Origin of the sequence: Oligosphaera ethanolica, from assembly GCF_030814695.1 — a bacterium.
Taxonomy (GTDB): Bacteria; Verrucomicrobiota; Lentisphaeria; order Oligosphaerales; family Oligosphaeraceae; genus Oligosphaera; species Oligosphaera ethanolica.
In genome coordinates, this window is the sequence record NZ_JAUSVL010000001.1 from 2,767,331 (window position 1) to 2,882,673 (window position 115,343).

Annotated in this window: 80 protein-coding genes and 1 rRNA gene (2 of these 81 running past the window's edge); 46 read left to right on the forward strand and 35 right to left on the reverse strand. The window is 59.2% G+C overall.

Features of this window, described 5'->3' with window-relative positions; translation table 11 throughout:
• The 14 genes from J3R75_RS09555 to J3R75_RS09620 form a co-directional block, all read left to right on the forward strand.
• Window positions 1–338 carry the final stretch of a 4Fe-4S dicluster domain-containing protein gene (locus J3R75_RS09555; protein WP_307261303.1) on the forward strand. The gene continues 472 nt to the left of window position 1, outside the view, so 338 of the gene's 810 nt are visible here — the last part of the coding sequence; its start codon lies beyond the left edge, outside the window; its stop codon occupies window positions 336–338.
• Window positions 339–524: 186 nt separating this feature from the next.
• On the forward strand, window positions 525–1,808 hold the full coding sequence (locus J3R75_RS09560) for an ISL3 family transposase (RefSeq protein ID WP_307259144.1): 1,284 nt from the start codon (window positions 525–527) through the stop codon (window positions 1,806–1,808).
• Complete coding sequence (locus J3R75_RS09565; RefSeq protein WP_307261304.1) at window positions 1,753–2,343, forward strand: Coenzyme F420 hydrogenase/dehydrogenase, beta subunit C-terminal domain; 591 nt, start codon at window positions 1,753–1,755, stop codon at window positions 2,341–2,343. Before J3R75_RS09560 ends, J3R75_RS09565 begins: the two co-directional genes overlap by 56 nt.
• Before the next feature lie 27 nt (window positions 2,344–2,370).
• Complete coding sequence (locus J3R75_RS09570) at window positions 2,371–3,477, forward strand: polysaccharide pyruvyl transferase family protein (RefSeq protein WP_307261305.1); 1,107 nt, start codon at window positions 2,371–2,373, stop codon at window positions 3,475–3,477.
• A 67-nt stretch (window positions 3,478–3,544) separates the two neighbouring features.
• Entirely contained in the window at window positions 3,545–4,945 is a 1,401-nt protein-coding gene (locus J3R75_RS09575) for a lipopolysaccharide biosynthesis protein (protein WP_307261306.1), read from the forward strand.
• Window positions 4,946–5,068: 123 nt separating this feature from the next.
• Window positions 5,069–6,712 carry an O-antigen polysaccharide polymerase Wzy gene (gene wzy, locus J3R75_RS09580; RefSeq protein WP_307261307.1) on the forward strand — a complete coding sequence of 548 codons (1,644 nt, stop codon included), beginning with the start codon at window positions 5,069–5,071 and terminating at the stop codon, window positions 6,710–6,712.
• Window positions 6,713–6,819: 107 nt separating this feature from the next.
• Entirely contained in the window at window positions 6,820–7,992 is a 1,173-nt protein-coding gene (locus tag J3R75_RS09585) for a glycosyltransferase family 4 protein (RefSeq protein ID WP_307261308.1), read from the forward strand.
• Window positions 7,993–8,060: 68 nt separating this feature from the next.
• A complete protein-coding gene (locus J3R75_RS09590) occupies window positions 8,061–9,191 on the forward strand; it encodes a glycosyltransferase family 4 protein (RefSeq protein WP_307261309.1) in 1,131 nt (376 codons plus the stop codon).
• A gap of 8 nt (window positions 9,192–9,199) precedes the next feature.
• Window positions 9,200–9,808 (forward strand): GNAT family N-acetyltransferase, encoded by a 609-nt coding sequence (locus J3R75_RS09595; RefSeq protein WP_307261310.1) that lies wholly within the window; start codon window positions 9,200–9,202, stop codon window positions 9,806–9,808.
• Entirely contained in the window at window positions 9,805–11,031 is a 1,227-nt protein-coding gene (locus J3R75_RS09600) for a DegT/DnrJ/EryC1/StrS family aminotransferase (RefSeq protein ID WP_307261311.1), read from the forward strand. The genes J3R75_RS09595 and J3R75_RS09600 overlap by 4 nt, the downstream gene beginning before the upstream one ends.
• A 1-nt stretch (window position 11,032) precedes the next feature.
• Window positions 11,033–11,704, forward strand: a complete 672-nt coding sequence (locus tag J3R75_RS09605) for a sugar transferase (RefSeq protein ID WP_307261312.1) — start codon at window positions 11,033–11,035, stop codon at window positions 11,702–11,704.
• A 586-nt stretch (window positions 11,705–12,290) separates the two neighbouring features.
• The gene (locus J3R75_RS09610) at window positions 12,291–13,499 is read left to right on the forward strand and encodes a polysaccharide biosynthesis protein (protein ID WP_307261313.1); all 1,209 of its coding nucleotides are present in this window, start codon (window positions 12,291–12,293) and stop codon (window positions 13,497–13,499) included.
• Between the two features lie 88 nt (window positions 13,500–13,587).
• On the forward strand, window positions 13,588–14,640 hold the full coding sequence (gene gmd, locus J3R75_RS09615; RefSeq protein WP_307261314.1) for a GDP-mannose 4,6-dehydratase: 1,053 nt from the start codon (window positions 13,588–13,590) through the stop codon (window positions 14,638–14,640).
• A gap of 2 nt (window positions 14,641–14,642) precedes the next feature.
• Window positions 14,643–15,575 carry a GDP-L-fucose synthase family protein gene (locus J3R75_RS09620; protein WP_307261315.1) on the forward strand — a complete coding sequence of 311 codons (933 nt, stop codon included), beginning with the start codon at window positions 14,643–14,645 and terminating at the stop codon, window positions 15,573–15,575.
• Window positions 15,576–15,898: 323 nt separating this feature from the next.
• Here J3R75_RS09620 and J3R75_RS09625 read toward each other — a convergent pair whose 3' ends face one another.
• Entirely contained in the window at window positions 15,899–17,440 is a 1,542-nt protein-coding gene (locus J3R75_RS09625; RefSeq protein ID WP_307261316.1) for a glycosyl hydrolase family 28 protein, read from the reverse strand.
• Window positions 17,441–17,665: 225 nt separating this feature from the next.
• Between J3R75_RS09625 and J3R75_RS09630 the strand changes: the two genes are divergently transcribed.
• From J3R75_RS09630 to J3R75_RS09665, 8 genes are all read left to right on the forward strand, one after another.
• On the forward strand, window positions 17,666–18,742 hold the full coding sequence (locus J3R75_RS09630; RefSeq protein ID WP_307261317.1) for a hypothetical protein: 1,077 nt from the start codon (window positions 17,666–17,668) through the stop codon (window positions 18,740–18,742).
• A 1,008-nt stretch (window positions 18,743–19,750) separates the two neighbouring features.
• The gene (locus J3R75_RS09635) at window positions 19,751–21,805 is read left to right on the forward strand and encodes a beta-galactosidase (RefSeq protein ID WP_307261318.1); all 2,055 of its coding nucleotides are present in this window, start codon (window positions 19,751–19,753) and stop codon (window positions 21,803–21,805) included.
• A gap of 619 nt (window positions 21,806–22,424) precedes the next feature.
• The gene (locus J3R75_RS09640) at window positions 22,425–23,132 is read left to right on the forward strand and encodes a prepilin-type N-terminal cleavage/methylation domain-containing protein (RefSeq protein ID WP_307261319.1); all 708 of its coding nucleotides are present in this window, start codon (window positions 22,425–22,427) and stop codon (window positions 23,130–23,132) included.
• Between the two features lie 284 nt (window positions 23,133–23,416).
• Window positions 23,417–23,884, forward strand: coding sequence for a cupin domain-containing protein (locus J3R75_RS09645; protein ID WP_307261320.1), 468 nt, complete (start codon window positions 23,417–23,419; stop codon window positions 23,882–23,884).
• Between the two features lie 854 nt (window positions 23,885–24,738).
• The gene (gene speA, locus J3R75_RS09650; protein ID WP_307261321.1) at window positions 24,739–26,664 is read left to right on the forward strand and encodes a biosynthetic arginine decarboxylase; all 1,926 of its coding nucleotides are present in this window, start codon (window positions 24,739–24,741) and stop codon (window positions 26,662–26,664) included.
• Window positions 26,665–26,731: 67 nt separating this feature from the next.
• The gene (locus tag J3R75_RS09655; protein WP_307261322.1) at window positions 26,732–27,922 is read left to right on the forward strand and encodes a saccharopine dehydrogenase family protein; all 1,191 of its coding nucleotides are present in this window, start codon (window positions 26,732–26,734) and stop codon (window positions 27,920–27,922) included.
• A gap of 410 nt (window positions 27,923–28,332) precedes the next feature.
• A complete protein-coding gene (gene nspC / locus J3R75_RS09660) occupies window positions 28,333–29,499 on the forward strand; it encodes a carboxynorspermidine decarboxylase (protein ID WP_307261323.1) in 1,167 nt (388 codons plus the stop codon).
• A gap of 47 nt (window positions 29,500–29,546) precedes the next feature.
• The gene (locus J3R75_RS09665; RefSeq protein ID WP_307261324.1) at window positions 29,547–30,422 is read left to right on the forward strand and encodes a carbon-nitrogen hydrolase; all 876 of its coding nucleotides are present in this window, start codon (window positions 29,547–29,549) and stop codon (window positions 30,420–30,422) included.
• Between the two features lie 457 nt (window positions 30,423–30,879).
• On the opposite strand, the gene J3R75_RS09670 is transcribed toward J3R75_RS09665, so the two are convergent.
• Window positions 30,880–31,956, reverse strand: coding sequence for an agmatine deiminase family protein (locus J3R75_RS09670; RefSeq protein ID WP_307261325.1), 1,077 nt, complete (start codon window positions 31,954–31,956; stop codon window positions 30,880–30,882).
• A gap of 775 nt (window positions 31,957–32,731) precedes the next feature.
• Between J3R75_RS09670 and trpE the strand changes: the two genes are divergently transcribed.
• The 9 genes from trpE (at window position 32,732) to J3R75_RS09715 (ending at window position 42,715) form a co-directional block, all read left to right on the forward strand.
• A complete protein-coding gene (gene trpE, locus J3R75_RS09675) occupies window positions 32,732–34,225 on the forward strand; it encodes an anthranilate synthase component I (RefSeq protein WP_307261326.1) in 1,494 nt (497 codons plus the stop codon).
• A 430-nt stretch (window positions 34,226–34,655) separates the two neighbouring features.
• Complete coding sequence (locus tag J3R75_RS09680) at window positions 34,656–35,249, forward strand: anthranilate synthase component II (protein WP_307261327.1); 594 nt, start codon at window positions 34,656–34,658, stop codon at window positions 35,247–35,249.
• A 2-nt stretch (window positions 35,250–35,251) separates the two neighbouring features.
• Complete coding sequence (gene trpD, locus J3R75_RS09685) at window positions 35,252–36,283, forward strand: anthranilate phosphoribosyltransferase (protein ID WP_307261328.1); 1,032 nt, start codon at window positions 35,252–35,254, stop codon at window positions 36,281–36,283.
• Window positions 36,284–36,482: 199 nt separating this feature from the next.
• Window positions 36,483–37,265, forward strand: coding sequence for an indole-3-glycerol phosphate synthase TrpC (trpC, locus tag J3R75_RS09690; protein ID WP_307261329.1), 783 nt, complete (start codon window positions 36,483–36,485; stop codon window positions 37,263–37,265).
• Window positions 37,250–37,870 carry a phosphoribosylanthranilate isomerase gene (locus J3R75_RS09695; RefSeq protein WP_307261330.1) on the forward strand — a complete coding sequence of 207 codons (621 nt, stop codon included), beginning with the start codon at window positions 37,250–37,252 and terminating at the stop codon, window positions 37,868–37,870. The genes trpC and J3R75_RS09695 overlap by 16 nt, the downstream gene beginning before the upstream one ends.
• A gap of 3 nt (window positions 37,871–37,873) precedes the next feature.
• Entirely contained in the window at window positions 37,874–39,058 is a 1,185-nt protein-coding gene (gene trpB / locus J3R75_RS09700) for a tryptophan synthase subunit beta (protein WP_307261331.1), read from the forward strand.
• 60 nt (window positions 39,059–39,118) lie between these two features.
• Window positions 39,119–39,925, forward strand: coding sequence for a tryptophan synthase subunit alpha (trpA, locus tag J3R75_RS09705; protein ID WP_307261332.1), 807 nt, complete (start codon window positions 39,119–39,121; stop codon window positions 39,923–39,925).
• Window positions 39,918–40,937: a 3-deoxy-7-phosphoheptulonate synthase gene (locus tag J3R75_RS09710; protein WP_307261333.1), complete on the forward strand. Its 1,020-nt coding sequence runs from the start codon at window positions 39,918–39,920 to the stop codon at window positions 40,935–40,937. The genes trpA and J3R75_RS09710 overlap by 8 nt, the downstream gene beginning before the upstream one ends.
• 494 nt (window positions 40,938–41,431) lie before the next feature.
• Window positions 41,432–42,715: an ISL3 family transposase gene (locus J3R75_RS09715; RefSeq protein WP_307259144.1), complete on the forward strand. Its 1,284-nt coding sequence runs from the start codon at window positions 41,432–41,434 to the stop codon at window positions 42,713–42,715.
• A gap of 705 nt (window positions 42,716–43,420) precedes the next feature.
• On the opposite strand, the gene J3R75_RS09720 is transcribed toward J3R75_RS09715, so the two are convergent.
• The 5 genes from J3R75_RS09720 to J3R75_RS09740 form a co-directional block, all read right to left on the reverse strand.
• Complete coding sequence (locus J3R75_RS09720; protein WP_307261334.1) at window positions 43,421–44,209, reverse strand: EFR1 family ferrodoxin; 789 nt, start codon at window positions 44,207–44,209, stop codon at window positions 43,421–43,423.
• Window positions 44,210–45,132: 923 nt separating this feature from the next.
• A complete protein-coding gene (gene ltrA / locus J3R75_RS09725; protein WP_307260302.1) occupies window positions 45,133–46,347 on the reverse strand; it encodes a group II intron reverse transcriptase/maturase in 1,215 nt (404 codons plus the stop codon).
• Between the two features lie 1,374 nt (window positions 46,348–47,721).
• A complete protein-coding gene (locus tag J3R75_RS09730) occupies window positions 47,722–50,214 on the reverse strand; it encodes an FAD-dependent oxidoreductase (protein ID WP_307261335.1) in 2,493 nt (830 codons plus the stop codon).
• Window positions 50,215–50,238: 24 nt separating this feature from the next.
• Complete coding sequence (locus tag J3R75_RS09735; RefSeq protein ID WP_307261336.1) at window positions 50,239–54,213, reverse strand: LamG-like jellyroll fold domain-containing protein; 3,975 nt, start codon at window positions 54,211–54,213, stop codon at window positions 50,239–50,241.
• Between the two features lie 57 nt (window positions 54,214–54,270).
• Complete coding sequence (locus J3R75_RS09740; RefSeq protein ID WP_307261337.1) at window positions 54,271–54,540, reverse strand: hypothetical protein; 270 nt, start codon at window positions 54,538–54,540, stop codon at window positions 54,271–54,273.
• A gap of 772 nt (window positions 54,541–55,312) precedes the next feature.
• Here J3R75_RS09740 and J3R75_RS09745 point away from each other — a divergent pair.
• Window positions 55,313–56,713, forward strand: coding sequence for a putative porin (locus J3R75_RS09745; RefSeq protein ID WP_307261338.1), 1,401 nt, complete (start codon window positions 55,313–55,315; stop codon window positions 56,711–56,713).
• A gap of 139 nt (window positions 56,714–56,852) precedes the next feature.
• Here the strand turns inward: J3R75_RS09745 and J3R75_RS09750 are convergent, their stop codons facing one another.
• From J3R75_RS09750 to J3R75_RS09820, 15 genes are all read right to left on the reverse strand, one after another.
• A complete protein-coding gene (locus tag J3R75_RS09750) occupies window positions 56,853–57,245 on the reverse strand; it encodes a hypothetical protein (RefSeq protein ID WP_307261339.1) in 393 nt (130 codons plus the stop codon).
• A 326-nt stretch (window positions 57,246–57,571) separates the two neighbouring features.
• Window positions 57,572–58,480: a glycyl-radical enzyme activating protein gene (locus J3R75_RS09755; RefSeq protein ID WP_307261340.1), complete on the reverse strand. Its 909-nt coding sequence runs from the start codon at window positions 58,478–58,480 to the stop codon at window positions 57,572–57,574.
• Window positions 58,481–59,073: 593 nt separating this feature from the next.
• Complete coding sequence (locus J3R75_RS09760) at window positions 59,074–59,475, reverse strand: secondary thiamine-phosphate synthase enzyme YjbQ (protein ID WP_307261341.1); 402 nt, start codon at window positions 59,473–59,475, stop codon at window positions 59,074–59,076.
• Between the two features lie 159 nt (window positions 59,476–59,634).
• Window positions 59,635–61,092 carry a metallophosphoesterase gene (locus J3R75_RS09765; RefSeq protein WP_307261342.1) on the reverse strand — a complete coding sequence of 486 codons (1,458 nt, stop codon included), beginning with the start codon at window positions 61,090–61,092 and terminating at the stop codon, window positions 59,635–59,637.
• A 13-nt stretch (window positions 61,093–61,105) separates the two neighbouring features.
• A complete protein-coding gene (locus J3R75_RS09770; protein ID WP_307261343.1) occupies window positions 61,106–62,863 on the reverse strand; it encodes an extracellular solute-binding protein in 1,758 nt (585 codons plus the stop codon).
• A 68-nt stretch (window positions 62,864–62,931) separates the two neighbouring features.
• Window positions 62,932–64,110, reverse strand: coding sequence for a signal peptide peptidase SppA (gene sppA / locus J3R75_RS09775; protein WP_307261344.1), 1,179 nt, complete (start codon window positions 64,108–64,110; stop codon window positions 62,932–62,934).
• 5 nt (window positions 64,111–64,115) lie between these two features.
• Window positions 64,116–65,057: a hypothetical protein gene (locus tag J3R75_RS09780; protein ID WP_307261345.1), complete on the reverse strand. Its 942-nt coding sequence runs from the start codon at window positions 65,055–65,057 to the stop codon at window positions 64,116–64,118.
• Window positions 65,058–65,067: 10 nt separating this feature from the next.
• Window positions 65,068–66,099, reverse strand: coding sequence for a glycosyltransferase family 9 protein (locus J3R75_RS09785; RefSeq protein WP_307261346.1), 1,032 nt, complete (start codon window positions 66,097–66,099; stop codon window positions 65,068–65,070).
• A 29-nt stretch (window positions 66,100–66,128) separates the two neighbouring features.
• Window positions 66,129–66,875: a metallophosphoesterase family protein gene (locus tag J3R75_RS09790; protein WP_307261347.1), complete on the reverse strand. Its 747-nt coding sequence runs from the start codon at window positions 66,873–66,875 to the stop codon at window positions 66,129–66,131.
• 972 nt (window positions 66,876–67,847) lie between these two features.
• Window positions 67,848–69,227 (reverse strand): PFL family protein, encoded by a 1,380-nt coding sequence (locus J3R75_RS09795; RefSeq protein WP_307261348.1) that lies wholly within the window; start codon window positions 69,225–69,227, stop codon window positions 67,848–67,850.
• Window positions 69,224–70,039 carry an HAD-IIA family hydrolase gene (locus J3R75_RS09800; RefSeq protein WP_307261349.1) on the reverse strand — a complete coding sequence of 272 codons (816 nt, stop codon included), beginning with the start codon at window positions 70,037–70,039 and terminating at the stop codon, window positions 69,224–69,226. The genes J3R75_RS09795 and J3R75_RS09800 overlap by 4 nt, the downstream gene beginning before the upstream one ends.
• A 77-nt stretch (window positions 70,040–70,116) precedes the next feature.
• The gene (locus tag J3R75_RS09805; protein ID WP_307261350.1) at window positions 70,117–72,597 is read right to left on the reverse strand and encodes a glycogen/starch/alpha-glucan phosphorylase; all 2,481 of its coding nucleotides are present in this window, start codon (window positions 72,595–72,597) and stop codon (window positions 70,117–70,119) included.
• Between the two features lie 501 nt (window positions 72,598–73,098).
• Window positions 73,099–73,719, reverse strand: coding sequence for a crossover junction endodeoxyribonuclease RuvC (gene ruvC, locus J3R75_RS09810; protein ID WP_307261351.1), 621 nt, complete (start codon window positions 73,717–73,719; stop codon window positions 73,099–73,101).
• A 55-nt stretch (window positions 73,720–73,774) separates the two neighbouring features.
• A complete protein-coding gene (locus J3R75_RS09815; RefSeq protein WP_307261352.1) occupies window positions 73,775–75,145 on the reverse strand; it encodes an MFS transporter in 1,371 nt (456 codons plus the stop codon).
• A 118-nt stretch (window positions 75,146–75,263) separates the two neighbouring features.
• The gene (locus tag J3R75_RS09820) at window positions 75,264–76,304 is read right to left on the reverse strand and encodes a DUF481 domain-containing protein (protein WP_307261353.1); all 1,041 of its coding nucleotides are present in this window, start codon (window positions 76,302–76,304) and stop codon (window positions 75,264–75,266) included.
• Between the two features lie 233 nt (window positions 76,305–76,537).
• Between J3R75_RS09820 and J3R75_RS09825 the strand changes: the two genes are divergently transcribed.
• Entirely contained in the window at window positions 76,538–77,416 is an 879-nt protein-coding gene (locus J3R75_RS09825; RefSeq protein WP_307261354.1) for a sugar phosphate isomerase/epimerase family protein, read from the forward strand.
• A gap of 848 nt (window positions 77,417–78,264) precedes the next feature.
• On the opposite strand, the gene J3R75_RS09830 is transcribed toward J3R75_RS09825, so the two are convergent.
• Window positions 78,265–78,942: a YggS family pyridoxal phosphate-dependent enzyme gene (locus tag J3R75_RS09830; RefSeq protein ID WP_307261355.1), complete on the reverse strand. Its 678-nt coding sequence runs from the start codon at window positions 78,940–78,942 to the stop codon at window positions 78,265–78,267.
• Window positions 78,943–79,173: 231 nt separating this feature from the next.
• On the opposite strand from J3R75_RS09830, the gene J3R75_RS09835 reads away from it, so the two are divergent.
• Window positions 79,174–79,647 (forward strand): DciA family protein, encoded by a 474-nt coding sequence (locus J3R75_RS09835; RefSeq protein WP_307261356.1) that lies wholly within the window; start codon window positions 79,174–79,176, stop codon window positions 79,645–79,647.
• Between the two features lie 60 nt (window positions 79,648–79,707).
• Window positions 79,708–82,020 carry a carboxy terminal-processing peptidase gene (locus tag J3R75_RS09840; RefSeq protein WP_307261357.1) on the forward strand — a complete coding sequence of 771 codons (2,313 nt, stop codon included), beginning with the start codon at window positions 79,708–79,710 and terminating at the stop codon, window positions 82,018–82,020.
• Between the two features lie 16 nt (window positions 82,021–82,036).
• Here J3R75_RS09840 and J3R75_RS09845 read toward each other — a convergent pair whose 3' ends face one another.
• From J3R75_RS09845 to J3R75_RS09860, 4 genes are all read right to left on the reverse strand, one after another.
• On the reverse strand, window positions 82,037–83,206 hold the full coding sequence (locus J3R75_RS09845; RefSeq protein WP_307261358.1) for an FtsW/RodA/SpoVE family cell cycle protein: 1,170 nt from the start codon (window positions 83,204–83,206) through the stop codon (window positions 82,037–82,039).
• Window positions 83,163–83,813 carry a penicillin-binding protein 2 gene (locus J3R75_RS09850; RefSeq protein ID WP_307261359.1) on the reverse strand — a complete coding sequence of 217 codons (651 nt, stop codon included), beginning with the start codon at window positions 83,811–83,813 and terminating at the stop codon, window positions 83,163–83,165. The genes J3R75_RS09845 and J3R75_RS09850 overlap by 44 nt, the downstream gene beginning before the upstream one ends.
• A 182-nt stretch (window positions 83,814–83,995) precedes the next feature.
• Window positions 83,996–84,214: a hypothetical protein gene (locus J3R75_RS09855; RefSeq protein ID WP_307261360.1), complete on the reverse strand. Its 219-nt coding sequence runs from the start codon at window positions 84,212–84,214 to the stop codon at window positions 83,996–83,998.
• A gap of 39 nt (window positions 84,215–84,253) precedes the next feature.
• Complete coding sequence (locus J3R75_RS09860; protein ID WP_307261361.1) at window positions 84,254–84,736, reverse strand: division/cell wall cluster transcriptional repressor MraZ; 483 nt, start codon at window positions 84,734–84,736, stop codon at window positions 84,254–84,256.
• Between the two features lie 658 nt (window positions 84,737–85,394).
• On the opposite strand from J3R75_RS09860, the gene J3R75_RS09865 reads away from it, so the two are divergent.
• Window positions 85,395–86,957 (forward strand): NAD(P)-dependent oxidoreductase, encoded by a 1,563-nt coding sequence (locus tag J3R75_RS09865; protein ID WP_307261362.1) that lies wholly within the window; start codon window positions 85,395–85,397, stop codon window positions 86,955–86,957.
• Between the two features lie 118 nt (window positions 86,958–87,075).
• On the forward strand, window positions 87,076–87,558 hold the full coding sequence (locus tag J3R75_RS09870; protein WP_307261363.1) for a DUF456 domain-containing protein: 483 nt from the start codon (window positions 87,076–87,078) through the stop codon (window positions 87,556–87,558).
• 892 nt (window positions 87,559–88,450) lie between these two features.
• Here the strand turns inward: J3R75_RS09870 and groL are convergent.
• The 3 genes from groL to dnaK all read right to left on the reverse strand — a co-directional run bounded on the left by groL (window position 88,451) and on the right by dnaK (window position 92,537).
• Window positions 88,451–90,109: a chaperonin GroEL gene (groL, locus tag J3R75_RS09875; RefSeq protein ID WP_307261364.1), complete on the reverse strand. Its 1,659-nt coding sequence runs from the start codon at window positions 90,107–90,109 to the stop codon at window positions 88,451–88,453.
• Between the two features lie 66 nt (window positions 90,110–90,175).
• Window positions 90,176–90,466, reverse strand: a complete 291-nt coding sequence (locus J3R75_RS09880) for a co-chaperone GroES (RefSeq protein ID WP_307261365.1) — start codon at window positions 90,464–90,466, stop codon at window positions 90,176–90,178.
• 127 nt (window positions 90,467–90,593) lie between these two features.
• Entirely contained in the window at window positions 90,594–92,537 is a 1,944-nt protein-coding gene (dnaK, locus tag J3R75_RS09885) for a molecular chaperone DnaK (protein ID WP_307261366.1), read from the reverse strand.
• A gap of 80 nt (window positions 92,538–92,617) precedes the next feature.
• Here dnaK and J3R75_RS09890 point away from each other — a divergent pair, with 80 nt between their 5' ends.
• Window positions 92,618–92,812 (forward strand): hypothetical protein, encoded by a 195-nt coding sequence (locus tag J3R75_RS09890; RefSeq protein WP_307261367.1) that lies wholly within the window; start codon window positions 92,618–92,620, stop codon window positions 92,810–92,812.
• Window positions 92,813–92,890: 78 nt separating this feature from the next.
• Window positions 92,891–93,730, forward strand: a complete 840-nt coding sequence (locus J3R75_RS09895; RefSeq protein ID WP_307261368.1) for a carbohydrate-binding family 9-like protein — start codon at window positions 92,891–92,893, stop codon at window positions 93,728–93,730.
• Between the two features lie 126 nt (window positions 93,731–93,856).
• Here J3R75_RS09895 and purD read toward each other — a convergent pair whose 3' ends face one another.
• Entirely contained in the window at window positions 93,857–95,113 is a 1,257-nt protein-coding gene (gene purD, locus J3R75_RS09900) for a phosphoribosylamine--glycine ligase (RefSeq protein ID WP_307261369.1), read from the reverse strand.
• Between the two features lie 1,628 nt (window positions 95,114–96,741).
• On the opposite strand from purD, the gene J3R75_RS09905 reads away from it, so the two are divergent.
• Both J3R75_RS09905 and J3R75_RS09910 read left to right on the forward strand, forming a co-directional pair.
• Window positions 96,742–97,173, forward strand: coding sequence for a B-box zinc finger protein (locus tag J3R75_RS09905; RefSeq protein ID WP_307261370.1), 432 nt, complete (start codon window positions 96,742–96,744; stop codon window positions 97,171–97,173).
• Window position 97,174: 1 nt separating this feature from the next.
• Entirely contained in the window at window positions 97,175–99,106 is a 1,932-nt protein-coding gene (locus J3R75_RS09910) for a sugar phosphate nucleotidyltransferase (protein ID WP_307261371.1), read from the forward strand.
• Between the two features lie 146 nt (window positions 99,107–99,252).
• Here the strand turns inward: J3R75_RS09910 and J3R75_RS09915 are convergent, their stop codons facing one another.
• From J3R75_RS09915 to dprA, 3 genes are all read right to left on the reverse strand, one after another.
• The gene (locus J3R75_RS09915) at window positions 99,253–100,122 is read right to left on the reverse strand and encodes a glycosyltransferase family 2 protein (RefSeq protein ID WP_307261372.1); all 870 of its coding nucleotides are present in this window, start codon (window positions 100,120–100,122) and stop codon (window positions 99,253–99,255) included.
• 115 nt (window positions 100,123–100,237) lie between these two features.
• Complete coding sequence (topA, locus tag J3R75_RS09920; RefSeq protein WP_307261373.1) at window positions 100,238–102,961, reverse strand: type I DNA topoisomerase; 2,724 nt, start codon at window positions 102,959–102,961, stop codon at window positions 100,238–100,240.
• 93 nt (window positions 102,962–103,054) lie between these two features.
• Window positions 103,055–104,182 carry a DNA-processing protein DprA gene (gene dprA, locus J3R75_RS09925; RefSeq protein WP_307261374.1) on the reverse strand — a complete coding sequence of 376 codons (1,128 nt, stop codon included), beginning with the start codon at window positions 104,180–104,182 and terminating at the stop codon, window positions 103,055–103,057.
• 520 nt (window positions 104,183–104,702) lie between these two features.
• On the opposite strand from dprA, the gene J3R75_RS09930 reads away from it, so the two are divergent.
• Window positions 104,703–106,358 carry an IS1634 family transposase gene (locus tag J3R75_RS09930; RefSeq protein ID WP_307259061.1) on the forward strand — a complete coding sequence of 552 codons (1,656 nt, stop codon included), beginning with the start codon at window positions 104,703–104,705 and terminating at the stop codon, window positions 106,356–106,358.
• A 556-nt stretch (window positions 106,359–106,914) separates the two neighbouring features.
• Here J3R75_RS09930 and J3R75_RS09935 read toward each other — a convergent pair.
• Entirely contained in the window at window positions 106,915–108,861 is a 1,947-nt protein-coding gene (locus tag J3R75_RS09935; protein WP_307261375.1) for a sugar phosphate nucleotidyltransferase, read from the reverse strand.
• A gap of 137 nt (window positions 108,862–108,998) precedes the next feature.
• On the opposite strand from J3R75_RS09935, the gene J3R75_RS09940 reads away from it, so the two are divergent.
• The 4 genes from J3R75_RS09940 to J3R75_RS09955 form a co-directional block, all read left to right on the forward strand.
• Window positions 108,999–109,649 (forward strand): lysophospholipid acyltransferase family protein, encoded by a 651-nt coding sequence (locus J3R75_RS09940; RefSeq protein WP_307261376.1) that lies wholly within the window; start codon window positions 108,999–109,001, stop codon window positions 109,647–109,649.
• Window positions 109,650–109,746: 97 nt separating this feature from the next.
• The gene (locus J3R75_RS09945; protein ID WP_307261377.1) at window positions 109,747–111,762 is read left to right on the forward strand and encodes an ATP-dependent helicase; all 2,016 of its coding nucleotides are present in this window, start codon (window positions 109,747–109,749) and stop codon (window positions 111,760–111,762) included.
• 36 nt (window positions 111,763–111,798) lie between these two features.
• Window positions 111,799–113,058 carry a dihydroorotase gene (locus J3R75_RS09950; RefSeq protein WP_307261378.1) on the forward strand — a complete coding sequence of 420 codons (1,260 nt, stop codon included), beginning with the start codon at window positions 111,799–111,801 and terminating at the stop codon, window positions 113,056–113,058.
• Window positions 113,059–113,878: 820 nt separating this feature from the next.
• Window positions 113,879–115,343 (forward strand): 16S ribosomal RNA (locus tag J3R75_RS09955); it runs 47 nt beyond the window's last position.

A 115,343-nucleotide genomic window follows, 5' to 3' on the forward strand; every position in this document is an offset into this window, starting at 1 on the left:
TATTATTTTCGGGGACACCTTGTCAAGTCGCAGCGTTATTGTCCTATCTAAATTGTAAAAAAGTGACAGGAGACCTCATTACTGTAGACTTTATTTGTGGTGGTTTTCCAACCGAAAAACCACTAAAATTATTTTTGCAAACGTGTAAAGAAAGCGTTCAATCAATATGTTCATTTCGTAATAAAAATCATGGCTGGAAACCACAAGGCTATAAATACGAATTTATTGGCTCTTCAGGAAACTTAGTGGGTAGATTTTTCGACGTTTTGTGCTCAGAACCAAGACAACGCCTTGTCACATGGGGGGAAAAAAGCCAGCTAATCGTACGCATAAAATAGTGTAACTTGTTGATATTCAACGATCAATTAATGTTCAAATTATGATGCCCGCCCAGCTTTCCATGTCAATTTGTATGGAAGGCAGTCGGAGCAATCTTCCGCTTCGGTGTTTCTTGTTATTGCAAGAATGCCTTCACTTTTGTTGCACCCGATCATTTTTGTGTTTCATTACCTCATGGCCACGCAATGCCCAGTCAATCACCTGACCTCGTCATTCACATTGAGCCATGGGAGTCCGCCATGAACTTGGAGTCGTTTTATCAACGCGTGATTAATCCGCCATCGCCCTGGACTGTCTCCAAGGTCGAAATTTCCGACGACAGTACCCGTGTTGACGTCTGGCTGATCCATCAGGAGCATTATCGCTTTTCGTGTCATGCCTGTCACACCCCATCACCTACTTACGACCATGCTCCGGAAAGAACCTGGCAACATCTGGACACCTGCGAGTGCAAGACCTACCTTCATGCCCGTATTCCCCGAGTTCAATGCCCCAAGCATGGGATCGTCAACAGCGACTTTCCTCTGGCTGATTCACAGATCTCAATTACATACAAGATGGAAAGCAAGTGCATCAAGACCATCCAGGCCTCCAATTTGACCGATGCGTCCGAACTAACGAGGGTGTCTTGGGACATGTTGGAAAGTATCCGCGATCGGGCCGTCAAGCGAGGGCTTGAGCGACGTGGCGATACGACGCCGGTCATCATGGGACTTGACGAGAAGCAGGTGTTTTCCAGACATCGCTATTTCACCATTATCACTGACATTGGCAATGGGAGCGTGTTTGACGTGGTGGACAAGCGGCGCATTGATGACATCAGCCCCTGGTTTGAAAAACGCAAGGAAAGTTTGAAAAACGTCCAGATCGCGGCCATGGACATGAGTGCGGGGTATGAGCGTATTGCGTCAAACTTCATGCCCAATGCCGAACTGTGTTTTGATCATTTCCATGTGATGCAGGTCGTCCAAAAGGCAGTGGACAGCACACGAAAGCAAGAACAGGCCACGATGAGCGATGAGGACAAGAAAAGCATGTTCGGAGCGCGCCATGATTTTCTGTATGGCAGGGAGAATCTTCCTGACAAAAACAAGGCCAGGTTCGAAAAAGTTAGACAGATTGCCAAGAAAACGGCGCGGGCATGGGCAATCAAGGAAAACCTTCGCGACATGTGGACAACTTGCCCCGACAAAGAAGAGACGCCGAAGTATTTCAAACACTGGTACTGGTGGGCGACGCATTCACAAATTCCGGACATGGCAAAAGCCGCCCATACGCTGAAAAACCACTTCTATGGCATAGTGGCTGCAATCGAACATGGGGTCAGCAATGCCCTGACCGAGGGGCTGAACAGCAAAATTGAGGCTGTCAAGAGAAGTGCATGTGGTTTCAAAAACAAAGAATCTTTACGCAATGCAATTCTGTTTCATTGCGGGAAACTTAACCTGCTGCCAGAGGCCGCCAACTAGCACTTGCACTCAAATTTGCAACCCACGGAATTGCCTGAAGCACCAATTTATTTTCAAAAATTCTTCTGAAAATATAATTAATGCAGGCGACAATAACATTGTATCATTTGGTTTTACAAAAAAATGTTACAAAAGGCCAAATTGTTTACAATGCCAATTTGCATATAAGGATCGATCATCGGATATAACCTTAGGTGATTTTTGGGGAGAGAAAGATTATTGCCAAGAGCATTATTTTGGTGTTTCTGCAGTATTAGTCCATACAGAAAATGGATTTTTATTATTAAAACAATCTCCAATTCAATTAAATACATGCAAATATGACAATATACTTAGCTTTAATAAAAATATTGAACAACATAAAACAGGTATCAATAAAAATATTGCACATATAGAATGGACGATTGATAATTTTTTTTATAAAAAGTTACATTTAGTTGACCACAAAGAATCTATCATTTTCTCTTTATATAAAATAATTACAAAAGTTCTATTCTATACAAATAAAGCCATTATCAATAAACAAAAAAAATAGTTTTAATTAACTTTTCGAATCAATAACATGGCAAAAGTTGGCATAGTAACATTTCATCGCTCGATAAATTATGGCGCAGTCTTACAAGCATTCGCTCTGCAAAATTTTTTAATTAAGAATGGCCATGATTGTGAATTAATTGACTATTTGCGGCCTAAAAAGGGCTATTCATCCTTTTCACAATTTCAAAAAATCTATCACGGACTATGGGAAAAAATATCCCCGCTGATTATTGGGACTGCGCGGCAAAATCGCACAAAAGCTTTTCGTGAAAAATATATGCAGATGTCTTCTGAATATTATCCATCAGCAGAAAAACTTTTGCAAGTAAAGGACGCATATTCTGTTTGCATTGCAGGCAGTGACCAAGTGTGGAATCCCATTAATACTGATAACGACTCTAATTATTTTCTTTCCTTTGCTGGTACTAAAACCAAAAAGATATCTTATGCAGCCAGCTTTGGTTTGCATATGATACCCAAAAAGTACCATGATGAGTATCGCTCCAGGCTGCTGGGGCTTGATGTAATTGGCGTTCGTGAAACCGAAGCGGTCAAGATTGTGAAAGAGCTAAGTGGTCGTGACGCAGCAATTACAGTCGACCCCACTTTTTTGCTTGAATGCGATGTTTGGGAACAGCTTGCATTAAATCCTCAAAGAAAGAAACCCTATATTTTATGTTACTATATTGTAAACAAACCCATAAATGAGCAAATGTCACGTCTTGCGCAACGAATACAACGCGAGACTGGTTGGGAAATAGTTAAGATTGGTCAACGGGAGTACCACAAATTCAACCCATTTGAAACTAACATATATAATGCCGGTCCAACAGAATTTTTAGGCCTGATGCAAAATGCCTCCATGGTCATATCAAATTCATTTCATGGCTGTGCATTTTCAATTATTTATCAGCGTCCATTTGTGTGTGTGACCAGTCGAAGGCATCATTTGAAGTCTCGTTTAGAGCAATTGATGATGACGACAGGCCTTAAGCATCAGTTACTTTACATTGAAGACGAAGACATTAATACGGCAACGGTACCAACAATAAATTATCATGATGTAAATAATGAAGTTTGTGTGCAGAAACAAGCGTCGATAGACTTTCTTTTACGCGAAGTGAGCGTATAAAAAAGGTATGATTTCTTGTGGTGTTCATATAGGATTCAGTACGTCAATTTTACGTTAAGATAGTGTTGTGAAAACGATAGTGAGAAAAAAAATACAGAAACTGTGGAGATTATCACAAGCACTATGGACGACGTCTCATACTGGCACAGCTGAGGAGATTCGCAGCAAAAAACGGTATCAGCGCGGACTTTGGACGACTGCCGCAGTGATGTCCTTTCGGGTTGCGACGTTGCTAACAGGCATATTAACTGTTCCGTTAACGCTTAAGTACCTCGGGGCAGATTTGTTTGGTGTCTGGATGGTGTTGACCAGCATTGTTGAGTTTGCGACCTTTTACGATTTTGGTCTTGGAGTAGGCTTGCGCAATATGCTGATTGAATGCGATTCGCGCAGAGACCATTTTCATGCACGCATGATCATCGTCAATGCCATGACTGCAATTTGTGCTTTAGCGGCGCTTTTGGTGTTGGCAACCCTTTTTTTGGCACCGATGCTGCCCTGGGACGTTTTGATCAAATGCAATTCACCGGAGGCCAGAGAGCAAATTTTGCCTGGTGTGCGGGCGGTGATGATAGCGTTCGCGATAAGCTTACCAGCAACGCAGCTGCTAAATGTGACGGTTGCCTACCAACGGGGGTATTTGGGGTACGGCTGTTATCTCGTTGGCCGGCTTATCGGTTTTGGCTTCATTGTTATATGTGTAGTCTATAAGCTGCCTTTTTGGTTACTTGCTGGTGGCTACATTGCCATTCCAAATTTTGCTTTGTTAATTGGCTGGCTCGTTTTTATAGTCAAAGTTCCAGTGTTGCGGCCATGGGGCGTCATGCCATCTCTGGGAGTGATCCGGCAGCTTTTCACTATTGGAATTTGGGTAGTTGTTCACCAACTGAGTTTCACCTTAACCAATGCAAGTATCGTTATCCTAATTGGCAACACGATTGGCGCAAGCGCTACCGTTCCTTACTCAGTGACGCAAAAGTTATTAAGTGTCCTGTCAATTTTTCCGCAGGCATTTCGCACTGGTATTTACGCGGCCATGGGAGAAGCGTGGCATTCTGGAGACAAGCAGTGGATGAAAAAAAATATCCACAAGACCTTCTGGCTACTGATGGTGACGACCTGGCTGCCGATTATCCCGATTGTTCTGGCGGGACGTTTTATCATCACGCATTGGACCAGGAGTCCTGAAGCGTTGCCTTCACTCGTGCTACTCGTTGCTTGCGGTTTTAGCATTGGGGCATCGGTAGCCAGTAGCATCTATGGCGGTTTCGTGCTGGCTATCAATCATGTTCGCTTCGCGGCGTTGGTCAAGCTGGCTGCGGGATTGGTGGTCGTGTCCTTTGGTTTCTGCCTCGGCAAGAGCACACAATCTGTGGCAGCCATTGTTTTCGCACAGTTTGTTTTTGGCTTGGCCATTCCAGCAACGATATATCGACATTACATTATGTGTCGCGTTAAATACTTATGACATAGACATATTATTATCGCGTACTACATGTTTTTGTAGTAAAGTCATAAATTCAACAGAACGCTTTTACTACATTGACTAACAAATATTATATGCAGTATTTCAAATTGGTAAGATCATAACATGATATTAATTACCTATTTTACGCTTGTAATTATAGCTATAATGTCGCTTATTGCTTGTTATTCAGCACCTTCATACGTATCTCGATTTTATCTATGGATGTCAATTATTTGCGGTTTTATTTGTTTATTGTGTTATATACCTAGTTTTTATCAGCATGTAAAAAAGAGATGTTATGCGTTACCATCTTTAATTTTTATCATCTCTTATTTGGTGGTGGGATATCAAGCTTATTTGTTAGATAATCTTGGTTATGATCAGTTTAATAACGCAGCCTTTTTTTGGCGTTCGGGAACGACAGCAAGTTACTCTGCTTCGCTGGTGACACTTGGATTTGTTTTTTTTGTGCTCGGATATGTAGTGTGTGCGCATGGCTTTTTGTCTTCTCCAAAACAACAACTTGAAGTCATTGTTAAAAAAAATGAAGAATCAAAGTTCCGATATGGTTATCCTATTCTTATAGCAATGAACACAGTTGCTTTTTGCCTATATCTTTTTTCTGTAAGAGCTGCCTTTTGGTCTGGTACTTTTGGCCGAAGTCAGCAGAGTGGCTTGGCTAATTTTTCATATCTTATTTTTTTTACTTCTAGTCTATGTTGTTGTGTAATTAATCAATATCCTCTTTATTGCGGGTCTAAAAACAGTTATTCACTTTTTCATTATTTTCGAAAAACAGGGACTTATTTATTTATCACCACTCATTTCATTGCGTTAATGAGTCTTAGGATGGGTGATCGCGGTCCATTTATTTACCTGTTGTTAATGTTTTGGGGTATTTACATTACCCAGATGAAGTTGCGTTATTGCATTATCAGCCTGATTTTAGCCGCATCTCTCCTTGCGATCATAGGCGAGGCTCGTCTTTATTACGATTTACCCTTGAGTCAGAAGGTTATGGCTGCTCTTACTGAACGGCAGCAGTCAGGAGCTCAAGAAGCTCCTTTGGCGTTAACGCGGCAATTGTCCAGGAGTTTTTCCTGTTTGCACATATTGACTGAAGAGGTACCGAAAAACTACCCTTTTTATTACGGTTGGAATTTCTTTTTTAATGGTATTGCCAGTATTGTGCCAGGACTTCGGACTTTATTGAACAACTACGTTTACAGCCGCGCGCCTGCCAATTCGAGTGACTGGTTGATCACTCACGCCGTTCTTGGCGACAATCCTCCTTTTGGCATGGGGAGCCACGTCATAGCTGATGCCTATCTTGATTTTGGGGTGGTTTCAGTGATTGTTATTATGTTCATACTTGGGTATCTCATGGCGAAGGCTGACATCGTATTCTCTGCACGCAGTAGCGGCATGTACGCATTAGCTGCGTCGGCGATCCTGCTCGTGTATGCTGTCTACATCCCTCGTGCTTGTGTCGTCACCTTTCCTCGATATGCGGTTTTTTGTGTTTTGTTTTTATTCATCGCGTCGCGCAAGCGCTTTGGTTTTGGACGTGGTGTAGCAACCAACGCGCAAGCGCCACTAGTTTTACCGACGATTGAGGAAACGCAGCCCGACGCTAGAGATGGTGCTGGTGAAGGGGGCGACAAAGCCGAGGGAACTGGAGATGCGGAACACTCTGCGGGCGAAGGTGGGGGGCATCATGAAGAGGTGTCCGGCACTGACGCCGTGACTGGCAAGACCACAGCCTGAGACGGGTTTGTGAGGATGAGGCATTTACCGATGTGCTTTTGTCGTCCATCTGCTAGCACCCGCAAAATACAGTTGGCCATGAGACCAACTTTTGTTTACGTAAAATTATGAATGCACTTATAGTCACTTGCGCACATGTCTTTCAGGACGCCCAGGGCGATTATTACACGCCTTCGATTCACAGTTACGTTTTTTTTCAACGTTACTTGGCTGTCTTTGAAAAGGTGACCGTAGTTGCCAGGAGGCATCCCGGTACAATTGACCATACAGACAAGCTTTTGAAAGTAAGTGGCCCTGGCTTAACTGTGCATGAAATCACTTGGTATCACGGACTGAAGGATTTGATAAAGAAGAGCTTTTTGGTGTTGCGAGATTTTCGGCTCGCTGCCAAGGGTGCGGACTGCGTGATCTTCCGCGTGCCGCAGATGGAGTCATATCTTTCCTTTTTGGTGACGAAGATAGGACGCAAGCCATATGCCGTAGAGGTGGTCGGTGATCCAATGGACTGGACTATGCTCTCGGGGCTTTGGAAGCGGCTCAACGTCAAGATGCTGCTTTGGATGACTCGTCAGGCCGACGCAGTCGCCTATGTCAGCCAAGTGCTGGAAAAACGGTATCCGGCAGTTTCTGCAGGTCACGTCGCATACTACTCCAGTGTCGATCTGCCCGATGAGGTTGTATGTGAGCCACGCCATTACGACGGTCAGCTGTCTCAGCGTCCCTTCACTCTGATTCACATCACCAATGGCATAGAAAATGACAGTAAAGGGCACCGGACATTTATCCGTGCCATTAAAATATGCAATGATCTCGGAGCAAATGTTCGCGGGATAATTGTTGGTGATGGGTCTTATCTCAGTAGATATCAAAAGCTAGCAGTGGATTTGGATATAATGCACCAAATTGATTTCACTGGTAGAATTCATTCTCGCGAAAAGATTTTTGCGTTATTGTCGACTGCGGATATGATGGTGCTGCCTTCAGAGACTGAGGGATTGCCGCGGGTGGTCATTGAGGCTCAGGCGACTGGCTTGCCATGCCTGTCCACGCCAGTCGGTGGCGTGCCGGAGATATTGCCGCCAAGCTGCCTTTTTTCCCCTGAGGACGCAGATGGCTTTGCTCGTCGCATATGCGCATGTATTGCCAATCCCTCAGAGCTGAGTGAGTTGAGCCGTCAAAGTGTTGCTACTGCCAAGAAGTTTACGAAGAGCCAATTAACTCCTGTACGCACAGCCATGTACCGGCATTTGTGTGACAGGGCTAGCAGCGTATTGAGATAATGAGTAAGCGTGTTCTGCTAATATCGGCGGTATTTCCGCCTGAGCCGGTTGTGTCTGCGACTCTAGCGATGGATTTATATCGTGAGTTGACGTCACAAGGACATCAAGTTCAGGTGTTGTGCCCCCGTCCCAGCCGTCCGATGGGATTTGCGTTTTCTGATGGCGTTGCGGCAAATGTCAACGTGTGCCATTTGCCCTCGTATTTTGCGCCGGGGCCCAACCCCTTGAAACGGCTTTGGGAGAGCATCAGTTTTGGCTGGCATTGCTATCGGTTCATCAAGGCGGCTCAAGCAAAATACGATCTCGTTTATCTGAATTCCTGGCCCCTTTTTTCCCAGGCGTTCATCGTCAAGGCCTGTGTTCAGGGCGGCATGCCCAGTGCAGTGCATGTTCAGGACATGTACCCGGAATCCTTGATAAACAAGCTACCGTCCTGGCTTGGTCGCCTGGTATCGGTGCTGCTTATGCCGATTGATCGTTACGTTCTTTCGCGCGCGAACCGCGTTATCGTTATTTCCGCGAAGATGAAGGACTATTTGCGGGCGACACGTCATCTGCCTGAAGAAAAAATGGTCACGGTGATCAACTGGCAGGATGAAAGCCCCTTCATTTCGTACCGGCCGGCTGGCGAGGCCCTGCCTGGTGAAGAAAAGCTGACTTTTATGTATTGCGGGAATGTCGGCCCGGTAGCTGGGATAGACGTTCTGATTGATGGTTTTGCTCAGGCTGGGATGGTCCAGGCGCGCTTGGTCATTGCCGGTAGCGGCAGCTACCGGGATGCGTATGTCGCGCACGCGAGAAAGTATCCGGGCTGTGATATCCAATTTTGGGATGTTCCAGCTGGTAAAGTCCCCGAAATGCAGAGCCGTGCCGACGTGATGCTGTTGCCCTTGCGCAAAGGCGCCGCTGCCAGTTCGATACCATCCAAGTTGCCGGCATATATGTTTTCAGCGAAGGCGGTACTAGCCGCGCTTGACGGCGACAGCGATACTGCGGGGGCTATTCGTGCGGCCGATTGTGGTGTTATCTGCCCACCCGAATCGCCCGAGGCCATTGCCGAGGCGATGTGCCGTATCGCACAAAGCCCCCGTGAGCAGTTGGATCGCTGGGGACATAATGGCCGGCAATACGCATTGGCGCATTTTACCCGCTCCAAAAATCTCCGCGTGTTGATGGACACTCTGATTAACCTCGCTTAGGTGAAAACATGCCCGTAAGACCGGCGTTGGCCAAAGATATTGAAACGATTGTTGACGTGCATCTCCAGGCTTTCCCGCATTTTTTTCTCAGCAGTCTCGGGCCGGAATTTTTAGCTTGTTACTATCATTCAGTCATGACCGCTCCTGATGGTTTGCTGCTAACCTCATTCGATGGCGACTCTGGAAAGGTGACGGCGTTTTGCGCGGCGACGACGTTATCTCGAGGTTTTCACCGGCGTTTGGTGAAGGCCCGGTTCGTGACCTACGTGTTAATTAGCCTCAGATTATTGTTTACGCGGCCGCGGGCCTTGTTGCGGCTGGCGTACAACATGTCGAAGACAGGCGATACCGACGGCGATCGGCAGGACTACGCCGAATTGTTGTCCATCGCTTCGCATCCTCATGCTCAGAAGAGAGGTGCTGGGACTGCGCTGCTTACGGAACTAAAAAGCGAATTGGCGCGGCGTGGTTGTGGTGTTCTTTCGTTGACAACCGATGCGGAGGGAAACGAGGCAACACTGGCATTTTATCGTAAAAATGGTTTTGACATTACCAACACGTTTGTTGCGTATCCCAAGCGGCGGATGTTCCGTATGGCAACGAGGTTGACAACATGACAAGCATACCCTTTTCCCTTCCGGTCATTGACCAGCCGGTTATCGACGAAATGATGGACACACTCACTCGTACTGGCTGGTTGACCAGCGGCCCCAAGGTACGGGCTTTGGAAGAGGAGATTGCCAAATTCATTGGCAACCCACGGGTTTTGTGTGTGAATTCCTGGACTTCGGGCGCCATGCTGATGATGCGCTGGTTCAATGTCGGTCCTGGCGATGAAGTGATTGTGCCGGCCTACACCTACACAGCAACGGCGCTGTGCGCGATGAATATGGGCGCCACGCCCGTGATGGTCGATGTCAAGGACGATTTCACCATTGATCCGGCGAAGATCAAGGCGGCGGTGACTGAACGCACCAAGATGATTTTGCCGGTTGACATCGGGGGGTATCCCTGTGATTATGACGCAATTGCCGATGTTCTTGCTGATCCCGAGCTGCGCGGAAAATTTCGTGCTAATGGCAAGCGCCAGGAGACCTTGGGCCGGATATTAGTGCTGGCAGATGCGGCGCATTCGTTAGGCGCGACCTACAGGGGCAGGGCCTGTGGCACGATTGCGGACGTCACGGTTTTTTCGCTGCACTCGGTGAAGAATATCACGACCGGTGAGGGCGGAGCCATTGCTTTGAGTCTGCCGGATGGCTTTGACCACGATGCCGAGTACAAATACCTCCGTGTGATGTCCCTTAACGGGCAGACCAAGAGTGCCTTTGAGAAGAATCAGCCTGGAGCTTGGCGTTACGATATCATTGACCAGGGCTTGAAGGTCAATATGCCGGACCTTTGCGCGACAGTGGGCTTGGCGCAGATGCGGCGATACAAAGACTCGTTGTTGCCGGAGCGCAAGGCAATCTTCAAGTACTATGTGGATTTCTTTTCACGCTTTGACTGGGCAGTACTGCCGCCGGCCGGGAGCGCCGATGGCACCGAGAGCTCATATCACCTGTTTCTGTTACGCGTACGGGGTTTTGACGAGGCGCGGCGCGATCGCATGATTCAGCTTATCAGCGAGACCGGCGTGGGTGTGAATGTCCATTACATCCCCATGGCTATGCTCACGCTGTTTCGTAATCGCGGCTATCGCATTAAAGACTATCCGCATTGTTTTGACCTCTACCAGAATGAAATCAGCCTGCCCATCTATAACAAATTAAGCGAGGAGAAACTTGCTGTCATCTGCCAGAGTGTCGCCGATGCGTATCAAGAAACTGTGAAAGGCTGATATGTACCCACTATGCAAAAAAGCATTTGACTTGCTGCTGGCTGTCGTTGTCTGTTTCTGCATCTTGTGGATCCTATTGCCATGCATCTTAATCCTGTGGTGTACGGGGGAGCATGAAATTTGGTATTTTCAGAAACGGGTGGGCTACAAGAATAAACGCTTCAACATCTTCAAGTTTGCGACCATGCTGAAGAATTCGCCCAACATGGGCACCGGCAGCCTGACCACCCGTGGTGATCCACGGGTACTGCCTTTCGGTCGTTTCTTGCGCAAGACCAAGATCAATGAGCTGCCGCAGATCTTCAATGTCATGAATGGCAGCATGAGCATGGTCGGGCCGCGGCCGCAGATGGAGGACGATTTCTATCGTTATCCGCAGCATGTGCAGGAGAAGATTTACGACTCGGTACCGGGCATCACGGGCATTGGCTCGGTGATCTTCCGCGATGAAGAGGAGTATCTGTCGGCGCCGGGCGTGGATCCTATCGCCTTCTATACGGAAAAAATCGCGCCCTATAAGGGCGAGGTGGAGCTGTGGTATTTGGCGAACAAGTCGCTGTGGGTGGATATCAAGCTGATTGTTCTCACCGCGTGGGTGATCATTGTCCCTCGGAGCCAGGCGCCCTTCCGCTGGTTCAAGAATCTGCCGCCCAAGCCCGAGTGGATGGACTGACAAGACTTTGCCCTGTTGTCCACGCCGCGCTTGCGCGGCATCAAGAGGCATGAAACCTACCGCATGCGGCACCCCTCTTGTAGACACTGGTATGTCACGCGCTTTCAGCGCTTTGGCTGGTGGTTGATCTCTACCCAGGGCGGCGCACGCCTTCGGCGTTGCTTGCCCTGGGCTGGTATGTTTCGCGCTTTCAGCGCTTCTGCCCCTTCGCGGCGGTGAAATACCGCGACGGATATTAGGCGTACCAGGGCGGCATCCTGGGCTGGTATGTCACGTCCTTTCAGCGCTTTGGCTGGGAGGTGATCTCTACCCAGGGCGGCGCACGCCTTCGGCGTTGCTTGCCCTGGGCTGGACTGCTTCGCGCTTTCAGCGCTTCTGCCCCTTCGCGGCGGTGAAATACCGCGATGGATATTAGGCGTACCAGGGCGGCATCCTGGGCTGGTATGTTTCGCGCCTTTGGCGCTTCTGCCCCTTCGGGGCGATGAAATACCGCGACGGATACATGGTTATGCGCCTACGGCGCAGTAGCCTTTCGACCGCCATGGCAAAGGGCGACCAATTGGAATAACAACGGGAGCGACGTAGCATGCTGAATGTGAGCAAATTTATCTCTGAGCACATTACCGGTCGGGCGCAGAGCATGTTTCTGGCGGATATTGATGCGCATCGCGACGAGTTGCGCGCGGCCATTGCGGGCAAGCGGGTGTTGGTGATTGGCGGCGCCGGGACGATCGGGTCGTCATATATTCGCGCGCTGCTGCCTTTCCAGCCGGCGCAGCTGGTGGTGGTGGACCTGAGCGAGAATGGGCTCACCGAGCTGACCAGGGATTTGCGTTCGACCTGCGGGATGTTTGTGCCGGAGGACTACCGGACCTACCCGATTAGCTTCGCTGACCCGGTCTTCGCCAAGGTCTTCAAGAACAACGGCGGTTTTGATATCGTCGCCAATTTCTCGGCGCACAAGCACGTTCGCAGCGAGAAGGACGCGTATTCGGTGCAGGCACTGTTGGAGAACAACGTCCTGCGGGCGCGAGGCCTGCTGGAGATGCTGGTGGAACGGCCGCCGGAGCACTTTTTCTGCGTGTCGACGGACAAAGCGGCCAACCCGGTGAACATCATGGGCGCGAGCAAGCGCGTGATGGAAGATATGATCATGGCCTACTCGGACCGCTTCAAGGTCACGACCGCGCGTTTTGCGAATGTGGCCTTTTCCAATGGCAGTCTTCTGGCGGGCTTTCTTGAGCGACTGATGAAAAAGCAGCCATTGAGCGCGCCGAATGACGTCAAACGCTATTTTGTGTCGCCTGAGGAAAGCGGGCAGATATGTATGTTGGCCTGCATGCTCGGGCGCAGCCGCGAGATATTTTTCCCCAAGCTTGGCGAAGAGCAGATGAAGACCTTCTCCACGATTGCGGATGCGTTCCTGCAGTCGCTGGGCTACGAGGTCAAGACCTGCACGTCGGAAGAAGAGGCCCGGCAGTTCGCTGCGGCCATGCCCGATGACAGCAAGGTTTATCCGGTCTATTACTTCGCGTCGGATACTACCGGCGAAAAGAGCTTTGAGGAATTCTACACCGGCGACGAGCAGGTGAATATGCGGCGCTTTGCGGCGCTCGGTGTCATTGAGAGCGTCAAGGCCCGGCCTGTGAGCGAGCTGCAGGCGTTTTTCGCCAGCATGCGCGGGCTGCTAGACCGCGACGATGTTACCAAGGCCGAAATAGTCCAGGCCATCCAGCAGTTCATCCCGAACTTCGAACACGTCGAAAAAGGCAAGAACCTCGACCAGAAGATGTGAGGGGGAGGGCGGGTGCGAGAAGGGGAGAAAAGTGAACATTTCATTTCGGGACAAACCCGCGAATGAACATCAAAAGAACAGGATGGCGATGAAGCGAGCATTAATTAGTGGGATTACGGGTCAGGACGGGTCGTATTTGGCGGAGTTGCTGATGGCGAAGGGCTATGAGGTGCATGGCATCATTCGTCGGGCGAGCACCTTCAATACGGGTCGGATTGACCATCTTTACAAAGATCCGCATCTGGAGGGTGTGCAGCTGTTTTTGCACTACGGCGATCTGACGGACTCGAGCAATCTGAACCGGACGTTGGAGAAAATCCACCCGGACGAGATCTACAATCTCGGCGCGCAGAGTCATGTGCAGGTGTCGTTTGAGGTACCGGAGTACACGGCGGAGTCGGACGCGCTGGGGGTTCTGCGGATACTGGACGCGATTCGTTCGACGGGGGTGCCGGCGCGTTTTTATCAGGCATCGACATCGGAGCTCTTTGGCAAGGTGCAGGAAGTGCCGCAGAGCGAGACCACGCCCTTTTATCCGCGCAGTCCTTATGCGGTGGCGAAGCAGTACGGCTTTTGGATCACCAAGAACTATCGCGAGGCATATGGCCTGCATGCGTCCAATGGCATATTGTTCAATCACGAGTCGCCGCGGCGCGGCGAGACCTTCGTGACGCGGAAGATCACCATGGCGGCCGCGCGGATACATCGCGGGCTGCAGGAGTGCTTCTACATGGGCAATATCGACGCGCGCCGTGACTGGGGCTACGCGAAGGATTACGTCAAGATCATGTGGCTGATGCTGCAGCAGGAGAAGCCCGATGACTACGTGATTGCGACGGGCGAGATGCACACGGTCCGGGAGTTTATTGAGAAGACTTTTGCGCATCTCGGGCGGGGCATAGAGTGGCGGGGCAAGGGCGTGGAGGAAGTCGGCGTGGATACCACGACGGGCAAGGTGGTGATGCGTGTCGACCCGCGCTATTTTCGGCCGGCGGAAGTCGAGCAGCTGCTGGGTAATCCGGCGAAAGCCAAGCGCGACTTGGGATGGGAGCCGGCGGTCAAATTTGACGAGTTGGTGAAGATCATGATCGAGGGCGACCTGCGCTTGTTGGACGACCCGAATTACGAAATAGGGTTCTAATCATGGACAAGAACGCCAAGATATTTGTGGCTGGCCATCGCGGGATGGTCGGCAGCGCGGTGTGTCGGCGGTTGGCGGCGGCGGGCTATGGGAATGTCGTGGTGCGGAGCCACGCCGAGCTGGAATTGCGCGACCAGCAGGCCGTGCGGGCCTTTTTTGCGGCTGAGCGGCCGGACTATGTCGTGCTGGCGAGCGCGCGAGTCGGCGGCATTATGGCCAACCAAAGCTACAAGGCGGAATTTTTGCTGGAGAATCTCGAGATACAGAACAACGTGATTATGGAGAGCTATAAGCACGACGTCAAGAAGCTGTGTTTTTTGGGATCGAGCTGCATTTATCCGCGGGAAGCGCCGCAGCCGATCAAGGAGGAGTACCTGCTGACTGGGCCGCTGGAGCCGACCAACGAGGGCTACGCGCTGGCGAAAATCGCCGGCTATAAGCTCTGTCTGTATTTGAGCGAGCAGTACGGCTTCAAGACGGTGAGTCTCATGCCATGCAATCTCTACGGCACCAATGACAACTACGACCCGCAGCACTCGCATGTCTTCCCGGCGCTGATTCGGCGCTTCGTAGAGGCGGCACGGGACGGCCGGCCCGACGTGGTACTGTGGGGAACAGGACGGCCCCTGCGGGAATTCCTCCATGTCGATGATGTGGCCATGGCCGTGTTGTTCTTTATGGAGAAGCATGAGGATCCGAACGTGGTCAATGTCGGTTACGGCAGCGATGTGACCATACGCGAGCTGGCGGAGAAGATCGCCCGCGCGGCGGGTTTCCAGGGACGCGTAGCCTGGGATAGTAGCAAGCCCGACGGGATGTACCGGAAGCTGATGGACTCGTCGAAGGCGCGGCAGTTGGGGTGGGCGCCGACGGTGTCGCTGGACAACGGGATCAGGCAGACTATAGAGGAATTCCGCGCGCTGCATAGTGGGTGACATGGGCGCAGGGCACAGGGGCGCAGCCCGGGGAAATTTTAGACGAAACATGGCAGCCACCGCCGACGCAAAGCAAGCGTTGGCGGTGGCTGCTTTTTTTATCCGCAGATTGCGCAGATAAGCGCAGATTGTTGGGCGTCGCGGTGGAGTGTGGCGCCCTCCGGGCGATGTTCTATGTTGTTGGTATACACCGGTTTGCGGCCCAATCTGGGCGCCTCGCCCGGGGTTATGCATGGTGCGGCCTTTCGGGCCGAATTTGGCTTTAGCCTCGCGCATTTTTTCAGCCTTTCGGGCCGAATTTGGCTTTAGCCTCGCGCATTTATTCAGCCTTTCGGGCCGAAAACTGCCGTCTCGGCGGCAATCATCCTGGCGAGGCGGATATTGTGGGTGAATTCGTTTAGGCGGCAGATGTCGGGGGTGAGGGCGGTGATAGGCTGGTTATTGTGGCGGAGGCCGTCGAGGAGCATATCTTCGCAGCGGTGGTCGGCGTCGAAGCCGAGGAATGCCAGGTGGAATGGCTGGCGGCCGGTCAGGGCGATATTCTGGTAGGTGAAGCGGCGGTTTTTGCCGCGGCGGGTGCCGCCGGCGGAGTATTCGTGATGGAAGCAGACGTGGGCCATGATGACGGGGGGGACGTAGTCGTGGTTGCGCGGTTGGTCGTGGTAGCGTTCGGCGTCGGCGCGTTGGATCAGCGGCTGGTCGATGACGTCATCGAAATGGATAGTGATATTGCGGTAAGTGACGTCGTGGACATCGGCGTAGTCCACATTCATGCAGTCGAGGACGGGGCCGGTGACGTGGATGATCTGGCAGTCGGAGAAGAGGATGTCGCAGATTTCATCGGCGCGGGTTTCGGCGCCGATTTCGAGGCATTTGCCCCAGTCATTCCAGATGGTGCAGTCGTGGACGCGGATATTGCGCGCGTTCTGGGCGTGGCGGGCGTTGAGGTCGTTGTGTTCGTGGGGGTAGAAATCGTAGCCCTTGATGCAGATGCTGTCGTCGTAAGTGCGGAGGAAACAGTGGTCGATGTCGACATTTTCGCAGTTGTGCATGTCGATACCATCGGAGTTGTAGCGCCAACAGCCGATGATTTTGACGTTGCGGATGGTGAGGTTGCGGCAGGCCGATGGTCGGATGTTGTAGACTAGTGAGTCGCGGATGGTGATGCCGTCGATGAGGATATTTTCGCAGGAGTCCAGCTGGATGCAGTGGCGGCGGAAGGCGTTGCCGACATCGACCGAGCCGTCGCCGAGGGGGATTGCCCGCAGGATTTGCTCGCAGTTGCGGCTGTTGTCGAGGATGCCGCGGCCGATGATGCGGATGTTCTTGGCGGTTACGGCCTGGACGCAGGCGTAGAGGACCGCGCCGGCGTCGATGAAGAGCGTCTGGTTGTCTTTGAGGGTGATCAGGCCGGCGTCGTGTTCGCCGGGGCCGAAGTAGAGGACGTCGGGGCCGTCGGGGCGCAGGTCGTCGTGCGCGGGAGGATCGGCGAAAATGTGCAGGGCGCCCTGGCGGCCGAATGGCTCGAGGGTGAAGTAGGCAGGTTTTTCCAGGCGGAAGCGGATGAAGCCATCGGCGGAAAAGGTCGGGGTGATGCCGAGGGTGGCAGGGCGCACGGCGAGGCGGTCGGGGTGAGCGCATGGGCGCTTGGGGCGGACGGCGATATCGACGGCTGCGTCGGTGGCAAAGGACGCGAAGTTGATGAGCTCGGATTGGTCGCGCTGGCGTTGCCGGCCCGGCCAGCGGCGATTGAAGGGACAGGCTGAGACGCGGGCCGTGTTGAGGTCGATACGCTGGCCGTTGATCAGGACGTCGTAGTCGTCGCACGGCTCGGGCAGCGGCTGCACGGGGTAGATGCTGAGCATGGAGTGTCCTTTGGTGGGGGGAGGGCGGAGATGTGCTCGGGGAAGAAGGCAGGGAAGCAATATAGACCGTTTACTGATATCATGTATCTGGTGAATGTGGTGTGCGGGGCCACACTTGCCGGGGGCTGCTGATGTTTTGGCATTGGTGGTCTGAGGTCGTATACTAATCGGGCTGTTTGCTGTATGGTGGTGGTGGTTTTTTCCCCTCGTAAGGAGGTGCTGGTTATGAAGACGGCGTATTGGGTGGTGGTGCTGGGTGGGTGGGTGTCGGCGACGGCGGTATTTGGCCAGGCGTTGGTTGGTGGGGTGAATGAGCTGGCGGCGTGGCCGAAGAATGGGCCGCTGCTGGTGGAGATGGCCGACCTGAAACTGAATTTGCTGGAGGAGGACCGCGCGGGCTTCAATGCGCTGCAGCGGAATTTTGGCGTTGAGCAGCTGGCGGGGCGGATTGTGCACATGAGCGCCGAGGTGCGCGGCGAGGATATTCTGCAGGGCACGCGGCCGTACTACGGGGCAAAAATCCAGGTGGACGCAACGACCGGCAAGGGCCCGCTCAACTATGGCTTGCCCATACCGCTGGGGACATTCGACTGGCGCAGGGTGGAGCGGACGGATTATTATCCGGCCGATTTGCAGCGGGCCGCGCTTAGCGTGGGATTTCAGGAATCGGCGGGGACCCTGTGGCTGCGGAATTTTCGGGTGGATGTGTTGGGATGGCCGATCAGTATCGCGGCGGCGGCGAATATGGGCTATGTGGATGACGTGGCGGGCGACGGGCAGGGCGGGTGGGCGGATCAGGGGCCGGAAAATGACGCGCGGGTATTGGTGCCATTGCTCAAGGCGCTGACCTACGAGGGCCTGCCCTTTATGCCGGAAGTGGGCGAGAAGGCCGTGCTGGTAATGCGGTCGCCAAAATTTCCGGCCGGGCTGCCGGCGGCGATGGTGGCAGTGAAGGCGCCAGGGCCGGCGCGATTTCTGTATGTGCTGCATGCGCTGAGCCGGGGGACGCCAGAAGGCACGGCCGGCGTAGGGATGATCACGGTGGTGGGCGACGAGGGGCGGAGTCAGCAGTTTGTGGTGCGCGAAAATGTGGACGTCGGGAACTGGCAGGAGCCACAACCCGTGGGCAATGGCAGGGTGGTGCTTAAAGCACAGCGGGCAGACGGCGGCGAAAACGGGCTCTATGCGTCGAAATTTGCGCTGAATGCCGATCTGGGAAATATCTGCGAGCTGCGCTTTATCGCGCAGTCGGAGCGCGCAGTGTGGATCGTCGTGGCGGTGACGGCATCGGATATGCCATAAGGGAGGGTTTTGTGGGGGAGGGGAAGGGTCGAGACCCTTCCCCTCCCCCACGCCCCCTCTCTATCCCATCTCAGGCGGCGTGTCTCGCGCCGCCGCTGCGCGGCGCCGCCGAGCCACGTCGCCGGGTGGGGAGGTTTTTGCGGGGGAATGGTTTTGCGAGGGAGGGAAAGGGTCGTTGACCCTTTCCCTCCCTCGCGCTCCCTCCCTATCCCATCTCAGGCGTCGTGTCTTGCCGCTGACGCGGCAAGTCGCGCCGCCGGGTGCGTAGGGGCGGACCTATGTGTCCGCCCTGTTTTTGCCTCACGCGAAGGCGCGAAGGCGCGAAGAAGATTTTTTATCCACAGATTACGCAGATTAGCGCAGATTTGGGCGGTGTGTCTTGCCGCTGCGCGGCAAGTCGCGCCGCCGGTGGGGGATATTTTTTGCCTCACGCGAAGGCGCGAAGGCGCGAAGAAGATTTTTTATCCACAGATTACGCAGATTAGCGCAGATTTGGGCGGTGTGTCTTGCCGCTGCGCGGCAAGTCGCGCCGCCGGTGGGGAGAATTTTTTCCTCACGCGAAGGCGCGAAGGCGCGAAGAAGATTTTTTTATCCGCAGATTACGCAGATTAGCGCAGATTTGGGCGGTGTGTCTTGCCGCTGCGCGGCAAGTCGCGCCGCCGGGTGCGTAGGGGCGCGAAGTCTGTAGCCGCACGGCATGCCGTGCGGCACGCGAAGGCGCGAAGGCGCGAAGGCGCGAAGAAGGCAAGCACGGGGCTGCGTCCCGTGCTTGGGTAAGACAGGCAGGTTTATAGATGATCGGACGGATCGGACGGATCAGACGGATCAAGTAGACTGATCGGTCCGATCGGTCCGATCCGTCCGATCCGTCCGCGAAAAAGACCGATGATCGGTCCGATCCGTCCGATCCGTCCGCGAAAAAGACCGACGATCGGTCCGATCGGTCCGATCAGTCCGCGAAAAAGACCGATGATCGGTCCGATAACGAAAAACGAAAGGAGCTGGGTGATGTTTACGGCGGCAGCGAAGATTGATGTGCGGGCGATGGTGGTGGAGTCGGGTGGCGAGCGGGTGTCGGCGGCGCCGTTGGTGGTGCGGAACCAGACGGGCAAGATCGTGCTGGCATTGCCGAAGAGCGCGGCGGGCTATCGCTGGCACGAAGACGACTATCTGATTATCGACTGCGAGGCCCAGCAGAACTCGAAGGCGAATGTCAAATACGAATTTAAGATAGGCGACAAGCTTTTCACGCTGGGATACTACCTGGTGCCGAAGCGGCGGGTGAAGATGGCCATACAGCTGGTGGAACTGGCGTCGCGACGGTGGTTTTTGCAGACGCGGCCGGGCGCCATGAAGGGCCATGTTTCCGGCAGCCCGACCCATATCGACAAGGTCGATGAAGTGCGGATCACGCTGGAAAAAGGTCGCGAGCCGCAGTCGTTTACGCTCTACGACGCATATCTGAGCCGCGAATTGCCGGATTTCACCGTCAAGGGCGAGCCGATGGTGGATCAATTCGGGCAGTGGAAGGACATGGACTGGGCAGGGAAGGTCAAGGACGAGGCCGCGATGGTCGGGTTCCTGCGGGCTGAATACGACCGGGCGTTGCGCGATCACGACTATCCCGGCGATGAATTCAGTCGCTATGGCGGCTGGACCAAGAAGCGCTTCGAGGCGCGGGGGTTCTTCTACAAACTGCACGATGGCCGGCGCTGGTGGCTGGTGGATCCCGATGGCTGCGCCTTTTTCAGCAACGGCGTGTGCTATGGATCGCGCATGGGCGTGCATGGCTTTGTCGATGGCATGGAGGACCTGTTTGATTTCCTGCCGCCGAAAGACGACCCGGTCTTCAAGGACGCGTGGACGACTGCCGACCAGATCCCGGAATTCGTCAAGCGCAATGGCGCTGAGGCCGGCAAAGGCCGCTATATGTTCAATTTTGCGCGTGCGAATATGATCCGGGCCTTTGGCGACAAGTGGTGGGACGCGTGGGTGACGATCAATGCCGCGCGCCTGAAACGCTGGGGCTTCAACACGATCAGCGTCTGCGTGAACAACTACTTCGATGAACGGGCCGAGGACTACCTCAAGAAGGCCGGAGTGCCTTTTACCTGGACGCTGAAGTGCTTCCCGAAAACCCGTGAGATGGTCTTCCGGGACTTCCCCGATGTGTTCTCGCCTGAATACGCCATGCTGTGCCAGGATTTTGCGCAGCAGATCGTGGCCTTCAAGGACAATCCGTACTTCATCGGGTACTTCATCAACAACGAGCCGGAATGGCTGGTGCAATGGACGACGAATCCGGCGGAACAGCTGCTGCGCAAAGGGCCGGAATGCGTCAGCAAGGGCGTGCTGGTCGAATTCATGAAAGGGGCATACGCGGGAAATATCGCGGCGCTCAATGCTGCGTGGGCGACGGCATTTGGCAGCTTCGACGAGCTGGCGGCGCCCTATGCCGGTGTGGACGAACTCAACGCCGCAGCGCGCGCCGACTTGCGCAAATTCCGCGCGCGGATGATCGAGGAGTACGTGCGCGTGCCGACCAGCGCGCTCAAGGCGGTGTGCCCGAATGCGCTGAATCTGGGCATGCGCTATGCGTCGGTCACTGAAAATGACTTTGCGGGCGACACGCTGTTCGATATGTTCTCGTCCAATGGCTACCGGCGATCGGTGGTGCCGTTGCTGGAGTTGGTCGCGCGCTGCACGACGATGCCGCTGGTGGTGGGCGAGTGGCATTACGGCGGGTCGGACTACGGGCTGCTCGACAATGCGCTGGTCAATGCTACGACGCAGACCGAGCGCGGGAAGGCCTGCGCAAACTACCTGCAGATGGCGATGGCCGCGCCGAACTGCGTGGGCGTGCATTATTTCGAATTCAATGACCAGCCACTGCTGGGGCGTTTCGATGGCGAATGTATGCAACACGGGCTGATCGATGTCTGCAATCAGCCACATACGGCGTGCGTCGAGGCCATGAAAGCCGTCAACGCCAAAATGTACCAGTACGCTAATGGCGACATCGCCGCCGTCGAAACGCCATGGGAATTCGCTCAGAGATTCTAGGCTTTTTTTTATCCACAGATTAGCGCAGATTAGCGCAGATTTGGGCGTCGTGTCTCGCGCCGCCGCTGACGCGGCGACGCCGAGCCACGACGCCGGTGGGGAGAATTTTTTCCTCACGCGAAGGCGCGAAGGCGCGAAGAAGATTTTTTTATCCACAGATTACGCAGATTAGCGCAGATTTGGGCGTCGTGTCTCGCGCCGCCGCTGACGCGGCGACGCCGAGCCACGACGCCGGTGGGGAGAATTTTTTCCTCACGCGAAGGCGCGAAGGCGCGAAGAAGACAAGCTCGGGGCTGTGCCCCGAGCTTGGGTTAGGCAGGCAGGTTTTTGATGATCGGACTGATCGGACGGATCAGTCCGCGATAACAAGAAAGACGATCAGTCCGATCAGCCGAGGTTTTGAGCGCCGCAGGCGCGAAATGGTAGGGGCGGACCGATGTGTCCGCCCCATTTTTGTTTGGCGGCGGGCGAAGAGGGTTTTATCGGGATACAAGAATCTTTACGCAAGAAGATGTTTCGCTGTTGAAAAGGTTGGGGAAAAATTGTATAATTGGTTGTGCCCGTGGAAGCAGGGAATTTTGGGGGAGGCCGTTTGTTTTCGCATAGCAAAGAGGCCGTCATGAAAAAATCGAAAAGCTTTACCTTGATTGAGCTGCTGGTGGTCATTGCGATTATTGCCATTCTGGCGGCGATGCTGCTGCCGGCGTTGTCGAAGGCGCGCGAGAAAGCGCGGGCGATCAGCTGTCTGAACAACCTCAAGCAGATTGGTTTGGAACACATGATGTACGCGCAGGAAAATGAAGACCACTTCGTTTTCACGCAGTCGGTGAGCGCGACGGGTTATCGGCCGTGGCCATTGTATGTCGGCTACAAGACCGGCGATCCCAAGTGGAATTGTCCGTCGGTTGTGCAGAATCTCACCAGCTCCTGGCGGGTATATGGCATGATCAACTATCACCAGGACGGGACCTACAGCAGCAAGAAGGCGACGCTGGGCGACGTGCTGGTGCAGGTGTCCGATGTCTGCGGCGGGACGTGGAATCGCTACTATCTGATGAATGCCTACAAGCAGCCGTCGGCATCGACGCTGCTGGCCTGTACGGCGGACAGCGTGGGGTCGACGGTGGTCGGGCTGGGCCGCTGGCAGTACAACGCCGGCGCGTGGTGTGATACGTACGGCAATATCTTCCTCTGCCATAATGAACAGGCTAATACATTCTTCGTCGACGGCCATGCCGCCGCGCAGGGCTGGGGCGGATTCCGCAATGGGCCGGATCAGTGTAAGTACTTCGTGACCCACGGCCTCGAAAAACTGAGCAAGCCTTGACCAGGCTGGGTGGGGGATATTTTTTGCCTCACGCGAAGGCGCGAAGGCGCGAAGAAGCCAAGCTCGGGGCTGCGCCCCGAGCTTGGGGAAGAAGGAAAGAGAAGGTAGAATAAGGCGCGAAATGGTAGGGGCGGACCTATGTGTCCGCCCCTTATGTATGGTGGTGAAGACTGTAGCCGCACGGCATGCCGTGCGGCTTTTTTTTTCACGGGGAGGCGCGATATTTCTAGTCGCACGGTATGCCGTGCGGTAATTTGCAGTTCAACAGGAAAGGCGTGTGAACCATGAAGAGGCTGCGTGAGGTGCGGGTGGCGGCGGCGATGGCCGTGGCAACAGTGGCGATGGCGATGATGCTGACGGGCTGCTGCGCGATGTGTCCGTGGCGACAAGAGGCGCGGGTGGACAAGCTGTGTTCGCAGGAGCTGGTCCGTACGACGCAGAGCTGGGACGGCGCGGCGCTGCCGGCGTACCCGGCCGGAAAGCCCGAAATTCGCGTACTGAGGATTGCGATTCCCGCTGGTGCGCGGCTGCCATTGCATCACCACCCGGTGATCAATGTGGGATATCTCACCAAGGGTCAACTGACGGTGCACGCTGAAGGTGGGCAGGTGCTGACTCTCAAGGCCGGCGACCCGATCGTCGAGCTGGTCAATACGCCGCATTATGGCGTCAATGACGGCGATACGCCTGCCGAAATCGTGGTGGTGTACGTCGCCAGCGAAGGGCAGGATATTACTGTCTACGACAAGTAGGCACGAGGAAGAGGGAGAGAGGGATGAGTTTGTGGGGGAGGGGAAGGGCCGTGGGCCCTTCCCCTCCCCCACGCCCCCTCTCTATCCCATCTCGGGCGTCGTGTCTTGCCGCTGACGCGGCAAGTCACGACGCCGGGTGGGGTAGGGGCGCGAAGTCTGTAGCCGCACGGCACGCGAAGGCGCGAAGACGCGAAGAAGATTTTTTATCCGCAGATTACGCAGATTAGCGCAGATTTGGGCGTCGTGTCTTGCCGCTGACGCGGCAAGTCGCGACGCCGGGTGGGGTAGGGGCGCGAAGTCTGTAGCCGCACGGCATGCCGTGCGGCACGCGAAGACGCGAAGGCGCGAAGAAGATTTTTTATCCGCAGATTACGCAGATTAGCGCAGATTTGGGCGTCGTGTCTTGCCGCTGACGCGGCAAGTCACGCCGCCGGGTGGGGTAAGGGCGCGAAGTCTGTAGCCGCACGGCATGCCGTGCGGCACGCGAAGGCGGCTCGTTGCGTGTTAGAAAAGTGGCATTAGATTATTAGCTTGTTTTATTGTCCGTCGGGATATGGCAGTTATGTCGTGGCTGGCGGTCGGTGATTATGCAAGCGCATGAAAGGCTGACGAGCAGTGCGGGCGTTGCCGGCGTTGCTCAAGTGATGTATGTGTATCAGGCCGGTTTATCCGGAAAATGCGACAAGACGTGCCTGCTGGTGCGATACGGTTGCCTGAATCCTCTGCTAAGACGGGGTGATCGGCGCTGCTGACCAGCTGCACACCCCGAGAAGGCCGCCGGCGCAAGGCCGGCGAGTCTGATTATTGCCCACCACTGTCATTACATGACTGAAAGCAGAGGGTATTCCTGCGAAATGAACATACGCAAAGAGGCTTTGGAGCATTGGTCAGCCGAGGATTCCGCGGAACTCTACGGCATCCGCAATTGGGGCAACGGCTATTTTGATGTCGCGGACGACGGCGGCTTGGTCGTGTCGCCCTTTCCGGGCAACAACGCCCCGACGGTGAATCTGCTGGATGTCGTCAATGGCATCAAAGACCGCGGCATGAACATGCCGGTGTTGTTGCGGGTCAGCAACATATTGGATTCGCAGATCAAGCTGTTGCATTCGAGTTTCCGTCGGGCGATCAAGCAGACGGGTTACCAAGGCGTCTACAAGGGCGTCTTTCCCATCAAAGTCAATCAGCAGCAGCAGGTGATTGAAGAGATTACCCGTTTCGGGCGCGAATTCCACCACGGCTTGGAGGCTGGCAGCAAGGCCGAGCTGATAGCGGCGCTGGGGACGCTTCACGACCGCGAGGCCTGCCTGGTCTGCAATGGCTACAAAGACGAAGAGTTCATCGACCTGGCGCTGTACGCCTGCAAGCTGGGCATGCAGTGCATCATGGTGGTGGAGATGCTCAGCGAGCTGCCGGCGATCATTGAGCGCAGTCGCGTGCTGGATATCAAGCCATTGATTGGCATTCGCATGAAATTGTCGACGCGGGCGACGGGCCAGTGGGCGGAGTCCGGCGGCGACCGCAGCGTGTTTGGGCTGAACACCTCCGAGCTCATTGAGACGGTCGATTTGCTGCGCAAAGAGGGCATGCTCGACTGTCTGAAGCTGCTGCATTATCACATTGGGTCGCAGATACCGAATATCCGCGATATTCGTGCGGGGGTGCTGGAAGCCAGCCGCGTGTACGCCGGGCTGGTGCAGGAAGGCGCCGCCATGGGCTACCTCGACCTCGGTGGCGGCCTCGCCGTGGACTACGATGGGTCGCACACGAATTACCACCAGAGTCGCAATTACACCCTCGACGAGTATTGCGTGGACGTCATTGACACCGTCGCCGAGACCCTCAATGGCTACAAGATCGAGCATCCGACCATCATTACTGAGTCGGGGCGGGCGACTATCGCCTATTATTCCGTGCTGCTGTTCAATATCCTTGACGCCACGCGTTTCGAGCCACCGCAGGTGCCGGAGGCCGTTCCGGATGGCGTCAGCGAAATGACCAAGGACCTTCTGCAAACTCTTAAGAACATCAATCAGAAGAATCTGCAGGAGTGCTTCCACGATGCGATCTACTACCGGGACGAGTTGCGCATACTTTTCAAGAATGGCCGCATTTCCCTGCGCGAGCGCGGTTTGGCTGAGAATGCCTTCTGGCACATCATGGTGATGATCAACAAGGGCGTGAAGAAGCTCAAGTACGTTCCGGACGAGTTTGAGGCGTTGGACTCTGCGTTGGCGGATATTTACTATGCGAATTTCAGCGTGTTTCAGTCTTTGCCGGACGCCTGGGCGATCAAGCAGTTGTTTCCGATCATGCCGATACATCGTTTGAATGAGCGGCCCACGCGCAACGCGATTATATCCGACATCACTTGCGACTGCGATGGCAAGATCGAGCAGTTTGTGGACCTCCATGACGTTCGCAAGACCTTGCCCTTGCATGAGCTGCGGGAAAACGAAGAGTACTACCTCGCGGCGTTTCTGGTGGGGGCTTACCAGGAAACGCTCGGCGACCTCCACAATCTGCTGGGCGACACCAACGTGGTGAGCATCACCATCTCGCAGGAAAGCGGTCGTTTTGAGATCGTCAAGGAGCTCGAAGGCGACTCGGTTGCCGACGTGCTGTCGTACGTGGAATACAACCCACAGGCGCTGCGGGACAGCTTCAAACGCAATGCCGAACGGGCGGTCCGCGAAAAGCTCATCACTCCGGCGGAACGCAAGGTGATCATGACCGCGTTTGAGGACGGTATCCGCGGCTACACCTATTTCGAACGCTAAGGGCGGCCGCACGGCGGCCCGCGGGCATTTTCATCCCACAGGACAACAGAGCAAAGGAGAACAACACATGGCACGAGTGCTTATCATTGGCGCTGGCGGCGTCGGCCAGGTCGTCGCTCACAAATGCGCGCAGGTCCCGGAGGTCTTCAGCGACATCTGCCTGGCGAGTCGTACTGAGGCCAAATGCAAGAAGATCGCCGCGCAGCTGTCGCGGCCGATTGAGACGGCCGGGGTGGATGCGGACAATGTCCCCGAGCTGGTCGCGCTGATCCGGCGCTTTCGGCCGGACGTGGTGATCAACGTGGCCCTGCCATACCAGGATCTGCACATCATGGACGCGTGTCTGGAGACCGGCGTGCACTATGTGGACACGGCCAACTACGAGCCGCCGGACGTGGCGCATTTCGAGTACAAATGGCAGTGGGACTACCAGGCGCGCTTCAAGGAACGCGGCATCATGGCCCTGCTGGGCAGCGGCTTTGACCCAGGCGTCACCAACGTCTTCACGGCCTGGGCGAAGAAGAAGCACTTCGATACCATTGAGGAGCTGGACATCATCGACGCCAATGCCGGCGACCATGGCATGCCTTTTGCGACCAATTTCAACCCCGAGATCAATATTCGCGAAGTGACCGCCAACGGCAAGTTCTACTGCGACGGCGCATTCGTGGAGACCAAGCCGATGGAAATCAGCAAGGTCTATGATTTTCCGGCGGGCATCGGTCCAAAGAAGATCTACCTGCTTTGGCACGAAGAGCTGGAGTCGCTGGCGCGGTTTCTCAAGCCGCATGGCCTGAAGGCGGCGCGCTTCTGGATGACGTTCTCGGACAACTATCTGAAGCACCTCGAAGTGCTGCAGAATGTGGGCATGACGCGCATTGACCCGGTGATGTACAACGGCCATGAGGTCATTCCGCTGCAGTTCCTGAAGGCGCTGCTGCCCGACCCGGCATCGCTGGGGCCACTGACCAAAGGCAAGACCTGCATCGGCTGTCTGATCAAGGGCACGAAGGACGGCAAGCCGCGCCGCTACTATGTCTATAATATCTGCGACCACCAGGAGGCGTACCGTGAGGTGCAGTCGCAGGCGATCTCATATACCACCGGCGTGCCCGCAATGATCGGCGCGATGATGGTCGCGACCGGGACCTGGAAAGGCACCGGCGTCTTCAATATGGAGGATTTCGACCCGGAGCCCTTTATGCAAAAGCTCAACATTCACGGTCTGCCATGGACCGAGCAGTTCCTGGAAGGATGAGTGGGGAGGGTGTGGGTTTTGTGGGGGAGGGGAAGGGCCATTGGCCCTTCCCCTCCCCCACGCCCCCTCTCTATCCCATCTCAGGCGGCGTGTCTCGCATCGCCGCTGCGCGGCGCCGCCGAGCCACGCCGCCGGGTGGGGAGGTTTTTATCCGCAGATTCCGCAGATTTTCGCAGATTTTGTAATGTCTCGCGCGAGGGTGCGAAGGCGCGAAGAAACAAGGCTAGGCAGGAAGGTTTTTTGGGGGGAGGGGAAGGGCCATTGGCCCTTTCCTACCCCTCGCGCTCCCCCACCTATCCCATCTCGGGCGTCGTGTCTCGCGCCGCCGGGGCGGCAAGTCACGCCGCCGGTGGGGAGGTAGTATTGGCCTCACGCGAAGGCGCGAAGAAAGGCAAGAAAGAAGGCGCAGTATGAGCACAGCACCGGCAGGGATTGCCAATCTAAATCTCCAGGCGCTGCCGACGCCGTGTTTTGTGCTGGACGTAGCGGCGTTGCGGGCGAACTTGGCCGTGCTGGATGTCGTTCAGCGGCGCACGGGCGCGAAGATATTGCTGGCGCAGAAGGCTTTTTCCATGTACGCGGTGTATCCGTTGTTGCGGGAAGTCCTGCATGGCGTGTGCGCGAGTTCGCCACACGAAGCGCGACTGGGCCGTGAGGAATTCGGGCGGGAAGTGCATGCTTTCGCGGCGGCGTATTCCGAGCGCGATGTGCGCGAGTTGTTGACGCTCTGCGATCACCTGCTGTTCAATTCGTTTGGGCAGTGGCGGCGTTTTCGCGACTTGTGCCGGGCGCATGCCGGGCGGGTGTCCTATGGTCTGCGAGTGAATCCGGAGCATTCCGAGGCCGTGGCGGAGATGTACTCGCCTTGTGCGCCGAAGTCGCGCCTGGGCATCAAGCGCGAGGCCTTTGTCGGGGAGGATCTCGACGGCATCAGCGGGCTGCATTTCCACACGCTCTGTCAGCAGAATGCCGACGCGCTGGAGCGGACGGTCGCGGCCTTCGAAGCGCGCTTCGGCGAGTTCATTCCGCAGATGCGCTGGATTAATTTCGGCGGTGGCCATCACATTACCCGCGCCGACTACGATGTCGACCGGCTTTGCCGGATCATCGACGGCTTTCGGCAACGCCATGGCACCGAGACGATCTACCTCGAACCCGGCGAGGCCGTGGCGCTCAACGCCGGGTCGCTGGTGGCGACCGTGCTGGACGTGGTGCACAACGACGGCGATATCGCGATTCTCGACGCGTCCGCCGAAGCGCATATGCCGGACGTACTGGAGATGCCCTATCGGCCGGAGGTCGTGGGCGCGGGCCAGCCCGGCGAATTCGCCCACGACTATCGGCTGGCGGGGCATTCGTGCCTGGCTGGCGATGTCATCGGCGACTATTCATTCCCGCAGCCGCTGGCACCGGGGGACAAAATCGAACTACTGGACATGGCGATCTACAGCATGGTCAAGACCAATACCTTCAATGGCCTGGCGCTGCCGAGCATGGCCACTTGGGACAGCGACAGCCGCGAGCTGAAAATCATCCGGCAATTCGGCTACGAGGATTTCAAGGGACGCCTGTCGTGACGCCGGCATCTGCCGGGCGGCGGCCGCGGGCCGCGAGGAGAGACTACATGAGCACTACCAACACGACCACGACTATCGCGCTGCTGCAGGGCCGCGGCTATAAGGACGCCGCTGAGGCCATCGCGGCCACCGAACGGCAGATCGCCGCTGCGGCGGCGCGCGGCGCGCGTATCATCTGCACCCAGGAGCTGTTCCTCACGGAGTACTTCTGCCGGGTGCAGGACCAGGCACATTTCGTCCTGGCCGAGAGTATACCCGGGCCGAGCACGGAGCATTTTGGCGCCATTGCGCGAAAGCTCGGGGTGGTGCTGATTCTGTCGCTGTTCGAACGGCGCGCGCCCGGGCTGTACCACAATACCGCGGTGGTCATCGACGCCGATGGGAGTGTCGCCGGGATATACCGCAAAATGCATATTCCGCAAGACCCGGGATTCGAAGAGAAATTCTATTTTACGCCGGGCGACTTGGGCTTTCGGGCCTTCGATACCGCGTATGGTCGCATCGGTGTGATTATCTGCTGGGACCAGTGGTACCCCGAGGCGGCGCGGCTTACGGCGCTGCACGGCGCAAATGTGATTTTCTGCCCGACGGCAATCGGCGGGCTGGCCAGCGAGGGCCCGGCGCTCGCACAACAGCAACGCGATGCGTGGCTGAATGTGCAACGCGGACACGCCGTCGCCAATGGCTGCTACTACGCCGCGGTGAATCGCGTCGGGACGGAATACGACACGGCGTTCTGGGGGACGTCGTTCGTCGCTGATTTCTACGGCAATGCCATCGCCCAAGCCGGCCAAAAGGACGACGAGGTGCTGGTCGCGACCTGCGACTTCCAGGCCCAGGAAACGCACCGGCAAATGTGGCCGTTCTTCCGCGACCGCCGTATCGACGCGTACCAGGATATCACCCGCCGATTTTTGGACTAGGGAGGGTGGTTTTGTGGGGGGAGAGGAAGGGCCGTGGGCCCTTCCTCTCCCCCCACGCCCCCTTCCCTATCCCATCTCGGGCGTCGTGTCTTGCCGCTGGCGCGGCAAGTCACGACGCCGGGTAGGGGGTGTTTTTGCGAGGGAGAGGAAGGGCCATTGGCCCTTCCTCTCCCTCGCGCTCCCTCTCTATCCCATCTCGGGCGTCGCGTCTTGCCGCTGGCGCGGCAAGTCACGACGCCGGGTGGGGAGCGGGAAAATTTTTGCTCACGCGAAGGCGCGAAGGCGCGAAGAAGCCAAGCTCGGGGCTGCGCCCCGAGCTTGGGGAAGAAGGAAAAGGAAGGCGCGAATTTGCCGCCGGGTGAAGGCTCGTTCTGCTGTCGTTCTGTGGTGGCGCCTGTAGGCGCCGCTTTTTTGCTCACGCGAAGGCGCGTTTCGCGCCGCCGGGTGGGGGAATGGTTCAGAACATTTGCTGGCTGAGGCAGTGTAGGGCGCCGCCTTCGATGACGATGTCGTAGCAGTCGCTGGGGACGATTTCGCGGGTGGGGAATGCCTGGGCGATGATGGCCAGGGCCTGTTCGTCGCGGCGGTCCTGGCGGTAGGTCGGCACGATGACGGCGTTGTTGATCACGAGGAAATTGGCGTAGGTGGCGGGCAATATCTCTTCGCGCCAGTTTTGGGGCCGGATCGGCTCCGGCATGGGCAAGCGGATGACTTCCAGTGGCGTGCCGTCGTGCAGACGCATGGCGCGAAGCAGTGCGTCGTTGCGTTTGAGGACGTCGTGGTTGGGCGACAGCGGGTCGTCGTCGTAGGCGGTCAGCACCACGTCGTGGGCAACGAAACGCGTGATGGTGTCGATATGGCCGTCGGTGTCATCGCCGGCGAGGCCGCTGGGCAGCCATAGCACCTGCTCGCAGCCCAAGGCGTCCATCAAGAGCTGCTCGGCGCGAGCTTTACTCATGCCGGGATTGCGATTCGGGTTGAGCACGACGGATGCCGTGGTCAGCAGCGTGCCGCGGCCATTGACCTCCAGCGCGCCGCCCTCGCAGAACAGCGGCGCGTGGAAGCAGGGCAGGACGTCCATGGCGGCGATGGCCCGCGGCACGGCGTCGTCGAGGTCCCACGGCGGAAATTTTCCTCCCCAGGCATTGTAGTCGAAGTCGAGTACGGCGCGACGTTGGCCGTCGGCGTGTCGGAGGATGATCGGGCCGTGGTCGCGACACCACGCGTCGTTGGTGGGCAGGTCGTGGAAGCGCACGCGGGAGAGATCGGCCCCGGCGTCGGCAAGCAGCGACCGGTAGTGTTCTTGCGCGGCAGCGACGCAATTCAGGCGCAGGTCCTCAAAGCGGGTAATGGCCGCCGCAAATGCCGCGTAGGCGCGCTCCAGCGCCGGGCGGGTGTTCGGCCAGGTCGCCGGATTGATTGGGCAAGAAAGCATCACCGACTGCTGTTGCGACCACTCGGGGGGCAGGCTGTAGCCCAGCGCCCGCGGCGATGGGCATTCACACGACGTAGCATTGTTCACGAAAGAGGCCATGGCATTCTCCAGAGAGGTCGCTTTTTGCCCTTAATTTATCCCGCGGTTTTTTTTTATCCGCAGATGGCGCAGATTTCCGCAGATTATTGCCTCACGCGAAGGCGCGAAGGCGCGAAGAAAACCATCTCGGGGCTGCGCCCCGAGATGGGCTGGGGTGAAGTTTAGTCTCACGCGAAGGCGCGATGTCTGTAGCCGCGTGGCGTGGCGTGTGGTACGCAAAGGCGCGAAGGCTGTGCCCGTGCTGGGGAAGGGATGGAGTGAGAGTTTTTTCAAAAAAGTTTGGTGGTGGGGCTTGTACGGCGCCTTTCTTGTACTACTGTAACGAAACAGCGAAACAATGATAGTTATAGTTTTGGTGGTTTGAGTTTGGGTTGGAGACGGGGCATAAGTGATGTCGGAAGTGAAGAATAACAGTGGTGTGCTGGTGTTGGCTGTCGAGTCGTCGTGGTCTTGGCGATGGCGTGGTATGCCGGGCCGCTGCTGTTGTTATGTGGCTGTCTGTGAGGTGCGGGAGTAGAAAGACTCTGCACTAGCAGGGAGTGATGTTGAGAGAAGACAGTGGGCCGCACCGGCGTGATAGAGCGTGGTGCGGCCTTTTTGTTTTTGTGAGCAGGCGGGTTTGGTCTGGTGTGGCGCGGAACGGGTTTGGCGGCGAGTGGTTCGCGGGTGGTGTGGGCTTGGTGGCGAAAGGTTCGCGGGTGGTGTGGGTTTGGTGGTGAATGATATGCATGTGGGATGATTTTTGACAGAATGCCGAGTAAAGGAGTGGTGCGATATGTTGAAGCCGTCATATAAAGAATTTGAGGCATTGGCGAAGGGGCACGACATGGTGCCGGTGTACAGCGAGTGCCTGGCGGATTTGGAGACGCCGGTGTCGGTGCTGAGTCGGTTTGTGGGTGACGAACAGGTGCTGTTGCTGGAGAGCGTGGAGGGCGGTGAGCGGTTTGGGCGCTATTCCTTTATCGGGGTGAATCCGCACGGGGTGTTTACGGTTGCGGGTGGGAAGGCCAGCTACGAGGAGAATGGCGTGCGGCGGGAGCTGGCGCATGAGGGCAATGCGTTGAACGCGTTGCGGCAGGTGGTCGGCGGGCGGCGGGTGGCGCCGACGCCGGGGCTGCCGCCGCTGTTTGGCGGCGCGCTGGGCTATATCGGCTACGAAGCGGTGAATCTGTTTGAAGAGCTGCCGCCGCCGAAGAGCGCGCCGGGGACGCCGGACAGCGTATTCATGGTCACGGACGAAATGATTGTTTTTGACAATGTCATGCATACGATCAAGGTGATGATCTGCGTGCGGACGGAAGACTACGCGACCCTGCGCGATGCCTATGACGACGCGGCGGTACGCGCGGAAGTGCTGATGAAGCGCATCGAGGTGCCGTGTCGCGTGCGGCGCGAAGCGCCTCTGGCCGGGACGCTGCCGCGTTTGGAGAGCAATATGCGGCGGGAGGACTTCTGCGCGATGGTCGATAAGGCGCGGGAGTACATTCGGCAGGGCGAGGTCATTCAGGTGGTGTTGTCGCAGCGTTTTTCGGCGCCGGCGGTGTCGTCGCCGCTGCAGATATATCGGGCGTTGCGGCTGATCAATCCGTCGCCATATACCTTTTTTCTGAAGTTGGGTGGGCTGGTGCTGGCGGGGTCGTCGCCGGAGACGATGGTGAAGCTGGAGCATGGGCGGTCGTCGTTGCGGCCGATCGCAGGGACGCGGCGACGCGGCAAGACGCAGGCCGAGGACAGCGCCATGGCCGACGAGCTGCTCAGCGATGAGAAGGAGCGCGCAGAACACTTGATGCTCGTGGATCTGGGTCGCAATGACCTCGGGCGGACGGCAGTGCCAAACAGCGTGCAGGTGAAGACGTTCATGAGCGTGGAGAGGTACTCGCATGTCATGCATCTGGTGAGCGATGTCGATGCGATGATTGATCCGAAGGCCGATGCGCTGGATCTGATCAGGACGACTTTTCCGGCCGGGACGCTCTCGGGGGCGCCGAAGATACGGGCGATGGAGCTGATCAATGAGCTCGAGCCGGGGCCGCGCGGGGTGTACGGCGGCGGCGTGGGATACCTGAGCTACAACGGCAATATGGACCTGGCGATTACGATCCGAACGATCGAAATGCGGGATAATATGATATACATACAGGTCGGTGCGGGCATCGTGTATGACTCGGTGCCCGAAAATGAATATGAGGAGACCATCAATAAAGCAAAGGGATTGTTCAAAGCTGTTAATCTCGCTGCGAAGGGTTTTGCATTGGGCGACGAGGGGTAGAGAAGGGGGAAGATGTGGGGGAGGGGAAGGGCCATTGGCCCTTCCCCTCCCCCACGCCCCCTCTCTATCCCATCTCGGGCGGCGTGTCTCGCATCGCCGCTGCGCGGCGACGCCGAGCCACGTCGCCGGGTGGGGAAGGAAGACTTTTTGGCCTCACGCGAAGGCGCGAAGGCGCGAAGAAGGCAAGAAGCTCGGGGCTGCGCCCCGAGCTTGGGTAGGAAGGCAGGTTTTGGTCTCACGCGAAGGCGCGAAGGCGCGAAGAAGACAAGAAGCTCGGGGCTGCGCCCCGAGCTTGGGTAGGAAGGCAGGTTTTACGCAGTGTGATTGGACTGATCGGACTGATCGGACGGATCGTCGACATGATCGGTCCGATCGGTCCGATCAGTCCGATGAAAGAGAAGAGCAGTTTGAGAAGCAAGTGAGGTGTGAGATGATCTTGGTCATTGATAATTACGATTCATTTACGTACAATCTTGTACACTTGTTGTATTCATTGCATGCCGATGTGGTGGTGCGGCGCAATCGCGAGATCACGGTTGCGGAGGCGCTGGGCATGCGTGCGGACGGGCTGTTGTTTTCGCCGGGGCCGGGACGGCCGGATGGCGCGGGCATCATGGAAGAGCTGATCCGGGCGGCCGCAGTGGAGGCCATGCCCATGCTCGGAGTGTGTCTGGGGCACCAGGCGATTGGCGAAGTGTTCGGTGCGGAGGTCGTGTCGGCGGCGCGGATCATGCACGGCAAGGTATCGCGGATCAGCCACAATGGCGAAGGGCTGTTTGCGGGTCTGAAAAACGACTTCAAGGCTGTGCGCTATCATTCATTAGCGTTGCAAGAATCGACCTTGCCGGCAGATCTGGAGGTGACGGCGCGCGCGGACGACGGTGAAATCATGGGATTGCGGCATCGGACGCTGCCGATACATGGCATTCAGTACCACCCCGAGTCCATCATGACCACCAATGGCAAACAGCAGCTGGCGAACTTTTTGAAGATCGTCGAAACTCACAAACGGAAAGGAGCGTGATCATGCTGAGGGATTACTTGCAGAAAGTCATGGCCCGCCAGGACCTCAGCGCGATGGAAATGGACGCGCTGCTGGAACAGCTCACGGGCAGCGACGTGTCCTTTGCCCAGGCCGGGGCCATCCTTGCCGCGTTGCAGATGAAAGGCGAGAGTGTGAGTGAGCTGGTCGGCGGGGCGGAAATGCTGCGGCGGCACGCGACCTTCATTGACTGCGGCGGCCGGGAGGTCGTGGACGTTGTCGGCACCGGCGGCGATGGCGGCGTCAGCTTCAACATCTCGACCACGTCGGCGATTGTTGCCGCGGGGGCGGGGGTGGTGATTGCCAAGCATGGTAATCGCGCGGTGTCGGGTAAATGCGGAGCAGCGGATGTGTTGGCGGAGCTGGGATTTGACCTGGCGGTGTCGCCGGCGGCGATGGAGACGTGCATTTGCACGCATGGCATTGGCTTTATGTTTGCGCAGAAGATGCATCCGCATTTGGGTAAAGTGGCGCCGTTGCGGCGGGAATTGGGCATCAGGACCATCTTCAACATGCTCGGGCCCCTGTGCAACCCGGCGGGGGCGACGCGGATGGTCGTGGGCGTTTACGCGGCGCGGCTGACCGAGCTGTACGCGAATGCGTTGCAGGCGTTGGGCGTCAAACACGCGATGGTCGTGCATGGCAATGACGGGTTGGACGAGATCAGCTGCTGCGACACAACGCGGGTGACCGAGCTCAAAGACGGTCGCGTGCGCAGCTACGAGATATATCCCGAGATGCTCTTGGGCGAGTCGTACGACATGGCCGATATCGCCGGTGGCGATGCCGGGCGGAACGCCGCGATACTGCGGAGCGTGGTCGGCGGCGAGGACCACGGTGCGCCGCGCGCGGTGGTGCTGTTGAATGCGGCGGCGGCCTGTTATGTGGCCGGGCGGGCCAAGGACCTGGCCGAGGGCATCAAAATGGCCACGGAGTCGATCGACAGCGGTGCGGCCATGGCGAAAATGGAGACGTTGTTGGCGGAAAGCCAAGAAGTGGCCGAAAAATATAGCTGAGTTTTGCGAGGGGGAGGAAAGGGCCATTGGCCCTTTCCTCCCCCTCGCGCTCCCCCACCTATCCCTTTTCGGCTCATCGGCTGGCGGCAATCGCTTCGCGTTTGCCGCCAGCCGATGAGCGGCATGACAGGGCGGAAACAAAAGCAGAAGCAGGCAAGAGTCCTTGCCGAAACTACGAAAAAACAGGAGGGCACAGGACATGACTATTCTAGATCAAATTGTGCATGATTTGTTGCCGGATTTGACAGCGAGTAAGGAGCGCCTGCCCTTGAGCGAGCTGGAGATCATGGTGCAGGATATGCCGCCGGCGCGTGATTTTGCGGCGGCGTTTCGGACGCCGGGGCTGCATGTGATTGCGGAGTTGAAGAAGGCGTCGCCGTCGAAGGGCGTGATCCGGCCGCGTTTCAACTACCTTGAGTGCGCGCGTGATTTGGCGGCGGCGGGCGCGGCGGCGTTGTCGGTGGTGACGGAAGAGAAGCATTTTCAGGGTAGCTTGCAGATGCTGAGCGAAGTTGCCGAGTGCGTAGAGATACCGTTGTTGCGCAAGGATTTCATTATTGATCCGTATCAGATTTGTGAAGCGCGGCTGCATGGGGCGTCGGCGGTGCTGTTGATAGCGGCGTTGTTGCCGACTGGCGAGTTGGCGCGCTTGAGTGACTACGCGCAGAGTCTGGGGATGACCGTGTTGGGCGAGGCGCATAACGAGGACGAGCTGATGACGTTATTGGGTTGTGACATGCCGCTGATTGGCATCAACGCGCGGGATTTGCATACCTTCGGCATACACATCGGCAATGCCAGTAAGCTGCTTGGCGAGGTGCCGGCGGACCGCATTGCCATTGCCGAAAGCGCGATGAACAGCCACGACGACCTCATGCATGCCATGCGTGCCGGTGCGCGGGGATTTCTGGTGGGCGAGGCGCTCATGCGTGCGGAGTACCCCGGCGACAAGCTCAAGGAGATGCTATGCGGCCACGCGTGAAATTATGCGGCATGACGCGGGTGGAAGACGTTTGCGCGGCGGTGGCGGCTGGCGCGGACTATGTGGGTTTTGTGCTGGTGGAGTCGTCGCGTCGGCGGGTGATGCCGTCGGCGCTGGGCGAGCTCGTGACAGCGGCCGCGCCAGCTCGGGCGGTGTGTGTGATAGCGGACGAGCCGCTGGCGGTGGCGCGGGGTTTGGCGGCGGCGCATCCGTCGGTGATTCTGCAGCTGCACGGCCGGGAGAGCGCCGAGTACGCGCGGGCGCTGGCGGGCGATGGTGTGGACGTATGGAAGGCCGTGGCATTGAGTGACGACGACGACCTGTCGCGCTGCGCGGATTTTCCGGCGGTGCGGCTGGTGGTCGACGCCGCGCAGGGCGGGTCGGGGCGGCTGTGCGACTGGCGACTGGCGGCGGCGCTGGCGTTACGGCGGCCGGTGTTGCTGGCGGGCGGCATTGGCCCGGGCAATGCGGTGGCGGCTTGGCGGGCGACTGGCGCGTGGGGTCTGGACATCGCCAGCGGCGTGGAGGACGCGCCGGGCATCAAATCAGTACAGAAGATCAATGAACTCATGGCCGCGTTGCGGTCGTTGGACAAGGAGCAGTAAACGATGAACACCCATTATGGCATATACGGCGGCCAGTACGTTGCCGAGACGCTGATGCCCATTTTGCATGAACTGGAAAAAGAGTACCTGGTTGCGCGGGAGGACCCGGCGTTTCAGGAGGAATTTCGGTCGTTGTTGAAGAACTACGTCGGCCGCGAGTCGGCCTTTTATTATGCGCGGCGGTTGAGCGAGCATCTTGGCGGTGCGCGGATTTATCTGAAGCGCGAGGACTTGAATCACACGGGGGCGCACAAGATCAACAATACGGTCGGGCAGGCATTGCTAGCGAAGCGCATGGGCAAGACGCGGCTGATAGCCGAGACGGGCGCCGGCATGCACGGCGTGGCGACGGCGACGGTCGCGGCGTTGTTTGGCTTCGAATGCGAGGTCTTCATGGGCACGACGGACATCGACCGGCAGGCGGTCAATGTGGAGCGTATGGAGACGCTGGGGGCGACGGTGCGGCCGGTTAGCGAGGGTTCGGCGACCCTCAAGGACGCCATGAACGAGGCGCTGCGGGATTGGACGGCGCGGTCGGCGGACACCTTTTACGTCATCGGGACCGTGGCTGGTCCGCATCCCTATCCGCTGCTGGTCAAGGACTTCCAGTCGGTTATTGGCGAAGAGGCGCGGCGGCAGTGCCTGGGACAGACCGGGCGGTTGCCGGACGAGGTCGTGGCTTGTGTGGGCGGGGGCAGCAACGCCATGGGCATTTTCGCGGGTTTTTTGGCGGACCACGGCGTGGGGCTGACCGGCGTGGAGGCCGGCGGCGAGGGCATCGCCAGCGGTAAGCACGCCGCGAGCATTTGCGGCGGGCGCGTGGGGGTACTCCACGGCAGCAAGACCTACCTGCTGCAGGACGACGACGGACAGATACTGGAGACGCATTCGGTGTCGGCGGGTCTGGACTATCCCGGCGTGGGGCCGGAGCACTGCTTTTTGGCGGACAGTCGGCGCGCGCGCTATGTGACTGTTGATGACACCGAGGCCATTGATGCCTTTGCCATGCTGGCGCGTTTTGAGGGGATTATTCCCGCGCTGGAGAGCTCGCACGCGCTGGCCTACGCCATTCGCACGGCGCCGGCGCAGAGCCGGGACAGGATCATCGTCGTGAATCTATCCGGGCGCGGTGACAAGGACATGGATAATATCCGGCGCTTCCGCGCCCAGCAGGCCGAAAAGGGATAATGACGGGCGGCGGTGTGAGCGCAGTACGAATTTGACGATCGACAGATAAGGACGGGCAATATGGACAAAATACAGAAGATTTTTGCATCATGCGCAGGGGCGGACCGCGCGGCGCTGGTGATATTTTGCAGCTGTGGCTATCCGGACATGGCCAGCAGCGAGCAGATCATTGACGACGCGATAGCGGCTGGCGCGGATATCATTGAACTGGGCGTGCCATTTTCGGACCCGATGGCCGACGGTGCGGCCATCCGGCAGGCGTCGGAGGTGGCGCTGCATAATGGTGCGACGCTGAAGCGAATACTGGCTATGGCCGAACGGCTCTGCAAGAAGCATCCCGACACGGGGTTTATACTCTTCAGTTACATGAATGTCATGCTCAATTACGGGCTGGAGGCGTTGTGCGGCGAGTTGCGGCGGATTGGCGTCGATGGCATTTTGGCGGTGGACTTGCCCTACGAGGAGAAGGCGGAGTTGGCCGGGCCATGTCGGGCGGGGGGGCTGCATCTCATACCGCTGGTGTCGCCGGCGACGTCGCTGGAGCGCGCGGCGATGATCATGGGCGAGGCGACGGGCTTTGTCTACAGCGTGAATGTCTGCGGCATTACGGGCATTCGCGAGCAGTTGCCGCCGGAAGTGGCGGGGCGGTTGGCGGCGCTCAAAGAGCGGTCGCCAGTGCCGGTGGCGGCGGGCTTTGGTATTGCCGATAGTGCGTCAGCGAAGGCGATTGCGCGGGTCGCGGACGGCGTCGTGGTCGGTTCGGCGGTAATCAGCAAGCTGTTGGTGCCTGGCGACCTGGTGGAGCGCCGGCAGTCGGCTGCTGCGCTGGTGGGCAGTTTGGCGGGGAGTCTATCGCGTCATGCATGACGATGTGAACATTGCGTCTTGCGAGTTGCTGAGTTCGCCGGAGACCGTGCGGCAGGAATTGCCAGTGAGTGCGGTGTTGCGGCAGCAGATACAGCAGTGGCGTCGCGAGGTGGTGGACATTATCACGGGCCGCGACCGGCGCCTGCTGGTGATTGTCGGGCCATGTTCAGTGCATAATCTGGCTGGGGCCTTGGAGTACGCTCGGCGCCTGCGGGATTTGCGCGCGCGTGTGGCCGACCGCTATTATCTGGTGATGCGCGCGTATTTTGAAAAGCCGCGCACGACGTTGGGGTGGAAGGGGCTGATCTACGATCCGGATCTCAATGGCGACTATAATCTCGAAAAGGGCATCGCTACTGCGCGGCAGTTGCTGCTGGATCTGGCGGCGATGGGGGTGCCGGCGGCATCGGAGGTGCTTGATCCGGTAATGTCGGTGTACTTGACGGACTTGCTCAGTTGGGCGGGTATCGGCGCGCGGACGACGGAGTCGCCGACGCATCGGCAGCTTGCCAGTGGTTTGCCAATGGCCGTGGGATTCAAAAATGGCACCGATGGCGGGCTGAAAGTCGCGTTGGACGCCTTGGCGACGGTGTCGTCGGCGCATAGTTTCATCGGCGTTATGCGCAATGGGCATACGGGGGTATTTCGGACGCGGGGCAATCCATACGGGCATTTGGTCCTGCGCGGTGGCAGTGCCGGGCCGAATTACGACGCGAAGGGCGTCGCGCAGGCGCGGGCGATGCTCGCTGCCGCTGGGCTGCGGCAACGGCTGGTGGTCGATTGTAGCCACGGTAATTCCAATAAGGACTGGCAACGGCAGGCTGCGGTGTTCGCCGATGTGCTCGCACAAGTCCGCCGCGGCGAGGACGAAGGCGCTATCGCCGGCATGATGCTGGAGAGCTATCTCAAGGCCGGCCAGCAGCAGGTCATGCCCGGACAGGCCGTCGCGCCAGACATGTCGGTCACTGACGCGTGCATGTCGTGGGAAGACACCGCCGAACTTTTGCGATAAGCGGAAGAGTGGGGTGGTTTTGTGGGGGAGGGGAAGGGCCGCAGGCCCTTCCCCTCCCCCACGCCCCCTCTCTATCCCATCTCAGGCGGCGTGTCTTGGGGCGCCGCTGTCGCGTCGCCGCCAAGACACGCCGCCGGGTGGGGAGAATTTTTTGCCTCACGCGAAGGCGCGAAGAAGAGGACGGAAGGATGTTTTTTGGCTCTTCAGGAAACTTAGTGGGTAGATTTTTCGACGTTTTGTGCTCAGAACCAAGACAACGCCTTGTCACATGGGGGGAAAAAAGCCAGCTAATCGTACGCATAAAATAGTGTAACTTGTTGATATTCAACGATCAATTAATGTTCAAATTATGATGCCCGCCCAGCTTTCCATGTCAATTTGTATGGAAGGCAGTCGGAGCAATCTTCCGCTTCGGTGTTTCTTGTTATTGCAAGAATGCCTTCACTTTTGTTGCACCCGATCATTTTTGTGTTTCATTACCTCATGGCCACGCAATGCCCAGTCAATCACCTGACCTCGTCATTCACATTGAGCCATGGGAGTCCGCCATGAACTTGGAGTCGTTTTATCAACGCGTGATTAATCCGCCATCGCCCTGGACTGTCTCCAAGGTCGAAATTTCCGACGACAGTACCCGTGTTGACGTCTGGCTGATCCATCAGGAGCATTATCGCTTTTCGTGTCATGCCTGTCACACCCCATCACCTACTTACGACCATGCTCCGGAAAGAACCTGGCAACATCTGGACACCTGCGAGTGCAAGACCTACCTTCATGCCCGTATTCCCCGAGTTCAATGCCCCAAGCATGGGATCGTCAACAGCGACTTTCCTCTGGCTGATTCACAGATCTCAATTACATACAAGATGGAAAGCAAGTGCATCAAGACCATCCAGGCCTCCAATTTGACCGATGCGTCCGAACTAACGAGGGTGTCTTGGGACATGTTGGAAAGTATCCGCGATCGGGCCGTCAAGCGAGGGCTTGAGCGACGTGGCGATACGACGCCGGTCATCATGGGACTTGACGAGAAGCAGGTGTTTTCCAGACATCGCTATTTCACCATTATCACTGACATTGGCAATGGGAGCGTGTTTGACGTGGTGGACAAGCGGCGCATTGATGACATCAGCCCCTGGTTTGAAAAACGCAAGGAAAGTTTGAAAAACGTCCAGATCGCGGCCATGGACATGAGTGCGGGGTATGAGCGTATTGCGTCAAACTTCATGCCCAATGCCGAACTGTGTTTTGATCATTTCCATGTGATGCAGGTCGTCCAAAAGGCAGTGGACAGCACACGAAAGCAAGAACAGGCCACGATGAGCGATGAGGACAAGAAAAGCATGTTCGGAGCGCGCCATGATTTTCTGTATGGCAGGGAGAATCTTCCTGACAAAAACAAGGCCAGGTTCGAAAAAGTTAGACAGATTGCCAAGAAAACGGCGCGGGCATGGGCAATCAAGGAAAACCTTCGCGACATGTGGACAACTTGCCCCGACAAAGAAGAGACGCCGAAGTATTTCAAACACTGGTACTGGTGGGCGACGCATTCACAAATTCCGGACATGGCAAAAGCCGCCCATACGCTGAAAAACCACTTCTATGGCATAGTGGCTGCAATCGAACATGGGGTCAGCAATGCCCTGACCGAGGGGCTGAACAGCAAAATTGAGGCTGTCAAGAGAAGTGCATGTGGTTTCAAAAACAAAGAATCTTTACGCAATGCAATTCTGTTTCATTGCGGGAAACTTAACCTGCTGCCAGAGGCCGCCAACTAGCACTTGCACTCAAATTTGCAACCCACGGAATTGCCTGAAGCACCTGTTTTTTGTGGGGGAGGGGAAGGGCCGCAGGCCCTTCCCCTCCCCCACGCCCCCTCTCTATCCCATCTCTGGCGGCGTGTCTTGGGGCGCCGCTGTCGCGTCGCCGCCAAGACACGCCGCCGGGTGGGGAGAATTTTTTGCCTCACGCGAAGGCGCGAAGAAGAGGACGGAAGGATGTTTTTTGTGGGGGAGGGGAAGGGCCGCAGGCCCTTCCCCTCCCCCACGCCCCCTCTCTATCCCATCTCAGGCGGCGTGTCTTGGGGCGCCGCTGTCGCGTCGCCGCCAAGCCACGTCGCCGGGTGGGGAGAATTTTTTGCCTCACGCGAAGGCGCGAAGAAGAGGAAGGAAGGATGTTTTTTGTGGGGGAGGGGAAGGGCCGCAGGCCCTTCCCCTCCCCCACGCCCCCTCTCTATCCCATCTCAGGCGGCGTGTCTTGGGGCGCCGCTGTCGCGTCGCCGCCAAGCCACGTCGCCGGGTGGGGAGAATTTTTTGCCTCACGCGAAGGCGCGAAGGCGCAAAGAATGCACGGTCGGGGCTGCGCCCCGTGTTTGGGTAAGGCAGGCAGGTTTTATAGATGATCGGTCCGATCGGTCTGATCGGTCCGATCGGTCCGCGAACAAGACAGATGATCGGTCGGATCAGGGGAGAAAAAGCCGGTGGCTATCTGGTCACGAGGGCGTATTTTTCTCGGCTGAGGGCGGCATTGACGTAGCGGGTTTTGTTGCGGGTGCCGGAGCCGAAGTCGATGGCGTGTTTTGGGCAGCGGTGGACGCAGGCGAGGCAGAGGGAGCATTGTGGTTTGACCCAGACGGGGTTTTTTCCCTGGAGGGCGATAGCCTTGTCGGGGCAGAAATTAACGCAGAGGCCACAGCCATTGCAGGAATCGGCGACGCGGAATTTTTTGGTATTGCGGGTTTTATCGTATCGCGGGTAGATGAATTTAGTGAGCAGTGCGGGCAGGGGCCCCTTGCAGCGGTTGTGGTCGCCGTTGGCGTGATGGACGATTTTTTGTTGGATGACAATGAGGCTGGCGGCGGCGCGGCTGAGGATTTGCTGTTGTTTTTCGATATTGGGGACGGAGAAGAACGGGATGTAATTTTCGGGCGTTTTTACCGCGAATTGGGCATTGAGGGTGATGCCTTTGGCGGCGAGGGCGTGTTTGAAGAGACGCCCGGCCTGGCCAGTGGCGCCGCCGCAGGTGAGCACGAGATAGACGTATGCGTTGTAGGGCATAGCGATCTCAATTCGATGGATGAATTTGGCAACGATGTAGGGAATACCGAAGAAATAGACGGGGAAGACGAAACCGATGTTTTGTTCGTGTTTGGCGTCGAAGGTGTAATGTGAGTCGCGGTAGGACTTGGCGATGGAGACGATCGTTTCGTTTTCCGAACGGAGCTTTTCGACAGCGAAGAAGGAATTGCCGGTCGCGGTGAAGTAAAAGATCATGGTTGCCTCCTCGTGCTGGTGTGGGGGGGGACCTATGGGCTATGGCGGTGAGGGCATATACAGATCTTCGGTTATTTCGCTGGCGGTGGGAAAATTCTGGACGCCGTTCGGGACTGAGGCAACGCCGTTGTTGACACGCAGGACTGTAACACGTATTGCGGGATATTGCGAGAAAGAGCTGCGGACTTCGCCTATCCGCAGATTTCTTTTTTTATCCGCAGATGTCGCAGATGAGCACAGATTTCTGAAGGTGTGCGACATCGCAAACAAAAAAAGATGAGGTTCCATTGCCTCTTTGGCCCCAGTCAGCTGCGCCGACTGGGGCCAAAGAGGCCGAGGAACACGAGCTCAACAGGCACTGTACCCAGGGTGGCGCTCCGCCTTCGGCGTCGCTTGCCCTGGGCTACGATGACAGCGCCCCTCCAGGGCGCTTGCCGCTTCGCGGCCGGGGATACCGGTGGCGCGCTTGCCCTGGGCTACGATGACAGCGCCCCTCCAGGGCGCTTGCCGCTTCGCGGCCGAGGATACCGGTGGCGCGCTTGCCCTGGGCTACGATGACAGCGCCCCTCCAGGGCGCTTGCCGCTTCGCGGCCGGGGATACCGGTGGCGCGCTTGCCCTGGGCTACGATGACAGCGCCCCTCCAGGGCGCTTGCCGCTTCGCGGCCGGGGATACTGGTGGCGCGCTTGCCCTGGGCTACGATGACAGCGCCCCTCCAGGGCGCTTGCCGCTTCGCGGCCGGGGAACACGAGCTCAATAGGCGCAGTACCCAGGGCGGCGCTCCGCCTTCGGCGTCGCTTGCCCTGGGCTACGATGACAGCAGTGGGTAAGGTAGAGGTTATGAGCCTCTACCTCCCCGTTGTAGCGATGGGGTCATTTCCCCATATTTACCAGCGTGCCGGTCTGGCACTGGGCTACCCCTACTCAGGTTGCCACGTTTCGTGGGGCAACTCGTCGTGTTTTACCATACTCATCTTTGTACGTGCAGAACTGTTCCAGTGTCAAGAGCCCAAGTTTCTGGCTGAAGTACCTCACGCTGATCCGGCGGTTGTCGTCGTAGTTCTTTCTCTTCTTCTTCATGGCCCGTAGTCGCATGCGGATCCACGAGTCGAGTTTTTGGAAGAGCCACCGGCAGGTTGCGAAGGGTTGCGCGAAGTAGTTTGCCGTGCCCCGTATGACTTGGTTGAGCGCATTGATCACGGTCTCGTCAAAGTTTCGCGAGCGTGTGGTTATTTCCCTGACCTTGTCTTGAAATTTGTTCCTTGACTTGTCGCGCATCAGGCGCGATCGTACGGACAGACGGAAACCGAGGAATTCGTATCCTTTGCCGTATGTCGTCAGCCTCGTCTTCTCCTCGCTCAGCTCTAGTCCGAGCTGGATCAGGCATTGCCTGACGACCTCAAGGGCTCCTTGCGTCTCGGCCTTAGTTTTCCCGAGCACGACGAAGTCATCGGCGTACCTGACATGCAGGTATCCGGCTTCGGCTAGTGCCCAGTCCATGTAATCGAGGACGACGTTTGCCAGTAGCGGGGAGATGACCCCGCCTTGTGGCGTGCCGATGGTTGTCGGCTTGAACACGCCGTCCTCCATGACTCCGGCCTTGAGGAACTTCTCCACAATGCCAAGAACGTTTCCATCAGCTACGCGCTGGCACACGGCGGCCATGATCACCTTGTGCGGCAGATTGTCGAAGAAGCCCTTGATGTCGGCGTCCAGCACGTGCCGGTAGCCTTGTTTGTGCAGCTCCAAAATCCGCTCGATGGCACTGTGACAGCCGCGCCCTTTTCGGAAGCCGTGGGACGCGTCGTGAAAAAGCGGTTCGAAGATGGGTTCAAGAAGCCTTCGCAGGACTTCCTGTGCCACCCGGTCACGCACGATTGGGATGCCCAGGGGGCGGGTTTTTGTGCTTCCCGGTTTTGGGATGTTGACGCGGCGCAGCGGCTTGGTCTGAAACGTCCCGCCCTTGAGGTCGCGCATGAGCGCGTCCAGATTGGGGCTGAGGTTTGCTTCAAACATCTCCACGCTGACCTTGTCCACCCCTGCTGCTCCACGATTGCTTTTGACGGCCTTGAAAGCCTGCCTCATCAACTCGGGGGTTATGCGGCCGGTCAATGAGTGTGCTTTGATGATTTTTGGCATGGTTAGCCTTTCACGTCGATGTTGTCACGCAGTCGCCTCCGGCATGTTTTGGGACCGTCTCCTAGCGGTTGCGTTTCGTCAGCAAGAACCTGACTGGGCCTTTTGTGGCCCATTGCGCCTGTGCTAGCTTGTCTCGTGGTCTGCCTTCGGTTTCCACGTCGCTTTTCGGTTTTGTCTTTCATCGGGTGTTGCGTGTCCCCGACTACTCCGACTCTGCTGCCGTCTCCAAACCGGGGGCCGTTAGGCACGTTCCCCTGACCAATGCTTCAACCCGACCTTTCGCGTAGCGCTTATAGTGCTGGGTTTACCGCTCCTCTGCGGACACTGTGAGACTTTCACCGGTCATGTCTCGAAACCATTTTCCCTTGATGATAGCCCGTTGCATCCGGCAGGTTCTTCCGTGATAACCGCTGTGTCTACGGGAGAGAGACTCGGGGGAGTCCCAGTGCTTCGCTTAAGGGCGGTAGCTCGCACACGCAACCAGACCTAAATGCCATCCTCAAGAGTACCGTTGCCTGGCTCCTTCGTTACGACCCCTTCTTCGGGACGTCCCCGTGGGTGTCGCCCTAGCTGCGTACCTCATCACCTCGTTTGTGAGTTCGAGCAACGGTTTCTGTACGATCGCGGAATCGCACAGGTAGGTTTTGGCTGTTATTGCTGACCTCCTTCCTTTTGGCCTTACCGTTTTCAAAATGCTAGACTTAGTTTCGGACACTGCGGCTCACGCGCCCCTCCAGGGCGCTTGCCGCTTCGCGGCCGGGGATACCGGTGGCGCGCTTGCCCTGGGCTGGTATGTTTCGCGCTTTCAGCGCTTCTGCCGCTTCGCGGCGGAAATGCACGACGAGAAAAGGCTGCTTGGTTGAAACAACAAGTGCCATGGATACCGTTCAATGAAGAGCATCGGTTTCATAGGAGTGATTGATATTGGATGCAGGACATGCCCCTTTCCGGCGCGGCAGGAGCAGACGTGCCTGGTAAATGTGGCGCCCTCCAGGCGCAATTCAAGGTTTTTGTCATACCCCGGGTTGCGGCGCCCTTCAGGCGCCTCACCCGGAGTTATGAATGGTGCGGCCCTGCGGGCCGAACTTGGCCGATCAGTCTGATCCAGCTGCCTGGTCGGACGGATACGTCCGCGAAAACCAGCTGCAAAGCGTTGTTCCGTTGGCGTGAATGGCAATGTGAAAAGTGTCCAAAAGTGGCATTTTCCTAGCCCCGGCATAGTGGCATTGGAACAAGAGGAAGAAACGGCTTTTTCTCCTCAGAAAGCCGAGAAGAAGAGAGGCCAGGGTGGGGTCAGAATTAATGTCGCTAGTGGTACCTTGCAACTTGGCGTTGACAGTTGGCGTCTCAGCGCCGCTTATTTTTCGGCCGACTTTAGATAAACAGCGTGTTATTGCTGTTTTTGGCCATATCGACGAAGCTAGCGACGCCGGCGACTTCATCGATGTCGATGAGTTCATCGCGGGTGATGCCCATGACGCCCATGGCCATTTCGCAGGCGATGAATTTGACGCCGAGTTCGCGTGCTTGTTTGATCAATTCGGGTAGGGTGGTGACATTTTGTTGGGCCATGACCTGCTTCATCATGACGGTGCCCATGCCGCCCATGTTCATCTTGGACAGGGTGAGTTTGTTGGCGCCTTTGGGGAGCATCCAGCCGAACATTTGTGACATGAAGGACTTCTTAACGGCCGGTGGCTGTTCTTTGCGTAGGACGCTGAGGCCCCAGAAGGTGAAGAAGATGCCGGTTTTGGCACCGGCGGCGGCCATGCCGCAGGCGATGATGAGGGCGGCCATGGCTTTATCGAGGTCGTTGCTGAACAGGACGATGGCGGCGGAGTGGCCGGCGCTGGCGCCGAGGGGCACGGCATTGCTGGCTGGCGCGGCGGTGCTGCAGGCTGGCGCGGTGGTGGCTGGTGGGGTGGCGCCGGCTTTGCGGACGACGGCTTCGAGGTGCTGCGGGGTTTCGTTGAGCGAGACGAGTTCATTGCCGGTGGATTTGAGCCAGCTTTGGAGGTCAGGGGTGAAAGACAGCGGCGCTAGTAGCGAGACGCTGTCGCCGGGGTTGATCTCGTTCATTTTGGTTTTGAGTTTGACCACGGGGCCGGGGCAGGCCAGGGCGCGGACATCGAGAACGGCGACGGGTTCGGCGGCGGGGGCCGGTGCTGTTGCGGTGGCAGTGGGTGCTGCTTGGGGACTTGCGGGGGGGGCTGTTTTGGTTTTGCGTTCGGCAGGCATGAATGGCTCTGGGTTGAAGTGTTTCCAGGTGAGGTAGGCGCCGGAGAGATTGCGGACGGTGAAGCCGTTTTGGCGCATGATGCGTTCGGCGAGGTAGCCGCGCAGGCCGGACTGGCAGCTGGTGATGTAGGGCTTGTTTTTGTCTAGCTCGCCGAGGCGTTCGCGCAGGGAAGCGAGGGGGATGTTGATGGAGTTGGGGATGGCGCCGAGCTCGTGTTCGGCGCTTTCGCGGACATCGATGATGGTCGTGTCGGCGGGGAGATCATCGACGTGGGCGAGCTGGCTGTCGCCATTGAGGACGTTTTCGGCGATCATGCCGGCGAAATTCACGGGATCTTTGGCGGAGTTGAAAGGCGGTGCGTAGGAGAGTTCGATGGCGGCGAGTTCGGGCGCGGTCATGCCGTTCATCATGGCGGTGGCGATGACGTCGATGCGTTTATCAACGCCGTTGTTGCCGACGATTTGGGCGCCGAAGATTTTGCCATCGGGGGCGAAGAGCAGTTTCATGCTCAGTGGGCTGCCGCCGGGGTAGTATGATGCGCTGGAGGACGGATGGAGGTAGATTTTTTGGTAATCGAGCTTGAGTTGCTTGAGACGTCGTTCGGTGATGCCGATGCTGGCGGCGGCGAGGGAGCCGAGTTTGAGGATGGACGCGCCATAGCTGCCGAGGTAGCGGCTTGGTCGCCCGACGATATTATCGGCGACGATACGGGCCTGCTTATTGGCGGGTCCGGCGAGGGGCACGGCGGTTTTGCCGCCGGTGATGGGGTCCATGACCTCAACGGCGTCGCCGGCGGCGTAGATATCCGGGTCGGAAGTTTGCAGCTGGTCATTGACAACGATGTGGCCGCGGGGGCCGAGCTCAAGGCCGGCGGCTTTGGCCAGTTCGGAATTGGGTTTGACGCCGATGCTCATGATAACGAGGTCGGCGGGGAGTTTTTCATCGCCATCGAGGACCACGGCGAGGCTGTCGCTCTGTTTGTCGATGGCGTTGACCTTTTTGCCGAGTTTGAGGGTGATGCCATGGCGCGAGAGTTCTTGGGCCAGCGGCGTGCTCATTTCCTTGTCGATGGTGGGCAGCACTTGGTCGAGGAGTTCAACGACCGTGACGTCCATGTCGCGTTCGAGGAGGTTTTCGGCGGTTTCGAGGCCGATGAAGCCGGCGCCGACGACAACGGCGCGTTTGGCGCCGGCTTTGATATGCAGATCAATGGCGTCCATGTCTGGGATTGACCACAGGCGCATGACGCGCGGGTCGTCAATGCCGGGGATGGGCGCCATGATGGGCGAGGAGCCGGTGGCAATGACGAGCTTGTCGTAGGACTCGTCGTACTGATCATTGACATTGTGGCGGATAGTGACCTTGTGGCCTTTGGGGTCAATGGCGATGACTTCGCTTTCGGTGCGGACGGTGACATTGAAGCGGGCGGCGAATTTGTCCTTGGTGCTCACGAGTAGTGACTCTCGTTCGGGGATGACGCCCCCGAGGTGGTATGGCAGACCGCAGTTAGCGTAGGAGATAAATTCGCCGCGTTCGATTAGGATAATTTCGGCTTTTTCGTCGAGGCGACGAAGGCGTGCAGCGGTACCGGCACCGGCGGCGACGCCGCCAACAATAATGACTTTCATGAGATTCACTCCGTTTAGGAATTGTTACTTGCTCGCAAGAGGAATGTAGTTCAGACGGGTCAAAGCGATGACAAGTTCCCGGATGAAGTCGATGTTGTCAGCGGGGACGATGAGGATGGCGGCGAGGTCGGTGTCGGTTTTGCCGTTGAGTTTGAGGGTAATGGCGTTGGTTTGGGGTAGATCAAGGATATCGATATCGTGGAACGGGTATGATCCGGCGATGGGGAAGTCCCATTTGAAGCGTGAGAGCTCGCGGCCGAATTCGGCCTTATAGAAATCGGGTCCGGGGTTGATGATGCGTGCGGTGCGGGCGTTTTTGATGGTTTTGTCGCCGTCGATGATGAGGAGATGTTGTCGCGGGTCGCCCTGGTATTGGCGTGGCGGGCGGTGGAGATTGAAGAGGGCGTATTTGCCGGCGGGTATTGTTGGGAAGGGGAAAGTGCAGCGGCCGTCGGGGCCGTTGAGGTTGACGACGGACATGGGGGCGTTGCCGGGCTGTTGGCAGATGGCGCCGCCGGTGAGTTGGGCGTTGTCGGCGCTGGTCATGCGGGCGCCGGGGCAAGCGATGATCATGGCGCTTTTGTCGCCGCGCTGGCTGTCGTGGAGGACGACTTGGCCGATGCGGGGTGTGGCGTCGCGGGTAGCGACGGTGATGACGCCGTCGTGCCAGGCGGCGCGGAGCCCGTCGCTGGCGCTGGCGCGGGCGTTGGGGGAGGCGCCCGTGACATTGATGCGCGCGGGCTGATCGGGGGTGACGAGGAAGACTTGTTTTTCCATGCCGCGGATGGCGCCGAAGGACGCGCCGCCGGCGAAGACGACGGGCGTGGCGTCCTGGCGGTACTGCATGGTGATGGCGGCGCGGGTGCCGGCGTCGGCTTTGAGGCGGAGGCTGTTGGCGCCTTTTTTGAGGGCGCCGGGGAGGAAGCGCGGGTTAAGTTGCGAGGTGGTTTTGGCGGCGAAGTGCTTGACGGCGCTGATGGGTGTATTGAAGCGCACGATGTATTCGTCGCGGGCGCGGATTTCGTAGTCGAGCTGCCAGCGGTTTGGGGCGATGGGCGCGATGGTCAGCCATGTTTTGCCGCGGTCGCGGGAGAGGTCGAGGGACAGATCGCGGTCGCAGACGACGGCGAATTCGCCGCGGAGGATGGTGTAGGCGGATTTGACGGGGTAGGAGAAGCCGTCGTCGTTGCAGTCCGTGAAGGCGGGGTTGTCTGCCTGGGGGCGGCCGTTGAAGCTGTGGGTGGCGATGGCGACGTGTGGGAGGGGGCGGATGTCGACGCGCCACACGGGTGTTTTGGGATCGACGCCGGCGAGTTCGCTGATGTCGATCCAGTTGGGGTTGTCGGATTTGGAGCGGGAGAAATTTGCTTGGACGTTGTTGTAGAGGCCGTTATTATGCCAGACGATGCGGAAGTTTTCGCCGGGATTGAGGGTGTATGCCTTGCGCTCGGGCATGACGTTGACCCAGCTGCTGTCGACGCAGTCGCGGATGCCATTGCGGGCGAAATGGCCATTGCCGTCAGGCAGTGGGTATGGATCGCGCTCCATTTCGGCGAGGCTGGCGGGGGTGAGCATATTGCGGCTGGTGAAGAATTGTTGGGCGGAGAGATCGTAGAGGTTCATCTGGTTGTTGTAGAAGACCTGTTCGAAGGAATGGCCGTAGCCGGCGGTCATGGCGGCGGGGCAGCGGGCGACAGTGGCAAAGAGGATGCAGGCCAGCGAGTTCAGCGGGCCGCATTCAAAGGCGCAGTAGCTGTTGAGCATGGACAGCGAGCGGTACTCGACGCTGCGGGCGCTGCCGTCGATGCTGATTTCGGCCTGGTGGGACATGAAATAGTCGGCGGCATTGAGCAGCATCTGGAAGAGCTTGACGCAGCGGGCGTGGTCGTCAGGGAGCGTGTCCAGGCGGAGCGAGTCGGCCAGGTCGCCGTAGGAGCGGGTGTCGATGTCGTCGGCACCGAGGAGGATGGGGGCGACGAGTGGCTCGGCATCGAGGGGGCAGGCGATATCGACGAAATCCATGTAGGCGGGGGCATCGAGGGTAATGCGGGTGGACTCGCCGGGGGCGATGATGAATTCTTGGGTTTTGGTGATGCGGGCGGCGTTGAAGTCATCGGGCGTGGGCGGGTCGGGGTAGTTGCATTTATCGAAGACGACCTGTGGGTTGGCGTTATCGGCGACGGTTTCGGGTGTCCAGCGGACTTGGTATTGGGCGTCGGGGCTCTGGACATTGAGGACGGGTGTGGCGGGTGGCTGCTCGGTCCAGGGGGTGCCGCTGATGAAGCGGTCGCCGCTGCCGCGAGTGCCGTCAAAAGAGCGATTGAAAGCGAAGAAGGCGCAGGAGTGTTCGTCGGGGGCGAGTTGGCGATTTGGGGTGAAGTCGCCTTGGTAGCGGATGGTGGTTGAGAGGCGGAGGGCGTCGCAGGCGCCGGTGAGGATGGCGGTGTCGCTTTTGTGGATGGCGCTGCGGGCGGTGGCGCCGCTCATGCCGAGGCAGAAGTAGTTGGGGATGACGCGGTCAGCGCGTTCGGCGATGGAGCGTTCGGAGTCGTTGGTTTTGAGGCTGGCGTCGCCGAGTTCCTTGCGGACATAGCGGTATTTGCCGGCGGGGTGCAGGGTTGGCACGGTGAATGGCGTGTCGGGGGCGTTGATGACGGTTTTGCCATTGAGGAAGACCTTGACGCCGTGGTCGGGTCCCCAGCAGAAGGCAATGTGTGACCAGGAGTCGTGGGGGATAGCGACTTGGGCTTCGTGCTTGTGGCTTTGCCAGTTGGCGGGGTTTTTGATGATGAAGGCGAGCGTTTTTTTCTCGGGGTTGTAGGTGGCGGACCAGACGGGGCCCTTGAGGGACGGCCTGACTTCGTATTCGCTGGGGGTGTAGCCTTGGAGGAGCACGACGGTTTGGTTGCTGGTCCAGTCGGGTTTCAGCCAGCATTCGGCGGTACCGCCGGCGATGGGCCAGTGGAGGTCGCGTTGTTCGGTGAGAGTGCGGCCTTCGCCCCACTGCGCCTGCGGCGCGGTGATGAAAAAGAACGCCTGGCGATGGCCGAGGCGGAAAGCGGCGTCGCCGGGCTGGCCGCTGAGGCCGTCGGTGAAGAGCGCGTCGTTGAGCGTCGGGAAGGGCAGAGTGCGGGCGACGCGCAGGGCGAAATGGCTGAGGCGCAGGCGCGGGTGGCCGGCGCTGGCATCGGCGAGGGGTCGGCCATATTGATCGAAGCCGCTGTGGATGTAGCGGACTTCCATGACGACGCGGACGGCGCGGGCGCGGCTATCAAAACGGCCGCATTCGGTGATGCTGACGGGCTTGTCCGGCGGTAGGATCATGGATATCCAGCGTGGATCGACGACGCTTGACGGCAGGAGATCGCCGTGTTCGTTCAGCTGGCGGAGGTAAATGCGGACGAAGTTGTTCAGGCGGGCTTCGGAGCGCAGGTCGAGTTCGAGGACGGCGTCCTGCCCGGCGGCGTTTGCGGGGAGGGCGAATTCGCGGGTGAAGGTTGCCTTGGTGTCATCGTGAGCGAGGAGGGTGTCCGGTCCTTCTGCAAGGGGTGTAAAGGTCTCGGAGCTGTAATTGAGATGCCAAGGCGTGGCGTTGTTCAGGGGCGGGACGAGATTGTGTTCGGCGGGGATGGCCGTTGGCGCCTGTGGCGCCTGGTTGCCGAAGTAGAGCCAGAGACCGTCGCTGCCGGCGGGGACGGCGAAGCGCAGGGTTGTGGCGTTGTCGGTCTTGCGTGGCGCCTGGGCCATGACAGGGAGGACGCGGTGCTGGTCGCCTTGGGTGGCGACGACGGCGAGGCGGTCGGGGCTACCGGCGTCGGTGTTGGTGAGTCGCGCGAGTTTGGCCAGATCGACGGGGAGTTCGCAGAGCAGTTCGCGGTCGGCGCTTTGAGCGTGCCATTCGAGTTGGCAGCGCCGAGGCATGGACGGTAGGTGCCAGGGGGCACTGGCGGCTATACAGGCGACACTTGACAAGACACAGATAAGGCCGGCGATCTTCATGGTGGCTCCCTGTCCAATGCAGTTAAAATGTCAGCTGTTGCCGGTGGTGGCTGCCCGTCAGTACGGTGGGCGGTCCTCCACGTAAGCGAGTTTGATCTTGATGTCGATAGATATCAGCATGACGATGTTGACGATGGCGGCCAGGAGGGTGGCGACCGTGACGGCGGAGTGATAATCGACGACGGCCAGTGCCAACGAGGCGGCAATCAGCAGCACGGCGGTGTATTTGAGGATGAAGCGATAGAACTGCCAACGCCGGATGGCGCGCATACGTAGGGCCGGGTCGGCCAGCGTTTTCATGAATTTTACGTCGCGCTTGTGATTCATCCTTGTTACCCTTGTTTCCCTTCAGCTCCGGTTGACCGGCCTAATATATCATCTTTGTATAACGAACAAGGGGCGATGGTATTTTGTGTGGTGAGGGATATTTCTGCCATAGTCGCGGAATAACGACGCTGCGGGCGCGCGAGGGGATGCTGGGATACGGGCGCGCTATGATCGGCGTGGATGGCGAGGATGGTTTCATGAGACGTCGCGCCGGAGTGGGCGAGACGCCCACTCCACGACCTGGAAAAGGGCGCGCGAGGGGGGCCGATCAGTGATTGATAATGGCCGGTCTCAGGGGACGACTGGGACCACAGGGACTCCTGGGAGCGCCGCCGTCCCGGCGGCACTTATTGGCGACTGCGCGCTCTGGGGCGAGGACTCACAGACTCATGAGGCATGGTCCCATGGATTGGACCGCGGGGACTTTTTGGACCATGGGGAAGGACGCCATGGACACTTGGGACCGGTTGTGGACTGCTTGGACGCCGGGGACTGCATGGCGTCCATTATTAATATTAGGCCGGTTACTGCGTGGAGACGTGCGTGTGGCGCGCTGCGTTTGGTGGGGTATGTTTGTGCGCTTTGCGCGCCAAGTCGAGGTGTGATGGGCGTCGGCGGGGGTGGTGGAAAAACGCCTGTCGTAGCAGAAAGAACACGTCGTCTTAAGCAAAGCCTAACAATTGGGTCGTAGACTAATTGGCGATGCAACGAAGCAGGCGTTTCGATTGCAGGTTGGCAGATCAAAAAGAACCGTAGCAAGGAGAGAAAACAGATGATTATGAAGAAGCGTTGGTCTGGTGTTGGGCGTGGGCTTATTCGGCTGCGTGGTCGTAGTCGGTGCCTGGGGCTGTTGTTGGTGCTGGTGGTGTTCAGCGGCGGCGGTGTGTATGCGCAGGCAAACGACGAGATATTGCGGCGCATCGACGAGTTGCAGCAGCAGATCAAGTCCCAACAGGCGATGATTGACGAGTTGCGGAAGATGCAAGAAGCGCAGGCGCAGCAGCAACAACAGGTCAGCGAGAAGGCCCGGGAAGAGGTCCAGGCCGCTGTGAAGGAAGCGAAGGACGAGCTTGCCAAGAGCAACGCGCCACTGGTGGCGTTACGCAAGGGCATTGAGGGTCTGGATATCACTGGTGATCTGCGGCTGCGCTACGAGAATGTTACTCGCGATGTGGATAGTGGCGACGACGTGCGGGAGAAATCCCGTTTTCGGCATCGCGTTCGGCTGGGCGGGGTATGGAAGAATCCCAGTGAGGACTGGGAAATAGGCTTGGGCTTGGAAGCTGGCAGCAGCGACGGGACCAGCGCCAACCAGAGCTGGAACAAGAACAGCACCTGGGAATCCGGCAGCGTGTATCTGGATTATGCGTATGCCAAGCATCGTTTTGGCGACAGCGGCTTGAGCCTGACTCTTGGCCAGCATAAGAATCCTTGGAAGTGCAGTATGCTGACCTACGATAGCGACCTACGGCCCACGGGTGCGACGCTGGCATACGATCAGGACGCGTTGTTTGCCAGCATTGGCGCCTATAATCTCCGTGGCGACAGCAAGGTCACGGGCAGCGGCGACCAGTCTTTGGCCAATATGTACGGCGGGCAGATCGGCATGAAATTCAAGGGCGACAATCTGAAGGGCCTGCTGGCCATGGGTTTTCATTATTACGACGATGAAACCGGCGAGTATCAGCTGGCTGCCGAAGATTACAACTACCAGATTGGGTCGTTGTATGGCGAAATAGGCGGCAAAGCCGGCGCTGTCGACTTGAAGGCCGTGGGTGAATTCGCCATGAATTTCGACGCCGACAACGACTTCAGCCAGGGTGCCGCCAGGGGGCGGGCGTCGGCCGATCCTGCCAAGTACAAGGCCGAGGATAACGACATGGCGTGGCTGCTGGGCTTCCAGGCCAAATACGGCAAGGTCGTCGCGAAATACAGCTACGCGTACATTGAAGGCGACTCCGTGCCGTGGTTTATGTCAGACAGCGACTTCGGCGCCGGGGTGAAAACCGGTGGCTCGGTGAACGTGCAGGGGCATGTACTGGGCCTCAGCTACGATCTGAGCAAGAATCTCTCCCTGGGCGCGACGATGATGCTCACCGAGCTCATCGAACCCGCTGACGGCAATGACGACGACGGTACGCTCTACCAGCTCGACATTAGCTACAAGTTCTGAGCGGACGGGGGGGGGAGGATTTTTTTGCCTCACGCGAAGGCGCGAAGACGCGAAGAAGACAAGCCCGGGGCTGCGCCCCGGGCTTGGGTAAGCAGCCAGGTTTTCTCGGACGGATCGGATGACTGATCGGTCTGATTAATCAGGCGAAGAAGCCGCAGTAGGCGAAGAGTGCGCCGAGGGCGAGGCATAGCCAAGGCAAGATGCGGTTGATGATGGGGAGGCTCCAGAAGGCCAGGCGGGCGCGGAAGAAATCTGGGCAGGCGATAATGACGACGCCCTTGATGAGTGCTGCCCAGCCGACGACGGTGATTAGCACGGTCCAATCCGATGTCCAGGCGTTGTGGGCATGGATGATGACGATGCCGATGAGAGTGGCTAACATGCCGGAGAGGTAGAGCAGGGCCATGTTCGAGCTGAGGCCGCTCATGATATCGCTGAAGTAATTTTTGCGGATGAGAGCTCCGGGGGCGACGGCGAGGTAGATGACGGCGAGGGCGCGGGCGATAATGACGCTAGCTGATGCTTCGTTCATGCTGGGCCTCCTTGGGGCACGGGTGCGCATGCGGGTGTAGGTGAAACTGGCGCAACGGAACTAATTACAATTGAACGTGAGGCACGTGTTTGCGTGCTGGTGTAGGTGAAACTGGCGCAACGGAACTTATTACAAATGAACGTGAGGCACGTGTTTGCGTGCTGGTGCGAGTGCTGAGGCGTTTGTTGCGGGTGGCCAGGCACAGCGCGGTTGTGGTATCCGGGTGCTGGGTGCTGAGTGCTGGGTGCTGGGGCAACGTGGTGTTTTTGGGGCTATTAGGCTGAAAAAAGGCGATTCAAGGGGCTGGCGGGCCTGGATTAGCGTAATCAGCTTTTTTTGACGGCGATGGCGGTTTGGCTGGCGATAGTTTCGAGCCAGAATTGGACGGTGCTGTCGTCGGTGAAGCTTTGTCGATCGAAGCTTGCTTCCTGGCCGAGACGGTTGGCCTTGTTGACGCCGAGGGGGTGGTAGGGCTCGACATGGATTTCCTGGACGTGCTTGAGGGTGTTGGCGAGTTCGGCGATGCCGGCGAGGTGTTCGACATCGTCATTGAGGCCGGGGATGAGCGGGCAGCGCAGGATGGACTTGGCGCCGGCGTGGTCGATGGCGCGGAGGTTGTTGACGATGATGAGGTTATCTGCGCCGGTGAAGCGCCGGTGTTTGTCGCGATCGGTGGCTTTGATGTCGTAGAGGAAGATATCGACGATGGGGACGAGGTCGAGGAGTTGTTCGGTTGTGCCCATGCCGCAGGTTTCGAGGCAGTTATGGATGCCGGCGGCGTGGGCTTTGCTGAACAGTTCGTGGGTGAAAGCGTATTGTGCGAGCGGTTCGCCGCCGGAGAGGGTCATGCCGCCGCCGGAGTTGTCGTAGAAGATTTGGTCTTTGAGGACTTCGGCGAGGACATCGTCAGTGGACATATCTTTGCCGACGAGTTCGAGGGCGCCGGCGTAGCAGCGCTGGGTGCAGATGCCGCAGCGGGTGCAGTGTGTGCGGTCGAAGACGTGTTTGCCGTCGACCATGCGATGGCAATGTTGGGGGCAGCTTTTGCAGCACCAGCCGCAGCCGATGCATTTGTCGGGCGTGAAGAAGAGTTCCTGCTCGTGGCGATGGGATTCGGGGTTATGGCACCAGAGGCAGCGGAGGGGGCAGCCTTTGAGGAATACGGCGGTGCGGATGCCGGGGCCGTCGTGGATTGCGAATTTTTCGATGTCGAAGACTCTGCCGATGGTAGCCATGATGAGGGGGAGTTTCCTATGTTTGCGGAATATGCGGAATGTTGTTGGTTGCGCAGGTGTTTAGTGAATGTGGCGCCCTCCGGGCGCAGGTCTAGGTTGTTGTGCTACCCCGGGTTGCGTCGCCCTTCGGGCTCCTCACCCGGGGTTATGCATGGTGCGGCCCTCCGGGCCGAATTTGGGTGGATCGGACGGATCGTCTTTATCGTCTTTATCGCGGACGGATCGGACGGATCGGACGGATCGGACGGATCGTCTTTATCGTCTTTATCGCGGACGGATCGGACGGATCGGACGGATCGGACGGATCCGATTACTGATCGGTCTGATCGGTCTGATCGGTCTGATCTTCTGACTTTTATCGCGGACGGATCGGACGGATCCGATTACGGATCGGACGGTTCGGACGGATCTTCTGACTTTTATCGCGGACGGATCGGACGGATCGGACGGATCGGACGGATCGGACGGATCGTCTTTATCGTCTTTATCGTCTTTATCGCGGACGGATCGGACGGATCGGACGGATCGGACGGATCGGACGGATCGAGTCGACGATCGGTCCGATCGGTCTGATCGGTCCGATGGTTTGGTGTTTATTCTTCGAGTTTTTGGCAGACGACTTTGACCTTGCGTGAGCGTGGTCCATCGAATTCGCAGAGGCAGACACCCTGCCATGGTCCGAGTTCGAGGTTGCCGTTTTTGATAGGGATGCTGAGGGAAGAACCGACGAGGATGGTTTTGATGTGTGCGGCGCTGTTGCCGCCGGAGTGGAGGTAGTAGGGTTCTTTGGCTGGGATCATCTTGTCGAGTTTAGCGATGATGTCGTGTTTGACATCGGGGTCCATTTTTTCGGTGACGGTGATGGCGGCGGTGGTGTGGGTGCAGAAGAGGTGGCAGATGCCGTTGCTGAAGGACGCCGGGATGGCGGCGTTGATGCGGTTGCTGATGTCGATGATTTCGTTTGCGTCGTTGGTATCGATTTTTAGTTCCGCCATGGTGCAACTCCTTTCATTTACAGGTGAAGGGGCCATGATGCCGCGGTTGGTCGGGCGTGGCGAAGTGCGGAAAGGCGATTGCTACGCCGCTTGCCGACCATGGTACAAGATAGTCGCTGATGGCGGGATGACAAATGGTGGGTGGTAGCGGCGCTGTGGTCAGAGGGCGAGGACGTCGCGGAGGTTGGTGTCGACGCCGCATTGGCGGAGGAAGTCGAGGTGGAGAGCGAAGTCGCCGATTTCGTAGAGATTATGGGCGTCGCTGCCGAGGGTGAGTTTGACGCCGTTGGCGATGCAGAGGCGGAAGAAGTCGGCGGGCGGCTCGTTGGTATGGAAGTTGATTTCGGCGGCGGTGTTGGTTTGTTTGAGCATGGCGACGAGGGGTTTGAAGCATCCTGGAGGGATAGGCAGTTTGCCGCGGCGGAAGACGCGGAAGGGATGGGCGAGGCTGGTGAAACCGCAGCGGAGGAAAGTGTTGTGGATGGCGAGGAATTCGTCGCGCCGCTGGTCTTCGCTGACGGCGAGTTTGCGGTGGATGGATGGCAGCTGGTGCATGGCGCCGATGCGGAAGGCGGCCTTGTTCCAGTCGGTTTGGCTGAGGAGGGGCTGGCCGTCGCTGCGGGCGTCGATTTCGAGGCCGGTCCAGGCGGTGGGGATATTGGCGGCGGCCATGGCGGCGAAGAAGTCGTCAAGGCGGCGGTCGGCGGTGGTTGCGGGCAGATCGCGGTCTTGGGCGGCGTAGTAGTCTTTGCTGCTGTAGAGCAGGTGGCCGGAGTGTTCGGTGATGCGGAAGGAGGCGATACCGAAGGCGTCGGCGAAGGCGGCGATGCGTTCGGGGGCCATATTTTCGTTGCAGTAGGCGAAGCGGGTGTGCATGTGGGTATCGACGAGCTGGAGATCGGCGGGCATGCGCAGGCATTCGCTGTGGGTGCTGACGTTTTGGCCGTCGATATCGACGACAGTGATGGGGAAGGGCGTTTCGCAAAGGGCGGGCGCGACGAGATAGTTGACGTCGTTGTGGGCGAAGAGGGGGACGCCGTGGTGGTAATGGGCGCTAATGGCGAGGGTGACGCCCTTCGCGGCCATGCTTTGGCATAGATCGTCGGCATTGCTGTAGTGATATGGGCTGTTGCAGCTGCCGGGGGGGAACAGCGGCACATGCTGGAGGGCGACGATGGGGCCGGACCAGTCTTTGCGGGCGGCGGCGAGGAGATCGCAGCCGGCGGGGGCGCGCCAGGCGTTGTAGCCGGGGCGTTCTTCGTCGTGCTCGGCATTGATGACGAAGCGGACGCCGGCGATGTCAGTGATGGCGGCGGGTTTGGGGAAGACCTGGTAGAAGGCGTCGGCGCTGCCGTCGTGATTGCCGGGGATGGCGATGGTAGGGGCGTCGATGAGTTTGGTGTGGGTGAAGAGTGCGGCGAGGTCGGCGGGGCCGTTGTTGGCGTCGCCGTCGTTGATGAGATCGCCGAGGAGGATGACGGCGTCGGGTTTGATGAGGCGCTTGATGCGGAAAGCGGCGCGGCGCATGATGATGTCCGCGATGCCGCAGTGGCGTTTGCCGCAGGTGATGGCGTTGGTGGAGCTGAAATGGCTGTCGGCGATGATGGCGATGCGCATAGTGGGTGGCCGTTTATTTGGCAATAGCCTTATTGAACCAGACATCGGCTGGTGGCTTGGGTAGTGGGCGGTTGTTGTTCATGGCGTCCTTGAGCTCGGCGTCGGCGTCTTCGTCGTACCACCAGTAGGCAGTGCTTTCGTCGCTGTATTTGCCGAGGACGGTGGGTGGGGTGCCGAATTTGTTCCAGTAGAGGAGGCGGGTGTAATTGATATTCCAGAGTAGTGCGTAGGGGTGTTGGTTGAAGACGATAGCGTCGAGCTGGCGGCAGAGCTCGTGGCGTTCTTGGACATTGAAGATGTTTTTTTGTTTGTCGATGATGGCGTCGACGTCGTTGTTTTTGAAGCCGGTGATATTGCTGCCAGCGGGTCGGTCGGCTTCTTTGCTGGCCCACATGCCTTCGGGGTTTTTGAAGAGACCGGCGCCCCAGGCGGCCCAGGTCATATCGAAGCTGAAGGCGTCCATGTCCTTGGCCCAGGCGGACCAGTCTTTATTTTGGACGGTCATTTTGATGCCGACGTCCTTAAGGGCGGCGTCGAAGACGGCGAGGAATTTATTGGAGACTTCGTCGCGGTTGAGGAACGTGAACTGGAGTGGCTGGGCGTTTTTTTCGAGGATGCCGGTGGCGGGGTTGGCGGCCCAGCCGGCTTCGGCGAGGAGTGCGCGGGCGGCCTGTTTGTCGTAGGGGACGAGTTGGTTGGGGCAGGGGTGTTGGTCGTCGTAGAGGTCTTCCCAGTATGAGCGGTGGAGGAAGTACTGGTTGTACATCATGGTCTGGTTCATGGTTTCGCGATCGAGGAGCAGGGCCATGGCCTTGCGGACGCGGACGTCATCAAAGGGCGGCCGGCGCATATTCATGGCGAAGCCCTGGAAGCCGACGGGGCGGGAATTGTGGATGGCCTGTTTGACGATCCAGTTGTTGCGGATGGCGCTGATCTTGGTTTCGATCTGGTGCCACTGGCTGGCGGTGTAGACGGCGAAGACGTCGATCTCGCCCTTGACGAAGGCCTCGAAGGCGTTGTTGCGGTCTTCGAAGAAACGGTATTTGATTTCCTGGAAGTTGTGGATGCCCTGGTGCGCGGGCCATTGTCGGCGCCACCAGTCGTGGCGGCGTTCGAGGACGAGGTGGAAGCCCTCGCGGATTTCTTTGACGCGGTAGGGGCCGGAGACCACGGGGAAGTCGAAATTGAGCTGATTGAAGTCCTTGCCGGCGAAGACGTGCTTGGGCAGGATGCTGAAGCCGCCGGCGGCACCGAGGTTCTGCCAGTGGACCTCCTTGGCGCGGAAGCGGACGGCGGTGCCGTTGTCGACGATTTCGGGCGCGTGGAGTCTTTCCAGGCTGAGCTTATGTGGTCCGGTGAGGTTTTTGGGATCAAGGACGGTTTGGTAGGTCCAGACGACGTCTTCGGCGGTGATTGGCTTGCCGTCGCTCCAGCGGGCATTTTCATCGATCCAGAACGTGAAAGTGAGCTTGTCGTCGGAGATGGACCATTTTTTGGCGATAGCGCGGTCGTATTCGAGGGTATCGGCGTCCATGCCGACGAGTGACTCGAAGAGCGCGTCGAAGACTTTGGCGCTCATCATGTTGTTGTCGAGGTAGTAGTTAAGGCTTTTGGGTGATGGTCCGAGGTACTCGGTGATGCTGCCGCCGGGTACGGCGTAGGGGCTAGCGACGGGGTCTGGTCGCTGCGTGCTGCTGTTGACGGGGAAGAACTGGTCAGCGCAGAGGGCGGCGGTCAGGGCGGCGAAGAACGCCAGGGTGAAATGTCGCATAGAAGGACCTCTGGGAGTCGGTTGCTGTTACTCGGGGCGGGATGGCGGCGTGGTCGTTGGCGGCTGGTTCAGAGGAATTCCGGGGCGAGGAAGTACGGCTTGCCCGGTTCGATGGTGACGCCGCGGACGGGGGCGATTTGGCGTAGGTCGAAGGCGCCGGGCAGCTTCATGGACAGCAGGACATCGAGGAAAGACGCCCGCTGCGAGTAGGAGACGATGGCCGGGGCGGTGGCGTTGCTGAGTTCGGTGGCTTTGGCGATGGCGTCGTCGAAGTAGCCGAGTTGGTCGATAAGGCCTTCCTGGAGGGCGCTGTCGCCAGTGAGGACGCGCCCGTCGGCGAAGGTGGCGGCTTTGACGGCATCGACGTTGACAAAGGCCTTGCTGCGGCCGTCGGCGACGACCTGGGCGAATTCGGTGAAAGTCTTGAGGATCAGTTCTTGGACGTATGTTTTTTCGAGTTCGGTGCGTGGTCTGCCGCCGTTGAGCATGTCTTTCATGGCTCCGGAGCGGTAGACTTCGGACTGGACGCCGATTTTGTCTAGCAGGGCGGTGTAGTTGAGGGTGGACATGATGACGCCGATACTGCCGGTGAAAGTATGGCGGTTGGCGATGATCCAGTCGCTGCCGGAGGCGATAAAGTAGCCGCCGCTGGCACCGATGGCGTGCATGCAGGTGACGACGGGCTTGCCGGCGTCGCGGCATTGGCGGACCTCGTTGAGGATTTCGTCGCTGGCGGTGACTTCGCCGCCGGGGGTATTCATGTCGATGATGATGGCGACGACGCTGTCGTCCTCGCGGGCGTAGCGCAGTTCATTGCAGATGCGGCGGGCGCTGGCGGCTTGATAGATGTCCGACGAAGTGATGACGCCGTTGACGCTGATGACGGCGATGGTGTCCAGGCCGAAGCCTGGTCGGATGACTTCGGTGACAATCTTTGGGGCGGGTTTGGTGATAGTGTTGCCCGAGGTGAAATCGAATTTGTCCATGGCGCTGGTGATGGCGCCGATGACGGCCATGGTGGCGAAGAAGGCGATGGCGCAAAAGATGATTGCCAACAGGCAGCCGATTTTGCCGGCGCGGCTTTTGCGTGGTGGCGGCTGTTGATGGAGCAGCGGGCAGCAGGGCGGCTGTGCGGACGGTGGTGGCGGCGGCGGTGTGGGCATGGGCGGCGGCGGTGTGGGCATGGGCGGTTGGTAATTGGCTGCTGCTGGGCTGGTGGTGGCGTTTTGATCGGTGTTGTCGTTCATGATCGTCACTTCTCCAGCTGAGAATTGTTTGGGATGATATTTGCGGGGCCGGGGGTACGGCGGGAGCTTCTTTCCCGGGTGCCGTAGTCGTCTCTGAGTTCGTAATCGACGCCTTCGCGGGCGAGTCGTCCGTAGAGGACTTTGAGGTAGCCGGTATCTCTGGAGAGGGTTGGGATGCCGGTTTCAGAGACGTAGTACTGTTGTTGGCGGAGTTTCACTTCGCCGGCGACCATGCTGTAGATGGCGTATGAGTAGAGTCTTGGGCGTACTTGGACGAGGACATGGATGGCGCTGCTGCTGTCGGCGTCCATCTGTGGTTTTGAGCCGGAGATATAGGGGCCGATGCGGAAAGTGCCGTAGACATTGTCGTCATCTTCGACGCGTAGGCAGTAGATGGTGCCGATGCCGTCATTGAAGAGCATGAGTGAGACTTGCAGGCTGGCGATCAGGGCGGTGTCATTATCGGCAGGCAAGCCGATGTTTTTTTCCAGGATGCGGGTTCCTTCGCGGACTTCGAAAGTCGTGGAGTTTGACTGGTGGATATTTGGGAGGCGGGCGTGTTCGACGTTGGCGGAGACGGTATAGACGTCCTCGCGTTGCAGGTCATAGAGCGCGTTGAGGGTGAGGGTGAGTTCGCGGCGTTCGCCGGGGCGGAGGATGATGCCGCGGAGGGGATTGGCGTTGGGATCCAGGAGCGAGACGATGTTTCGGGACTGGGTGTCGATGGTGAAGGTGAGTTTGCCGGAATCCTGGAGGTCTTCGCCGCCGAAGATGAGGGTATTGCCGCTGTAGTTGTGGATCAGCAGGGTGAGGTCGATTTTTTCATAACGCAGGTAGCGTTTGAATTTGGCGTCCAGGCGCAGCCCGATTTGGGCGGCGGCGTTATGGGCGAGGACGAGGAGGAGTAGTGCGGGGAGCAGCCAGAGGGATCGGGTTGATGAATGCATGATGATGGTCCTATGTATGGCGCTGCAGTTTGGTGATGATGGTATCAGCGACGGCTGCGGGGTCCCAGCCTTTGCAGCACTCGCCGGGGCTGGTGGGGCAGACGCGCTGGAAACAGGGGCTGTTGGGGCATTGGCTGTGAATGATCTGGTGCAGGCCTTCTTCGCCGTAGGGGCCGGTGAGGGTCGGATCGGTGGCGCCGAAGAGGGCGACGCAGGGCAAGCCCAGCGCGGCGGCGATGTGCATGGGGCCGCTGTCATTGGTGAGCAGTGCCTGCGACTGTTCCAGGAGTGCAGCGAGAGTTAAGACAGCGGTGCTGCCGGCGAGGTTCGTTGGCTGGCAGATTATAGTCATGGCGCGGAGTTTTTCACCATCGGCTTGTTCGTTGGGGGCGCCGAGGAGCCAGCAACGCAGGCCGGGTTGACGCCGCGCGCATTCGTCAAGGACGGCGGCGAAGAAGGCCAGCGGCCAGTTTTTGCTTGGCCAGCGCGAGGAGAAGCCGACGGCGAGGATGGGGCCCGTGCCATGGAGTTTGGTCAGCAGGGCTGACGCTTCGGCGCGTTGCGCGCTGGGGATGGCCAGTGGCGGCCGTCGTTCGGGGGCGTCGCTGGGGAGGACCTGCCGTACGAGCGAGAGATTTTTGGCGACGGCGTGGCGGATGTCGGCGGGCACGCTGTATTTTTCCGTGTAAAAGAGCCAGGCGCCTTCGCGGGCGTGTTTGAAGCCGGCGCGGCGTGGGGCCTTGCTGAGTCGGCTGATGATGCCGCTGCGGAGGAGTCCTTGGAAGTCAATGGCGAGGTCGTAGGGTTCGGCCTGGAGGTCTTTGACGAAATTGCGCAGAGCCCTTGCGGAAGCGAGTTGGTGGCGGGGGAATTTGACGACGCGGTCGATGCCGGGGCAGAGTGCGGTGATGGCGGCGAGCTTGTCGTTGACGACCCAGGTGATCCTGGGTGCTTCGGGCAGCGAGCGCCGGATGAGGTCGACGGCGGGGAAGGTGTGAATGACATCGCCGAGGCTGCTAGGTTTTACGACCAGGATGCGCAATGCCGGTTCTCCGTGGTGGCGCGGTCGCGTCAGCAGCCGTAGCCGAGGCGTTCAGCGAGGCGCGAGGGCAGACCGGCGTCGAGTATTTTTTGCTGGCAGGTTTCGATATCGTAGGGGACGCGGTGCAGGGCGACAGTGTTGTCTTTGGTGTCGTAGGTGGCGAAGGACGCCCGGATATCGCCATCGCGGGGTTGGCCGACGCTGCCGACGTTGACGAGGTACTTGTGGTTTGGCATGATCCGCACCTCTTCGAAGCTGCTGGCGGTCACTTCCTGCTGGCTTTTGACATAGAGCATGGGCGTGTGGGTGTGGCCACAGAAGCAGAGGGGCATGCTTTGGTACTGGAGGCAGGTTTCGGCGCTGTAGCGGTCGAAGATGTAGCCCCACATGCGGGGGTTGTCGAGCGTGCCATGGACGAGCTGGAAACGGACGCCGCCAGGTTTGATGATGTCCTTGGTGTAGGGCAGGTCTTCAAGCCAGAGGCGCTCTTCTTCGCTGATTTGGGAGCGGGTCCATTTGACGGCCTGGGCGGCCTGGGGGTTGAAGCCGTAGAGTTCGAGCTGGAGATTGGCGACGTAGTCGTCGTGATTGCCTTTGATGACGGCTTCGGGTTTGAGGCCGCGGAGGATTTCCATGCACTCGTGGGGGTTCGAATTGTAGCCGACGACATCGCCGATGCAGACATAGCTATCGACCTTGAGTTCAGCTGCTCTGGCAAGGACGGCGGTCAGTGCCTCCAAGTTGCTATGGATATCGCCCAGAATTGCATATTTCATGATGACTGGCTACCTGTATGCATGGGGCGCACCCCGGTGGCTGATAGCACGGGAAGGCCGTTGGCTACTCATTCTCTGACTGAAATCCCCCCGCAGCCGGCGGCACAGGGCAAGCTATGTCGGGCGGGCGTGGTCGGTATTCGGGTTAAGCCGGAAGCCCTTGCCGGCGACCGGATGCAAACACTAACTTTATTCCATCTTGGCAGACTATGCAACCGGCGGACGCGGTGAAATCGGAGAGAGCGGGCGGATCGGACGGATGTTACCGCTGGGCGCTAATGGTCGTTCGCACGCTTTGTGGGGGGTGGCGCCCTCCGGGCGCTGACCTTTTTTGTTTCTTCTGCCCTGGGTTGCGGCGCCCTACGGGCGCCTCACCCAGGGTTATGCATGGTGCGGCCCTGCGGGCCGAATTTGGCTGATCGGTCTGATCGGTCTGATCTTCTGTCTTTTATCGCGGACGGATCGGACGGATCGGACGGATGTTACCGCTGGGCGCTATTGGTCGCTCGCACGCTTTGTGGGGGGTGGCGCCCTCCGGGCGCTGACCTTTTTTGTTTCTTCTGCCCTGGGTTGCGGCGCCCTCCGGGCGCCTCACCCAGGGTTATGCATGGTGCGGCCCTGCGGGCCGAATTTGGCTGATCGGTCTGATCTTCTGTCTTTTATCGCGGACGGATCGGACGGATCGGACGGATGTTACCGCTGGGCGCTATTGGTCGCTCGCACGCTTTGTGGGGGGTGGCGCCCTCCGGGCGCTGACCTTTTTTGTTTCTTCTGCCCTGGGTTGCGGCGCCCTACGGGCGCCTCACCCAGGGTTATGCATGGTGCGGCCCTGCGGGCCGAATTTGGCTGATCGGTCTGGTCTTCTGTCTTTTATCGCGGACGGATCGGACGGATCGGACGGATCGGACCGATCGACGATTTGATCAGTCGGATCAGTCTGATCGGTCTGATCGGTCTGATCGGTCTGATCGGTCAATTATTGAGGCTGTGGATAGGTGCGGGGATATGTCCACCGAAGCGGATGAAGCGTGCGGATTTACCGGCATTGGGTACGTGCATGACGGTGCCGCCGCCGAAGAGGCCGCCGAATTCGACGCGGTCGCCGGCTTTTTTGCCGGGGACGGGGATGAAGCGGACGGCGGTGGTTTTCTTGTTGATCATGCCGATGGCCATTTCGTCGGCGATCATGGCGGCGATAGTTTCTGGGGGGGTATCGCCGGGGATGGCGATCATATCGAGGCCGACGGAGCAGACGCAGGTCATGGCTTCGAGTTTTTCGAGGGTGAGTTCGCCATTGGCGGCGGCGGCGGAGAGTGCGGAGTCTTCGCAGACGGGAATGAAAGCGCCGCTCAGGCCGCCGACGGACTGCGAGGCGAAGGCGCCGCCTTTTTTGACGGCGTCGTTGAGCATGGCGATGCAGGCGGTGGAGCCGGGCGCGCCGATGGCGTCCATGCCGAGGATCTGGAGGATTTCGCCGATACTGTCGCCGACCTTCGGTGTTGGTGCCAGTGAGAGATCGACGATGCCGAAGTTGATTTTGAGTGCCTTGGCGACTTCGCGGCCGATGAGTTCGCCGCAGCGGGTGACGCGGCAGCTAGTCTGCTTGATTTCTTCGGCGAGGTCATCGAGGCCGAGGTTTTCGGCGCCTTCGCGGGCGATGCGGCGTTCGAGGGCGCGGAGGACGACGCCGGGTCCGCTGACGCCGACGTTGATGACGGCTTCGGGTTCGCCGTGGCCGTGGTAGGCGCCGGCCATGAAGGGGTTATCTTCGGGTTGGTTGGCGAAGATGACGAGTTTGGCGCAGGCGAAGCCGTCCTGGTCGCGGCTTTTTTCGGCCATGTCTTTGAGGATATGGCCGAGTTGGCCGACGGCTTTCATGTTGATGCCGGCGCGGCTTGAGGCGACATTGATGGAGGAGCAGACCTTGGCGGTGCTGATCATGGCTTCGGGGAGGGTTTCGAGCAGGGTTTGATCGGCGGCGCTGCAGCCTTTCTGGACTTGTGCGCTGTAGCCGCCGATGAAGTCGATGCCGACGGAACGGGCGCCCTGGTCGAGTGCTTTGGCGAGGGCGACGAAGCCGTCGGGGCCGTGGCCAGCGGCGACATCGGCGGCGGGGCTGACGGCGATGCGTTTGTTGACGATGGGCACGCCGTATTTATTGACCATGGTTTCGCAGGTATCGACGAGCTGTCCGGCGTAGCGTTCGATTTTGTCAACGACGCGGCGGCACATGACATTGACTTCCTGGTGTCGGCAGTCCATCAGATTGATGCCCATGGTGATGGTGCGGACGTCGAGATTTTCCTTTTGGACCATATCGACGGTGTTGATGATTTGATCGGAGCTAATCATGGTGTGTTTTCCTGGCACCAGCCGAGCTTTGCCGGCCAGAACTGGTCGGTGAGGTGGTTGATATGTTCAAGGATGAGGGTTGGTTTGACGTCGCCGAGGGTGGGCATGGGGCAGCCATTGAGGACAAGCATGGAGCGCATGCCGAAGTTTTGGGCGAAGCGCATGTCGGTGTTGACGCGGTCGCCGACCATGATGATTTCCTCGGGGCGGACTTGGAAGCGCTCGCTGATGAGGTCAACGAGCCAGTGGTGGGGTTTGCCGGCGATGGCTTGGATGATGGTGCCGGGGCGGGCGGCTTTGAAGTACTCGATGAGCATGCCGGCGTCGGGAAAGGGGCCTGGGCAGACCTGGTCGGGGTGGGACGCGTAGATGGGCAGGCCGGCCAGGACCAGCTTGGTCGCTTCGGTGAGCTTGGCGAAGGTCAGCTCCTTGTCAAAGCCGATGAGCAGGGCCTTGGCTTGGTCGAAGCTGTGGACGAAGCCCTGGCTTTCCAGGTAAGCGCGGAATTTGCGGGTGCCGAGGATGTAGATTTCGGGGCCAACCTGGAGTTTTTTGAGCATGAGGCACGTTGCTTCGCAGCTAGTGACGACATTGCGGTGAGCGAGTTCGAGACCGAGTTTGCGTAGCTTGTGGTAGTAGGCGCCCGGGCCGATGGAGCTATTATTGGTGAGGAAGCCGTAGTCGAGGGACGAGTGGCGGATTTTGCTGATCAGCTCTTTGACGCCGGGGAAGAGCACGCCGTCAAGGTAGAGCGTGCCGTCGAGGTCGAAGAGGATGAGTTTGGCTTGGGGCGTGGTGGTGGTTGGAGTCATGGCGTAACAAGGGCGTGGCTGGTGTGGGTGTGCTCGGTTTTGCCGACTTTTCTCGGCTGTCGTCGCCGCGCGGGGGGTCAGGGCTTGTCATCGGGAATATCGAAGGGCTGGAGATTCCAGATGTTCTTCGCGTATTCGGCGATGGCGCGGTCGGAGGAAAATTTGCCAGCGCTGGCGACGTTGATGACGGCGCGGCGGTCCCATTCCCGGCGTTTGCGGTAGAGGGCATCGACCTTGTCCTGGGTGTTGGCATACTCGCGGAGGTCGGCCAGGTGCATGTAGTAGTCGCCCTGGTCGAGGAGATTGCGCAGCAAGGGATCGAAGATGCCTGGCGTGAGCATGCTGAAGACGTTTTTGCGGATATTTTCGAGCACGTGCTGGATTTCGAGGTCGTGGTTGTAGACATCCAGAGGCGAGTAGGTGCGGCGGAAGGTCGGCACGTCGTTGGCGCGGAGGCCGAAGATGAAGATATTGTCATCGCCGACTTCCTCGTGGATTTCGACGTTGGCACCGTCCATGGTGCCGATGGTGAGGGCGCCATTGAGCATGAGCTTCATATTGCCAGTGCCGGATGCCTCGGTGCCGGCGAGTGAAATCTGTTCGCTGAGGTTGGCGGCCGGGATGATGGCTTCGGCCAGGGACACGCGGTAATCGGGCAGGAAGGCCACGGTGAGCTTTTTGCGGATGCTCGGGTGGTTGTTGATGAGCTCGCTGACGCCGTGGATGAGGCGGATGACCAGTTTGGCCGTGGCGTAGCCCGGGGCGGATTTGCCGGAGAAAATGAAGGTGCGCGGATGAATGTCCATGCCGGGGTTTTCGACCAGGCGGTTGTAGAGCATGATGATGTACAGGGTCAGCAGCAGCTGGCGTTTGTACTCGTGCATGCGCTTGACCTGCACGTCGAAGATGGACTCGGGGTCGACGACCAGATTGAGGGTGTCTTTGATGACCTTGGCCAGCGCGACCTTGTTCTGTTGCTTGACGGCGTAGAATTCGTCGAGGAAGCCATTGTCGTCAGCCAGGGGTTTGAGTTTTTTCAGTTCGGCCAGATTGCTGATCCATGCGTTGCCGATATTTTTGCTGATGAGCGCGGCCAGGCCGGGGTTGGCCTTGAGCAGCCAGCGTCGCGGGGTGATGCCGTTGGTGACGTTGGTGAATTTGTCTGGCCAGAGTTCGGCAAAGTCGCGGAAGATGTCATTTTTGAGGATTTCGGAGTGTATTTTGGCGACGCCGTTGACCTTTTTGGCGCCGATGAGGGCGAGGTTGGCCATGCAGACCTTTTGGACGTTGCCTTCTTCGATGATGCTCATGCGGCGAAGGCGGTTGATGTCGCCGGGGTAGTGTGAGCTGACGAAGCGGAGGAAGCGGCTGTTGATTTCGAAGATGATCTGCATGTGTCGGGGCAGCATGCGGGCGAAGAGGGGCAGTCCCCAGCGCTCAAGTGCTTCGGGGAGGACAGTGTGGTTGGTGTAGCCGACGCATTCGCAGACGATGTGCCAGGCGTCGTCCCAGGGCATGTCCTCTTCGTCGAGGAGGATGCGCATGAGTTCGGGGATGACGAGGGTGGGGTGGGTGTCATTGAGCTGGATGAAGACTTTTTCGGGCAGGCGGCGCCAGTCGTCGTTGTTGGCGCGGAAATTGCGGATGATATCGCGGAGGGTGCAGGCGACGAAGAAATACTGCTGGCGCAGGCGCAGCTCCTTGCCCTGGTCGTTGTCGTCGTTGGGGTAGAGGACTTTGGTGAGGTTTTCGGCAATCACCTTGGTTTCGACGGCTTCGATGTAGGAGCCGCGGTTGAAGTCCTCGAAGTCGAATTCATTGTCAGCCTGGGCGGACCAGAGGCGGACGGTATTGACATTTTTGCCGCCGTAGGCGACGACGGGCAGGTCGAAGGGCACGCCAATGACGCGTTCGCTGGGGGACCAGCGCCAGACCTTGCGGCCGTGGATGTCGACGATGACGGCCTGGCCGCCGAACTGGACATGGACGCTGAGTTTGGGGCGCTTGATTTCCCAGGAGTAGCCGTTGCGGCGCCAGTTGTCGGGCTCTTCGACTTGGGCGCCATTGACAATTTTTTGTTTGAAGATGCCGTAGTCGTAGCGGAGGCCGTAGCCCATGCAGGGCAGTTTCATGGTGGCCATGGAATCCATGAAGCAGGCGGCGAGGCGTCCGAGGCCGCCGTTGCCGAGACCGGCGTCGGTTTCGACGTCGCGGATTTTTTCCCAGCTGATTTCCTTGTCGCTGAGGACCTTTTTGGCTTCTTTTTCGAGCTGGAGGTTTTGGACGTAGGTGGTGAGGAGCCTGCCGATGAGGAATTCGAGTGACAGGTAGTAGACCTGTCTGACGTTGGCGTGTCGGTATGCGTCCTGGGTATTGATCCAGCGTTCGACGAGGCGGTCTCTGATGGCGAAGGAGAAGGCGAGGTATCTTTCCAAGTCGGTCAGTTCGTCAGGGCTGGCAGCGAGGGTATATCTGAGGTGCCATTCGAAGTCGTCGCGGAGGCCATCGGCATCCATGCGGATGCGGGGTTGGCCGGCGCTAACTTTTTTATCGGTCATAGCTTATTTTCTCCATTTGGGTAATTGTCATAATATGCTTCCTAAGTGCCGCATATACAAGGAGGAAAGCCGATTGCGGTCAGCAAACCGGTAATCGGTCACTCATTGATATTGGCTGCACGACATGCCTCTGTCTGGCGCGGTGGGACGCGCCTCGCCTCGCCAATGTGGCGCCCTCGCGGCGACGCCCCGGGACGATGCTCGCACCACGGCCGGAACATGGACGCGGGAGGGGACAGGTCGGAAACGTCAGCGTGGGGCTGTTCGGGTGTCGTGCGAGGAGCTAACCTATCGTGATGGTGCGGGCGGGACGCCCGCACCACGGCTGGGAGACGGGTCGGGTACGGTCGGCGTGGATGACGAGGACGGTATAATGAGCCGTCTTGTCGGAGTGGGCGAGACGCCCACTCCACGGCTGGGAGACGAGCCGGGTACGGTCGGCGTGGATGACGAGGACGGCGAGACGACAGTCGGGGCATGTTTTTGCCAGCGCCGTCCGCATCAGATGGTGTTAGGCATGCTGAGGCCCTGAGCGACGGTGAGGTCCTGGGCGTGGCAGAGGGCGAGGGCCAGGGCATCGGTGGAGTCTAGCGCGATTTGCTCGGTGCTGATGCTGAGGAATTGGGCGACGAGCAGCGCCACCTGCTGTTTGCTGGCGTTGCCAAAGCCGCAGATGGACTGTTTCACGCGGCGGGGCGCATATTCGAAGATGGGCAGCTCATGTTCGGCAAGGACGGCGATGACGGCGCCGCGGGCGGAACCGAGGACCATGGCGGTGCGGACGTTTTTGCAGTAGAAGGCGCCTTCGATGACGGCGACCTGTGGGTGATAGAGTGCGACGAGTTCGCGGATGCCGCCGGCGAGGCGGCGCAGACATTGGCTGACGGGGTCCTTGGCCTGGTTGCGGATGACGCCGCAATCGACGGCGCTGAGTTTGTTGCCATGGACGTCGACCAGGCCCCAACCGGTGCAACGCAGGGCGGTATCGACGCCAAGGACGCGTTGCTGGGGGGCGGCGTTGGCTAGGGTTGGGCGTGCGGCGAGCTTTTCGGCGCCGGTGGCCGTTGGGCTCTTGGCCATGGCGAGCCATTTTTCCAGTTGGGCCTGATTGCGAATGCGCATGACACCTGTTTCTGCCGGGGGCGGGACGATGAAAGGCTGGGAAAGACGGTGCATACTATAGCGTCATCGCGGGCACCTGCGCCCGTTTGGCGGTGTCATGGCGATGGCGGTACATCCAGGTCAGGCAGAGGCAGGAGCAGATGGGGAAGATGGTGCAGCCGAGGATGGCGGCGCGGAGACCGAGTTGTTCGAGGCTGAGGCCTAGTTGGGTGGCCAGGTTGGCCATGGCTTGGTGTTGAGGGAGCAGGTCGGTAATGAGGCTGGCGAAGTAGGGGCCGATGGACGCGCCGCTGTCGCCGCCGGCGGCGAGGATGGCGAACATGGCGGTGCCGGCCATGGGGAAGCGCGCCGCGCTGAGGGACAGGGTTCCCGGCCAAAGCATGCTCACGGCGAGGCCGCAGAGAGCGCAGAGCACGAAGGACAGCAGGGGGATGGTGGACAGGGCCACGCCGATGTAGCAGATGATCGCCAGAATGCTGCCGGCAATCATGACCAGATTGACATTGAAGCGCGCGCCATAGTTGCCGTAGATGGCGCGGCCGGTGCCCATCATGCCGGCGAAGGCGCAGACGCCGGCGATGTCGCCGGTGACTTTCGGCAGCGCCATGGCTTTTTCGAGGAAGGCTGATATCCACTGGGCGATGATCAATTCGGTGGCGCCGCCGACGAGGATGGCTATCATGGCCACGCGGAAGAAGGGCGTGCGCACGATGTGGGCGATGCCTTGTTTCTGGTCTTCGGGCACGACGGGCACCATTGGCGCGCGGTAGAAGAGGACGGCGTCAATGGCGGGGAGGACGAGCCATGCGGCGACGATCCACTGCCAGCGTTCGGCGCCGAGGGCGAAGAGCAGGAGCGTGGTGACGAGGACGACGCTTAGTTGTCCCCAGCAGTAGAAGGAATGCAGGAGGCTCATGGCGGCGGCTTTTTCGTCGGTGGGCACGGCGTTGACGATGGGGCTCAGCAGCACTTCGAGCATGCCGCTGGCGCCGGAGAAGATGATGGTGCCGACGATGAAGCCTGGGTAGGGATTCAGGGGCAGGAAGACCGGTGCGAGCGCGAAGATGACGAAGCCGAGGATGGTCAGGAAAGGCGTGGCCATGATGAAGGGCCGGTAGCCGTAGCGGTCGACCGGGTGGCTGAGGATGAGGTCCATGGCCAGCTGGGTGAGAAAATTGATCAGCACCAGCAGGCCGAGCTGCTGATAGCTGAAGCCGTACATTTCCCGCAGCGGGATGAAGAGAATGGGGGTGAGATTGACCACGAGGGCTTGCACCACGAAACCCAGATAACAGGCGCGGATGGTGAGGCGGTAGCTGGGTTCGGGCGGTGGCGTGCCGGCGGCGTGCTCGGAGTGTGTGGCTGGGCCGGTGATGGCTGCAGATTGATCTGCGGGGTGGTTGCGGTGGGCGTCACTGCGGGGCATGGCGGTCCTTACATCAGCACTGGTGAAAAGCAATGGCGGCAGGTGGGAAAGACTGCGCCCGGCAAGGCGGGTTGTGGCCGTGCCGGGCGCGGGATGGCTTGTCGTGTACGAAGCCTGCTTACTTCCAGGTGTAGACGAGCTGGCCGAAGTAGGTGGTGTCAAGGCGATCGACGTTGGCGCCGACTTGGTTGTTGTAGTCGTTGCTGATGCCAAGACGGATGAACCAGTTCTTGGTGTTGCCGATGGGAATGCTGACGGCGCTTTCGTGGAAGATACGGTAGTTGTCAATGTTGTCGAAGGCGGGGGTGTAGGTCAGGTCGGTGACCAGGAGGCCCCAGTCCTGCAGTTTGATCTCGTGATGGTAGCCGAAGTCCATGCCGAGGCTGCTGTCGTCGTCTTGAAGATCGGCGTAGGTCTTGTACTGATAGCTGAGACCGGCACGGAGGCGGATCTTGAGTTCGTCCTTGTCGACCATGTAGTAGCCGTAACCGCCGACGCCGGTGAAGTAGAAGTCGAGGTTGTTGATCTCGTCGTGTTCGAGTTCAGTACGGGTATACCAGGAGTGTTTGCTGGCCTTGATGCGGCGTTCATAGTCGGCGCCGGCGATGATTTCCTGCTCGTTTTTGATGCCGTTTTCGCGGGCATAGCGGGCCTTGAGGTACAGCAGCAGCTTATCTTCGGGGCCGGTGAGGGTGCCTTTGGCGTGACCGCCGACGCCGAATTTTTCAGTATTGCCCGTTTTGCCGGCGATATTCAGGCCGGCTTCGTAGGCCCAGACGCGGCCGGGGGGCGGCGGGGGAATGGTCGGGTCGGCGGCGCCGACGGGCCAAATGGCGACGACGTCGGACATGGGCAGCTGGATCTGGCCGAGGCTGCTGGTGATGCTGGCTTTGCCATCGCTGGTCGGGACGATGACGGCGGAGACCTTGTTGCCATCGGCGGTATTGACCATCACGGGCTGGTCGCTGGTCATGCTGGCGACGTGTGCGCGGTCAATGCTGAGCTCGCCGGCAAATTCCGTCGTGATCTTCACTTTGCCGTCAAAGACCTGCAGATTGTTGCCCTTGATGACGCTGCCGTTGTTCAGCACGATTTGGTCGGCCCAGGCGCTATGCATGGCCAACGCCAGAATAACCAGTCCAGCGACAATTTTCTTCATTTCTACTCCTGTTTTATGTTCCTTGGTGGACGGCCGAAACCCTTTCCCTAATTTGGGGATCGGGAACTATATAGTAAGAAGCAGCATTTGCAACGGCTATTTACTTGTAGCGTTCTTGCTGAAGGGCGTGGCGGGTTTTATGTTAAGCGTGTTTTCACGCATGGTATTATGACCGGAACAACAAGAGACCCGCCGTCGCTTTACGGGCGGCGGCGCCAAGCAGGAGAAAGACGATGTACTATACTGGATTTGCAGACGAGGCGGCCAAGGATGTGGCGGGACAGATACGGGCGACCAAGGCGCTGGGCTGGAGCAACATTGAGTCCCGCGCCATTGACGGGGTGAACATCCACAATTTGCCGGACGAGCGCTTTGCGCAGGTTGCTGACGAGCTAGACGCTGCGGGCGTGAAAGTGAATTGTTTTGGTTCGACGATTGCCAACTGGGGCAAGAAGATCACGGATCCTTTCGACTCTTCGTTGGAAGAGACGGCGCGGGCCATTCCGCGGATGCAGCGCCTGGGCACCAAGTTGATCCGCATCATGAGCTTCGCGCGATTGGACGATCGCGAGCCGGACGACCAGATGGAGCAAGAGCGTTTTCGGCGTCTGCGTGAGCTCACCAAAATGTTCCTAGACAACGGCATCCAGCCGGTGCACGAGAACTGCATGAACTACGGCGGCATGGGCTGGCCCTTTACGCTGAAGATGCTGGAGAATGTACCCGGCCTGAAACTGGTTTACGACACGGGCAATCCTATCAGCACGGACGACAAATCCAAGCCGAAACCCTACCCGAAGGAATCCAGCTGGGAATTCTATTCGCACGTCAAGGAACACATCGTCTATATCCACATCAAGGACGGCCATTTCGACACCGCCAAGAACGACCTGGTCTGCACCTGGCCGGGCGAGGGCAATGGCGATGTGCGGCGGATTCTGGCGGACCTGCTGGCCAGCGGCTATGACGGCGGTATCTCCATTGAGCCGCACATGCAGGTGGTTTTCCACGATGCGTCCATCAAGGCCGATCCGCAGGCGATGTTCGACAACTACGTCGAGTACGGTCGGCGCCTGATGAAGCTGGTCGAGGAATGCCGCGCGGGCCGCTGAGGCACTGACGGCGTGCACGGCAATGGCCGGGCTGGGGCGACTTTGGGGCTGTTCGATAATTACATTTGCCGCTATACCCAGGCACGCTGAAAGCTTGCAACAACCAGCCAGGGGTTGCGCTGTGTGGCAACCCCCGGAACACGCCTTCCACATCCATGCAATATGAATGGGTGCGACATAGCAAGCAAGAAAAGTGAGTTCCATTGCCCCTTTGGCCCCAGTCAGCTTCGCCGACTGGGGCCAAAGGGGCCGAGGAACACGAACATAGTCGCCGTTGTACCCAGGGCGGCGCACGCTTTCAGCGTGCTTGCCCTGGGCTGGTATGTTTCGCGCTTTCAGCGCTTCTGCCGCTTCGCGGCGAGTGACATGGTGGCCGGTGGCGAGGCATTTCAGCACAGAGCGTTTGCGTTGAAAAGTGTAAACGTAATTTGTGGGTAATGTGCGAAATCTTGTGATAGAAAGAGATACTTGACATGCGCCGTAGGCGCTTAACTATGCTTAACCCCAGGCTTTAGCTTGGGGAATAATGCCTCCTGCCAATCGTGCCCCGTAGGGGCACTACTGGATGCCTGACAAACACATTCTGAACACGATTACAAACCATTTTCAACCAAGACTTCAGTGCTGTAGTGCCTCTACGAGGCACTGATTTCTATGGGATACCTTACCCCAGGCTGAAGCCTGGGGTTAAGCATGGTCGTGCCCCTACGGGGCAAATTCATGCATAACCACCTGATAAGGAGTCTATTGTCAAAAAGCCTTTCGCAAAAGAAGAGTTTCGGTCACATTGGCGCAAATACAAGTGTTCATCACAAGATTTCGCACATTAACAATTTGTGAGCTGCGGCTCAGCGCCGGCCGAAGATCGCCGTGCCGATGCGGACGATGGTCGCGCCCTCGGCCACGGCAATGTCCATATCTCCCGACATGCCCATGGACAGTTCGGGGAGGGCCATGCCGGTGCGCGCGACGAGCTGATCGCGCAAGGTGCGCAGCCCGGCGAAGACGGCGTGCAGTTCGCGTTCGGACGCGTGCAGGGGGGCGACCGTCATCAGCCCGCGGCAGCAGCCTGGGCCGCCCTGCAGCGCTGTGAGGACGGCTTCGACGGCGCCTGGCGCCAGGCCGAATTTGCTTTCTTCGCCGGATATATTGACTTCCAGCAGCAGCGTCGGCGCGACGCTCAGGTCGCCGGCGAGGCGCTGAATGCGCTGGGCGAGAGCCACCGAGTCGACGGCATGCAGCCAGCGGGCGTGCTCCAGCGCCGGGCGGACCTTGTTTTGCTGGAGGTGGCCGATGAGGTGCCATTCGCAGTCGGCGGGCAGCTTGGGCGCCTTGTCGCAGAGTTCCTGTACGCGGTTTTCGCCGAAGCAGCGCAGGCCGGCGGCGTAGGCTTCCTGGACGGCGTCGGCGGGGAAGGTCTTGCTGACGGCGAGCAGGCGCGCGTCGTCGTGGCGACGCCCGGCGCGTTGGAGGGCATTGGCCAAGCGTTCCTGGACGGCGGCAATATTCGCGGCGATGTTGCTCATGATAACACTATTCTCCTCTATACGGTCGGCATGGGTGCCAAGAAATACTCGGTGGACGTTCGTGCCGGTGGTTTTTTGCGCCGTGCCGGCTACGGCATTATGTTACGCGTTCCTTTGGGATGGCACCCGCTGCTGTTGCGTGTGTCAATATAAACGCCCGGCAGGATTTTCGGCCGCCGGGTAGTTTTTTTCAGGCAATGGCGACCCGCACGTCGCAGGCGAGCCGGGGGTATGAAGACAGACAAGAAATCAGAGCAATGGCTGACGCGTGATGATCGCCGACGCTCCGTCGGCGGACTGGACCGGCCCAGCTTTCGTGAATGGCGCCGGGAGAACGCCCTGGCCAGTTGGCTGGGCGACGAACGGCGCGCCGAGGTCTTTGCCGACCTGCGGCCGGAGCCGCGAAGCATGGGCGAGTTGGTGAGTGAGGCCATGGCCGCCGTGGGCAAGAACGACATGCTGCTGCTGGCGGATTTACGCGAGCACTGGGCGGATATTGTCGGCGCCGACAATGCCACGCAGTCGAGCCCCCTGTCTGTCGATGGCGTGACCTTGCGCATTGAAATCTCGTCGCCAACGTGGTTTTACGTTTTTGAACACCAGCACAAGGCCCGTTTTAACCAATTGCTGACGGACTACACGGGCGGTGTGATTACTCGTATTCAATTTGTGCCGCGGGGGTATCGGCCGCCGCGGCGGTTTTGAATGGCGCCTGGCGGTTGTGATCGTGGGCGGCACGTTAGCATAGGTATGCGAAGGAACATCATGGACGTATTCAAGAAGACGACGCGTCGTATAATATTGTTGTTGTTGGGGCTATGCCTGTGCCTGCCGCAGTCCGTCCGGGCGGCGGGGGAAACGCCCGAGGCGCTGTTGCAGCAGGAGCCCGTGCTGGTCAAGCCGTCCATCCGCGAACGGCTGGTCGGCAAGGTAGTCGTCGACTTGATCGCGCACTTTCATTATGAGCCGCAGATGATCGACCCGGCGCTGTCCAGCGAATGGTTTCAGGAGTATTTCAAGACCCTTGATGCCAATCGCATGATGTTTTTGGAGTCGGACATTGACAGCTTTCGTTCCTATGAGACGGTGCTGTGGAACAGTCGCAATCGGGTGGCCAATCTTGATTTCGCCTTTGATGTCTATCAGCTCTATCTTCGGCGTTCCCGCGAGTGGGCGCTGTATTCCATTGAATGCCTGAAAATGCCCCACGACTTCACGGTTGATGAGTCGCTGCCCATCGATGCCCGGGAAGAGCCGTGGTGCAAGAACATGGACGAGTTGCGCGATCTCTGGCGCCGCCGCGTCAAAAATGCGCTGCTCAATGAGGAGATCATCGCCAGGAAAGAACGGGAAAAAGAGCTCAAACAGACTAGCGACAAGACACCCGCCGCGGGCGATGCAGCAGCAGCAGCAACTACTGCTGCCACTGCGGGCGAGCAGGGCGCCGCGGGTAGCGATGAAAGCGTTGACTCGGTCTTGCCCAAGGACGCGCCTGACGTGCGTCTGGCGAAGAATTTTGCCCGTAATTACAAGCGGCGGACGGAGTTGGAGGCGATCGACATCCTCGAGCTCTTTCTGTCGTCGTTGACGCGGGTCTACGACCCGCATTCGGCGTACATGGCGCCGGAGACGAAGGAGAATTTTGACATCAACATGCGTTTGTCGTTGCAGGGCATTGGTGCGGTGTTGACCTCGCAGGATTCCTACACGACGGTGGTGAGCATCATCCCTGGTGGTCCGGCGGACAAGGACGGTCATCTCAAGGGTGGCGATCGGATTATCGCGGTGGCGCAGGACGGTGAGGACCCCGTTGATGTGGTGGAGACGCCGTTGAACAAGGTCGTTTCGCAGATACGCGGGCCAAAGGGCACGACGGTACATCTGACCATTCTGCCGGAAGGTTCGGGGACGCCGCAACGCCTGAGCCTAGTGCGTGACGAAGTGAAGTTGACGGATCAGGAGGCCCAGAGCGAGATTCGCGTGTTGCCCCTGTCTTCTGGCCGGGAAGCCCGGGTGCTGGTGGTGTACCTGCCGTCGTTTTACGCCGATTTCGAGGCCAAAGCCAAGGGTGATGACAACTTTAAGAGCAGCACGCGTGATATTAGCGCGCTGCTGACCAAGGCCAGTCAGGAGCGCCCGCTTGACGGCATGATTCTCGATCTGCGCGGCAATGGCGGCGGCGCCTTGGAAGAGGCCATTGATCTCTCAGGCCTTTTTCTTGCCGATGGGCCGGTGGTGCAGGTGCGCAACAACAAAGGTCAAGTCGAAAAGCGCATGGTGCCCGCCGGTACGGCGGAATACGGCGGACCCCTGTTGGTGCTGGTGGACAAATTCAGCGCGTCGGCCTCGGAAATCGTCGCCGCCGCCCTGCAGGATCGCGGACGGGCGATTATCATCGGCGATCGCTCTACCCATGGCAAAGGCACAGTCCAGACCATCTTCGATTTGCGGCGAGTGCCGAGCATCAGTCGAGCGCAGGCGCAGATCGGCAACAGCGAACCCGGATCGCTGAAATTCACCATGGCCAAATTCTACCGCGTCAATGGCAGTTCCACGCAGGTGAAGGGCGTGACGCCGGACATCTTCTTCCCGTCTTTCACGGACCACATGGAGACTGGCGAGGGCAATCTGCCGCATGTGCTGCCCTGGGACGTGATTGAGCCCGCCGGGTACCAGCGTCTGGATAGCCTCGACGCACTGCTGCCGGCACTGAAGGACGCGGCCTTGCAGCGTAGCCAGGCAGACCCGTTGTTCCAGGAATATAACCGGGACATCGCCTTCTATGCGGACTTGCGCGCAGTAAAGGCGTTGCCCCTTCAACGCGAGGCACGCGAAGCATTCCAGGCGCGGGAGGAGGAGGCGTCAAAGATGATCCGCAAATTCCAGGCGCAACGCAAAAATGCCCGCAAAAGTGATGACAAAGGCGCTGCGGGGGACGCCGGCGAGCCTGGTAAGGACCTAATATTGGAAGCGGCACTGGGCGTCATGGGCGACCTGCTGCAGGCGCTGCCGGCGGGGGCCCTGGCGGCTGAAAATGCCCCGGCACCCGCGCCGGCGTTGCCGACGGCGGCTGAGTGATGATGCCGTGTGCGGTCTAGACTTCTTCGCAGGCCAGGCGCTCGACCATAGTCAGGATGATGACTGACGCGAGCAGTGAGCTGCCGCCGTAGCTGAGCAGCGGCAGGGTGATGCCGGTTGTGGGCATGAGGCCGAGATTGACTGCCAGGTGAATGAATGCCTGGCCACTGAGCATGAAACCCGCGCCGATGTACACCGCGTAGGCAAAGACGGAACGGCTGCGCTGTGCCCGATAGCAACAGTAGGCCAGCCAGCCAAAGCAGAGAATGACCAGAGGTAGGACGCCAAAGACGCCCAGCAGTTCCGCCGCACAGGCGAAGAGCGAGTCGTTGTAACGGAAGGGCACGAGCAGCAGCGCGGCATCGTTGTCCGCAAACAGCGTGCCAGTCCAGCCGCCTTTGATAAAGCAGTTACGCATTTGCATGGCCTGCCAGCCAACGCGGGCGCCGATTTCCGGTGAGCCGAGGCCGAAAAACGCCAGGAAGCGCTCGTACACGTAGTTGTAGCGCAGGCAGACGGCGAGCAGCCCGGCGCTGCCGGCACCAGCGAGGAAGGCGACGTGCTGCCAGCCGATGCCGCAGGCATAGATGAGCGCCAGCGCGGTCAGTCCGTAGATCAGCGTGGTACCCCAGTCCGGCTGCAGCATGACGGGAAGCATCCAGAGCATCGCGTAGAACAAGGCGAGGGCGAAATGCCGCCAGGATGGCGTTGCCGGAGCGCGGCGGGCAATCAACCAGGCGAAACCCAGGATGAAAAAGGGCTTGGCCAACTCGCTGGGTTGCATGCAGAACGAGTGGAAGCGATACCAGCCGCGCATGCCGTTGATGCGAACGCCAAAAAGAAGCACCCCGAGCAAGGCGAGGTACGCTGCCGCGCCGGCGACAGCGGCAAGGCGCAGGAGGGTTTGTCGCGGCAGGGCGAAGGCCATCGCCAGGGTGGTCAGGGCGCAGAGCAGCCAGACGCCCTGGCGGAGGTGAAATTGTAGTGTGGAGGTGCTGCCGCGAGTGACACTGCCGATGATCAGGCAACCGGCCACGCCGATGAGCGTGATCAGCAGCGCCAAGCGCCAAGCGCTGCGCCAGCGCCCCGGGCTGCGCCCGCTGGGGCGCACCGGGCGCTGGTTGTGCCCGCTGGTGCCGTTGTTAGTGGGCGGCGGCATGGATGTCGATGCGGATGTCACGGCCATTGCCCTGGTTTTCCTGCCACTGCTTGTTGTCTTTGATGAACGCTCGTCGTGATGTCGCCAGCAAGCTGAAGGTGACGACGTGTCCACGGAGTTCGTGGTCGTACTCTTTTTCCATGCCCGTCAGACCGCATTCCAGGCCGGTGGCGGGATCGGTGTGGACTGAGCCGAGAATGTCCCGCAGGGCTGTATTCTGGCTATAGTAGCGGACGAAATAGGCGCGCAGGATCAGGCCGTTTTCGGGTGCCTGGGTCATGTGCCATAACGCCGGCAGTTGCATGTCGAGATCGTCGGCGATTTGCCATGAGCGGCCGAGATGTGATGGCAGGTCCTGGCGTGGTGGCAACGGAAAGGGGCGGTCGTTCAGGGCTTCCCAGCGCGCAAAGGTGGCTTCTGCCGCACTGAGGTCGGCAGGGACCTGCCAGAGCAGTCGCAGGCGCCGTTCGGAATAGGCCAGGGCAATGCCGTCGCGGCTGATGATGCGCCCACGCATGCCGGGAATGGCCACGCTCTGAGCAGCCTGGGCATGGTTGCGAATCAGCTCGCGCGCCGTTTCGGATTGCATCGCCAGCCAGACAATGCGCGCCGTGATGGCAACGGCGCCGAGCATAAAGGCAGCCGTCAGCCGCTGAGCGCGTTTCCACCTCAGTTCAGCCGGAGTGGGTGCATTCGCGGAAACGGTGGGCATCATTGGCTGGCATGGACTTCCGGGGGAGTGAAACGGTGGGGCGAGGCGGTGAAGAGTGGGGGGCGAAGCGGAGGAGAGCGGGGCGGGAGATCGCTGGTGCTGGGTCAGCGTTCGTGGGCACAGGCACAGAGCACGGCGAACGAGGGGACTTCACTGGGAGCGGTGCTGCTCAGCAGGGACGCGGCGATGCGGCCGGAGTCGACGCTGACGCGGGCGTTGTCCCGCACGGTGGCGGTGGCGGCGCTGCCCAGGAGCCAGCAAGCCAGAATGAACATGGTGACGACAAAGTAGCGTTTGCCGCGCTCGGTATAGAAATAGCTCATGGCTCTCTCCTCGTGATTACGGGAACACGCCTGGTGGTGTTAACCCGGTTGTGGTGATTTCAGATCGGCGTCCATATCGGCGGCGACGCGTTTTTTCTCATGTTCGGCGATAATCTGCTGTTCCTGTTCCCAAGCCTTGATGCTCCAGAGTTCGACCCATTTTTCGGCGCCGACGAGCATGACGTCGCTGCCGGCGACCAGGCCCAGCAGATCGCGGAACATCACCGGTATGGTGATGCGGCCCTGATTGCTGATGACTTCACTTTGACTCAGTGAGCCAATGCGTCGATGCTGCCGTCGTAAAGCCGCGTCGTTGAGGACATCGTCCGTGTCGTTGCTGCCCAAGCGGCGCAGATTTTCCCATTCACTCATGGGAAAAATGCCCAGGCAGCCTTCCGGCAGGCAATAAAGCATCACCCGGCCGCTGTTGTTGCTGGCGGATAAATCCATCAGCAGCAAGGGCGGCAGCTTGAGGCGGCTGTTGGCGTCAAGCACGCATTTGCCCTGAAAGCAAAACTGCATGAGAGGCTCCCCTCAGTCAGAACTTGCGAGCTCGTAAGACATTCCATTTTATTCCAGATAGAACCAATATCGTCCGAAATTTTCCAATGGCAAGGGGTATAGCTGAATTTTGTTGCGCGGCGGGTAAGCGGATGCCAGTAATACCTCCCTCGGGCGCGGTGGAACACGACATGCCAGGCAAATGTGGCGCCCTCCGGGCGCAATCATTTATGTTCTTGGTCCCCTGGGTTGCGGCGCCCTCCGGGCGCCTCACCCAGGGTTATGCATGGTGCGGCCCTTTGGGCCGAATTTGGCCGATCAGACGACTTGCTTTGTCCGATTCGGGCCGAAAACCACCATCATTTAATATCCATGTTTTTGCGCCTACGGCGCTGAGAAAGGCTTTAGAACCACTGTGTCAAGTCTCTCTTTCTATCACAAGATTTCGCACATTACCGAATTTTGTTGCCGGGGCGGGTAATCGGTCAGTAACCACCCTGGTGTTTTCCCCACCGGGGTGGTTACTGACCGATTACCGTCGTGGCGTGGAGCTGCTGGCGCGGCAACTGGAAAAGCGGGCGTTTATCCTTATAGTAAGAGCCTCGTTTTTTGTCAGTTTTTGTCACCCGGCGATCGGGTCAAATGGCCGTACACAATCATGTTGAAGGGCAGGGTATTCATGAAGCACGTACTTATTCCAACCAAGCTGGATAAAGTCGCCAAGGACATACTTACGGCGAAGGGTTACGCCGTGGTGCAGGATGCCGAGACGGACATGGCGACGTTGGCGCAGCAGCATCCGGAGACCGAGGCGTTGATTGTGCGTAGTGAGAAGGTCACCCCAGCCATCATTGATGCTCTGCCCAATTTGCGGACGGTGGTGCGTGCTGGTGCCGGTTACAACACCATTGATATCAAGTATGCCCGCCGGAAGAATGTGGACGTCATGAACACGCCCGGCGCCAACGCCAACGGCGTTGCCGAGGAAGTTTTTGCCATGGCCCTGGCGGCCTACCGCCATGTGGTTCCGGCGGACGTGGACACCCGCAAGGGCGGCTGGGAGAAGAAGAAGTTCATGGGGCGGGAATTGACGGGCAAGACGCTGGGCATTGTCGGCCTGGGCAATATTGGTCAGCTAGTGGCGAAGCATTCCTACGGTTTTGACATGAAGTTGTTGGCGTACGACCCGGTGGTATCGGAGTCCAAGGCGCAGGAATACGGTGCGAAGCTGGTGGGCCTGGAACAGCTGTTCAGCGAGGCCGACATCATTACGCTGCACATACCAGAGAATGACGAGACGCGCGGGATGGTCAACAAGCGCCTGTTGTCGCTGGTCAAAAAGGGCGCCATGCTCATCAACTGCGCACGCGCCGGGATTGTCAACGAAGACGACATTCGGGCCATCAAGGCCGAGAAGGAACTATTGTTCTGCACGGACGTGTTTCCCGCGGACGAGGCCGGGCCGAAACCCGTGGCAGACATTGCCGACGTGATGTTGCCGCACCTCGGTGCCAACACCAAAGAGGCCAATTTTACGGCCGCCAAGCGCGCCGCCGAGCAGATCGTGGCCTATTTTGAGAGTGGTGTGAACACCTATGTGGTGAACAAGGGCATTCCAGACGATCTCAACGAGAATTACCAGCAGTTGGCGTACCGCCTGGCGTTGATCGCGCGCAGTTACATCGGCCGGGGCACGCCCGTACGGCAGATCCGTTGCAGCTTCTATGGCGAGCTGAGCAAGTTCTCCAAGTGGTTCTACTCACCGATCTGCGCGGCGCTGTCCGAGCACTTTGAGTTCCAGCAGGATCCGGAAGAGGCCCTGCGCTATCTGCAGGAGAAGGGCATCGGCTTTGAGCTGCGCAATGCGGACGAGTCCAAACGCTATGGCAATTCAATGACGATTGACCTGGAGAGCGGGGCGAAGGTGGTCAGTCTGCGCGGTACGATCACGGAGAACAACCTGATGGTGTCCCGTCTGAACGACTTTGATCACGTGTATTTCGTGCCGCGCGGCAACGCGTTCATCGTCGAGTACTGTGATCGTCCCGGGGTACTGTCGATGATCACTCGCGCTTGCGGTGATGCCGACATCAACATTGAGGACATTCACGCGCCGCGGGACAGCGAAGCCAAGCATGCGATCGCCATTCTGAAGACGTCCAAGCCCGTGCCGCCGGAAATGGTCGAGGCCGTGGGCAAAGAAGTGAACGCCAAAGTGGCTTTCACGGTGAATCTGTCCTGATCGGGACGGTTTTTTGCTGAATTTGCAGTCATGGCCGCGGCGCTGACCACAGTGTCGCGGCCATGTTTGCTTATAGCCCGTCGGGTGTTGTCAGACAAAAGAAAGCGGGGGTGCAGCCATGCTTGAGTTCACCATTATTTTCATTGCCGCGCTGTGCCTGCTCGTTGGTTTTCTGGGCTGTCTGCTGCCCGTGTTGCCGGGGCCGCCCTTTGCCTACGCCGCGTTACTGATACTGCACGCCGGCGGTGTTGCGCGCTTTTCTTTCCCGGAGTTGTGGCTGTGGCTGCTGCTGGTTCTGGTGGTGCAGACCCTCGATTTCGTCATACCGGTTTTTGGGGTGAAGAAATTCGGCGGCGGCCGTGCCGGTCGCTGGGGCTGTTTCTGGGGGACGCTCCTCGGCGTGTTTTTCTTCTCGCCGTGGGGGATCATCATCGGGCCATTGGTTGGGGCGATCGCCGGGGAATATTTTGCTGGTAAGAAGAGCAACCAGGCCATCATTGCCGGCCTGGGGGCATTTATCGGCTTCCTCGTTGGCACGGTCCTCAAATTCATCCTCTGCGGTTTCTTCGCCCTGCGCTTTGTGCTGGCACTCATGGGGTGAGGACGGTTCTGCCATGCGGCCGCACGGCATGCCGTGCGGCTACGAGCAGCGGCGGACCAGGGGGGGGGCGCGCTGTTTTTATCTCACGCGAAGGCGCGAAGGCGCGAAGAAGACTTTTTTTCCGCAGATTCCGCAGATTATCGCAGATTTTGGCGGCCTGTCTTGCCGCTTTGCGGCAATCCACGCCGCCGGTAATAAGGCGCGAATCTGTAGGAGGCGGACCTGGGGGGGCGCGCTGTTTTTTCCTCACGCGAAGGCGCGAAGGCGCGAAGAAGACTTTTTTTCCGCAGATTCCGCAGATTATCGCAGATTTTGGCGGCCGGTCTTGCCGCTTTGCGGCAATCCACGCCGCCGGTAAAAAGGCGCGAAGAGTGGAGGCGGACCTGGGGGGGGGGCGCTGTTTTTATCTCACGCGAAGGCGCGAAGGCGCGAAGAAGACTTTTTTTCCGCAGATTCCGCAGATTATCGCAGATTTTGGCGGCCTGTCTTGCCGCTTTGCGGCAATCCACGCCGCCGGTAATAAGGCGCGAAGAGTGGAGGCGGACTTGGGGGGGGGGCGCTGTTTTTATCTCACGCGAAGGCGCGAAGAAGACTTTTTTTCCGCAGATTCCGCAGATTATCGCAGATTTTGGCGGCCGGTCTTGCCGCTTTGCGGCAATCCACGCCGCCGGTAATAAGGCGCGGCTGTTCCGTGGCCCACGGCTTGTTTTCCTCACGCGAAGGCGCGAAGGCGCGAAGAATACGGGGAAGAGGCGGTGGTGTCAAGAGGTGTTTTTTGCGCCAAAAAAGAAATCACCGCGCCGGGGTTAAGTCCGGGCGCGGTGATTTTTGTTCAGTGGCCGTTTACGCGTTTATTGCGCGTATGGTGCCATGGTTAGGGTGCGTGGTTGGCTTACATCATGCCGCCCATGCCGCCCATGCCGCCCATGCCGTCCATGCCGCCGCCGCCGCCGGCGGGCATGTCTTTCTTTTCTTCGGGCTGGTCGCAGATCATGCACTCGGTGGTGAGGAGCAGGCCAGCGACGGACGCGGCGTTCTGGAGGGCGCAGCGCTCGACCTTTTTCGGGTCGATGATACCAGCGGCGATCATATCGACGTACTCGTCCTTGGCGGCGTCATAGCCCCAGTTGTCCTTGTGGCTCTTGACCTTCATGACGACGATGGAGCCTTCGACGCCGGCGTTGATGGCGATCTGGCGCAGGGGCTCTTCGACGGCGCGACGGATGATGTTCACGCCGGTGGCTTCGTCGCCGGTGAGCTTGAGGGTCTTAAGGGCCTTGTCAGCGGCGCGGATGAGGGCGACGCCGCCGCCGGCGACGATGCCTTCCTCAACGGCCGCGCGGGTCGCGTGCAGGGCGTCTTCGACGCGGGCTTTCTTCTCTTTCATTTCGGACTCGGTGGCCGCGCCGACATGGATGACGGCAACGCCGCCGGCGAGTTTGGCCAGGCGTTCCTGGAGTTTCTCGCGGTCGTAGTCCGAGGTGGTCTCTTCGATCTGGCGGCGGATCTGGTTGACGCGGCCGGCGATTTGGCTGGTTTCGCCACCGCCCTCGACGATGGTGGTGTTCTCTTTGTCGATGGTGACGCGCTTGGCTTTGCCGAGCTGTTCGAGCTTGATGCTTTCGAGCTTGATGCCGAGGTCTTCGGTGATGCAGACGCCGCCGGTGAGGATGGCGATGTCTTCGAGCATGGCTTTGCGGCGGTCGCCGAAGCCGGGGGCCTTGACGGCGCAGACGTTCAGGGTGCCGCGCAGTTTGTTGACGACCAGGGTGGCCAGGGCTTCGCCGTCGACGTCTTCAGCGATGATGAGCAGGGGCTTGCCCTGTTTGGCGACCATCTGCAGCATGGGCAGCATGTCCTGCAGAGAGCTGATCTTCTTCTCGTGGATGAGGATCAGGGCGTCTTCCAGGGAGCATTCCATGGCTTCGGCGTTGGTGACGAAGTAGGGGGAAAGGTAGCCCTTGTCGAACTGCATGCCTTCGACGACGTCGAGGCTGGTGTCGATGGTCTTGGCTTCTTCGACGGTGATGGTACCGTCTTTGCCGACCTTGTCCATGGCGTCAGCAATGATCTGGCCGATGGTGGCGTCGCCGTTGGCGGAGATGGTGGCGACCTGGGCGATCTGCTCGCGGCTGTCCACCGGAATGGTCATGGCGGTCAGTTCTTCTTCGATGGCCGTGACGGCCTTGTCGATACCGCGTTTCAGGCACATCGGGTTGGCGCCGGCGGTGACGTTCTTGAGGCCTTCGCGGAAGATGGCTTCGGCGAGGACGGTGGCGGTGGTGGTACCATCACCGGCGTTGTCGCTGGTCTTGCTGGCTACTTCCTTGACCATCTGGGCGCCCATGTTTTCAAAGGGATTGGACAGTTCGACTTCCTTGGCGACGGTGACGCCGTCCTTGGTGACGGTCGGCGAGCCGAATTTCTTGTCGATAATGACGTTACGGCCTTTGGGGCCGAGGGTGGTTTTCACTGCCTTGCTCAGGGCGGCAACGCCATTGAGGAGGGCCTGACGGCCTTTGGTATCGTACTGAATCTGTTTCGCAGCCATGGTTCAAATCTCCTTGCTTATATCACTAAAAAAGCGAAAAATGCTCTGGTTCTTGCCAATAACGGCTTATTTCACGACGATGGCGAGGATGTCGCTGGAGTTGAGGATCTTGTACTCCTTGTCGTCGATCTTGATGTCGGTGCCGCCGTATTTGGAGGTCAGAACCGTCTCGCCGACTTTGACTTCCATGGGGATGATCTTGCCATCCTCGTCGCGTTTGCCCGGGCCAATGGCGATGACCACGGCTTCCTGGGGCTTCTCTTTGGCGCTGTCAGGGATGATGATGCCACCTTTGACTTGCTCTTCCAGCTCAATGGCCTGAACGAGTACACGGTCACCCAACGGTTTGATGTTCATGCTGATCGACTCCTTTTTTGACTTGCTTTCTGTGGACTACGGGAATGCTCCCGACTACTCTCAACGGGAAAAGAACAACGCGGGCGGCCCGGCATGGCTGCCTGGGCCGTCGCGCGTGGTGGGGGAATTATTTCTTGTCGTCGACGTCGCGGAAGTCGGCGTCAATGACATCGCCATCGTCTTTGTTTTTGCGGCTGCTGCCGGCGTTGCCCGCATTGTCGGGTTCTTGCTGGAAGCCACCGGCGGCGTCGCCTTGGCCGGCGCCAGCGCCCTGGTTGTTGCGATAGAGCTCTTCAGCGAAGGCGTGGAGTTTGCTTTCGAGTTCCTTCATGGCGCCGTCGATGGTGGCGGTGTCGTCGCTCTCGAGGGCTTTTTTGAGTCCGGCGAGTTTTTCTTCGATTTCGCTCTTGATGTTGGCGGGGATCTTGTCGCCCATGTCTTTGAGCTGTTTTTCAGTCTGGTAGACCATGGAGTCCGCGCGGTTTTTGGTATCGACGGCCTCGCGGCGCTTCTTGTCTTCGTCGGCGTGTTCCTTGGCGTCATTGACCATGTCTTTGATCTGCTCTTCGGTCAGGCCGGAGTTGGCCGTGATGGTGATTTTCTGTTCCTTGCCGGTGCCGAGGTTTTTGGCGGAGACCTTGAGGATGCCGTTGGCGTCGATGTCGAAGGTCACTTCGATTTGAGGCACGCCGCGGGGCGCGGGCGGGATTTCATCAAGATTGAATTTGCCGATGGTCTTGTTGCCGCTGGCCATTTCGCGTTCGCCCTGGAGGACGTGGATTTCCACGGATGGCTGGTTGTCGCTGGCGGTACTGAATATCTCGCTTTTCTTGGTGGGGATGGTGGTGTTGCGTTCGATGAGGCGGGTGAAGACACCGCCCATGGTTTCGATACCCAGCGACAGCGGGGTGACATCGAGCAGCAGCACGTCCTTGACATCGCCAGCCAGAACGCCGCCCTGGATAGCCGCGCCGACGGCGACGACCTCATCCGGGTTCACGCCCTTGCTGGGCGTTTTGGCGAAGATTTCCTCGGCGATTTGGGGAATGCGTGGCATGCGGGTCATGCCGCCGACGAGGATGACTTCGTCAATTTGCGACGAGCGCAGATTGGCATCGCGCAGGCAATTGCGGCATGGCTCGATGGAGCGGTTGGCCAGATCGGCGGTAAGGCGTTCCAGTTGAGCGCGGGTGAGGGTCTGCGTGAGATGCTTCGGACCGGTCTGGTCCGCAGTGATAAAGGGCAGGTTGATTTCGGTGGTGGTGCTGCTGGACAGTTCGCACTTGGCCTTTTCCGCGGCTTCCTTGAGGCGCTGCAGAGCGACCTGGTCTTTGCGCAGGTCGATGCCGTTTTCTTTTTGGAACGTCTCGGCCAGCCAGGTGATCACGGCTTCGTCGAAGTCGTCGCCGCCGAGGTGGGTGTCGCCATTGGTGGCCTTGACCTCAAAGACGCCTTCGCCGAGTTCGAGGATGGAAATATCGAAGGTGCCGCCGCCGAGGTCGTAGACGGCGATTTTCTCATCTTTTTTCTTGTCGAGGCCGTATGCGAGCGACGCGGCGGTGGGTTCGTTGATGATGCGTTTGACGTCGAGGCCGGCAATACGGCCGGCGTCTTTGGTGGCCTGGCGCTGGCTGTCATTGAAGTATGCCGGAACAGTGATGACCGCCTCTTTGATCGTTTCGCCCAGGTAGGCTTCGGCGTCGGTCTTGAGCTTCTGCAGAATCATTGCCGAGATTTCCGGCGGGGAAAAGCTCTTGTCGCCGACTTGGATAAAGGCGTCGCCATTTTTGCCTTCGATTACTTTGTAAGGGACCAGGGAAATATCACGTTTGACTTCGCTGAAGCGACGGCCCATAAAGCGTTTGATGGAAAAAATGGTCTGAGTGGGGTTGGTGACGGCTTGGCGTTTAGCCAGTGCGCCAACCAGTCGTTCACCATTTTTCGTGAAGGCGACCACGGATGGCGTGGTGCGACTGCCTTCGGCGTTGGGAATGACCACCGGTTCGCCGCCTTCCATGACGGCCATACATGAGTTGGTGGTGCCTAGGTCAATACCAAGAATCTTGCCCATGAAATACTCCTTTCAATCGTCCCCGAAGGGCAGTGAATAGACAATGACGTAATCAACAGCGAGTGATATTAGCAGGTAGCATGCCAAAAGTGTTTGAGGTGACGAATCAGCACCCTGCGTGGCTGGCTGGCGGGCGGGTGGCGTTTGGCGGGGAGCCTCGGGTTGCGCCATGGCACAGTCGCCTGGCACAGGCGCTGGCACAGTGGGACAATTTGTCCCAGAAAAAAGCCGTCAACGCGGCGCGGCGTATTGCCAAGGGCCGTGATGGCGCTTAGTGTAAGGCGGAAACGCGCCCGCGTGGTAACGACTGCGCGATGAGGGTGGCAAAAGGGGTGACAAGTGGAGACAGACACATGATGCGGATGGTACAGGCTTTGGTAGCAGTGGTGTTGGTGGGCGGGATGTGTTCATGCGTCCGCTTCAGACTCAATCCCTGGGCGAAGCCGGCAAAAGATGCCGCTGCGACCGAAGCGACAGCGGCAGTGGCGCCGGTGCCTGAGGCGGCGATTGCGGTACCATCACCGACCTTGATCTGCAAGCGGACGCCGGCACCGATTGTGGTGGACGGCCGGCGTGAGGTCCTGTGGGATCACGGCATTGCGGTGACGCGTTTTTTTGTCCCGCCGGGCTGTACGGAGCCCCTGAGCAAGACCGAAGTGAGCTGTATGTGGGACGACAAGGCGCTATACGTGCTGTTTCAGGCGCAGGACAAGGACGTGTGGTCTGATTTGCTGGAGCATGACGACAGTACCTACCTGAACGACGTGCTGGAATTCTTTATCGCCTATGGTGATTTTGACGACGAACTGCAGTACGTCAATTTTGAGGTCAATGCATTGGGTACAGTCTACGACGCTCACTCGCCGGTGTGGCCGCTGCGCAATCTAGGCCACCGCTGGAAGCGCTGGAATTGCCTGGACCTCAAGGTCGCGGTGACCGTGCAAGGCACGCTTAATGACTATCGCGACGAAGATCAGGGCTGGACCCTGGAAATGGCGATTCCTTTCTCGTCGCTGCCATGGATGCAGGATCGCGCACAGCCGCGCGTCGGCGAAGAATGGCGCGGCCATTTTGCCCGCTGGGACTACTCCGTGTACCTCCCTGAGGGCAAGGAAATATCATCCACAACGCCCTTCACCCGCGTGAATTTTCACCAGGCGGATAAGTTTCAGCGTCTGTACTTCCAGCGGTGACGGGCTGGCCATAGTGGTTGACGACAACGCGGGGCGGGCGGGTCAAGTGACTCCGTCCGCCCCGCTGGTATTTATCAGACGTGGTTGTTGCGCGCCCGGTTGTTCTGGCGCCGTCCCGTAGCGGGCTTATTTGCCGAGGGCGCGGTGGGCGATATCCCGGCGGAACTGCGCGCCGTCCCAGCCGATTTTGGCGACGGCGCGGTAGGCATTGGTGACGGCTGCGGCGATGTCGTCGCCCAGGGCGGTGACGCCGAGCACGCGGCCGCCGGCGGTGACGATGTGGCCGTCCTTGGCGGCGGTGCCGGCGTGGAAGACCACGGCGCCAGTGGCCTCGGCGTCGTCGAGGCCATTGATGACTGCGCCCTTGGCGTAGCTGCCGGGATAGCCGCCGGCGGCCATGACGACGCAGACGGCCGCTTTTGGCGACCACTGCAGACGGATGTCGGCGAGGCGCTGATCGGCGGTGGCGACGAGGGCCTCGACGAGGTCGCTGTCCAGGCGCATGAGAATCGCTTGTGTTTCAGGGTCGCCGAAGCGGACGTTGAATTCGAGCACTTTCGGGCCCTTTGCGGTCAGCATCAAGCCGGCGTAGATGACGCCGCGGAAATCCAGGCCGTCTTGCTGGCAGCCGGCGAGGAAGGGCTGGAGGACCAGCGCGTCGATCTCTTGCCAGAGGGCGTCGGTGACGACAGGTGCCGGCGAATAGGCGCCCATGCCGCCAGTGTTGGGACCGAGGTCGCCATCCAAGGCGCGTTTATGATCCTGCGAAGACGCCAGAGGGACGATGCTTTTGCCGTCGCAGAGGGCGATGATGGACGCCTCTTCGCCAAAGAGACACTCTTCCATCAGCACGCGGTGGCCGGCCTGGCCGAAGGCGCCGGCGAAACAGGAGCGCAGGGCCGCCTCGGCTTCTGCCATAGCCATGGCGACAATGACGCCTTTGCCGGCGGCGAGGCCGTCGGCCTTGATGACGATCGGCGCGCCCTGCTGGCGCAGGTAGGCCATGGCGCTGGCTTCGTCGCCGAAGGTGGCGGCGTCTGCCGTGGGAATGCCGTGGCGGCGCATGAAGTCCTTGGCGAAACTCTTGCTGCCTTCGAGCTGCGCGGCGTGCTGGTCGGGGCCGACAATGCGCAGGCCGCGTGAGCGGAAGAGGTCAACGATCCCGGCGCAAAGCGGCGCTTCGGGGCCGACCATGGTCAGGCCAATGGCGTGTTTTTCGGCGAAATCGGCCAGGGCCGGCAGATCGCAGTCAGGCACGGCGATGACGTCGCGCATGCCGGGATTGCCCGGCGCGCAGTAGAGCTTGTCAACCAGTCCGCTCTGACGAATCTTCCACGCCAAGGCGTGCTCACGGCCGCCGCCGCCGATAATCAGTACATTCATGCTGGGATGTTCCTCGAGTGAAGGGAAAGAGGGTCAATGGCGATGTAACAATAACGCGCGCCTTAATTTAAGGTCCGCCCCGCATAAGAAAAGCCCGCGCCCGTTTTTTCACCGAAGGTCGGGGTAATCGGTCAGTAACCACCCCGACAGGGAAAACACCGGGGACAATTTGCAGGAAACCCACAGCCAGTCGCCGCACAGCCATCCGACCTTGATTTCCGCCGACCTTTGCGGCAGCGGAGTCATAGCGGGCCCAGAGTAGCAGCGGCTCGTGCGGCGGGGGAGACGGGCCGGGGACGGTCGGCGTGGATGACGAGGACGGTTTAATGAGCCGTCTTGTCGGAGTGGGCGAGACGCCCACTCCACGGCCGCGAGACGTAATCGGTAAGTAACCACCCCGGTGGGGAAAACACCGGGGACAATGTGCCGGACACCCACGTCCAGTCGCCGCACAGCTATTCGACCTTGATTTCCGCCGACCTTTGCGGCAGCGGAGTCATAGCGGGCCCAGAGTAGCAGCGGCTCGTGCGGCGGGGGAGACGGGCCGGGTACGGTCGGCGTGGATGACGAGGACGGTTTAATGAGCCGTCTTGTCGGAGTGGGCGAGACGCCCACTCCACGGCCGCGAGACGTAATCGGTAAGTAACCACCCCGGTGGGGAAAACACCGGGGACAATTTGCAGGAAACCCACAGCCAGTCGCCGCACAGCCATCCGACCTTGATTTCCGCCGACCTTTGCGGCAGCGGAGTCATAGCGGGCCCAGAGTAGCAGCGGCTCGTGCGGCGGGGGAGACGGGCCGGGGACGGTCGGCGTGGATGACGAGGACGGTTTAATGAGCCGTCTTGTCGGAGTGGGCGAGACGCCCACTCCACGGCCGCGAGACGTAATCGGTAAGTAACCACCCCGGTGGGGAAAACACCGGGGACAATGTGCCGGACACCCACGGCCAGTCGCCGCACAGCCATTCGACCTTGATTTCCGCCGACCTTTGCGGCAGCGGAGACATAGCGGGCCCAGAGTAGCAGCAGCTCGTGCGGCGGGGGAGACGGGCCGGGTACGGTCGGCGTGGATGACGAGGACGGTTTAATGAGCCGTCTTGTCGGAGTGGGCGAGACGCCCACTCCACGGCCGCGAGACGTAATCGGTAAGTAACCACCCCGGTGGGGAAAACACCGGGGACAATGTGCCGGACACCCACGGCCAGTCGCCGCACAGATGGGAGGCTAACCAAGCAGCGGGTTTCATAGGAGTCAGTGATAATGAATGCACGGCATGCCTTTTGTTTTCAGCGCCTTCAGCGCTCAAATGCCGCCGGGACGGCGGCGCTCCCAGGATGATTGCCGCCGGGACGGCGGCGCTCCCAGGATGATTGCCGCCGGGACGGCGGCGCTCCCAGGATGATTGCCGCCGGGACGGCGGGTTTGCAGCTCGCCGGACGAAAGGTCTGCGGGGGACAACGGTAATCAGTCGCTGAGCGATTACGGGCGACTCGTTCTTTCGTGGCTCGCGGTCGTTTGCTTTTTGCATGAAATCCACTACTGTTTGATGGTTATTCTACCTCGGTCTGCTGGTCTGATGACAGCGGTTTCGAGGTGGCCAGGAATTTTTTCACGAGGAGGCAGGACAATGGCAGCAAAGAAGAGTCTTGAAGGCGTTGTTTGTCTCAACCATCCTGATACGCCGGCGACGGCGCGTTGTGCGACTTGCGCCAAGCCCGTCTGTGGGCAATGCGCGGTTCTGGGCGGCGACCAGGTTTTTTGCTCGGGGGTGTGTCGCCAGAACGGCCTTGATTCGGCCGTCGTTGTTAACGACATCATGCAGATCAAGAAACGCGGTGATTTCCGTCGCCGGGTGCTGCTTTTGCTCAAGCTCATCATCCTCGCCGGCCTAGTTTACGCCGGCTGGGTTTACTACAATCGCCACCGCGATGAAATTGACAGCAAGGTTAAGGATCTCGACAGCAGGGTCAAGAGTATTGACATCGACAGCAAGGTGAAGGGCTCGGTAGAGAAGATCGACAAATCCTTTGAGAAACTCGACAAGGCGGTAAAAGACTAGCATGGCCAAAATCAGCGCGTTTATTCTGGCGGCGGGAGAAGGCCGCCGCCTTCGTCCAGCGACTCTGTTTCGTCCCAAAGCTCTGGTGCCCTTCTGCGGCGTCCCCCTGCTGGAGTTGGTCACGTCCTATCTGAACGAACTTGGCATGTCCGACATGGTTGTTAACGCGTCCTACCAGGGTGATCGCGTGTACGAAACCTGTCAGCGCTTGCAGCATCGCCATGGCTGGGACCTGCGTGTTTCGGCTGAACCACGGCTGCTGAACCAGGGCGGTGGCCTGCGCTACGGTATACGGCTGGTTCCCGAGGCCGAGCACATCCTCGTTCACAATGTCGATGTCATTTTGGACTATGATTTGCGGCAGCTCATTGCTGCCCACATCGCCCAACAGGCGGCCGTCACCGTGCTGCTCATACCCAATCGCGGCCCTTGTAGCGTGTCTCTCGATGGCCAGGGCCAGATTCTACGCTTTCGCGACCCGCAGCACGGCCGCTATACCTTCTCGGGCATACACATCTTCCGCCGCGATATCCTTAATTACCTCGATCCCGACCAGGATGCGCCTGATATCATCGACGCGTATCAGCGCGCCCTAGACGCCGGTGAGAACGTCCAGGCGGTGGTCGCCAGCCGTAATGTTTATTGGTCGGACATCGGTACCGCCGCCGAGTATATCCGCGCTCACGGCGATATTGCGGACTGCTCCTTGGGTTTTCACACCCTCCTGCGACAAGCGCAGGCCGAACAGGCCCGTCGCCGTTTTGAACTCGAACTCAAAGGCGTCCAATGCACTGGCGCTCTCGGCATAGGTCTCGAAGTCGGCGTGCCCGCCGGGTCGCAAATCCACAACGTGGTCCTCTGGGATTACACCCGGCTGCCCCGGCCGTTGCTCTACGCTGACGGCATTTTTGTGGGGGACGACGTGCGTCCGCCCAAGGCTGTAGACGACGCGCGGCAGCCCGATCCGCGCATCTACCTCAGTCTGGGTGTGGATCCCGCCGCGTGCAAGCTGACGCCCCTGGCCAAACAGGGCAGCGGTCGGAAGTACAGTCGCCTCGGCTGCGGCGACCGCAGCTGGGTGTGGTGCGCCTACAATCCCGACCGACGGGAAAACGCCGGCTTTTCCGCCATCAGCGACTTTCTCTTTCGCCTGGGCGTGCGCGTGCCCCAGGTCAGCTTGCACCTTGCGGATACCTTCGAAATTGTCACTCGCGATCTTGGCCAAAGCGACTTGCAGCTGGCCCCACAGCAGCTCAAAGAGGAATACCTATTTCAGGTCGTCGAGCAGATTGCGCGCTTGCATGTGCTTGGCGACCAGGCCGTGCGCCTGGAGGAATTACCGCTGCAAAAAGGCTTTACCAAGGGCCTCTATGACTGGGAGCGCGACTACTTCCGCAACAACATGCTCGATGCCTGTCTCCATGCGCCGGAACTCTGGGCAGACGCTGCCCTTGAGTATTGCGAACTGCGGACCATTCTGCTGCGGCAGCCTCTCGTGCCCATCCACCGCGATCTGCAAAGTGCCAATATCAAGGTCAAGGACGGTCTGGCCTACTTGATTGATTTCCAGGGCATGCGCCTCGGTAGCGCCGCCTACGACCTCGGCTCGCTGCTGTATGATCCCTACCAATGCTACGACGCCGAATTGCGCCAGGCCGCCTGGCGCGAATACTGCCGCCAGGTCCGCGCTCTTGGCGGCACCCCGCCTGATTATTTTGTGCTTCTTGCCGCCGCCAGCCAGCGCCTGATGCAGGCACTCGGCGCCTACGGAAAACTCTGGATCAAGGACGGCCTGCAGTGGTATCAGCAATTCATTTGCCCGGGTTTCGATATGCTGGTCGAAGCCGCCGCCGAAGGCGAGCAATTCCCCGCGATCCGCGCTATGGCCGCAAAAGGACGCGATATCGCTATTCAGAGGCTGCAAAAGACGTGATCAGACCGATCAGACCGCGTAGGGGTGGACCTATGTGTCCGCCCCGTCCGATCCGTCCGCGTCCGCCGCGTCCGCGATAAAGACAGAAGATCCGACGGGGCCGTCTGCGATAATCAGGCCGCTGGGGGGCTGGCTCTCCGCCGCACCTATTGCATACTCAGGTCGAGTTCATTGCGGAGGCCGAGATCGCCGCGGGCGAGCCAGCGGAATTCGTCTGCGGGCAATTCATCGGTGAAAGTTTTGAAGAGTTGGTGGTAGCGTTCGCGGAATTTGAGTGAATTGCGGGCGATATTGACCTTGTACTCCTCGCTACCGAAGGACGCGGTGGTGATGCCCTCGAAGTGGTACATTTCGACGCTGGGGGTGTAGGCCACTTCGTAGCCGGCCAGGCGGGCGCGGACGCAGAGATCGAGGTCTTCGTACTGGACGGGGTGGAAGTGCTCGTCGAGGAAGCCGACGTCGTCGCGCAGGTCGGTGCGCATCATCCAGCAGGCGGAGATCAGTGCCCAGGTTGGCCAGTAGCTCTGGTAGCGCGGATCGTGGCGTGCGGCGCCGCGGCCGCGGAAGGAAATGCGGCCGAGGCGGCTGATGCCGACGCCGGCGCATTGAATCGGGTGTGGCTGGTAGGGGTAAATCATTTTGGCGCCGACGATGCCCAGCTGCGGCTGGCGGTCAAAACAGCGGATGAACTCTTCCAGCCAGTTCGCGGTGCAGACCGATGCGTCGTTGTCCATGAGCACGGTATAGCGCGAGCTGACTTTTTCCCACGCTTCATTGCGGGCCAGTGAGCAGCCTTTGTTTTCGCTGTTGCGCCAGGTATGGAAGGCTATGCCGGCCTTTTCCAGGCGCGGGGCGTATTCACGGATCAGGTCCGGCGTGCCGTCGTCAGAGGCATTGTCGACGAGGAACATTTCCCACGGCTGGGTTTTGGCGCTGAGGATGCTGTCCAGGGCATGGCGGGTGAATTCCTCGCCGTTATGGGCGAGCATGACGATGGCGACATCACAAAAACTCATCACGGACCTCTTGATTTGGGCTGCGGCTGGGGTGAGCCTGGCGGTGGCCAGCTGGGGCTGTCAGCTCATCGTTATCCGGCCGCGCGCCGTACCGCCTGGCGCTGCGGGCGGCCGGTTATTTGCGCGGCTTGAAGCTACGCCGGGGCGTCCACGATTTTTTCGCCGGTGCCGGTATGGCGTCCAGTCCGCCGGCGGCGGCCTTTTCGGCGTAGCCGGGGATTTGCTCGGCGTATTTTTTGACGACTTTGCTGAAAGCGGCGAGCTGCCGTTCGCTGAGGCTGCCTTTTTGCTGATACTGTGTTCGCAGGGATTCCACGAACTCATGGTCATCAAACGTTCGGCGGCCGCTTTTGCTTGGCGGCTGCCACTCAGAAATGGCGTCGGTCATGGCCAGCAGGGTCTCAATGCGAGTTTTGTCTTCAGCGGACAGCACGACGGGCTCGGCCACGGTCGCGCCAGGGTTATCGCCTTCGCCTTCGGTACCGCTGTTGGCGGCGATGGCGCCGGCCAGCTCCTGGTAGTTCGGGATGGCGGCGGCGTATTTCGCGGCCAGCTTGGCCAGCGCGCCGACCTGTGCCGGTGATAGCGCCTTGCCGCTTTCGGCTTGTTTGGCAAGCGACTTGTAGAATTTGCCGTCGTCATAGGTGCGATTGCCGCGTTTGACGGCCGCGCTCCAGCTGAGGTCTTTCATGGCGGCGATGAGCGCGTTGACGCGCGGGTCGGCTTCGAGTACGGGCTTCTCTGCGGCCTGGGCGTCGTCGGCGATCTGTTTACGGATGGTATCGCCGAGGCCGACTTCGTCGGCGACGCGGAGGAATTCCGGGTGCTTCGGCGCATAGCGGGCGACGATGATCAGCAGGGCATTGTTTTGGCGGTCGGTGAGGGCCTTGCCGTCGGCGAGTTGCTGGCGGATGCTCTCAATGAATTTCTTATCGTCGTAGGTGCGGGGGCCTTTGACGATGGGCGCGTCGAAGGGGAAGTCCTTGCCGAAGAGGGCGAGGAGCGCGTTGGTGCTGTCGGGGTTTGCCTGGAGTTTGGCGGCGCCGTGGTTGCCAAGCCACTGTTGGAACTGGGTGAAGAAGTCTCTGATCATGACCACCCAGTTGACATTGCCTTCTTCGACCTGGTCGAGGCTGTTTTCCATCTGGGCGGTGAAACCGATATCGAAGAGATCGGGCATTTGCTGGACGAGGTAGTCATTGACCTTGCAGCCCAGATCGGTGGGAGCGAGCGCGCCCTTGTCTTTGTTGACGTAGTCGCGCTCCTGGATGGTGTTGACCGTGGTGGCGTAGGTGGATGGCCGACCGACGCCGTTCTGCTCCAGGGCCTTGACCAGCGATGCCTCGGAATAACGGCTTGGCGGTGTGGTGAAATTTTGTTCGCGGAGCAGCTCCTTGAGCAGGCAGGGCATGCCTTCGCGCAGGGCCGGCAGGGGGCGCGCCGCGTCTGCCGGGTCTTCTTCTTCACCGATGTCCTTGATGTTGTACACGCGGAGGTAGCCGGGGAAGAGGGTTTCGCGGGCGGCGGCGCGGAAGGTGCAGGCGACGCCGGGCGCGGCCTTGGTGACGTCGAGTTTGCTGTCCTTGCTGATCAGCCCGGCGAGTGTCAGGTTGCGCAGTTGGCCGCCGGCGCTTTCGATTTCGATGACGTGGTCCATCTGTTTGGCCGGCGCCATCTGGCTGGCGACGAAGCGGTTCCAGATCAGCCGGTAGATTTTCTGCTGTGGCGGGGTGAGGTGCTGAGCCAGGCTCTCGGGCGTGCGGGTGACATCAGTAGGGCGGATGGCTTCGTGCGCTTCCTGGGCGGATTTCCGGGAGCTGTAGCTGTTGGGTTTTTCGGGCACGTATTCGCTGCCGAAGGTTTTGGCGATGAATGCGCGTGCCTGCTCCTGAGCTTCCTTGGCGATGTTTACTGAGTCGGTACGCATGTAGGTGATGAGACCAACGGGTCCCCCGCTGCCCAGTTCGATGCCCTCGTAGAGGTCCTGGGCGATGCGCATGGTCTGGGTCGCGCCCATCTTCATGGAGCTGCCGGCCGCCTGCTGCAAGGTGCTGGTGATGAAGGGCGGCGCCGCGTTCTTTCGGCGTGGCGTACTGGCGACTTTGGCGACGCGGTGCGCGCAGCCGGCGTCTTCGAGGGCCGCTGCCAGGCGTTCAGCGTCGGTCGCGCTGGCCACCCAGGCCTTTTCGCCGTTAACGCGAGAGAGGCGGGTCTTGAGGGTGGTGGCCTGCTGATCCTGGGTGGCGAAGAGGGCGTCGAGATTCCAGTATTCGTCAGGCTTGAAAGCCTGGATTTCCCGCTCCCGTTCTACGACCAGGCGCAGGGCGACGGACTGCACGCGGCCGGCGCTGGTGCCCTTCTGGATATTGCGCCAGAGCAGCGGGCTGACCTGATAGCCGACCAGGCGGTCAAGGACGCGGCGGGCCTGCTGCGCATCGACCAGATTGAGGGCGATGCTCCCTGGCGTCGCAAAGGACCGCTCAATGGCGCTCTGGGTGATTTCATGGAAAGTAATGCGGTGAAAACGGCCTTTGCCGGCGGTCTTGAGCACTTCCTGGAGGTGCCAGGCGATGGCTTCACCTTCGCGGTCAGGGTCGGTTGCCAGATAGATGTCGTCGGCTTTGGCGGCCGCCTGGCGCAGCGACTTGATGATGCGCTTGCCATTCTGGGTCAGCTCGTAATCCGGCTTGAAATCCTTGGCGATATCGACGCCGAGGGTGCCCTGGGGAAGGTCGCGGACGTGGCCCATGGATGCTTGGACCTGAACTTTTGCGCCAAGGAAGCGCCCGATGGTGCGGGCCTTGGCGGGGGATTCCACTACAACTAATTTATCTGCCATTATCGCTGTGTCCTATGCGCTTGGGGTTATGCACACTGACTGCGGGGCGCGATGCGCGTTGCCACTGCCAGCTGGGTGTATTTGGAGTCTATACTATAGCTTGACGACGCGCTTGCCGGGGAGCTGCTTGACCAAATGCTTCATTTCCAGAGTCAGTAATGCGGCCAGGACGCTTGATGTTTCCTGCCCGGACTGGACAATGAGGTCGTCGATGCTCATTTCATTTTCCTGCAAAAAAGTCCATAATGTGTGTTCCAGGCCCTGCAAATGCAATTCATGGTGGGGATTAACGGTGGTGACGGTAGGCCGTTTGGCGTCGAGTGCATCTTCTTTCATACCGGGGAGGAGAGTGAAGTCCTCAATGACGTCTTGGAAGGACTCAATAAGCTTGGCGCCTTCCTTGATCAGCGCGTGGCAGCCGCGGGCAAAGGGCGTATCGACTTGTCCTGGCACGGCGAAGACGGCGCGGTTCTGATCCAGCGCCTGGGCGGCGGTGATGAGGCTGCCGGACTGTAGGCCGGCTTCAACGACGATAGTGCCCAGGGCAATGCCGGCGATGATGCGGTTGCGCATGGGGAAACTGCGTTTGTCCGGCCGGTAACGCATGGGAAATTCGCTGATGACGGCGCCGCCGGCCTGGGCGATGCGCATAGCGAGGCCGACATTTTCCTGCGGGTAGAGGTAGCAGAGGCCGCTGCCGATGACGGCGATGGCGCAGCCGCCGGCGCGGAGGCAGGCCTCGTGGGCGACGGTGTCGATGCCCCGGGCCAGGCCCGACACCACCGGCCAGCCGGCGTAGCTGGCGGCGGCGCCGATGTTGTCGGCCATGCGCTGGCCGTAGAAGGTCGTGTGGCGTGAGCCGACGATGGCGATGGCGCCGCTGCTGTTGCGCAGGGCGTCCAGCGAGCCGCGCACGTAGAGACAGATAGGCGGGTCGTGGATTTCGTGCAGGAGCGGCGGGTAGGCGTCGTCCTCCTCAGTAATCAAGGTGACGCCGGACTGCTCCATCAGGCGTATCTCGCTGTCGAGGTCGCAGAAATCCTGCCAGTGATGCAGGGTCGGCGCCAGGCGCGGGCCGATACCGGGGACGCGTTGCAGGGCGTCTTCCGAGGCAGCCAGGGCGGCTTCGGCAGACCCGAAATAGGTGACGAGCAGGTGTTTGCGGCCCGGGCCGATGCCGGGCAGCATATTGAGGATGATCAAGGCGGTGCGATGGTCCATGGTTTCTCCGCAGTACGAGGGCGCAGCCTATACCGTGGGCGGTCCATGGATAATTGCAAGACACTGTCATGAAGTAACATAGAGTATCATTCACTATCATGACAAAGGTAAGGCGCCCTGGATTTTGACAGTCTCCCAAGACGTCGCTGGGAAGAGGTCAATAACCACCCCGGTGGGGAAAACACCGGGGACAATTTGCCGGAAACCCACGGCCAACCGCCGCCTAGCCAATCGACCTTGGTTACCGCCGACCATTGCGGCAGCGGAGTCATAGCGGGCCCGGAGTAGCAGCGGCTTCCAGCCGCTGTGTGCACGGCTCGTGCGGCGGGGGAGACGGGCCGGGTACGGTCGGCGTGGATGACGAGGACGGTATAACGGAAGTTTGAGGGGTTTTCAACACAATCGTGCCTAATTTTCTTTTTTTTGCTCGAAATGTAGTCTAGATACTTGACAAAAATTTGTGTTATATTATTTTCTATCTGTACTTAAGTATTGTAGGCTAGTTAAAATGGGGCAGACTATGAAATACCGGGTTCAGCAATTCAAGAAGACGCAGCACGGGAAAATCTACCATTATTCTTGGATCGGGTACAGCTACCGGACAGCGAAGGGCACGCCTACCTTCAAGCGTGTGGCCAGTTTGGCTGGGCTTCCTCCCGAAGCGGTCAAGGCCATCAGCAACTCTCTTTCGTCAAATGGCGAATCCAGTGACACCAATCTCAAGGTCGAGTTTTTGTCGGCCATTCCGCTTGGCGCGGAGGCCGTGGCGCATCACTTTGCTGATGAACTAGGCATCCTTGACGCGCTGGCTTGCCTGCCCGAACGGGATCGAAAAGTGGTTCTCGCCTTGATCCTTGATCGAGTCGTGGAGGCCTTTCCGCATTCCCGGAAGTCGCTGTTTGAAAACCTGCCAGGCAGCGGTCTGTCCCGGGTATGCGGTTTGGACGACGAGGATATCAAGCTGGAGCAGATGTATTATGCTCTGGATCATTTGTTTCCCTGCCAGGATACCATCGAACACTATCTGTTCAAACGGAATCATCCGAACCAATCGCGCATGTTCCTGTACGACATCACCAGCAGTTATTTTGAGGGCAATGCGTGCCCGCTGGAGGCTTTCGGCTACAATCGTGATCACAAGCAAGGCAAGAAGCAAATCGTCATCGGCATGCTCACCGACCAGGCTGGCTGTCCCGTAAGTGTGGAGGTCTTCGAAGGAAACACCAGCGACCAAAGCACCGTCATGGACAGAATTGACTCGATGAGGAAAAAGTTCGGGATCGAGGAAATGGTCTTCATTGGAGATCGGGGCATGCTGACGCGGGCGAGACGCAACGACCTGACTGCCAGGGAATATGAGAAAATCAAGTACATCACGGCCTTGAGTCGCGACGAGTTCACCCGCTTTGTCGAGGATGACGATCACCCGTTGCAGCTGTCTTTGTTTGACCGCACCAGGCTGGTGCAAGTGTCGCATGACGGAATCAACTATGTGCTATCCTACAACCCCGAGTTGGAGGAACGCAACTGCGCCGACCGCGATAGAATGCTCGAAAAAACGGAGGCCGTCCTCAAAGGTATTGAAGCCAGTGTGCAAAAAGGGCGTCTGCGTCAGGAAAAACTCATCGCCAAAAGGTTGTTCTCCAAGTTCGACAAATGGAAATGCGCGCGCTTCTTCGATGTCGACTATGGCGAAGGACGTTTCAGCTATCGCCGCAAGGACGAACTCATTGAGTCCTACCGCGCCATGGACGGCTTCTATGTGTTTACCACCGATATCCTGGACATAAGCGCCGAGCAGACACGGGATGAATACCGTGGACTTCAGCAAGTGGAACAGACCTTTCGAACCATGAAGACGACGGATATCTTCATGCGCCCCATTCGTCTGTGGAATCCGGAGCGGGTCAAGGCGCACATTTTTGTCTGCATGCTGGCATACATGATCATCTGGAAGGCCCGCCACAAACTGGCGGAATTCACGGAGCCGCAAGGAGACCTGCGTGTTTCATTGCAAACGGCCTGGAGCAAGCTGGGCGAGCTGCAAATAGGGAAAATCAAGTTGGGAGACGAAGTCCATGAGCAGTTGAGCCAGCCGGAGGCTCAATGCCGGCAGCTACTCAAGCTGGCCGGATTGAGCGCATCCGCCATCAGCAAAAGTTTCCTACGTGGGTAGAGCGAAATTTCGCTGAAATTTCCCCGACCCACGCAGGAAATCACGGCGAGGCCCTCAAACTTCCGGTATAATGAGCCGTCTTGTCGGAGTGGGCGAGACGCCCACTCCACGGCCGCGAGACGTAATCGGTAAGTAACCATCCCGGTGGGGAAAACACCGGGGACAATTTGCCGGACACCCACGGCCAGTCGCCGCCTAGCCATCCGACCTTGACTACCGCCGACCTTTGCGGCAGCGGCGTCATAGCGGGCCCAGAGTAGCAGCGGCTTCCAGCCGTTGTGCGCACGGCTCGTGGGGCGGGGAAGACGGGCCGGCTACGGTCGGCGTGGATGACGAGGACGGTTTTATGAGCCGTCTTGTCGGAGTGGGCGAGACGCCCACTCCACGGCCGCGAGACGGAATCGGTAAGGAACCACCCCGGTGGGGAAAACACCGGGGACAATGTGCCGGACACCCACGGCCAACCGCCGCCCAACTATCCGACCTTGATTACCGCAGATATTTGCGGCAGCGGCGTCGGCCGCCGGGGCTCGCGATAGCTGCGGGCAGGCCGTGTTCAGGCCTTCTGGGCGTGGCCGTAGTCCTGCAGGCTTTGCAGGTAGGCGAAGGGCTGGCCGGTGTCGTAGTGATCGCCATCGACCAGGAAGCCGAGCATGCCGTCGCTTTCACGGAGGACATCAAGCGCGGTGGTGAGCTGGACTTCGCCGCGTTGGCGGATGCCCTCGGAGATATGGCGGCCGAGGATGGCGAAGATTTCGGGGGTGAGGATGTACTGGCCGTAGACGCAGAGGAACTGGTCGTCGCCCAGGCCGGGCATAGCGAGGTGTTCGCGTGCGTAGTCCAGACTGGGCTTTTCCGCGAATTCGCTGAGGGCGAGGACCTTCTGTTGCTCATCGACCCAGGTGCCGGTGACTGTGCCGTAGTGATGCACGTCGGTGCCGGGGGCGGTGTAGAGACTGACGATGCTTTTGCGGCCGTGGCGGGTGAAGGCGTCAAGCAGTTGCGCCGCGCAGTTGACTGTCGTGCGGGATGCGTAGATGTGATCGCCCAGCAGGAGCAGGAAGGGCTCGTTGCCGACCCAGTCTTTGGCGCAGTACACCGCGTGGCCGAAGCCCATGGCTTCCTTCTGGTGAATGAAGGTCAGGCGCTGGCCAATCCCGGCCAGAACCCGGCTTTGCTGGCGTGCGGCTTCGGGGAGGCGTTCGTAGTAGGCGTCAGCGACGGGCGCAAAATAGTCGGCGAAGACCTTCTCGTCTTCGGGGCGGACGATGATGGCGATTTCTTCGGCGCCGGCATCGATGGCCTCTTCGATGATGGTCTGGATGATCGGCTTGCAGACGCCGTCGGGAGTGATGACGGGGAACATCTCCTTTTTGACGGCCTTGGTGGCCGGGAACATGCGGGTGCCGAGGCCGGCGGCGGGAATGACGGCTTTGCGCAGAACCTTGGGTGGCAGCAGGTCCAGCGGGTAGCAGTCCATGCCGTACTGGCTGTTGAGGTATGCGGCGAGCTGGTCGCGTTCGCTCTGGCCGCGGGTGACGAATTGGACGCAGCCGTCGCCTTGGGAGCCCACGCCCTTCCCGCCGTAGCTGAGGCTGTGCACTGTCGCATCAGCCAGCACGGCGTGGAGTTTGGGCGCCGTCAGTTCCGACGGGCAGGCCGGCGCCAGGTGGTGATCGAAGAGCTCCTGAGCGCGGGTCATGAGGGCGCCCAGGCCGGCGGCATCGCCTTTTGCCAGCAACGCTTCGGCTGCAACGACGATGTCGCTGTTGATGGCGCCGAGATAGTGGATGACGTTTTTATCCTGCGGCGTAGTCGGAAATGGATAGGCCTTCGTCAAGTCTGCCAAAATGCGGATCGTGTTTTTCTTGCCTTGCAGGTCGGCAGCCAGAAGATAGATGGGCGCGCCGATCTTCAAGCGCTGGGTGCTGAGCATGTCGCCATCGAAGGTCATGCGCACGGCGCCCTGGCCGAAGGCGCAGCCCTGGTCCATCCGGCCGCAGCGCGACGGGGTCAATATCTCGCCCTGGTAGGCCGCTTCCATTTCCGCGCGGACGGTCATTTTCAGGTCGTAGGCGTGGCCAAAGGCCCTGGCCACCAGGACGCAGAAGGCCGCCGAGGAGCTCAGGCCTTTTTTGACGGGCATGGTGGTCTGATAGTTGTCCAGCTCAAGGCCGTCCACCTGATAGAAGGTCAGCATGAAATGGGCGACACCGGCCGCGTAGCTGAAGAAATCGCCGCGGGCGGCGGCTTCAAGAAGGGCTTTGCGTTGCATGGGGTAGCAGGCTTCGTGGACGCTGCCATCGGGGAGCAGCGAGCGCAGTTTGAGCTCGCCGGTCAGTGGCCGGACGCGCGCGTAAATGCCTTGGTTGGTGCCGGCGAGGATCACTTGACCCGGCGCGATGGCGGCGTTGAAACGGCGGTAGGCGCCGGCCCAGTCGGAATGCTCACCGAAGAGGCAGAGGCGGCCGGGCACGAAGATGTCATGGGTTTTGCTGGACATAGTTTCCGATATGCTGGGGTGGAGTTGTGAGAGGCGGGTCCGTGCAGTATTTTACCACGTTGTCCGCAGGACACAAGAAGAAGCGGCGTCGGCCGTGCTGCGGACGCGCCCCCGTCCAGGTTCCCGAAAGTGCATTCATGGTCCGCAAAATCTTTACCTTCAAGAACAAAAAGCACATGCCGACGTGGCTGGCGGGGCTGTTGGCGGGGCTGGTGAAACTGATAGCCACGACGTACCGGCTGCGCGTTGAGGACCCCCACGGCTGGTTGACACGGCACGAGCCGTGGCCGATCATCGTGCCGATCTGGCATAATCGGATACTGTTTTTGCCAGCGTTGGCGCCCCGGGGTTTTTTGGAACGCATGGTGGTGTTGATCAGCGCGTCCCGTGATGGCGGTTACGTGGCGGCCTTCGTGCGCTTTTTCAAGTTGCGGGTGGTGCGGGGCTCGTCAAGCCGTGGTGCGCGTGCGGCATTTCTAGCGCTGAGCCGGGAATTGCAGGCAGGTTACTCACCCATCCTGACGGTAGACGGTCCGCGCGGCCCGCGTTACACGGTGCAGCATGGCGCCGTCGCGTTGGCCATGCGCAGCGGTGCGCCGATTTTGCCGATAGCGCTGAACGCGCCGAAGCGCTGGAATCTCAAGAACTGGGACGGTACGCAGATTCCCTGGCCTTTTTCCCGGGTGACGCTGCGCTTGGGCGCGCTGCTGTTTGTGGCGCCTGGTGAAGAACGGGAAGCCGCCGCCGAGCGCGTTCGCCAGGCGCTGCTGGCGATCAACGAAGATTGAACAGGAACGCCGGCGTTTTTTGATGCGCCGGGTGACATATCATGCTGCTGCTGGGAGGACGTTGGTCCGGGGGGCGGGGTGTGTAGCAAGGAGACGGATGTCGACAGCAAAACTCAATCCATCGCAGCAAGCGGCTGTCGAGTGCCTGGACGGCCCCCTGCTGCTGCTGGCTGGTGCGGGCACGGGCAAGACCCGGGTGATTATCCACCGCATCGCCAATCTGATCCGCCATGACGTGCCACCCGAGGCGATCCTGGCGGTGACCTTTACCAACAAGGCCGCGAAAGAGATGCGTGAGCGCGTCGCGGGGCTGCTGACCCCGGCGGTGGCCGAGAAGATCACGGTGAACACTTTCCATGCGTTCTGCGTGCAGGTTCTGCGGCGGCATATTCATCTGTTGGGTTACGGCAACAATTTCACCATCGCGACCGAGGGCTATCAGAAGGGGCTCATCCGCGAAATCGCCACGCAGCTGAACATGGTACGAGAGGGCTGCTCGCCCAATCTGTGGTTGGCGCTGATCAGCCGGGCGAAGTCCGCGCTGGAAACTCCCGACGATATGCGCAGGAAAGAACTGCCCTACGCCGCCGATTTGGCCACGGTCTATCAGCAGTATCAGAAACGCCTGCAGCAGATGGACTTGGTCGATTTTGACGATCTGCTCGGGCTGACGGTGCGGCTGTGGACGGAGCAGCCACAGGTCCTCGCGCAATACCGGGAACGCTATCGCTACCTGATGATTGACGAGTACCAGGACACCAACGCCGTGCAGCTGCGTCTCATGGTGCTGCTGGCCGGCAGCCGGGCGAACATCTGCGTCGTCGGCGATGACGACCAGTCCATCTACGGCTGGCGGGGCGCCGACTTGGGCAACATCCTCGAATTCGAAACGCATTTCCCGGCGGCGCGAGTAATTCGCCTGGAACAGAACTACCGGTCAACGAACCGCATTCTCCACGCCGCAAACGTGCTGATCAGCAAAAACAAAAGCCGTCGCGTCAAAAACCTCTGGTCCGAAGAAGGCCAGGGCGAGAAACTCCTGGCGGTGTGCTGTCTGGATGAGCACGACGAGGCCAATTTTGCGGCGGAGTACATCCTCGGCAAGTCCGGTGGCAGCCAGTGGCAGCGTTTTGCCGTGCTCGTCCGCGCCGGTCATCAGACGCGAGTGCTGGAGGAGACCTTCCGCAAACGCCGCGTGCCCTACGTGCTCGTCGGCGCCAATTCATTCTATCAGCGCAAGGAAATCCTGGATGTCATCAGTTTCCTGCAGCTGATCCAAAACCCCCGCGACAATCTGGCCCTGCTGCGTATCATCAATGTGCCGCCGCGTGGCGCCGGCGAGGTAACGGTGGATAAATTGCGCGAGCTCGGCCAGATCAGCGGCGCCCCGCTGGGCGAACTGCTCACCAATAACGCGTTGCTGCAGGCTATCCCCGCCGACAGCGCCCGGAACCTCGCCGATTTCCACAAACTGCTCGCCGAGGCCCGCCACGACTTCGCCACGCCCGGCTGCATCTTCACCAAGACCGAGAAATATCTCAAGGCGATCCGCTACATTGAGGGCCTGGCGCAGATGTACAAACCGCGCGAAGACGCCCTGCAGCGACGCGATAACGTGCTCGAATTTCTGTCCTCCATGGCTGAATTCGACCAGCGTAATCCCGCCGGCACGCTCGGTGAGTACTTGGAAATCTTTGCCTTGCACGATGCCAATGACCGCCGGGAGAAAGACCGCAACACCGGCGACAACGCGGTGACGCTGATGACTGTCCATGCCGCCAAAGGCCTGGAATACCCCGTGGTGCTGGTCGTCGGCATGGAACAGGGCCTTTTTCCCAATCAGATGGCCCTCGACGAGGGCAATGAGGAAGAGGAGCGCCGGCTCTGCTACGTCGCCATCACCCGTGCCAAACAGGAACTTGTGCTGAGTTACGCGGAACGCCGCCGCGTTATGAACCGCGTCGTCGCCAAACGACCGTCAAAATTTCTTGACGAGTTGCCTGCGGACGACGTTGTTTTCACGACGCCGAAGCTGGCGATAGCGCCGGCATCCGACACGGACATCAAGAAGTATCTCGCGCAGATGCGCGCGCAATTCAAGCCACAGGAATAACCGTAGCGCCATTAGCGCCAAGCACAGGACATAGCCATGACTGACGAACTGCTTTTAGTTGGTGCCCGGGTCGTCGACCCCCTCAATGCCTATGATGACCAGCGTGACATCGGTATTCGCGATGGCGTGATTGTCGATCCGGCGACTCTGCGCGATCCCGAGCGACTCCATCTGCAGGGCAAAGTGGTGGCACCCGGGTTCATTGATCTTCACGTGCATTTGCGCTATCCCGGCCAGACGCACAAGGAGGACATTCGCAGCGGCACGGCCGCGGCCGCTGCCGGTGGTTTTACCACGGTGCTGGCCATGCCCAACACCGTCCCGACAGTCGATAATCCGACGGTCTTGGCCGACGTGCTGCGCAAGGCCGCCGCCGATGGCGCGGTGCATGTGCTGCAGGCCGGCGCGCTGACCGTGGGCCGGCAGGGCGAGGCGGTGACCGACATCGCCGGCCTGAAAGCCGCCGGTGCGCCCGTGGTCACCGACGACGGCAGCACGCCCCAGCTGGCCGGCGTTATGCGTCAGGCGATGATCGCTGCCGCCGCGGCCGGCATTGCCGTAATCGACCACTGCGAGGACTGCAGCCTCGCCCGTCCGGGCGTCATGCACGATGGTGCCGTCGCCCGCGAGCTGGGGCTGCCTGGCCAGCCGCGTTCGGCTGAGGAAGTCATTGTGGCGCGGGACATCATTCTCGCTGCCGAGACCGGCTGCCGGCTACACTTGCAGCATCTGAGCTCAGCCGGATCGGTCGCGATGCTCCGCCTGGCCCAGCAGCACGGTCTGCCCGTCACCGGCGAGGCCTGCCCCCATCATCTCTTCCTAACCGACGAAGCCTGCCGGACTTTCGGCGTGAATGCCAAAATGGCCCCGCCGCTCCGCGAAGAAGCCGACCGCCAGGCGCTTATCGACGGCTTGCGCGATGGCACACTCTGCGCCATCGCTACCGACCACGCGCCGCATAGCGCCGACGAGAAAGCCGCCGGCTGGACTAAAGCGCCCTTCGGTATCATCGGCCTCGAAGCCGCCGTGCCACTCTGCTTCTCTGAACTCTATAATAAAGGCGTGCTCACGCTCCCGCAGCTCATCGCGCTCTTCACCGTTGGCCCCAGAAAGGTACTGGGCCTACCCGTGGGTAGCCTCGAACTCGGTGCTACGGCTGATGTCACTATCCTCGACCTGGACGCCAAGCACAGCATCAGTGTCGAGTCCTTCGCCTCACGCTCCCGCAATTGCCCATACGACGGCTGGCAATGCCGCGGTAAGGTCGTCGGGACCCTGGTCGGAAGCAGTCGATAGACGGGCCAGGTACGGTCGGCGTGGATGGCGAGTGCGGGAAATGAGCCGTCTTGTCGGAGTGGGCGGGACGCCCACTCCACGGCCGGGATATGTACGCGCTACGGCCGGGATATGTACGCGCTACGGCCGGGATATGTACGCGCTACGGCCGGGATATGTACGCGCTACGGCCGGGATAGGAACGCCGGGACGGGGCCGCCATGGACACCCGAGGACGTCTTGACGCTGAAAGAGGCCTTGGACTGCCAACAACCAATCTCAAAAAGAATCTGCGGTAATCTGCGACATCTGTGGATAAAAAAAGCTCCCCGCACCACGACCGGAAGCCGGGGCGTCCAGATCTGTATGGCCGGTGGCGTAAAAAGGCTGAAAAATTCGTCTTTTTGCGGCTTGCGGGCTTGCTAGTTGGCGAAGGCGTGGCATAGTAATGCTTCGCGCCCCCCAAACGGGTCGCAGAGATCCTTAGCAAAAAAATTATTGGAGAAAGCTGGCCGAGGGGCTTGCAGATCGCCAAAGGCGGTTTACAGTAAGTAACTCGGACGGAATGCTTTGCGCCTGATCCAAACAGAATTTCCAAAAAAAGTTCTGGCTGGGCTTGCGAAAGTGAAAAGCTCCGATAAAGTAATGCTCCGCCTCACCTGAGGCAGGAAAAGCTCCTTGGCAACTGAGCAGCGAAATATAGTGCGATTGTCACGATGAATTGAATTATCGGTGGCAGCAACAAAGCGCGTTCCTTCGGGAATGTGGCGTACGCTGTCACCCCCCCTTGAGAAGTTATTAAAGAACAGGGCATTCCTTCGGGGATGCGTTCGAACTTTTCGTAATGGAGAGTTTGATCCTGGCTCAGAATGAACGCTGGCGGCATGGATTAGGCATGCAAGTCGAACGTACTCCCTTCGGGGAGAAAGTGGCGAAAGGGTGAGTAACACGTGAGCAACCTGCCTCCGGATCCGGAATAATCCAGGGAAACTTGGTCTAAAACCGGATGAAGACATTGGGCCGCATGGTCTAATGTTAAAATATTTATAGTCCGGAGAGGGGCTCGCGGCCCATTAGCTTGTTGGCGGGGTAATGGCCCACCAAGGCTACGACGGGTAGGTGGTCTGAGAGGATGGTCACCCACACTGGGACTGAGACACTGCCCAGACTCCTACGGGAGGCTGCAGTCGAGAATCTTCCGCAATGGGCGCAAGCCTGACGGAGCGATGCCGCGTGAGGGATGAAGGCCTTCGGGTTGTAAACCTCTGTCATCCGGGACGAAAACAATGACGGTACCGGAAAAGGAAGCCACGGCTAACCACGTGCCAGCAGCCGCGGTAACACGTGGGTGGCGAGCGTTATTCGGATTTACTGGGCGTAAAGGGTCCGCAGGGGGCCTGCCACGCCTGCCGTGAAATTCCAAGGCTCAACCTTGGACCTGCGGCGGGTACGGGCGGGCTAGAGTGCAAGAAGGGCAGACGGAATTCCAGGTGTAGCGGTGGAATGCGTAGATATCTGGAAGAACACCGATGGCGAAGGCGGTCTGCTGGCTTGTAACTGACCCTCAGGGACGAGAGCGTGGGTAGCAAACAGGATTAGATACCCTGGTAGTCCACGCCGTAAACGTTGTGTGCCAGATGTGGGTGGGTTCGGCCCCATCCGTGTCCAAGCTAACGCGGTAAGCACACCGCCTGGGGACTACGGCCGCAAGGCTAAAACTCAAAGGAATTGACGGGGGCCCGCACAAGCGGTGGAGCATGTTGCTTAATTCGAGGCAACGCGAAGAACCTTACCCAGGTTTGACATGCTTTCGACCGGCGTTGAAAGACGCCTTTCCTTCGGGACGGAAGCACAGATGCTGCATGGCTGTCGTCAGCTCGTGCCGTGAGGTGTTCGGTTAAGTCCGGCAACGAGCGCAACCCGTACTGCCAGTTACCATCAAGTAATGTTGGGGACTCTGGCGGGACTGCCCGTGTCAAGCGGGAGGAAGGCGCGGATGACGTCAAGTCCGTATGGCTCTTACACCTGGGGCCGCAAACGTGCTACAATGGCGGGTACAATGGGCTGCTGCATCGCGAGATGTGGCGAACCTCCAAAACCCGCCCCAGTTCGGATTGCAGCCTGCAACTCGGCTGCATGAAGTCGGAATCGCTAGTAAAGGGACATCAGCTACGGTCCCTTGAATACGTTCCCGGGCCTTGTACACACCGCCCGTCACATCATGGAAGTCGGTCTCACCCAAAGCCACTGAGCTGACCCGCAAGGGAGGCAGGTGCCAAAGGTGGGCCCGGCGACTGGGATGAAGT

What these genes read in the sequence shown, in the direction of transcription:
- nspC (WP_307261323.1), top strand. Translation starts at nt 28,333, where the DNA reads ATGAGCACAGCACCGGCAGGGATTGCCAATCTAAATCTCCAGGCGCTG.
- J3R75_RS09880 (WP_307261365.1), bottom strand. Translation starts at nt 90,466, where the DNA reads ATGAACATCAAACCGTTGGGTGACCGTGTACTCGTTCAGGCCATTGAG.
- ruvC (WP_307261351.1), bottom strand. Translation starts at nt 73,719, where the DNA reads ATGCGCATTCGCAATCAGGCCCAACTGGAAAAATGGCTCGCCATGGCC.
- J3R75_RS09860 (WP_307261361.1), bottom strand. Translation starts at nt 84,736, where the DNA reads ATGCAGTTTTGCTTTCAGGGCAAATGCGTGCTTGACGCCAACAGCCGC.
- groL (WP_307261364.1), bottom strand. Translation starts at nt 90,109, where the DNA reads ATGGCTGCGAAACAGATTCAGTACGATACCAAAGGCCGTCAGGCCCTC.
- J3R75_RS09585 (WP_307261308.1), top strand. Translation starts at nt 6,820, where the DNA reads ATGAATGCACTTATAGTCACTTGCGCACATGTCTTTCAGGACGCCCAG.
- J3R75_RS09950 (WP_307261378.1), top strand. Translation starts at nt 111,799, where the DNA reads ATGACTGACGAACTGCTTTTAGTTGGTGCCCGGGTCGTCGACCCCCTC.
- J3R75_RS09895 (WP_307261368.1), top strand. Translation starts at nt 92,891, where the DNA reads ATGATGCGGATGGTACAGGCTTTGGTAGCAGTGGTGTTGGTGGGCGGG.
- J3R75_RS09780 (WP_307261345.1), bottom strand. Translation starts at nt 65,057, where the DNA reads ATGCATTCATCAACCCGATCCCTCTGGCTGCTCCCCGCACTACTCCTC.
- J3R75_RS09865 (WP_307261362.1), top strand. Translation starts at nt 85,395, where the DNA reads ATGAAGCACGTACTTATTCCAACCAAGCTGGATAAAGTCGCCAAGGAC.
- J3R75_RS09740 (WP_307261337.1), bottom strand. Translation starts at nt 54,540, where the DNA reads ATGAATCACAAGCGCGACGTAAAATTCATGAAAACGCTGGCCGACCCG.
- J3R75_RS09735 (WP_307261336.1), bottom strand. Translation starts at nt 54,213, where the DNA reads ATGAAGATCGCCGGCCTTATCTGTGTCTTGTCAAGTGTCGCCTGTATA.
- trpE (WP_307261326.1), top strand. Translation starts at nt 32,732, where the DNA reads ATGTTGAAGCCGTCATATAAAGAATTTGAGGCATTGGCGAAGGGGCAC.
- J3R75_RS09935 (WP_307261375.1), bottom strand. Translation starts at nt 108,861, where the DNA reads ATGTCCAGCAAAACCCATGACATCTTCGTGCCCGGCCGCCTCTGCCTC.
- J3R75_RS09760 (WP_307261341.1), bottom strand. Translation starts at nt 59,475, where the DNA reads ATGGCGGAACTAAAAATCGATACCAACGACGCAAACGAAATCATCGAC.
- J3R75_RS09605 (WP_307261312.1), top strand. Translation starts at nt 11,033, where the DNA reads ATGTACCCACTATGCAAAAAAGCATTTGACTTGCTGCTGGCTGTCGTT.
- J3R75_RS09625 (WP_307261316.1), bottom strand. Translation starts at nt 17,440, where the DNA reads ATGCTCAGCATCTACCCCGTGCAGCCGCTGCCCGAGCCGTGCGACGAC.
- J3R75_RS09645 (WP_307261320.1), top strand. Translation starts at nt 23,417, where the DNA reads ATGAAGAGGCTGCGTGAGGTGCGGGTGGCGGCGGCGATGGCCGTGGCA.
- J3R75_RS09655 (WP_307261322.1), top strand. Translation starts at nt 26,732, where the DNA reads ATGGCACGAGTGCTTATCATTGGCGCTGGCGGCGTCGGCCAGGTCGTC.
- J3R75_RS09695 (WP_307261330.1), top strand. Translation starts at nt 37,250, where the DNA reads ATGCGGCCACGCGTGAAATTATGCGGCATGACGCGGGTGGAAGACGTT.
- J3R75_RS09910 (WP_307261371.1), top strand. Translation starts at nt 97,175, where the DNA reads ATGGCCAAAATCAGCGCGTTTATTCTGGCGGCGGGAGAAGGCCGCCGC.
- J3R75_RS09790 (WP_307261347.1), bottom strand. Translation starts at nt 66,875, where the DNA reads ATGAAATATGCAATTCTGGGCGATATCCATAGCAACTTGGAGGCACTG.
- J3R75_RS09840 (WP_307261357.1), top strand. Translation starts at nt 79,708, where the DNA reads ATGGACGTATTCAAGAAGACGACGCGTCGTATAATATTGTTGTTGTTG.
- J3R75_RS09670 (WP_307261325.1), bottom strand. Translation starts at nt 31,956, where the DNA reads ATGGCCTCTTTCGTGAACAATGCTACGTCGTGTGAATGCCCATCGCCG.
- trpD (WP_307261328.1), top strand. Translation starts at nt 35,252, where the DNA reads ATGCTGAGGGATTACTTGCAGAAAGTCATGGCCCGCCAGGACCTCAGC.
- J3R75_RS09855 (WP_307261360.1), bottom strand. Translation starts at nt 84,214, where the DNA reads ATGAGCTATTTCTATACCGAGCGCGGCAAACGCTACTTTGTCGTCACC.
- J3R75_RS09570 (WP_307261305.1), top strand. Translation starts at nt 2,371, where the DNA reads ATGGCAAAAGTTGGCATAGTAACATTTCATCGCTCGATAAATTATGGC.
- J3R75_RS09590 (WP_307261309.1), top strand. Translation starts at nt 8,061, where the DNA reads ATGGATTTATATCGTGAGTTGACGTCACAAGGACATCAAGTTCAGGTG.
- J3R75_RS09805 (WP_307261350.1), bottom strand. Translation starts at nt 72,597, where the DNA reads ATGACCGATAAAAAAGTTAGCGCCGGCCAACCCCGCATCCGCATGGAT.
- gmd (WP_307261314.1), top strand. Translation starts at nt 13,588, where the DNA reads ATGAAGCGAGCATTAATTAGTGGGATTACGGGTCAGGACGGGTCGTAT.
- purD (WP_307261369.1), bottom strand. Translation starts at nt 95,113, where the DNA reads ATGAATGTACTGATTATCGGCGGCGGCGGCCGTGAGCACGCCTTGGCG.
- J3R75_RS09815 (WP_307261352.1), bottom strand. Translation starts at nt 75,145, where the DNA reads ATGCCCCGCAGTGACGCCCACCGCAACCACCCCGCAGATCAATCTGCA.
- J3R75_RS09630 (WP_307261317.1), top strand. Translation starts at nt 17,666, where the DNA reads ATGAAGACGGCGTATTGGGTGGTGGTGCTGGGTGGGTGGGTGTCGGCG.
- J3R75_RS09835 (WP_307261356.1), top strand. Translation starts at nt 79,174, where the DNA reads ATGAAGACAGACAAGAAATCAGAGCAATGGCTGACGCGTGATGATCGC.
- J3R75_RS09665 (WP_307261324.1), top strand. Translation starts at nt 29,547, where the DNA reads ATGAGCACTACCAACACGACCACGACTATCGCGCTGCTGCAGGGCCGC.
- dprA (WP_307261374.1), bottom strand. Translation starts at nt 104,182, where the DNA reads ATGGACCATCGCACCGCCTTGATCATCCTCAATATGCTGCCCGGCATC.
- J3R75_RS09850 (WP_307261359.1), bottom strand. Translation starts at nt 83,813, where the DNA reads ATGCTCGGCGCCGTTGCCATCACGGCGCGCATTGTCTGGCTGGCGATG.
- J3R75_RS09680 (WP_307261327.1), top strand. Translation starts at nt 34,656, where the DNA reads ATGATCTTGGTCATTGATAATTACGATTCATTTACGTACAATCTTGTA.
- J3R75_RS09800 (WP_307261349.1), bottom strand. Translation starts at nt 70,039, where the DNA reads ATGACTCCAACCACCACCACGCCCCAAGCCAAACTCATCCTCTTCGAC.
- J3R75_RS09795 (WP_307261348.1), bottom strand. Translation starts at nt 69,227, where the DNA reads ATGATTAGCTCCGATCAAATCATCAACACCGTCGATATGGTCCAAAAG.
- sppA (WP_307261344.1), bottom strand. Translation starts at nt 64,110, where the DNA reads ATGAACGACAACACCGATCAAAACGCCACCACCAGCCCAGCAGCAGCC.
- J3R75_RS09845 (WP_307261358.1), bottom strand. Translation starts at nt 83,206, where the DNA reads ATGGCCGTGACATCCGCATCGACATCCATGCCGCCGCCCACTAACAAC.
- trpB (WP_307261331.1), top strand. Translation starts at nt 37,874, where the DNA reads ATGAACACCCATTATGGCATATACGGCGGCCAGTACGTTGCCGAGACG.
- J3R75_RS09870 (WP_307261363.1), top strand. Translation starts at nt 87,076, where the DNA reads ATGCTTGAGTTCACCATTATTTTCATTGCCGCGCTGTGCCTGCTCGTT.
- J3R75_RS09945 (WP_307261377.1), top strand. Translation starts at nt 109,747, where the DNA reads ATGTCGACAGCAAAACTCAATCCATCGCAGCAAGCGGCTGTCGAGTGC.
- ltrA (WP_307260302.1), bottom strand. Translation starts at nt 46,347, where the DNA reads ATGCCAAAAATCATCAAAGCACACTCATTGACCGGCCGCATAACCCCC.
- J3R75_RS09610 (WP_307261313.1), top strand. Translation starts at nt 12,291, where the DNA reads ATGCTGAATGTGAGCAAATTTATCTCTGAGCACATTACCGGTCGGGCG.
- J3R75_RS09745 (WP_307261338.1), top strand. Translation starts at nt 55,313, where the DNA reads ATGATTATGAAGAAGCGTTGGTCTGGTGTTGGGCGTGGGCTTATTCGG.
- J3R75_RS09565 (WP_307261304.1), top strand. Translation starts at nt 1,753, where the DNA reads ATGCAATTCTGTTTCATTGCGGGAAACTTAACCTGCTGCCAGAGGCCG.
- speA (WP_307261321.1), top strand. Translation starts at nt 24,739, where the DNA reads ATGAACATACGCAAAGAGGCTTTGGAGCATTGGTCAGCCGAGGATTCC.
- J3R75_RS09915 (WP_307261372.1), bottom strand. Translation starts at nt 100,122, where the DNA reads ATGAGTTTTTGTGATGTCGCCATCGTCATGCTCGCCCATAACGGCGAG.
- J3R75_RS09750 (WP_307261339.1), bottom strand. Translation starts at nt 57,245, where the DNA reads ATGAACGAAGCATCAGCTAGCGTCATTATCGCCCGCGCCCTCGCCGTC.
- topA (WP_307261373.1), bottom strand. Translation starts at nt 102,961, where the DNA reads ATGGCAGATAAATTAGTTGTAGTGGAATCCCCCGCCAAGGCCCGCACC.
- J3R75_RS09820 (WP_307261353.1), bottom strand. Translation starts at nt 76,304, where the DNA reads ATGAAGAAAATTGTCGCTGGACTGGTTATTCTGGCGTTGGCCATGCAT.
- J3R75_RS09890 (WP_307261367.1), top strand. Translation starts at nt 92,618, where the DNA reads ATGCCAAAAGTGTTTGAGGTGACGAATCAGCACCCTGCGTGGCTGGCT.
- J3R75_RS09940 (WP_307261376.1), top strand. Translation starts at nt 108,999, where the DNA reads ATGGTCCGCAAAATCTTTACCTTCAAGAACAAAAAGCACATGCCGACG.
- J3R75_RS09640 (WP_307261319.1), top strand. Translation starts at nt 22,425, where the DNA reads ATGAAAAAATCGAAAAGCTTTACCTTGATTGAGCTGCTGGTGGTCATT.
- J3R75_RS09595 (WP_307261310.1), top strand. Translation starts at nt 9,200, where the DNA reads ATGCCCGTAAGACCGGCGTTGGCCAAAGATATTGAAACGATTGTTGAC.
- J3R75_RS09710 (WP_307261333.1), top strand. Translation starts at nt 39,918, where the DNA reads ATGCATGACGATGTGAACATTGCGTCTTGCGAGTTGCTGAGTTCGCCG.
- J3R75_RS09600 (WP_307261311.1), top strand. Translation starts at nt 9,805, where the DNA reads ATGACAAGCATACCCTTTTCCCTTCCGGTCATTGACCAGCCGGTTATC.
- J3R75_RS09765 (WP_307261342.1), bottom strand. Translation starts at nt 61,092, where the DNA reads ATGCGCATCGCCATCATCGCCGACAGCCATTTCAGCTCCACCAACGCC.
- J3R75_RS09755 (WP_307261340.1), bottom strand. Translation starts at nt 58,480, where the DNA reads ATGGCTACCATCGGCAGAGTCTTCGACATCGAAAAATTCGCAATCCAC.
- J3R75_RS09905 (WP_307261370.1), top strand. Translation starts at nt 96,742, where the DNA reads ATGGCAGCAAAGAAGAGTCTTGAAGGCGTTGTTTGTCTCAACCATCCT.
- J3R75_RS09715 (WP_307259144.1), top strand. Translation starts at nt 41,432, where the DNA reads ATGCCCAGTCAATCACCTGACCTCGTCATTCACATTGAGCCATGGGAG.
- trpC (WP_307261329.1), top strand. Translation starts at nt 36,483, where the DNA reads ATGACTATTCTAGATCAAATTGTGCATGATTTGTTGCCGGATTTGACA.
- wzy (WP_307261307.1), top strand. Translation starts at nt 5,069, where the DNA reads ATGATATTAATTACCTATTTTACGCTTGTAATTATAGCTATAATGTCG.
- J3R75_RS09830 (WP_307261355.1), bottom strand. Translation starts at nt 78,942, where the DNA reads ATGAGCAACATCGCCGCGAATATTGCCGCCGTCCAGGAACGCTTGGCC.
- J3R75_RS09560 (WP_307259144.1), top strand. Translation starts at nt 525, where the DNA reads ATGCCCAGTCAATCACCTGACCTCGTCATTCACATTGAGCCATGGGAG.
- J3R75_RS09635 (WP_307261318.1), top strand. Translation starts at nt 19,751, where the DNA reads ATGTTTACGGCGGCAGCGAAGATTGATGTGCGGGCGATGGTGGTGGAG.
- J3R75_RS09770 (WP_307261343.1), bottom strand. Translation starts at nt 62,863, where the DNA reads ATGCGACATTTCACCCTGGCGTTCTTCGCCGCCCTGACCGCCGCCCTC.
- J3R75_RS09620 (WP_307261315.1), top strand. Translation starts at nt 14,643, where the DNA reads ATGGACAAGAACGCCAAGATATTTGTGGCTGGCCATCGCGGGATGGTC.
- dnaK (WP_307261366.1), bottom strand. Translation starts at nt 92,537, where the DNA reads ATGGGCAAGATTCTTGGTATTGACCTAGGCACCACCAACTCATGTATG.
- trpA (WP_307261332.1), top strand. Translation starts at nt 39,119, where the DNA reads ATGGACAAAATACAGAAGATTTTTGCATCATGCGCAGGGGCGGACCGC.
- J3R75_RS09825 (WP_307261354.1), top strand. Translation starts at nt 76,538, where the DNA reads ATGTACTATACTGGATTTGCAGACGAGGCGGCCAAGGATGTGGCGGGA.
- J3R75_RS09720 (WP_307261334.1), bottom strand. Translation starts at nt 44,209, where the DNA reads ATGATCTTTTACTTCACCGCGACCGGCAATTCCTTCTTCGCTGTCGAA.
- J3R75_RS09930 (WP_307259061.1), top strand. Translation starts at nt 104,703, where the DNA reads ATGAAATACCGGGTTCAGCAATTCAAGAAGACGCAGCACGGGAAAATC.
- J3R75_RS09730 (WP_307261335.1), bottom strand. Translation starts at nt 50,214, where the DNA reads ATGAAAGTCATTATTGTTGGCGGCGTCGCCGCCGGTGCCGGTACCGCT.